The sequence below is a fragment of the Sphingomonas sp. P2_B6 genome (assembly GCF_056404755.1).
Map to the genome: position 1 here is coordinate 395,809 of NZ_JBFUDK010000001.1, position 115,343 is coordinate 511,151.

At 62.7% G+C, this 115,343-nt stretch carries 96 protein-coding genes, 1 tRNA gene and 2 pseudogenes (2 of these 99 only partly in view); 54 read left to right on the forward strand and 45 right to left on the reverse strand.

Annotated elements, in window-relative coordinates; translation table 11 throughout:
* A protein-coding gene (locus AC1DX5_RS01720) for a PAS domain-containing protein (protein ID WP_478013907.1) crosses the window boundary here: on the forward strand, positions 1 to 10 show its final stretch. It extends 2,474 nt beyond the left edge of the window; 10 of the gene's 2,484 nt are visible here — the last part of the coding sequence; the start codon falls outside the window, past its left edge; the stop codon is at positions 8 to 10.
* 70 nt (positions 11 to 80) lie between these two features.
* On the opposite strand, the gene AC1DX5_RS01725 is transcribed toward AC1DX5_RS01720, so the two are convergent.
* Both AC1DX5_RS01725 and kdsA read right to left on the reverse strand, forming a co-directional pair.
* The gene (locus AC1DX5_RS01725; protein WP_465171826.1) at positions 81 to 389 is read right to left on the reverse strand and encodes a hypothetical protein; all 309 of its coding nucleotides are present in this window, start codon (positions 387 to 389) and stop codon (positions 81 to 83) included.
* A 32-nt stretch (positions 390 to 421) separates the two neighbouring features.
* On the reverse strand, positions 422 to 1,270 hold the full coding sequence (gene kdsA, locus AC1DX5_RS01730) for a 3-deoxy-8-phosphooctulonate synthase (RefSeq protein WP_465175674.1): 849 nt from the start codon (positions 1,268 to 1,270) through the stop codon (positions 422 to 424).
* A 158-nt stretch (positions 1,271 to 1,428) separates the two neighbouring features.
* Here kdsA and AC1DX5_RS01735 point away from each other — a divergent pair, with 158 nt between their 5' ends.
* The 5 genes from AC1DX5_RS01735 (at position 1,429) to AC1DX5_RS01755 (ending at position 6,856) form a co-directional block, all read left to right on the forward strand.
* On the forward strand, positions 1,429 to 2,424 hold the full coding sequence (locus AC1DX5_RS01735) for a KpsF/GutQ family sugar-phosphate isomerase (protein WP_465173869.1): 996 nt from the start codon (positions 1,429 to 1,431) through the stop codon (positions 2,422 to 2,424).
* Positions 2,417 to 3,247 carry a 3-deoxy-manno-octulosonate cytidylyltransferase family protein gene (locus tag AC1DX5_RS01740; RefSeq protein WP_478014031.1) on the forward strand — a complete coding sequence of 277 codons (831 nt, stop codon included), beginning with the start codon at positions 2,417 to 2,419 and terminating at the stop codon, positions 3,245 to 3,247. The genes AC1DX5_RS01735 and AC1DX5_RS01740 overlap by 8 nt, the downstream gene beginning before the upstream one ends.
* The gene (locus AC1DX5_RS01745) at positions 3,238 to 3,846 is read left to right on the forward strand and encodes a histidine phosphatase family protein (RefSeq protein ID WP_465175672.1); all 609 of its coding nucleotides are present in this window, start codon (positions 3,238 to 3,240) and stop codon (positions 3,844 to 3,846) included. The genes AC1DX5_RS01740 and AC1DX5_RS01745 overlap by 10 nt, the downstream gene beginning before the upstream one ends.
* Positions 3,847 to 3,989: 143 nt before the next feature.
* Positions 3,990 to 5,663 (forward strand): capsular polysaccharide export protein, LipB/KpsS family, encoded by a 1,674-nt coding sequence (locus AC1DX5_RS01750; protein WP_465171823.1) that lies wholly within the window; start codon positions 3,990 to 3,992, stop codon positions 5,661 to 5,663.
* Entirely contained in the window at positions 5,663 to 6,856 is a 1,194-nt protein-coding gene (locus AC1DX5_RS01755; RefSeq protein ID WP_465177094.1) for a glycosyltransferase family 4 protein, read from the forward strand. The genes AC1DX5_RS01750 and AC1DX5_RS01755 overlap by 1 nt, the downstream gene beginning before the upstream one ends.
* 21 nt (positions 6,857 to 6,877) lie before the next feature.
* Here the strand turns inward: AC1DX5_RS01755 and AC1DX5_RS01760 are convergent, their stop codons facing one another.
* Positions 6,878 to 7,552, reverse strand: a complete 675-nt coding sequence (locus tag AC1DX5_RS01760; protein ID WP_465175670.1) for a sterol desaturase family protein — start codon at positions 7,550 to 7,552, stop codon at positions 6,878 to 6,880.
* Between the two features lie 85 nt (positions 7,553 to 7,637).
* Here AC1DX5_RS01760 and AC1DX5_RS01765 point away from each other — a divergent pair, with 85 nt between their 5' ends.
* Positions 7,638 to 8,414, forward strand: a complete 777-nt coding sequence (locus AC1DX5_RS01765; protein ID WP_465171821.1) for an SDR family NAD(P)-dependent oxidoreductase — start codon at positions 7,638 to 7,640, stop codon at positions 8,412 to 8,414.
* On the opposite strand, the gene AC1DX5_RS01770 is transcribed toward AC1DX5_RS01765, so the two are convergent.
* Positions 8,395 to 9,882, reverse strand: a complete 1,488-nt coding sequence (locus AC1DX5_RS01770; protein WP_478013908.1) for an LTA synthase family protein — start codon at positions 9,880 to 9,882, stop codon at positions 8,395 to 8,397. The genes AC1DX5_RS01765 and AC1DX5_RS01770 overlap by 20 nt on opposite strands.
* A gap of 213 nt (positions 9,883 to 10,095) precedes the next feature.
* On the opposite strand from AC1DX5_RS01770, the gene AC1DX5_RS01775 reads away from it, so the two are divergent.
* Both AC1DX5_RS01775 and AC1DX5_RS01780 read left to right on the forward strand, forming a co-directional pair.
* The gene (locus tag AC1DX5_RS01775) at positions 10,096 to 11,439 is read left to right on the forward strand and encodes a capsule biosynthesis protein (protein ID WP_465171819.1); all 1,344 of its coding nucleotides are present in this window, start codon (positions 10,096 to 10,098) and stop codon (positions 11,437 to 11,439) included.
* Between the two features lie 84 nt (positions 11,440 to 11,523).
* On the forward strand, positions 11,524 to 12,321 hold the full coding sequence (locus AC1DX5_RS01780; RefSeq protein ID WP_478013909.1) for an aspartyl/asparaginyl beta-hydroxylase domain-containing protein: 798 nt from the start codon (positions 11,524 to 11,526) through the stop codon (positions 12,319 to 12,321).
* Positions 12,322 to 12,336: 15 nt separating this feature from the next.
* Here the strand turns inward: AC1DX5_RS01780 and AC1DX5_RS01785 are convergent, their stop codons facing one another.
* From AC1DX5_RS01785 to AC1DX5_RS01795, 3 genes are all read right to left on the reverse strand, one after another.
* Entirely contained in the window at positions 12,337 to 13,137 is an 801-nt protein-coding gene (locus tag AC1DX5_RS01785; RefSeq protein WP_465171817.1) for a DUF5672 family protein, read from the reverse strand.
* The gene (locus tag AC1DX5_RS01790; protein WP_478013910.1) at positions 13,119 to 14,588 is read right to left on the reverse strand and encodes a glycosyltransferase family 2 protein; all 1,470 of its coding nucleotides are present in this window, start codon (positions 14,586 to 14,588) and stop codon (positions 13,119 to 13,121) included. The genes AC1DX5_RS01785 and AC1DX5_RS01790 overlap by 19 nt, the downstream gene beginning before the upstream one ends.
* 167 nt (positions 14,589 to 14,755) lie before the next feature.
* Entirely contained in the window at positions 14,756 to 15,844 is a 1,089-nt protein-coding gene (locus AC1DX5_RS01795; protein ID WP_478013911.1) for a polysaccharide biosynthesis/export family protein, read from the reverse strand.
* A 275-nt stretch (positions 15,845 to 16,119) separates the two neighbouring features.
* On the opposite strand from AC1DX5_RS01795, the gene AC1DX5_RS01800 reads away from it, so the two are divergent.
* The 6 genes and pseudogenes from AC1DX5_RS01800 to AC1DX5_RS01825 form a co-directional block, all read left to right on the forward strand.
* The gene (locus AC1DX5_RS01800) at positions 16,120 to 17,289 is read left to right on the forward strand and encodes a KpsE/RkpR family capsule polysaccharide export protein (RefSeq protein WP_465171814.1); all 1,170 of its coding nucleotides are present in this window, start codon (positions 16,120 to 16,122) and stop codon (positions 17,287 to 17,289) included.
* Positions 17,289 to 18,071 carry an ABC transporter permease gene (locus AC1DX5_RS01805; RefSeq protein WP_465171813.1) on the forward strand — a complete coding sequence of 261 codons (783 nt, stop codon included), beginning with the start codon at positions 17,289 to 17,291 and terminating at the stop codon, positions 18,069 to 18,071. Before AC1DX5_RS01800 ends, AC1DX5_RS01805 begins: the two co-directional genes overlap by 1 nt.
* Positions 18,068 to 18,715, forward strand: coding sequence for an ABC transporter ATP-binding protein (locus tag AC1DX5_RS01810; RefSeq protein WP_465171812.1), 648 nt, complete (start codon positions 18,068 to 18,070; stop codon positions 18,713 to 18,715). The genes AC1DX5_RS01805 and AC1DX5_RS01810 overlap by 4 nt, the downstream gene beginning before the upstream one ends.
* Before the next feature lie 328 nt (positions 18,716 to 19,043).
* A complete protein-coding gene (locus AC1DX5_RS01815) occupies positions 19,044 to 20,003 on the forward strand; it encodes a phytanoyl-CoA dioxygenase family protein (protein ID WP_465171811.1) in 960 nt (319 codons plus the stop codon).
* Between the two features lie 66 nt (positions 20,004 to 20,069).
* Positions 20,070 to 21,908: a glycosyltransferase family 2 protein gene (locus tag AC1DX5_RS01820; RefSeq protein ID WP_478013912.1), complete on the forward strand. Its 1,839-nt coding sequence runs from the start codon at positions 20,070 to 20,072 to the stop codon at positions 21,906 to 21,908.
* 261 nt (positions 21,909 to 22,169) lie between these two features.
* Positions 22,170 to 22,711 (forward strand): annotated as a pseudogene (locus AC1DX5_RS01825) (IS5 family transposase); the annotation flags it as partial.
* Positions 22,712 to 22,827: 116 nt separating this feature from the next.
* Here the strand turns inward: AC1DX5_RS01825 and AC1DX5_RS01830 are convergent.
* The 4 genes from AC1DX5_RS01830 to AC1DX5_RS01845 all read right to left on the reverse strand — a co-directional run bounded on the left by AC1DX5_RS01830 (position 22,828) and on the right by AC1DX5_RS01845 (position 28,599).
* Positions 22,828 to 23,859: a hypothetical protein gene (locus AC1DX5_RS01830; protein ID WP_478013913.1), complete on the reverse strand. Its 1,032-nt coding sequence runs from the start codon at positions 23,857 to 23,859 to the stop codon at positions 22,828 to 22,830.
* On the reverse strand, positions 23,856 to 25,736 hold the full coding sequence (locus AC1DX5_RS01835) for a glycosyltransferase family protein (protein WP_478013914.1): 1,881 nt from the start codon (positions 25,734 to 25,736) through the stop codon (positions 23,856 to 23,858). Before AC1DX5_RS01835 ends, AC1DX5_RS01830 begins: the two co-directional genes overlap by 4 nt.
* A gap of 22 nt (positions 25,737 to 25,758) precedes the next feature.
* On the reverse strand, positions 25,759 to 28,092 hold the full coding sequence (locus AC1DX5_RS01840) for a hypothetical protein (RefSeq protein ID WP_478013915.1): 2,334 nt from the start codon (positions 28,090 to 28,092) through the stop codon (positions 25,759 to 25,761).
* 285 nt (positions 28,093 to 28,377) lie between these two features.
* Entirely contained in the window at positions 28,378 to 28,599 is a 222-nt protein-coding gene (locus AC1DX5_RS01845) for a hypothetical protein (protein ID WP_478013916.1), read from the reverse strand.
* A gap of 302 nt (positions 28,600 to 28,901) precedes the next feature.
* Here AC1DX5_RS01845 and AC1DX5_RS01850 point away from each other — a divergent pair, with 302 nt between their 5' ends.
* On the forward strand, positions 28,902 to 29,642 hold the full coding sequence (locus tag AC1DX5_RS01850; protein ID WP_478013917.1) for a class I SAM-dependent methyltransferase: 741 nt from the start codon (positions 28,902 to 28,904) through the stop codon (positions 29,640 to 29,642).
* Between the two features lie 382 nt (positions 29,643 to 30,024).
* Here the strand turns inward: AC1DX5_RS01850 and AC1DX5_RS01855 are convergent, their stop codons facing one another.
* Positions 30,025 to 30,651, reverse strand: a complete 627-nt coding sequence (locus AC1DX5_RS01855; RefSeq protein ID WP_478013918.1) for a hypothetical protein — start codon at positions 30,649 to 30,651, stop codon at positions 30,025 to 30,027.
* The gene (locus tag AC1DX5_RS01860; RefSeq protein WP_478013919.1) at positions 30,623 to 31,102 is read right to left on the reverse strand and encodes a very short patch repair endonuclease; all 480 of its coding nucleotides are present in this window, start codon (positions 31,100 to 31,102) and stop codon (positions 30,623 to 30,625) included. Before AC1DX5_RS01860 ends, AC1DX5_RS01855 begins: the two co-directional genes overlap by 29 nt.
* Before the next feature lie 83 nt (positions 31,103 to 31,185).
* Here AC1DX5_RS01860 and AC1DX5_RS01865 point away from each other — a divergent pair, with 83 nt between their 5' ends.
* From AC1DX5_RS01865 to AC1DX5_RS01885, 5 genes are read left to right on the forward strand one after another with little or no spacing between them, the layout of a single operon-like run.
* Positions 31,186 to 32,760, forward strand: coding sequence for a DNA cytosine methyltransferase (locus AC1DX5_RS01865; protein WP_478013920.1), 1,575 nt, complete (start codon positions 31,186 to 31,188; stop codon positions 32,758 to 32,760).
* A 1-nt stretch (position 32,761) separates the two neighbouring features.
* Positions 32,762 to 34,264 carry an ATP-binding protein gene (locus AC1DX5_RS01870; protein ID WP_478013921.1) on the forward strand — a complete coding sequence of 501 codons (1,503 nt, stop codon included), beginning with the start codon at positions 32,762 to 32,764 and terminating at the stop codon, positions 34,262 to 34,264.
* Entirely contained in the window at positions 34,257 to 36,980 is a 2,724-nt protein-coding gene (locus AC1DX5_RS01875; RefSeq protein WP_478013922.1) for a Z1 domain-containing protein, read from the forward strand. The genes AC1DX5_RS01870 and AC1DX5_RS01875 overlap by 8 nt, the downstream gene beginning before the upstream one ends.
* Positions 36,970 to 37,971 carry a PD-(D/E)XK motif protein gene (locus tag AC1DX5_RS01880; protein ID WP_478013923.1) on the forward strand — a complete coding sequence of 334 codons (1,002 nt, stop codon included), beginning with the start codon at positions 36,970 to 36,972 and terminating at the stop codon, positions 37,969 to 37,971. Before AC1DX5_RS01875 ends, AC1DX5_RS01880 begins: the two co-directional genes overlap by 11 nt.
* The gene (locus AC1DX5_RS01885) at positions 37,961 to 40,036 is read left to right on the forward strand and encodes an AIPR family protein (RefSeq protein WP_478013924.1); all 2,076 of its coding nucleotides are present in this window, start codon (positions 37,961 to 37,963) and stop codon (positions 40,034 to 40,036) included. The genes AC1DX5_RS01880 and AC1DX5_RS01885 overlap by 11 nt, the downstream gene beginning before the upstream one ends.
* Before the next feature lie 244 nt (positions 40,037 to 40,280).
* On the opposite strand, the gene AC1DX5_RS01890 is transcribed toward AC1DX5_RS01885, so the two are convergent.
* From AC1DX5_RS01890 to AC1DX5_RS01910, 5 genes are read right to left on the reverse strand one after another with little or no spacing between them, the layout of a single operon-like run.
* The gene (locus tag AC1DX5_RS01890) at positions 40,281 to 41,318 is read right to left on the reverse strand and encodes a hypothetical protein (RefSeq protein WP_478013925.1); all 1,038 of its coding nucleotides are present in this window, start codon (positions 41,316 to 41,318) and stop codon (positions 40,281 to 40,283) included.
* Positions 41,315 to 43,036, reverse strand: coding sequence for an amidohydrolase family protein (locus tag AC1DX5_RS01895; protein WP_478013926.1), 1,722 nt, complete (start codon positions 43,034 to 43,036; stop codon positions 41,315 to 41,317). The genes AC1DX5_RS01890 and AC1DX5_RS01895 overlap by 4 nt, the downstream gene beginning before the upstream one ends.
* A gap of 17 nt (positions 43,037 to 43,053) precedes the next feature.
* A complete protein-coding gene (locus tag AC1DX5_RS01900) occupies positions 43,054 to 44,976 on the reverse strand; it encodes a S8/S53 family peptidase (RefSeq protein WP_478013927.1) in 1,923 nt (640 codons plus the stop codon).
* A complete protein-coding gene (locus tag AC1DX5_RS01905) occupies positions 44,964 to 46,016 on the reverse strand; it encodes a trypsin-like serine protease (RefSeq protein WP_478013928.1) in 1,053 nt (350 codons plus the stop codon). Before AC1DX5_RS01905 ends, AC1DX5_RS01900 begins: the two co-directional genes overlap by 13 nt.
* A 52-nt stretch (positions 46,017 to 46,068) precedes the next feature.
* Positions 46,069 to 47,511 carry a patatin-like phospholipase family protein gene (locus AC1DX5_RS01910; protein ID WP_478013929.1) on the reverse strand — a complete coding sequence of 481 codons (1,443 nt, stop codon included), beginning with the start codon at positions 47,509 to 47,511 and terminating at the stop codon, positions 46,069 to 46,071.
* Between the two features lie 404 nt (positions 47,512 to 47,915).
* Between AC1DX5_RS01910 and AC1DX5_RS01915 the strand changes: the two genes are divergently transcribed.
* Positions 47,916 to 48,224: a transposase gene (locus AC1DX5_RS01915; RefSeq protein ID WP_478013930.1), complete on the forward strand. Its 309-nt coding sequence runs from the start codon at positions 47,916 to 47,918 to the stop codon at positions 48,222 to 48,224.
* 72 nt (positions 48,225 to 48,296) lie between these two features.
* Positions 48,297 to 48,899 carry an IS630 family transposase gene (locus tag AC1DX5_RS01920; protein ID WP_478013931.1) on the forward strand — a complete coding sequence of 201 codons (603 nt, stop codon included), beginning with the start codon at positions 48,297 to 48,299 and terminating at the stop codon, positions 48,897 to 48,899.
* Between the two features lie 35 nt (positions 48,900 to 48,934).
* Here the strand turns inward: AC1DX5_RS01920 and AC1DX5_RS01925 are convergent, their stop codons facing one another.
* The 6 genes from AC1DX5_RS01925 to AC1DX5_RS01950 form a co-directional block, all read right to left on the reverse strand.
* On the reverse strand, positions 48,935 to 50,083 hold the full coding sequence (locus AC1DX5_RS01925) for a glycosyltransferase (protein WP_478013932.1): 1,149 nt from the start codon (positions 50,081 to 50,083) through the stop codon (positions 48,935 to 48,937).
* A 36-nt stretch (positions 50,084 to 50,119) separates the two neighbouring features.
* On the reverse strand, positions 50,120 to 55,420 hold the full coding sequence (locus AC1DX5_RS01930) for a putative Ig domain-containing protein (protein ID WP_478013933.1): 5,301 nt from the start codon (positions 55,418 to 55,420) through the stop codon (positions 50,120 to 50,122).
* A 6-nt stretch (positions 55,421 to 55,426) separates the two neighbouring features.
* Positions 55,427 to 56,146, reverse strand: a complete 720-nt coding sequence (locus tag AC1DX5_RS01935; protein WP_478013934.1) for an SPOR domain-containing protein — start codon at positions 56,144 to 56,146, stop codon at positions 55,427 to 55,429.
* A 170-nt stretch (positions 56,147 to 56,316) separates the two neighbouring features.
* On the reverse strand, positions 56,317 to 57,708 hold the full coding sequence (locus tag AC1DX5_RS01940; RefSeq protein WP_478013935.1) for an HlyD family type I secretion periplasmic adaptor subunit: 1,392 nt from the start codon (positions 57,706 to 57,708) through the stop codon (positions 56,317 to 56,319).
* Positions 57,705 to 59,828 carry a type I secretion system permease/ATPase gene (locus tag AC1DX5_RS01945; RefSeq protein ID WP_478014032.1) on the reverse strand — a complete coding sequence of 708 codons (2,124 nt, stop codon included), beginning with the start codon at positions 59,826 to 59,828 and terminating at the stop codon, positions 57,705 to 57,707. The genes AC1DX5_RS01940 and AC1DX5_RS01945 overlap by 4 nt, the downstream gene beginning before the upstream one ends.
* Before the next feature lie 294 nt (positions 59,829 to 60,122).
* The gene (locus AC1DX5_RS01950) at positions 60,123 to 60,269 is read right to left on the reverse strand and encodes a hypothetical protein (protein WP_478013936.1); all 147 of its coding nucleotides are present in this window, start codon (positions 60,267 to 60,269) and stop codon (positions 60,123 to 60,125) included.
* An 838-nt stretch (positions 60,270 to 61,107) separates the two neighbouring features.
* Between AC1DX5_RS01950 and AC1DX5_RS01955 the strand changes: the two genes are divergently transcribed.
* The gene (locus AC1DX5_RS01955) at positions 61,108 to 61,536 is read left to right on the forward strand and encodes a hypothetical protein (RefSeq protein WP_478013937.1); all 429 of its coding nucleotides are present in this window, start codon (positions 61,108 to 61,110) and stop codon (positions 61,534 to 61,536) included.
* 286 nt (positions 61,537 to 61,822) lie between these two features.
* On the opposite strand, the gene AC1DX5_RS01960 is transcribed toward AC1DX5_RS01955, so the two are convergent.
* From AC1DX5_RS01960 to AC1DX5_RS01975, 4 genes are all read right to left on the reverse strand, one after another.
* Positions 61,823 to 62,041, reverse strand: coding sequence for a hypothetical protein (locus AC1DX5_RS01960; RefSeq protein WP_478013938.1), 219 nt, complete (start codon positions 62,039 to 62,041; stop codon positions 61,823 to 61,825).
* 89 nt (positions 62,042 to 62,130) lie between these two features.
* Positions 62,131 to 62,427, reverse strand: a complete 297-nt coding sequence (locus tag AC1DX5_RS01965) for a hypothetical protein (RefSeq protein WP_478013939.1) — start codon at positions 62,425 to 62,427, stop codon at positions 62,131 to 62,133.
* Between the two features lie 305 nt (positions 62,428 to 62,732).
* Positions 62,733 to 63,413: a hypothetical protein gene (locus tag AC1DX5_RS01970; RefSeq protein ID WP_478013940.1), complete on the reverse strand. Its 681-nt coding sequence runs from the start codon at positions 63,411 to 63,413 to the stop codon at positions 62,733 to 62,735.
* A 398-nt stretch (positions 63,414 to 63,811) separates the two neighbouring features.
* The gene (locus AC1DX5_RS01975) at positions 63,812 to 64,357 is read right to left on the reverse strand and encodes a helix-turn-helix domain-containing protein (RefSeq protein WP_478013941.1); all 546 of its coding nucleotides are present in this window, start codon (positions 64,355 to 64,357) and stop codon (positions 63,812 to 63,814) included.
* Between the two features lie 759 nt (positions 64,358 to 65,116).
* Between AC1DX5_RS01975 and AC1DX5_RS01980 the strand changes: the two genes are divergently transcribed.
* Positions 65,117 to 66,181, forward strand: a complete 1,065-nt coding sequence (locus tag AC1DX5_RS01980; RefSeq protein WP_478013942.1) for a tyrosine-type recombinase/integrase — start codon at positions 65,117 to 65,119, stop codon at positions 66,179 to 66,181.
* A 31-nt stretch (positions 66,182 to 66,212) separates the two neighbouring features.
* Here the strand turns inward: AC1DX5_RS01980 and AC1DX5_RS01985 are convergent.
* A tRNA-Thr gene (locus tag AC1DX5_RS01985) sits at positions 66,213 to 66,288 on the reverse strand.
* A 176-nt stretch (positions 66,289 to 66,464) separates the two neighbouring features.
* Here AC1DX5_RS01985 and AC1DX5_RS01990 point away from each other — a divergent pair.
* A complete protein-coding gene (locus AC1DX5_RS01990) occupies positions 66,465 to 67,568 on the forward strand; it encodes a PAS domain-containing protein (RefSeq protein WP_478013943.1) in 1,104 nt (367 codons plus the stop codon).
* Here AC1DX5_RS01990 and AC1DX5_RS01995 read toward each other — a convergent pair.
* Positions 67,561 to 68,520, reverse strand: coding sequence for a hypothetical protein (locus AC1DX5_RS01995; RefSeq protein WP_478013944.1), 960 nt, complete (start codon positions 68,518 to 68,520; stop codon positions 67,561 to 67,563). The genes AC1DX5_RS01990 and AC1DX5_RS01995 overlap by 8 nt on opposite strands.
* Positions 68,521 to 68,714: 194 nt before the next feature.
* On the opposite strand from AC1DX5_RS01995, the gene AC1DX5_RS02000 reads away from it, so the two are divergent.
* The 4 genes from AC1DX5_RS02000 (at position 68,715) to AC1DX5_RS02015 (ending at position 73,577) form a co-directional block, all read left to right on the forward strand.
* On the forward strand, positions 68,715 to 70,385 hold the full coding sequence (locus AC1DX5_RS02000) for an MFS transporter (protein WP_465171802.1): 1,671 nt from the start codon (positions 68,715 to 68,717) through the stop codon (positions 70,383 to 70,385).
* 1 nt (position 70,386) lies between these two features.
* Complete coding sequence (locus AC1DX5_RS02005; protein WP_478013945.1) at positions 70,387 to 71,541, forward strand: HlyD family secretion protein; 1,155 nt, start codon at positions 70,387 to 70,389, stop codon at positions 71,539 to 71,541.
* Positions 71,541 to 72,965, forward strand: coding sequence for an efflux transporter outer membrane subunit (locus AC1DX5_RS02010; RefSeq protein WP_478013946.1), 1,425 nt, complete (start codon positions 71,541 to 71,543; stop codon positions 72,963 to 72,965). The genes AC1DX5_RS02005 and AC1DX5_RS02010 overlap by 1 nt, the downstream gene beginning before the upstream one ends.
* A gap of 93 nt (positions 72,966 to 73,058) precedes the next feature.
* Positions 73,059 to 73,577 carry a DUF6438 domain-containing protein gene (locus tag AC1DX5_RS02015; RefSeq protein ID WP_478013947.1) on the forward strand — a complete coding sequence of 173 codons (519 nt, stop codon included), beginning with the start codon at positions 73,059 to 73,061 and terminating at the stop codon, positions 73,575 to 73,577.
* A 421-nt stretch (positions 73,578 to 73,998) separates the two neighbouring features.
* On the opposite strand, the gene AC1DX5_RS02020 is transcribed toward AC1DX5_RS02015, so the two are convergent.
* On the reverse strand, positions 73,999 to 74,232 hold the full coding sequence (locus tag AC1DX5_RS02020) for an AbrB/MazE/SpoVT family DNA-binding domain-containing protein (RefSeq protein ID WP_478013948.1): 234 nt from the start codon (positions 74,230 to 74,232) through the stop codon (positions 73,999 to 74,001).
* Positions 74,233 to 74,672: 440 nt separating this feature from the next.
* Between AC1DX5_RS02020 and AC1DX5_RS02025 the strand changes: the two genes are divergently transcribed.
* From AC1DX5_RS02025 to AC1DX5_RS02050, 6 genes are all read left to right on the forward strand, one after another.
* Positions 74,673 to 74,933, forward strand: coding sequence for a hypothetical protein (locus AC1DX5_RS02025; RefSeq protein WP_478013949.1), 261 nt, complete (start codon positions 74,673 to 74,675; stop codon positions 74,931 to 74,933).
* 99 nt (positions 74,934 to 75,032) lie between these two features.
* Entirely contained in the window at positions 75,033 to 77,072 is a 2,040-nt protein-coding gene (locus AC1DX5_RS02030) for a site-specific DNA-methyltransferase (protein WP_478013950.1), read from the forward strand.
* Positions 77,073 to 77,076: 4 nt separating this feature from the next.
* Entirely contained in the window at positions 77,077 to 79,791 is a 2,715-nt protein-coding gene (locus AC1DX5_RS02035) for a restriction endonuclease (RefSeq protein ID WP_478013951.1), read from the forward strand.
* 202 nt (positions 79,792 to 79,993) lie between these two features.
* A complete protein-coding gene (locus AC1DX5_RS02040; protein WP_478013952.1) occupies positions 79,994 to 80,449 on the forward strand; it encodes a hypothetical protein in 456 nt (151 codons plus the stop codon).
* Complete coding sequence (locus AC1DX5_RS02045) at positions 80,442 to 82,013, forward strand: terminase (RefSeq protein WP_478013953.1); 1,572 nt, start codon at positions 80,442 to 80,444, stop codon at positions 82,011 to 82,013. The genes AC1DX5_RS02040 and AC1DX5_RS02045 overlap by 8 nt, the downstream gene beginning before the upstream one ends.
* Positions 82,014 to 82,219: 206 nt before the next feature.
* On the forward strand, positions 82,220 to 86,830 hold the full coding sequence (locus AC1DX5_RS02050; RefSeq protein ID WP_478013954.1) for an NAD-glutamate dehydrogenase: 4,611 nt from the start codon (positions 82,220 to 82,222) through the stop codon (positions 86,828 to 86,830).
* On the opposite strand, the gene AC1DX5_RS02055 is transcribed toward AC1DX5_RS02050, so the two are convergent.
* From AC1DX5_RS02055 to AC1DX5_RS02100, 10 genes and pseudogenes are all read right to left on the reverse strand, one after another.
* Positions 86,827 to 86,982, reverse strand: a complete 156-nt coding sequence (locus AC1DX5_RS02055) for a hypothetical protein (protein ID WP_478013955.1) — start codon at positions 86,980 to 86,982, stop codon at positions 86,827 to 86,829. The two genes, AC1DX5_RS02050 and AC1DX5_RS02055, sit on opposite strands and share 4 nt — an antisense overlap.
* Before the next feature lie 47 nt (positions 86,983 to 87,029).
* Positions 87,030 to 87,782, reverse strand: a complete 753-nt coding sequence (locus tag AC1DX5_RS02060) for a tetratricopeptide repeat protein (RefSeq protein WP_478013956.1) — start codon at positions 87,780 to 87,782, stop codon at positions 87,030 to 87,032.
* Positions 87,782 to 90,358 carry a TonB-dependent receptor gene (locus AC1DX5_RS02065; RefSeq protein ID WP_478013957.1) on the reverse strand — a complete coding sequence of 859 codons (2,577 nt, stop codon included), beginning with the start codon at positions 90,356 to 90,358 and terminating at the stop codon, positions 87,782 to 87,784. Before AC1DX5_RS02065 ends, AC1DX5_RS02060 begins: the two co-directional genes overlap by 1 nt.
* Before the next feature lie 209 nt (positions 90,359 to 90,567).
* On the reverse strand, positions 90,568 to 90,699 hold the full coding sequence (locus AC1DX5_RS02070; RefSeq protein WP_478014038.1) for a GIY-YIG nuclease family protein: 132 nt from the start codon (positions 90,697 to 90,699) through the stop codon (positions 90,568 to 90,570).
* 98 nt (positions 90,700 to 90,797) lie between these two features.
* Positions 90,798 to 90,929: pseudogene (locus AC1DX5_RS02075) on the reverse strand (GIY-YIG nuclease family protein); the annotation flags it as partial.
* Positions 90,930 to 90,940: 11 nt separating this feature from the next.
* On the reverse strand, positions 90,941 to 91,183 hold the full coding sequence (locus AC1DX5_RS02080) for a ribbon-helix-helix domain-containing protein (protein WP_478013958.1): 243 nt from the start codon (positions 91,181 to 91,183) through the stop codon (positions 90,941 to 90,943).
* Between the two features lie 15 nt (positions 91,184 to 91,198).
* Complete coding sequence (cobT, locus tag AC1DX5_RS02085) at positions 91,199 to 93,028, reverse strand: cobaltochelatase subunit CobT (protein WP_478013959.1); 1,830 nt, start codon at positions 93,026 to 93,028, stop codon at positions 91,199 to 91,201.
* Positions 93,025 to 93,804, reverse strand: a complete 780-nt coding sequence (locus AC1DX5_RS02090; RefSeq protein WP_465175619.1) for a hypothetical protein — start codon at positions 93,802 to 93,804, stop codon at positions 93,025 to 93,027. The genes cobT and AC1DX5_RS02090 overlap by 4 nt, the downstream gene beginning before the upstream one ends.
* A 216-nt stretch (positions 93,805 to 94,020) precedes the next feature.
* On the reverse strand, positions 94,021 to 95,025 hold the full coding sequence (cobS, locus tag AC1DX5_RS02095) for a cobaltochelatase subunit CobS (RefSeq protein ID WP_465175618.1): 1,005 nt from the start codon (positions 95,023 to 95,025) through the stop codon (positions 94,021 to 94,023).
* A 106-nt stretch (positions 95,026 to 95,131) separates the two neighbouring features.
* Positions 95,132 to 95,851: a winged helix-turn-helix transcriptional regulator gene (locus AC1DX5_RS02100; protein ID WP_478013960.1), complete on the reverse strand. Its 720-nt coding sequence runs from the start codon at positions 95,849 to 95,851 to the stop codon at positions 95,132 to 95,134.
* A gap of 75 nt (positions 95,852 to 95,926) precedes the next feature.
* Between AC1DX5_RS02100 and AC1DX5_RS02105 the strand changes: the two genes are divergently transcribed.
* Genes AC1DX5_RS02105 through AC1DX5_RS02135 form a run of 7 tightly spaced genes read left to right on the forward strand, consistent with a single transcriptional unit; the run spans position 95,927 to position 100,343 of the window.
* Entirely contained in the window at positions 95,927 to 96,367 is a 441-nt protein-coding gene (locus tag AC1DX5_RS02105) for a VOC family protein (RefSeq protein ID WP_478013961.1), read from the forward strand.
* Between the two features lie 51 nt (positions 96,368 to 96,418).
* A complete protein-coding gene (locus AC1DX5_RS02110; protein ID WP_478013962.1) occupies positions 96,419 to 97,138 on the forward strand; it encodes a DUF1428 domain-containing protein in 720 nt (239 codons plus the stop codon).
* Positions 97,139 to 97,178: 40 nt separating this feature from the next.
* Positions 97,179 to 97,958: a VOC family protein gene (locus AC1DX5_RS02115; RefSeq protein WP_478013963.1), complete on the forward strand. Its 780-nt coding sequence runs from the start codon at positions 97,179 to 97,181 to the stop codon at positions 97,956 to 97,958.
* A 16-nt stretch (positions 97,959 to 97,974) separates the two neighbouring features.
* Positions 97,975 to 98,463: a VOC family protein gene (locus AC1DX5_RS02120; RefSeq protein ID WP_465171778.1), complete on the forward strand. Its 489-nt coding sequence runs from the start codon at positions 97,975 to 97,977 to the stop codon at positions 98,461 to 98,463.
* Complete coding sequence (locus tag AC1DX5_RS02125; protein ID WP_465171777.1) at positions 98,460 to 98,921, forward strand: SRPBCC domain-containing protein; 462 nt, start codon at positions 98,460 to 98,462, stop codon at positions 98,919 to 98,921. Before AC1DX5_RS02120 ends, AC1DX5_RS02125 begins: the two co-directional genes overlap by 4 nt.
* 27 nt (positions 98,922 to 98,948) lie before the next feature.
* Positions 98,949 to 99,611 carry a dihydrofolate reductase family protein gene (locus AC1DX5_RS02130; protein ID WP_478013964.1) on the forward strand — a complete coding sequence of 221 codons (663 nt, stop codon included), beginning with the start codon at positions 98,949 to 98,951 and terminating at the stop codon, positions 99,609 to 99,611.
* Positions 99,612 to 99,626: 15 nt separating this feature from the next.
* Positions 99,627 to 100,343: a DUF899 family protein gene (locus AC1DX5_RS02135; RefSeq protein ID WP_478013965.1), complete on the forward strand. Its 717-nt coding sequence runs from the start codon at positions 99,627 to 99,629 to the stop codon at positions 100,341 to 100,343.
* Positions 100,344 to 100,827: 484 nt separating this feature from the next.
* On the opposite strand, the gene AC1DX5_RS02140 is transcribed toward AC1DX5_RS02135, so the two are convergent.
* From AC1DX5_RS02140 to AC1DX5_RS02150, 3 genes are all read right to left on the reverse strand, one after another.
* Positions 100,828 to 101,361, reverse strand: a complete 534-nt coding sequence (locus AC1DX5_RS02140) for a hypothetical protein (protein WP_478013966.1) — start codon at positions 101,359 to 101,361, stop codon at positions 100,828 to 100,830.
* Positions 101,362 to 101,565: 204 nt separating this feature from the next.
* A complete protein-coding gene (locus tag AC1DX5_RS02145) occupies positions 101,566 to 103,650 on the reverse strand; it encodes a hypothetical protein (protein ID WP_478013967.1) in 2,085 nt (694 codons plus the stop codon).
* Positions 103,651 to 103,800: 150 nt separating this feature from the next.
* Positions 103,801 to 104,412 (reverse strand): J domain-containing protein, encoded by a 612-nt coding sequence (locus tag AC1DX5_RS02150; protein WP_478013968.1) that lies wholly within the window; start codon positions 104,410 to 104,412, stop codon positions 103,801 to 103,803.
* 40 nt (positions 104,413 to 104,452) lie between these two features.
* On the opposite strand from AC1DX5_RS02150, the gene AC1DX5_RS02155 reads away from it, so the two are divergent.
* The 5 genes from AC1DX5_RS02155 to AC1DX5_RS02175 are packed head-to-tail and all read left to right on the forward strand — an operon-like array spanning position 104,453 to position 107,758.
* Positions 104,453 to 104,737: a BolA family protein gene (locus tag AC1DX5_RS02155; protein WP_478013969.1), complete on the forward strand. Its 285-nt coding sequence runs from the start codon at positions 104,453 to 104,455 to the stop codon at positions 104,735 to 104,737.
* 2 nt (positions 104,738 to 104,739) lie between these two features.
* Positions 104,740 to 105,441: a glutathione S-transferase gene (locus AC1DX5_RS02160; protein ID WP_478013970.1), complete on the forward strand. Its 702-nt coding sequence runs from the start codon at positions 104,740 to 104,742 to the stop codon at positions 105,439 to 105,441.
* Positions 105,438 to 105,881, forward strand: a complete 444-nt coding sequence (locus AC1DX5_RS02165) for an NUDIX hydrolase (protein ID WP_478013971.1) — start codon at positions 105,438 to 105,440, stop codon at positions 105,879 to 105,881. The genes AC1DX5_RS02160 and AC1DX5_RS02165 overlap by 4 nt, the downstream gene beginning before the upstream one ends.
* Positions 105,881 to 106,780, forward strand: coding sequence for a pirin family protein (locus AC1DX5_RS02170; RefSeq protein ID WP_478013972.1), 900 nt, complete (start codon positions 105,881 to 105,883; stop codon positions 106,778 to 106,780). Before AC1DX5_RS02165 ends, AC1DX5_RS02170 begins: the two co-directional genes overlap by 1 nt.
* A gap of 51 nt (positions 106,781 to 106,831) precedes the next feature.
* Entirely contained in the window at positions 106,832 to 107,758 is a 927-nt protein-coding gene (locus tag AC1DX5_RS02175; protein ID WP_478013973.1) for an alpha/beta fold hydrolase, read from the forward strand.
* Positions 107,759 to 108,053: 295 nt separating this feature from the next.
* Here the strand turns inward: AC1DX5_RS02175 and AC1DX5_RS02180 are convergent, their stop codons facing one another.
* The gene (locus AC1DX5_RS02180) at positions 108,054 to 109,151 is read right to left on the reverse strand and encodes a DUF2332 domain-containing protein (RefSeq protein WP_478013974.1); all 1,098 of its coding nucleotides are present in this window, start codon (positions 109,149 to 109,151) and stop codon (positions 108,054 to 108,056) included.
* Positions 109,152 to 109,212: 61 nt separating this feature from the next.
* Here AC1DX5_RS02180 and hisG point away from each other — a divergent pair, with 61 nt between their 5' ends.
* From hisG to AC1DX5_RS02210, 6 genes are all read left to right on the forward strand, one after another.
* Positions 109,213 to 109,875: an ATP phosphoribosyltransferase gene (hisG, locus tag AC1DX5_RS02185; RefSeq protein WP_478013975.1), complete on the forward strand. Its 663-nt coding sequence runs from the start codon at positions 109,213 to 109,215 to the stop codon at positions 109,873 to 109,875.
* A 132-nt stretch (positions 109,876 to 110,007) separates the two neighbouring features.
* Positions 110,008 to 111,318 carry a histidinol dehydrogenase gene (gene hisD, locus AC1DX5_RS02190; RefSeq protein ID WP_478013976.1) on the forward strand — a complete coding sequence of 437 codons (1,311 nt, stop codon included), beginning with the start codon at positions 110,008 to 110,010 and terminating at the stop codon, positions 111,316 to 111,318.
* Complete coding sequence (gene nusB / locus AC1DX5_RS02195) at positions 111,315 to 111,770, forward strand: transcription antitermination factor NusB (protein WP_478013977.1); 456 nt, start codon at positions 111,315 to 111,317, stop codon at positions 111,768 to 111,770. The genes hisD and nusB overlap by 4 nt, the downstream gene beginning before the upstream one ends.
* 126 nt (positions 111,771 to 111,896) lie before the next feature.
* Positions 111,897 to 112,796: a thiamine-phosphate kinase gene (gene thiL / locus AC1DX5_RS02200; RefSeq protein WP_478013978.1), complete on the forward strand. Its 900-nt coding sequence runs from the start codon at positions 111,897 to 111,899 to the stop codon at positions 112,794 to 112,796.
* Between the two features lie 99 nt (positions 112,797 to 112,895).
* Entirely contained in the window at positions 112,896 to 115,034 is a 2,139-nt protein-coding gene (locus AC1DX5_RS02205; protein ID WP_465171760.1) for a sodium-translocating pyrophosphatase, read from the forward strand.
* Positions 115,035 to 115,209: 175 nt separating this feature from the next.
* On the forward strand, positions 115,210 to 115,343 hold the start of the coding sequence (locus AC1DX5_RS02210; RefSeq protein ID WP_478013979.1) for an alpha/beta hydrolase family protein. It continues 1,837 nt past the right edge of the window; the window shows 134 of its 1,971 coding nt (coding positions 1-134); the start codon lies at positions 115,210 to 115,212; its stop codon lies beyond the right edge, outside the window.

Below are 115,343 nucleotides of genomic sequence, written 5' to 3' on the forward strand. Positions count from 1 at the left end.
GAGGGCTTGAGTTGGGTAGGTGAGCGGCCGAGATCAGGCAACGAAGTCAGTCCACGCTCCGCTGTCAGGCCATCGCAGTCCTAGGCGCGCTTGCCCACGATTACCGCCAAGGTAACGGACGCGGCAATCGCGACGATCGTTTCCGAAATAGAATGGCTGTTCCATTCCCAGACTTCGAGGCCAGCAAAGGCCGGCATATTTGCGCGGCGGCCGCCCCCGAACTGTTCAATCCATTGATATTCGCGCTGGGTTATCTCACGCATGACGCAGACAGCGGCACCGGCGAAGCAACCGATCCAGATCGACGCCCTGGCAGGTGCCCGGAACAGATGGCCTATGCCCCAACACGCCAGCTGGATACCAATCGAGATCGGAACATGTGCGAGCATGTCAATCGAACGCCTCATCGCAGTGGGTTGCACTATGGAAACATATCGGTTCCGCCATCCTTGACCAGCGCGTCGATCGCCACCAGCCCTTCCAGCAGTCCTTCCAGCCGATCGAGCGGCCAGCTATTAGGTCCGTCGGATAGCGCGCGATCGGGATCGGGGTGGGTTTCCATGAAAAGGCCCGATATCCCCGCCGCCACCGCCGCTCGGGCGAGAAGCGGCACGAATTCGCGCTGGCCACCCGAGCGATCGCCCTGCCCGCCCGGAAGCTGCACCGAGTGAGTCGCGTCGAATACCACCGGGCATCCGGTGTCCCGCATGATCGCGAGGCTGCGCATGTCCGACACGAGGTTGTTGTAGCCAAAGCTGGCACCGCGTTCGCACACCATGAAATTATCGGTCGGAACACGCGCTGCTTCGGCAGCGGCGCGTGCCTTGGCAACGACATGAACCATGTCTCCGGGAGCAAGGAACTGCGCCTTCTTGATATTGACCGGCTTGCCCGATGCCGCGACCGCCGCGATGAAATCGGTCTGCCGCGCCAGAAAGGCGGGCGTCTGCAGCACGTCGACGACATCCGCCGCCATCCTGACCTGATCCTCCGTATGGACATCAGTCAGGACGGGAAGTCCTGTTTCCTCCCGCACCTTCTCCAGGATGCGCAGCCCTTCTTCGATGCCAGGGCCGCGAAAGGACGTTCCTGAACTGCGATTGGCCTTGTCGAAGGAGCTCTTGTAGATCAGCAGAACGCCCAGCCTGTCGGCAATTCCGGCAAGCTTCGTCGCCGTTTCAAGCGCGAAGACCTCGCTTTCGATGGCACAGGGGCCGGCGATGAAAAAAATGCGCCGATTTGGACCAATCTCTTTCCCGCACAGACGCATGTTACCCCCTTCTCGCTTGCCCGCAGGTGGCCTGTCTCTTTAGAGCAACAAGCGATCGCGTTGCGAGGCCTTGCGCTGCAGAAACACTGGAAGTCAACGTGATAGCACTTTAGAAGGTGACCGATCGGTTTGCTGCGCTGTGGGTTTTGGGGAGTTTTATGCAGGCGACGGCTGCAAGTATATTAGACGAGTCGGGTTTGCTTTCCGCACTCCGTACAACGCGGATTGAGATTGATGCGCTTCAGGCCTTTGCTGAGGCGTTGCGCGCGCCGCCGCTACGTTATGGCTTTGTCAACGCAATATCCGCGATCAGCGCCTTGTCGGGGCGCCTGATCGTCACCGGCATGGGGAAGAGCGGATTGGTCGGCCGTAAAATTGCAGCGACCATGACATCGACCGGCACGCCTTCGCTGTTCCTGCATTCCAGTGAAGCGAGCCATGGCGATCTCGGGATGATCGGCCTCGACGATATCGTGTTCGCCTTGAGCTGGTCGGGCGAGACGACCGAGCTCGGCGATATCATTGCCTATTGCCGGCGCTTCGGCGTGAAGCTGATCGTCGCGACCGCAAATGCAGACAGCACAGCAGGCCGGGCGGCCGATATCTGCCTCGCCCTGCCCTCGGTTCGCGAGGCATGCCCGAACGAGCTGGCGCCAACATCGTCGACCACGGTCCAGGCGGTGCTTGGCGATGCACTTGCCGTGGCGCTCATTGAGCGGCGCGGCTTCACCCGGTCCGATTTCCTGACGTTCCATCCCGGCGGCCGGCTCGGCGCGCAATTGACGACGGTTGCGCAGTTGATGGCGCGGGGCGACAATGTGCCGATGGTACGGGGCGGCGCCACCCTGCTCGATGCGACGTTCGAGATGAGCCGCAAGCGCTATGGGTGCACCGCAGTCGTCGACGATGACGACCACCTCGTCGGTGCTTTTACCGATGGCGACCTGCGACGCAGCTTCGCGAGCAAACACCTCGGCGACGATATCCGCGAGCATATGAATGCGTCGCCGATCTCGGTAGGCCCGGAAACGCTGACATCGGATGCCCTTCGAATCCTTAACGACAACGCTGTGTCAGTCCTTTTCGTTTGCGAGAATATGCGTCTGGTCGGGGTGATTCATCTCCACGACATCCTGCGTGCGGGCGTTGCCTGACAGCATTTCGCCCGACCTGATTGTGGTCCCCGCGCGGTTCGCGTCCCAGCGGCTGCCGGGCAAGCCGCTTATCCAGATCGCGGGTCGGACCTTGCTGTCGAGGGTTGTGGCCGTCGCCCAGGAGGGCGCACGCCGCGTCGGCAACACCGATGTCATCGTGGCCACCGATGACGTCCGCATCCTGGACCATGCCCGAAGCCTGGGCTGCGACGCCGTCCTGACCGATGCTGCGATCAGCTCCGGTTCGGGGCGCGCCTGGGCGGTGGCGCGCGATCGCGAGATCGCGCCCGCGATTGTCGTGAACTTGCAGGGTGACGCACCCTTCGCGCAGCCGGTGATGATTGCCGCGCTCATCGCAGCGCTGCGTCGTTCGAGCTGTGCGGTGGCGACGCCCGTCGTGCAGCTTTCCTGGGACGCGCTCGATGCGCTACGCGGGCACAAACTGGCCTCCCCCTTCAGCGGCACGACCTGCGTGCGGCACGCGGACGGCCGCGCATTGTGGTTTTCGAAGTCGGTAATTCCCTCGATCCGCGGCGAAACGCAGCTCCGGGACCAGAACCCGCTTTCGCCCGTGTTCCGGCATGTCGGGCTCTATGCGTATCGCTTCTCGGCATTGGACCGCTTCGAAAACACCGCGCCGACGCCGTACGAACTGCTTGAAGGCCTTGAGCAGCTGCGCTTCCTCGAGACGGGCGAAGATATTCTGACAGTAGAAGTAGCCGCATCTCCGCACGCCATGTCCGGCATCGACACCAGGGATGATGTCGCTTTGGCGGAAAGCCTCATCGCGCAGCATGGCGAACCTTCTCAATCATGGATCTGATCGTCACGATCGTCCGACATGGCAACACGTTCGGCTCCGATGAGGCCCCCCGCAGGATCGGCGCGCGCACTGACCTGCCGCTCGTGCCGAGCGGTCATGAGCAGGCACATGCGCTCGGCGCGTCGTTCGCCCGGCAGGGCCGTCGATTCGACCGCGCCCTGGCGGCAGCGCTGGAGCGGACTCAGGCGACGATCGCCGACATTCTCGCTCATCTGCCGGATACTCCCGTCGTCGAGTCCGCCCATTGGCTGACGGAGATCGATCATGGCCCGGATGAGGGGCAGACCGAGGACAATGTCGTCAGCAGGATCGGGCACGAAGCGCTCTCTGCCTGGGATGCGGAGGCAAAAGCGCCAGATGGGTGGATCGTCGATGCCGACCAGCGGATCCAGGGCTGGCAGGATTTGTGGCGAGCGGGCGAAGGCCAGGTGTTGATCGTGACCAGCAATGGCGCGGCGCGCTTTGCGTTGCTATCCGATCCGGCGCTGGCGAGTCAGGCGGCTGGGCTTCCCTCACTCAAGCTGCGAACCGGCGCCTATGGCCTGATCGCCCGTGAACGAGGCAAGCTCCGACTCCTCGCCTGGGATCAGCGACCCTGACCATAGCTTGCATCGGAAGCAGCATTGCGGGAAAGCTGGGCGATGACACGCGCCCGATCCCTGCCATCGACGTTATGGACTCGCCGTCGTCCGCAGCGAGGCGCCTGCGCGTGAGCGCGGCGGGACCAGTGCGAGCCGCTGTGATGGAGACGAGCAGGCCGCTGCTTCGCGCGCCGCCATTTCCCGGAGCGGATGCGTCGGTCACCCAGCCATGCGGAGCCGTCACCGCGGACCTCACGCCCGACGCGATCGACCAACTCTTTGCGGTGATCCGCGATGCGCGCGTCGGGGGAGCCTTCTGGGCACCACATAGCCAGGACAGCAGGGCGACCTTGATCCTCCGCGCCCGCTCGTCGACCGAAGTCGATTCCACGCTGGCGGCACTGCCGGAGGCGGAGCGCGCCTCAACATTGTGGGTTCCTCCAGCCAGTGACGCCGGCCGAGTCGTTCCCACCCCCGCCGTTTCCCAGGGGTTCGTTGCGACCGGGCCGATCGACCCCTGGTCCGTCCTGGATCGCGGAGTCGCGCTGGTTGCCCATGGTGACGACGAGTGGGTCGCGCTTGGGGTGATTGCTGGTGCGCGGGTGCATCTCCTGTCAGAGGGCCGGTTCGGCGCGCCTGGCGACGACGTCGCCCGGCTGCGAAGCATTGTCGCCGGAGACCTGATGTGCGTCCGTTATCGGGACCCCTTTTTCGCAAGGGAAACGAGTATCGAGGCGGTGGTGGCATTGCTCTCCGAATGGCGCGGAATGTTCGAAGCCAATCGCACGATCATCGCGGCATGCGGATTCAGCTGGTGGAAGCGTCCGGAAATTGCGCGGTTCCTGTGGACACCCGAGCACGCGCTGCGGTTCTTCTGGTCCGAAAGGCGAGCACTCGCTTACGCCGCCCGGCATGGCGGTGCGGTCGCGATATGGCCGTCGCGCGTATCCGGTAACATGGCCGCGACGGCGGCGGCGAAGAGCGTGGCGTTGATCCGCGTCGAGGACGGATTCATTCGGTCGGCGGGCCTTGGCAGCAATCTCGTGCCGCCGTCCTCGGTCGCGGTCGATCGGCGCGGCATCCATTATGATCCGGGTGGGCCGAGCGACCTCGAAGCCCTCCTCGCCGATTCAGACTTCCCGCCCGCGTTGCTCGCCCGGGCCGCGCGATTGCGTACGACGATTCTGGAGGCGGGAATCAGCAAATATGGCAGCGACGCCGGCCATGCCTTCCCTGCTCGCCGGAATGGAAGCCGACTGGTACTCGTACCGGGTCAGGTTGAAGACGACATGTCGGTCCGCCTGGGCGGCGGGGGGGTGTCGACCAATCTGGAGCTGTTGCGCCGCGCCCGCGCGCGGGAGCCCGATGCGGAAATCTGGTTCCGTCCACACCCCGACGTGATTGCGGGGCATCGCAAAGGCGCAGTCAGCGAAGCGGATGCGCTCGAATATGCCGACCGCATCGTCCAGGGCGGCGGGATGGCGGCGTTATTGGATCAGGTCGATGCCGTCCACGTACTGACGTCTCTGACCGGATTCGAGGCGTTGCTGCGCGGGCGCGAGGTGGCGTGCCACGGTACGCCCTTCTATGCCGGCTGGGGACTGACCCGCGATTTCGCACCTGTGCCAGGTCGGCGCGGACGTCATCTGACGCTGGAGCAACTGATCGCAGCGGTGCTGATCGTCTATCCGCGCTATCTCGACCCGGTGACCGGCCTGCCCTGCGCGCCCGAGGTCCTGATTCAACGCATCGGCCAGGGAGCGGCCCGCAATCGCCTGGGGTGGGTGACGCGTTTTCGTCAGATGCAGGGCCGGTTGCGGGGGCAACGGGCCTGATGGCCAGGCAAGTCGTCCTCGACCTGTCTCGCCTGGTGTCGCGTGCGCGGCATCACACGCCATCGGGCGTCGATCGCGTTGAGATGGCCTATGCGCGCGGGCTGCACGCGCGGCTCGGCGACGGGCTCCGCTTTGCGGCGGTGCACCCGTTTGGCCTGTATGGCAGGCTGCCGAATCCAAAGGCACTGCGCTTTCTCGACACGTTGGAAAGGCGCTGGGAAAATCAGGAGGGTGGCGTCGAGAGGCGTCCGCTCGTTGAAGTGCTCCCGACATTGCTGGGACTTTTGCCGGAGGTGGCACGCGGATCGCCCGGAAGCGTCTATGTTCAGGCGTCGCCCCATCATCTTACCAGGCCGGCGTTGGTCAGGCGCATTCTGGCGCGGGAACGGGCGCGATTCCTCTGCCTGGTGCATGATTTGATTCCGATCGAATATCCCGAATATGCGCGTACCGACGGCGCCAGGTTGCACAGGCGCCGGATCGAGACGATCGCAGAGCTTGCCGATAGCGTCATCGTAAATTCGGGCGCGACGGGCGAGTCGCTGCGCCCTTGGCTCGATCGGACCGGCCGAAATGTCGCGATGCGCGTCGCGCTGCTCGGCACGCACGACATTCCCATTCCTTCGCTTACCCCGGCAACGCCGACCGAGCCCTATTTCATTTGCGTGGGCACGATCGAGCCGCGCAAGAATCACCTGCTGTTGCTCAACTTGTGGCGGGCATTGGCGGTCGCGCTGCCGCCGGGCAGCGTCCCGCGCCTGATCATCGTCGGCCGACGCGGCTGGGAGAATGAGCAGGTAATCGATATGCTCGAACGCTGCACCGCGCTCCAGGGACATGTTGAGGAGCTCAACGGGTGTTCAGACCAGCGCATGCGGGCACTGCTGCGCGGCGCGCGCGCGCTGCTGCTGCCCTCCTTCGCGGAAGGCTATGGGATGCCGGTCGCCGAGGCATTGTCGATGGGGACGCCGGTGATCTGCAGCGATCTGCCCGCGCTGCGCGAGGCAGGGGGCGGAGTGCCCGACTTTCTCGATCCGCTGGATGGCCCAGCCTGGAGCGCACACATTCTCGATCACTTCCGTGCTGGCCCGCTCCATGCCGCACAGATGCAGCGCCTGGTGCCGTGGCGCGCGCCCACTTGGGATGATCACATCGCCACCGTGTGCGATGCCATCCGGGAACTGCAGCAGTGAGCGATCGCCCGGTGCGTTCGCTCAGGGCCGTTTTGCTGGAATGTCCGTTCCGAAGACACGATCCCAGAATGTGGCCGTGATCGAGAAATTGCCTTCCTGCTTGGCGTAATGGTGCCGGATATGGTGGCGTCGCAGCTGGCGCAGCACTGGGCTCCGCATCGGCAGCTGGTGGCATGCATAATGAATGGCGTCGTACACGACATAGCCGATCCCGAAGCCCAGATAGACCACTGATCCCGGCGGTCCCAGGAGCATCCAGAATCCGAGCCAGATCAGGGCAGACAGGACGACGCTGACCATCGGCGGCATGATGTTGCGGTATCGATCGCCCGGAGCCTCATGGTGGTTGCCATGCGTCAGAAAAATCAACCAGCGCCCAAATTCCGACTTCAGCTTCAGATGGAAGATGAAACGGTGCATCGCATATTCGAACAGGGTCCAGATCAGACCGCCAAGAAGCACGAGCGCGAGTGACGCCGGCAAGTTCGCGACCCCCCAGCTCGCATAGAATGCAAGGCCGAGAAATACCGTCCACGTCAGCGCGAACGCAAGCGGCGATACCAGGGTCAGTCGTTCCAGCAAATCGTTGCGAAACAACCTGATACGCGGTGAGGCAGACCTGTACTTCATCATTCGCAGGTCTCGTTTTCTCCCGTCGGAACATCGGCATGCGCACAGGGGCACGGCCGCTGTCAAGTTTCAATGCGTCGGAAACTGCCGCATCTGCGAAAAAGCGGCAGATTGCCTGGAAGCCTTGCCGCGAGACCGCCATAAGCTTCTCATGAGGGCCCCCGAACCGAATCGAATCCTGATCACGGGCGCTTCAGGCGGCCTGGGTGGAGCACTCGCGCTTCACTATGCGCAACCGGGCCGAACATTACTGCTTTGGGGTCGGGACCATAAGAAGCTGGAGACGATCGCCGTTGCGTGTCGCGCGGCGGGCGCAGCAGCGATCCCGCGCTCGCTCGATCTTTCCGATGGCGCGACAGCCGTCGCCGCACTCGAGCAGGAGGACGATGCAGGCGCGATCGGCCTGGCGCTGTTCGTCGCAGGCGCCGGCGATGTACAGGCATCGGGCGACTTAGTGGAGGACCCGACGCAGGTCGTGCGACTGGGGATGGTGAATTTCGTAACTGCCAGCGCCATGGCCGCGGCCCTGGCGGGGCGCATGGCGCAACGCCGGCAAGGCCGGATCGTCCTTGTCGGATCCGCGTCCGCCTTTCACACCCTGCCCTTCGCTGCAGCCTATGCAGCGTCCAAGGCCGGCCTTGCCCATTTCGCCCAGGCCCTTCGGATCGGCGTGAAGCAATATGGTGTGCAGGTCACGTTGGTCTCACCCGGATTTGTCGATACTGATGCGGGGCGACGGGTGGTCGGCCCCAGGCCGTTCCTGCTCCAACCGTCGGACGCCGCGACTCGAATCGCCCGGGCGGCCTCCCGGGGCAAGTCTCATCTCATCTTTCCCTGGCCGTTCGCGCTGCTACGCTGGATCGATCTCCTCCTACCGGCGGGAATACGCGATCGGCTCCTGCTCGGGCTCAGACCTCCGAGCGACTGAACATGGTCGCGCCGTCCTCATGCACGCAGCGAAGAATGGCGTGATGAAGCGCAGCCGGAGAAAGATCTGTGCGGCCCGGGCCGCCCTCCCATAGCGATCCGCCGGCACCGAATCGAACGATCACATAAGGCGTATGGCGCGCTCCGCCTGGCGCCGTCGCGCCAGGGATGCTCGGCCGGTGGTCGCCGAAAAACACGAGCAGCGCGGACCGGCCGTCCTTGCCGAGTCGCTCGACCAAGCCGCTCAGCATGGCGTCGCTGCTCTGGAGACGGTGGAGATAGGCTTCCAGCCGCCCGCGGGCGTCGCGCGCATTGTCGCTGTCCCAAGGCCCGTGGTTCTCCATGGTCACGGCGTAGATCAGCGTGGGGCCAGCGGCCTTGTCCAGAAGCTCGGCCAGCGACGCACCGAGAGTGCGGTCATCGACATAGCGGCCACCTCGCGACGAGGTCGGCGGGAACCCTTCTTCGCCTATCATCCGATCGAAACCGAGCGCAGGCATCAACCTGTCGCGATTGTAGAAGCGCAGGTCGTGCGGATGGACAAAGGAACAATGATAGCCGGCCTCTCGCAGCCGCGCCGGCAGCGCATAGGACGTTTCGCCCTGCGCGCTCAAAAACGGGTCGTAGCGACGGAAACCAAGCTCGTCCTCGCTGCGGCCAAACAGGACCCCATATTCCGTGCGCATCGTATAGGCACCGAAGCCGCTGACATCGAGGTCGCCCCATTGCCACGCGACCTTCCGCGCGCTGGCAAGGCCGGGCAGCGCGTGGTGCGCCTCGCCGGTAATCTCCACCGGATCTCCGAACGACTCGCATTGCACGATGACGATCAGTTCGGGGGGGGCAGGATCGGTTTCCCAGGTGACGCTGAGCGGAGGACAGGGTTGCGGGTCCGGACTATGCCGCCAGCGCCGCCAATAGAGAAACAGACTGGCGATTAATCCATATCGGACAAAGTCGCCTGCAAGGTCGGGCGTCTGGGCCACTGACTCGAGCCATTTACTGCGAGCGAGCAGTAGCGCTGCTCCGCTCCCTACCGCCAGCAGCACGGCCCCCACAAGGTGAGGTTGAAACGACATCGAGAACAGCACGAGCAGAACGATGAGCGCGATCGCCGCGCCGATCGCCAGCAGGGCGCGCTGGCGCACTGAAAGCGCGGTAAAATAGAAGCGGGGATGCCGAAACACGGCAATTATTAGCGCCAAATCGGAGAAGATTAGCGGCTCGCCCAGCATTTTGTGCTTGGCATTGGAAGCGCCCGCAAGGAGCGCCATCAAGGCGCTCGCCAGAATGGCCGCGACCGGGGCATTGCCGGAGACTGCGAGCCAGAAGCCGAAAAGAGCCGTCATGACCAGCAGGTGCAACGCAAGCCCGCGCCGGTCCCGCAGATACGCGCGCGGCCGCACGGCCGCGTCGAGCATCAGCGATGCGACCAGCATCGCCAGGAGAGAGATCACACCATTCGCCACAGAGAGTCGCCGCGTTGCCAGTCTCGATTAAGCCGTGCCCTCTGGCCGCGAAAATGAATCGTGACCTCGTCCTCTAGCGGAGCTTCGCGGCACTGTCACTGTCCCGGCGCATCACACCGCAACTTGGAAAAATCCAACGCGATCTGTATGCGTTGTCGGAATGGCGGTCTGGTTGACGAGGCCGCCATTGGAACCCGAAAGTGAAATTCGCGAATGCCAGACATGTTTGCCGAAGGCCCGGTCCTGATGCCGCAAGTCGCAGCACCAGGACCCGCGCAGCCGCTGGCGAACCGCAACATCTTGCTGCTCCAAGGATTGATGGGTCCGTTGTTCCACAAACTCGGTCGGGCGCTGCGGCGAGACGGCTATGGGGTCCACAAGGTCAATTTCAACGGCGGCGACCGGCTGTTCTGGCGCCTCCCGAACGGAATCGATTACCGCGGCTCACTGGCGGAATGGCCGGATGCGCTGAGGCAGTTGATCGCCGATCGCGAGATCACGGATGTCGTGCTGTTCGGCGACTGCCGCCCGATCCACATGGCGGCCACCGCCGTTTGCCGGGACCTGCATGTGCCGGTCCACGTATTCGAGGAAGGATATATCCGCCCGGACTGGGTCACGCTCGAACTGGGCGGCGTGAACGGCCATTCGACATTGCCGCGCGACCCCGCCTGGTATCGCGCCGAAGCCGCAGCGCTGCCGCCGGCGCCGGAACATCATCCGGTGCCCTCCTCTTTCCGCCGCCGCGCGACTGAAGGCGTGATCTACAATGCCGCCGATGTGCTGACACGGTGGCACTATCCCTATTGGGACAATCATCGGCCATGGCACCCGCTGATCGAAGGGATGGGATGGGCGCGTCGGCTGTTGCGACGCAAGGCCGCGGCAGCAAGGACGGCTGATGTCCTCATAAGGCTCGAGTCAAGCGACGCGCCCTACATGATCTTCCCGCTGCAGCTCGATTCGGACGCGCAGATCCGACTGCATTCCTCCTTCGCAGGCATCGCTGACGCCCTCCGGCTGGTAATCGCGTCGTTCGCTGCCAATGCGCCGCCTGAGATGCGGCTGGTGGTGAAGGAACACCCGCTCGACAACGGCGTACGCGACTGGCGGCTCGAAACGCAGGCGCTCGCCGAACTTTATGGGGTGGACGGCCGGATAGACTATCTCGAAGGCGGCGACATCGTCCCGGTCGCGCAACGCTCCAGGGGCATGGTGACGATCAACAGTACCAGCGGCACCCTGGCGCTCGCGCTCGACGTGCCGGTGATCGCGCTCGGCCAGGCGGTCTATGATATCGAGGGGATCACCTTTCAGGGCGGGCTCGACAATTTCTGGCGCGATCCGGGAAAGCCCGATGCCGAGACCTTCGCCGCTTTCCGCCGCGTGCTCATCGATCGCTGCCTCGTGGCGGGTGGCTTTTTCTCGGACGAGGCACTCACCAAGGTGACTGAAGGCGTGATCGCGCGTCTGGAGGCGGCAAGTCCGCTTAAACTTGCGTCCGGCGGTCAGAAGAGCGTTCCCAAATCCTGGAAAAGGGTTCTGGTCCGGGATTGAGTGGATTGATTTCGTCCGGTAGGACGCAAGACATCAGGCGCCGGGCGCCTTGACACTCCGGCGTGGATGCTGACGGAGGAAGGTTTGAGCTGGAACGACACGGTTAACGCGCGCGGGTGGAAAGTCCCTTTCGTGCGCAAATCCCCGTACCAGATCGGCAAGGAATTGCGCCCCCGGATCGATGCGATCATCATGCGTCGGTCACCGGTTCCGGACGAACCGATCATCGACAAGGCATTTTTCCCCTGGATTCCAATTCTTGAAAGCCGCTGGCGCGACATCCGAACCGAAGCGACCCGAATCCGGACCGAGGATATCCCTTCACTCGGTGACATCTCGTTCGACCATGGCCGGATCGCAAAGGATCGCCGTTGGAAGTCGTTCTTTCTCAAAGGCTATGGCTACCGGCTGGAAGGAAATTGCGCGCGTGCGCCGATTACAGCGTCCCTGATCGAACAGGTGCCTGGCCTCGTTACCGCGACATTCTCGGTTCTCGAGGCCGGCGGCCATATTCCGCGCCATACTGGCATGACGAAAGGAATGCTGACCTATCACCTCGCGCTCAAGACGCCCGTCGAGCCCGAGAAATGCCGCATGAACATCGAAGGCGCCGACCAGCTTCACGTTTTGCCGTGGGAGGAGGGCCAGTCCTTCGTCTTCGATGACCTGTACAACCACGAGGTGTGGAACGAGACGAGCGAGGATCGCTACATTCTCCTGATTCAGGTCAAACGCCCCTGTCGCGGACTGGGCAATTTCATCCAGAACCTGTTTCTGTTCTGCGTGCGCTACTCGCGCTTCGTTCAGGATATCGTGCGCAATATCAATGATGCGGGTCATAAGCTCTCGACCACGGGAGCTCCGGCGTCGCCCGTGCATTGATCGCGTGTCCAGGCGTCAGCGTCGCCGCGCCTCCCGATGGCGCAATCGTTTCCAGACCACCCACGCAAGGCGCAGGTTCCGCCTGCTGAGAGCCTGGCGAAAAATCTCCTGGTGCTCGCGTCGATTCAGGAGACCGGGTTCGATGCCCTTGAAAAGCGCGACGAGCTCATCGGGCGATACGTGGTCGAGCATATTGAGCGCACCATGAAAGCCGAACTCGTCGCCCGTCGGTATCATGCGCTCATAGGCAAAGCGCCGCGCCACCTCTTCGGGCGCAAAGCGTAACCCGAAGCGCTCCTCCAGCAACCGGCGATGGGTGCGGCAAATTGCAATATCTTCGGGCTCTTCGGAAATCGGAAGCGCCGCGCAGGCCTCAATAAGCCTACGAGATCGCAGGGAAAATCCCCCGTTTCCGACCCGCGGTCCATCAGCGAAATGAGGCCAGGGCGCACCGATATAGTCATAGTCGAGAAAGGCGGAGTCCCACCGGGTCGAGTCGAGAACATAGCCGTCCCACTGCACACAAAGGGCATGTGGGGTCGTGAGATGCGCCGCGAGCTGATGCAACATAAAGCGCGAATATCCGGCTCGCGAACCGAGGGGCGGAATTGGCCTCCACTCGGCCCGCGTACCCGGCGGCGGTGGACGATCGCTCAGGAACAATACTTCGCCGAAGCGTAGCCCTCGCTGCGAGAGCTCCAGCGCATGCGCGGTCGCCGCCAGGCCGACGTCCGTCACCGTGAGCAGAGTTACCTCCGGCAAGGGGCGAGTCGGCGGCACCGCCGCTTCCTGCGAGGTCAGAATGCCAGCAGGCATCGTTCGGATTGTCGGCGAAACAAGGTGCTGTGGTACGGATCGACAGCCGTTTCCGTGCCCCAGCGGGAACGCAAGGCGCCAAGTTCGCGCTCGAATCGAACAAGGCTGGCGCCCCGGCGTATCTTGCCGCGTGAGCGGGACTCATGATGGATCAGCGTCGCGTGCGCGCAATATACCGTTCGCCATCCTCGCGCGGCCAGTCTCAGGCACAGATCGACATCGTTGAAATCAATTGCGAAGTGTCGTTCGTCCATACCGCCGACCGCGACAAACTTTGCCCGGTCGACGAGCAGGCACGCGCCGGTGACAGCGGATACGGTGCGGGTTTCGTCATGCCAGGGCGCGAACTTTCCCGGAACGGGCCGAACCCCCTTGTCGACATGCCCGGCGGCGCCGCCGATCCCCAGCGCGACTCCGGCATGTTGAATCGCGCCGTCGGGATATAGCAGCCTGGCACCTACTGCGCCGACCTCATCGCGCAACGCCAATACCGTCATCTGTTCAAGCCAGTCGGACGAAGCAATTTCGATGTCGTTGTTGAGCAAGCAGACCAGATCCCCGCTCGCCGAGGCGACGCCGACATTGGCCAGCGCCGCGAAGTTGAAGGGACCTGGCTGTGCGACGATACGCGCGGCTCCCGTTGCCTCCAACTGCTCGAACAGCGCCCTCGTGCGGGGTTCCCTGCTATCATTGTCGACGATGATGATTTCGTGGGCACCAGGAAACCTGGTTCTTGACAGGCCGTCCAGGCAGATTTCCAGCAGATCCGCCCCGTCGCGCGTCGGAATAATCACGCTGATCGCGACTGGCGACGCGGCGGCCGGGGGGCATATGGAAGTCATGCGCGCCCCTCGCCGGTGTGTCAGGACGAGCGGAAGATGAAGCGGGGCACCGTCCCTCTCCGCAATGTCCCGCAAAAGTGCAGCCCAGTCCTCGACCTGCCCAGCGATCACCGCATCCGCCCGCACCGCGCAACTGCCGACCAGACCATCATGCGCTTGAAAAAGCAGCGAGTCCCAATCGGGCTTGATCCAGGGCGCGCACCGGCGGCCCGAATCCAGCTGATCCTCGTCCCAATAAACGAGCTGCGAGTCACAGCTCTTCAAGCGCGTAGCCAGCACAGCGCCCAGTGCAGGGGCCACGCAGTCCCCAGCGCGGATCGGCAGGAGCCAGGGCGGATGGCCGGATAGGGGAAAATCGGTGGACGCGTTGAAAATCGGGAGATCGTGACCGAAGGACGCGGTGAGGCTCGCGCGCGTCACGGCACTGTCGCCGTCCAGCAGGACCGCGCCGACACGATCGGACACGGCACTGTCCCTGGGTGGCAACATCCCCGGTTCGACCGCCTTGATCCAGGCGTCATAATGGCCAGGGTGCTCGGCGGCGGCCAGGCAAAGCCGATTCCAGCCCCGCACCCTTAGGCCACGCAACAGCGCGTAGAGCCCGCTCAACGCCAGGCCCGGCCTGGCCGCAAGCGCAAGGCGCAGAACCGTCAGCCACGCCCGCGGCACTGTTCCAGCTGGCGCAGCTGGCATGTTCCTAAACGTGGCCGCCCATCATAACGCGTCGAATCGCTGAGGCGTGATGCTGGGGGCGGTGTCACACTTGGTCATTGTGATCACTTTAGCAGCTGAACCGCGCTCGTGGCTGTCACGATCGGCGAGAACAACTGACTGATAATCTGAACGAGCTTGCTCGGCTGATTCGCGCGCGCATTGCCAATATACAGTACATCTTTGTCCTGCGTCATGAACCGCTGCGCCAGGAAATAGCTGCCGGCTTTCATCATGTTCACGTGATAGACGACGGGGCGCAATACGCCATCCTTGTCGAGAACGTAGCGAAATACGAAGATGGCAGCGGGGTCGCCGAATGCTGGGCTGGAACCGCCCGCTTGCGCCACGGCTTCGACCAGAGAAATATTGGGTGCGCCGAACGGAAAAAGCTGGACCTGCCCAGGCGCGCCCATCACCGAAAAGCTTCGCGGCGCGCGAACAATCGACAAGCGGTCGCCGGGATAGACCCGAAGCTCCGCTTGAATGCCGCTCACCGCATCGCTCAGGCGAAACTCTTCGGTCACGTTTTGACGTTGCAGCCGGACGGCAAGATCCTTCACGTCGCCGCGGTATCCACCAGCAAGCGCGATCGCGTCTGCGACAGTCTCACGATTCGTCGGCAGCACCAGGCGACCAGGCCTGTTCACCTCGCCGCCGACGATGACGCTGTTGGTGATCACGTCGCGCATCGTGACGAGGACTTGCGGATTCTGGGAATAACCCTGCAGCGCACCGCGGATCTGTCGGGCTACCTCGCCGACCGTACGCCCGGCCACGTGCAAGCGACCGGCATAGGGAACCTGGATATCGCCGGAATCGTCCACACGGCTACCCGGCAGACGCTCCACCTTCGCGGAGGAATCGAACGACGCCGTATCGGACGAAAGCTTCGTCGCACCGCCGCCGAACAACGTCACCCCGGACTCGTAGACGGATATATCGAGAACGTCGCCAGGTCCGACCAGATCGGTGGGCGGGGGCGCCAGGTTCATCAGCGCCAATGGTGTAGGGACCGGAGGGGGCGGCAATGATGATGCGTCTTCGAGCTCGACCAACTGGATGCCCGAGTCCGGCGCGGCGACGGCACGTTCGATCTGATGGCCAGTCGGGCCGCTCGACGGCAGCGTCGCGCACGCCGACAGACCGATCACGCTGAGCGTCGCCAGAGCGGACCTGTTCAGGCCGCAAGCCCATCTAAAATTTCGAGAAAAACTCATGAGCTCCAGGCAGTCAGGTGTATGCGCCATTATGGGCACAGGCCCTAGCACCTCCATTTGGCCCAAGGCAATGATGTGCAGGATCGGCATCGAATACGGGATGGGCCGAAGCGATGCCAGAGTTGCCCGCCACGCCGCTTGCCCCTAGAGCGATCGTCATCGACGTGGCCCGTCTTCTGGATGTGTCCGTCCTACCGAGGTGCGTACGAATGTTGATGGAAGCTTTGGATGCAAGTGCCGCTACGGAGCGCGAGCCGGGACTCGGCGCGCGTACGCGGCGATGGATCAGCCGGCAGCGATGGTTCATCCTGCTGGTTGTGCTTCCGGTTCTGGCCAGCACGATTTATTATGGTTTCATCGCATCGGACATCTACGTCTCCGAGGCCCGCTTCGTCATCAAGTCGCCCGACCAGAAGCGGTCGACATCATCGACACTTGCGAATCTGATCCAGACAACCGGACTGTCGGCCGGCGAGGAGCAGACCAACGAGGTGCTCGATTATGTTCGTTCGCGCAATGCGCTCGGTGATTTGTCCAAGACCATTAACGTACGCGCTGCGTTCGCGCGGCCCGAAGCGGACTGGTTGAGCGGTTATCCGCCAGTGTTCCGGCGCGATTCATTCGAGAGCTTGTATAAATATTACAACCATATGGTCGGTGCCAATCTCGATCATGATACCAACCTGGCCGTCCTGAAGGTAAAGGCCTTCACGCCACGGGACGCGCACGCCATGGCCGCTGGCCTCCTCGATCTTAGCGAAAACCTTGTCAATCGTCTCAACATGAGAGCGCAGGCCAAGCAGATCGCCGAGGCGGAGGGACGCGTGCGCGAGGCGGAAGGGCGGGTTCGCAAAGCCCGCATCGCCATGCGCCAATATCGCAACACGGAGCGCCTGCTCGACCCGAGCAAGGAAGCCACCGGCGTCCTGCAGGTCTCGACGGAACTCACCGCACAGCGGGCGGCCCTTCAGGCACAGTTGCAGACGATACAGGCCGCCGCGCCTCGCAATCCTTCCATTCCGGCATTGCGGAGCCGGATCGCGGCAATCGACACCCAGATCAGCGGGCAGGCCGGGCGTGCAACGGGTACGTCCAGCGGACTTGCCAGCAAGCTCTCCCAATATGAAAATCTGCTCGTCGAGCAGGAGTTCGCGACGCAGATGTTCAGCACGGCCAATGCTTCGCTAGAGCAATCCCGCGCTGAGGCGCTTCGGCAGCAATTCTATCTCGAACGCGTGGTGGAGCCGCACACCCCCGACATGGCGCTCCTGCCCAACCGCCTGACCTCGATTCTCACCGTGGCGGGCGTCTGCCTGTGTCTCTATATGGTCGGCTGGATGCTTGTCGTCGGCATCCTCGAGCACAGGCCCGAGAGCTGATGTCGGCGCTTAGCGAAGGCTGGGAAAGCCAGGTCAGGGTCGTCAAAGCCCTCATGATCCGGGAGCTGACGACGCGTTTTGGACGTGAGAATATCGGCTTTCTGTGGATCATGGCCGAGCCATTGCTGTTCGCCGTGCTGGTGGGCGTTATGTGGACGTACCTCAAGGGGCCTGAGGAACACGGCGTGGGCATTATTGCCTTCGTTGCGAGCGGCTATATTCCGCTGACCTTCCTGCGCTCATCGTTCACCAGGAGCACCAGTATTTTTTTAGTCAACGGCAGCCTGCTGTATCATCGCCAGGTTAAGATAACGGACTTCATCCTGGTGCGTGTGATAATTGAATTCATTGGTGCGACAATGGCGTGGCTCTTCATCGCGCTTGCCCTGGGCCTCTTGGGATATATTCCGGCCCCGGCCAACCCAGGTATGATGGTCGCGGGGTGGGCGCTCTACGGCATACTCATCCTGTCGATCTGCTTCGTACTCGCGCCGCTTTCCGTGATGTCCGAAGTCGTCGAAAAGATCATGCCGGTTTCAGTTTATATTGCCATCCCGCTTTCCGGTACCTTCACCATGGTTTCGTGGGCTCCTCCATCCATTCGCGAGTATCTCCTGATGTCGCCGATGGTGAACACGATGGAGATGATCCGCTACGGCTTGTTCGGCGACTATGTGGAGCCCTATTACGACGTTTGGAATCCAATCCTCGTGTCAATCGTGTTCATGATGATCGGCCTCGCTCTGTGCCGGCGGGTCCGCCGGGATTTGGTGGTAGAATGATCGCCTGTGAATCGCTCTACAAATCGTACCGCGCCGGTCATGGGCGGAAGCGTGTGCTGGAAAACATCAACCTCACGTTCAATCGCGGTGATCGCGTCGGCTTGCTGGGTCGCAACGGCGCCGGCAAGACGACGCTGATCAAGATGATCGGCGGTGTCGAAATGCCGACGTCGGGCAGAATTTTGCGCAAGATGAGTTGTTCGTGGCCACTCGGGTTCAATGGCGGTTTCCAGGGCAGCCTCACAGGATATGACAACGCCCGCTTCATTGCCCGTATCTACGGCCGGGATTACAAGGATCTGCGGAGTTTCGTCGAAGACTTTACGGAACTCGGTGCGCAATTGCGCGCGCCGGTAAAGACCTATTCCGCGGGCATGCGCGCGCGCCTGGCCTTCGGCCTTTCGTTGGCAATCGAATTCGATTGCTACCTGATCGACGAGGTTATCATGGTGGGCGACCGCAATTTCCAGTTGAAATGCCACGCCGAGATTTTTGAGAAGCGGCACGATCGCGCCTTGGTGCTCGCCACACACGGCGTGGATTATATTCGTGAGTATTGCAATCTGGCGGTGGTTTTACGCAACGGCCAGGCGGAAGTTTACGAGGACATCGAAGAGGCACTGGCGATCTACCAAGCGTTGTAGAAGCCCGCACCTTAATCCAGTACCGCGCCAAGGTTGACGAGAGGCGTCTCCGCAGTTCATTCACGACAAGAATCATAACCCAGCCACGACGCCAATCCAGTCGCGTGTAACACCGGCCCGGGCGGCGAAGTCGACTCGGGGTACTGTTATCGCACGACGCTTTGCCCGGTTGCTAGCGACGGCGCTTGCACCTAGAAAGGGTTCGGAAAAGCGACGCATTTCAAGATAATGACGGCACCTCCGGATGCCGGGCGATGTCGGTGCAAGCTTAGGATGCGATTGTCGGCAGTGGGTAATTCCCCTGGCGGCTTCAGATTAGACGGCGGGCATGAACGAGACGGTTTATAAGTCGGCATTGCCCGGCGTCCCTAGAATCGAGTCGCCGGCCTTCCGCGCCGAACTCCCGCATCTCGGCCTGTCTGAAGCCGAACAGGCGATTGCGACCAAGCTGCATGTCGATGGCTTCGCCGTCGTAGATTTCGAGGATGTCGAATTCGACCATCGGGTGGATCGAATCCGCGCGTCGCTGATTCCTCGCTTGGGCGCCCATCTGAACGACCCGGAAAGCGACAAGACCCAAGGCCTGAGACGCATCCAGGATGCGTGGAAGTTCGACGAGGATGTCCGGGCGATCGCAGTGAATCCTGCCATCCTGGATTTGCTCTCGCGTCTCTATGGCCGTCGCGCATTCCCTTTCCAGACGCTCAACTTTCCCGTCGGCACGCAACAGGCAGTGCATGCCGACGCGGTTCATTTTTCAAGTCTGCCAGAGCGATTCATGTGTGGCGTCTGGGTCGCTATGGAAGATGTACCTGCCGAGGCGGGACCGCTCTTCTATGCACCGGGATCGCATCGCTGGCCGATCGTCAGCAATTCCATGATCGGACGCCGCGGCTATGCCAGCCATCTGGAATCGGCGCAGGACCCCTATGCGGACGCGTGGAACGCAATGATGGCGGCCAACGGCACACCCACCGAAACTTTTCTGGCGCGCAAGGGCCAGGCGCTGATATGGTGCGCAAACCTGCTTCACGGCGGCGCGCTGCAGTCCGATCCACGCCTGACCCGCTGGTCGCAAGTCACGCATTATTATTTCGAGGATTGCATATATTATACCCCGGCCTTCTCGGATGAGACGCTTGGTCAGTTACAACTGCGCGACATCGTCGGGATCGACGATGGTAAGCTACGCCCGAACTCCTATCTCGGTGTGCCACTGCCATCACAGCGAAAGCGCTCCCGGATGGGTCAGATGCTTCGTAAGCTCGATCCCTGGCGCAACGATTGATCGCAAAGTATCGTTGATGCGCGCCTCGTCGTCGCGCGTTGCACGGAAAGGGACGCTGCAGCGGTGATGATCGCGACGGTCCTGGAATCATTGCTGCTGCTGTTGCTGAGCCCCGGGAAGGCGCTGAAGATCATTTATTGGCGAGTCACCGGCCGGCGCTTGCGTGCGCATCTGCGATTCAGGGAGGCAGCCGCCGCGCTACCCTTTGCCTATGCGCAATGGAATGGCCGATGCGCGCGCGCCGATCGTTCCGCGCTGGCGTCGGTCGTCGACGAGGCGAGCGATATCGCCGTGCACCTGCATTTTGCCCGATCGGCTTTACCGGGGGACTTCACCCGTGCCGTGCGATCGGTCACCCGACAGGCATGGCCGCACTGGCGCCTGCTCGTCACGAGCCAGGACGGGAATGTGCCGGAATTGCCAGCCGACCCGCGCATTTCGGTGCTCGACGGCGCATTCGACAGCTATGGAGCTGGCCTCAAGGCCGCGTTGTCCTCGGCGGAAACGCGGTATCTGGTGCCGTTGCGGTGGGATTGCCGCCTGCCACGCATGGCACTGGCCAGCTATGGCATTCATCTGAGCTCGATGCCCACAGGCCATTTTCCGATCCTCTATGGCGATCAGGATGAGTTCGACCGGTTCGGCTGGAGGCGCAATCCCTGGTTCAAGCCGGCATGGGATCCGGAAATGTTTCTCGCCCAGGATTATCTTTCGGCAGCAATCGCCGTTCCAGTTGCCATAGCACGTGAGCTTCGCGTCGATGAGAGCGACGAGGCTGCAATTTACGGAATGCTGCTCCGCGCGACGCTGCGGCAAGGTCAGGCGGTGCAGCATCTCCACCGGATAACCGCGTCGACTCCGCCGTGCCATTGGCGGCGCCCCGATGCGAGGCGGCTCGCATTGCTGCGCGACGCATTGGCGGGGGTGAATGGAACCGCGGTCGTCGCAGGCCCTTTCGGCACCGCATCGATTCGCTGGCCACTGCCCGTATCGGCGCCGCTGGTCAGCATCATCGTACCCACACGCGATCAGGTCGCCTTGCTGAAGACCTGTATCCGGGGCCTGCTTGACCGGACACGCTATCCCAATCTTGAAATCGTGATCGCCGACAATGACAGCCACGAGCCGGCGACCCACGCCTTTTTGTCCGAAATCTGTGCCGATCCCCGGGTGCGGGTGGTGACCTGGTCGCATCCGTTCAATTATTCGGCGATCAACAATTTCGCCGTCAAAGCAGCGCGCGGCGCGTATCTCTGCCTGCTCAACAACGACATCGAGATCATCGACGACCACTGGCTCTGCGAACTCATGCGTTACGCGGTGCGGTCCGACGCGGGGGCGATCGGCGCCCGGTTACTCTATCCCGATCGCACCATTCAACATGCTGGCGTAACCGTGGGAATGGGCAACGCTGCGGGCCATGCGCATCGCGGCCTTCCCGAACACGCCGCAGGTCATTTCGCGCATGCCCTAATCGCGCACCGCGCGATCGCCGTCACGGCCGCCTGCCTCCTCGTGCGGCGCGACAGGTTCGAAGCGGTGGGCGGATTCGACGAGGTGGCGCTTCGTATTGCCTATAACGATGTCGATCTGTGCCTGAAGTTGCACCATGCCGGCTTCGAGAATTATTACGTGCCGAGCGCCGTCCTGATCCATCACGAGAGCAAGTCGCGCGGCCTCGACATGGCGCCCGAACACATCGAACGGTATCGAACGGAGCTCGCTACGCTACAGGCGCGATGGGGAACCGAAACCTATCAAGATCCGACGCACCATCCGGTGCTGAGCCGCAGCAGCGAAGTCTACAAACCAGAATTCATCTTCTATGCGTCACCGTTTGATCGGCCTATCCCGACAAAGGGTCTCGCTGCCCACCGGCATAGTCCGAAAGCTGACGTATCGTAATCCGCCGGGTGCATTCGCAATCGAGTCGACCGCTCAGGTTGCCCGAAAATGAAACCGCGCGTGTGGGCACTGTCGGTGTCTTGGTTGCGCCCTACCCGCGTTCCAGGCACATGGCTGGTGCGAATCGCTGAACTGGCCATCACGGCGCTACAACCCGACAGATCGACACGTAAGCGTTTGTAAAAACGCTAAGATAGAGCCTGGTCCACCTCTCACTCCCCGCATTCACCCCGAATCCTGCCCGAACAGCTCATACAAGACTTGTTCGACCGAATTTTCGAGGCGGTGTCGAGCGACCCTGACATGGAGTGGATCGCGATCGATGCGACCCTCATCCGCGCTCAGGCCCAAGCCGCTGGAGCGCGGCAAAAAAGGGGGGCCAGGAAGCCCAGGCTCTTGGCCGGTCACGCGGCGGGTTCGGCACCAAAATCCATGCCGTAGTAGATGCGCTCGGCCTGCCGGTTCGCTTCGATCTCGGCCCTGGGCAGCAGAACGACATGGTGCCCGCAAACGACCTGATCGATGGCCTCAAGGCCGAGCAGGTTCTCGCTGACAAGGCCTATGATGCCAACAGCCTATGCGAGAAGATCGAGGCGCAGGGCGGCATTGTCGTCATCCCGCCACGACGCCATCGCAAACAGCCGCGCGACTATGACCGCATTGCCTACAAGAACCGGTGGGGGATCAAGGGCTTCTTCTTTAAGCTCAAGCAATACCGACGCATTGCCACGCGGTACGACAAGCTTGCCGCTAACTTCATCGGCTTCATCAAACTCGCCAGCATCATGCTATGGCTTAAATGATCAATTTGTCACTACAGCCTAAAAACGGCAACTAGATTACTGCCCGGGGTGCGCCAATCTCCCATGAAACGGATCGTTTGGGCCGTAGCGCACGATACACTTGATTACAGTGTATCCTACAACAACCCTTCGGCTCTCAACCAGGCGGAGAAATCGCCCGACGGCCCACGTCCGAACGGATCGGGAAAGGCCTTCTGTAAATCCATTCGTTCACGATACAATAGACGGTGCGAACGCTGGATTGGCGTACCATCGGCAAACTGACTGAACGCCCAGTACCGATCAGGAATGTCTTTCGAGGTAGCGGCGGCAACCTGCGCGCGATACCAGCGCCATAGTTCGTAGACGACGATCTGGTCCCTGGCATAGCGCCGCGTCATCGTATCCCCAAGCGGCCCCAGCTTGGTGAAATGCCAGAATCTCAGAAGGCTGTCGTTCGAGCGGACATTGCCCATATCGTCGACCCTGATCTGGCGCTGATTGATGTTCCAGCTGGCCGTGTTGTAGCCCGGATCCTTCAGTATCTTTACCTTGTCGAAAAATACCGGCACGTGGTCACACCATTTCTGGTCGACGAAAAGACCCTTGGCCGGCGCGTCGTGGCAGAATTCCAGCAAGCGGTCGCTCCACCACTGGGCGAAGCGCGCCCCCTCCCCGGTGGTACGGATCGCCACGAACCCAAGGTTAAAGATGCCTGCCCACATCGGGCAGATCTCGTTGTCGACAATCGCGCCCAGTTCCTTCTCCGGCTCGAGCAGGTGCGGCGTGAGCACGATATCGTGATCCTCGAGCAGTTCGAGCAGCGGAGAGAGCGGGTTGAACAGACAGGTGTCGGGATCGAGGTAGATTACCGCGTCGAAATCGCGACGGGTCGCTTCGGCCAGGAATGGGCCTTTCACCGCCGTACAGATCTCGACGATGTCGTGCTTGAACAACCAGCCTTCGACATTGTCGATCCCGAGTTCGTCATGCCAGACCACTTCATCGAAAGGCTCGGCGGCTATATCAAAGGCAAAGCCGGCCGGCACCTTATCGGTCATCAGCGCGACGAGGTGCCAGTCGGGATGGTGACGACGCAGGCTCTGATAAAGTACGCGCGCACGATTGAGGTAACTGAAGCTGAAGCTGGAGAAGCAGAGGACTTTCACGCGCCACCCTCCAGAAGCTGGATAGTCATGGCGCTGTATTCCAGATGAAAATGTTGCACGCTGCGGCGCGCTCGCGCGAATCTGAGGATATCGCCCGTTTCGAAAGCCGCAAAAAGATCGGCCTCATTCGTAAGGACCACGCCCGCACTGAACCGCTCGACCAGATCGACAACGTTGCCGGCGCATTTGTTGGTAACGATCGCGGCGCCGCCGGCCAGCGCTTCGTACGCAGTGAGGCAGAAGGTTTCGGGCCAGATCGACCACATAATTGCCACGTCGAGACGCGTGGCAGCCGTCGCCTTGCGCATAAGGTCAGGTTCACTCTCGCAAGCCACGACCTCTCGATATGTGACCGGTAGTCCACCTCGGCGGCCCTTGCCCAGGTGATGGAACTCATAGCGCGGGTCATCACCCAGCTTCAGGACCAATTCCTGGAACACCGACCAGCCCTTGTGATCGGCAGGATAGCCGATGAAGCCGACTCGTAGGGGTTGCCCCTCGTCCGCCTCGCTGGGTCCGGATGCGCCAGCCTCTCCTAGAGTCACATGCGGAATGACCCGGCTGGAACGTGACGCGTGGATGCCCGCTTCCTCCCAAATCGCCAACGCTGATCGGGAAGGCGAAAGCAGGTCGATCACAAACCTGTCGAACAGCTTTGCGAATTCGTCGCGATGTGAAAAATCGGCCTTTGTGAACTCGCACAACTCCCACGCCAATGTGTCCGGCTTCGGCACACCGGTATATTCCACATCGTTTCGCAACAATTTGAAATTATTATATAAAGCAGCGAAATCATGTATCCAGAAACTGCCTTGATGCGCGCCGCTCGCGGTGATGATGGCAATTACCTGATCCATGTTGTGGCCAAGCAGGTTGTGGATCACGAACTGGGGATCATGGGCAGCGGTGTCAGCATCGGTCAGGCATGCGACGATATCGTGCGGATGGAAGACTCCAACCAGTTCGCCATCCAGCAATACGCCCAACTGTACCGGATCGCCCGAAGTATCGAGAAATGGTAGGGGATGCACCGGGTAGAAGTGCATTTGTAAATAGCCGTGAACCCGCAGCAGTTCAACCTCACGGCGGAGCAGAAGCTGCACCCCGCCAACGTGCCGCGTATAGTCGTCATGCGAGAACGACAGAAGCAGTTTCGTCGAATATTTCTTAAACGCCTGTACAAGTTTGCTTTGCAGCAGCGCGCGTGGATCACAGGAGACTGGGCTGCGGTGCGACCTGTATTCGGCGATCTGATCGGCCACGGGCTTGAGACGCGAAAGAATATCCCAACGAAATCCAAGTTCGTGTCGCCCGACGCGCCCTTCGTCCTTTCCTGCCGTCAGATAGTGGTAGAAAGGATTGACCTCCGCGGCAGCCACGTCTGGATTATTTTCTAGATAGAATCTGGTCGAGAACGCCAGCGACGGGTTTCGTCCCTCACGCCAGCCGTGCTGTAGATAATGTTCGAGCGGATCGACACCAGCCTCTGCGATGTCGGGATATGCGGTAATGTAATAATCGACGTCAAAGCCTTTTTCGGCCACATCGCGCAAGTGTGGGTCGATGTCGCTATCACGGCGTTTGAACCGCGACGTCGCTTTTTTGACCAATCGGGCAGCAAACGAGGCGGTGTCCGAATCCGAAAGGACGGCAGCACGGACCATGGTGACCTCTCCTTCGGCCAAGACTGACGTGACCGCTGCCAATGTATCCCCTGCGGAAGGACGCCGCCCCAACCGCCGACCGATCCACAGGTAATGCCGCGCTGGATCGATACCGGTGATCGCGACGTCGGGATATTCGGTCAGGTACCACGACGCATCGAATACCCCCGATGCCCGAAGGGCGGCGACGTCTTCGTCTGAAACATCAACCACTATTTAGCCCCCAGAAAAACTGTCACCATGACCGGCCTTCGAAAATGCCATGGCGGGTATAATGTACCAGCGGATCCATCCGAGATTGGGCAACATCTGGATGTTTCGAGAGATATGCCGCTGCGTCAAACATACCCGATGCCTCAACCCTGGCAAGGAGCCGGCGGGCCCGCTCTTTGGCCGGCAGCAGCGCCCACCACCGTGGAAATCGTCGCTGCAGGTCGTAAAGGTCCCGCAGCCATTCGACGCGCCCCTGCAAATGGCTAACGCGTTGCGCCTCTTCCGCAACCATGTTCGTCAATTGCGCGATCTCTCCATGCTGTCTCGCGACATCGGCTAACGCCGCTTCGCTTGCGGTTTCGACCAAGGGATCGGTAGCGGTGGGCGAGGAAATGGATGCCAGCCCGGACGGGGCGTCTGGTGGCGGTGCGGTAGCGGCTGCGCGTTCGGCAGAATCTGCCCGTTCAATAGCAGCGCGCAGTGCAGCTTCCAGTTCCGACTGCAGTCTGACCAAATACGCCACTTCGCCCTCGTACCGAGCCAAACGGCCCAGGTGGTCGCGCTGGTTCAGCGTGAGCTTGTCCAGTTCCTCCTCCTGTCGGGCAATCAGGTTTTGTGCCTGCGTCTCCCGGAGAGTGGTTTCCTTGGCGGCCCATCCGGCTTCTAGTATCCGCACCTCGGCTGCCAGGACGGCCTCTGCCTGTTGGCGCGATCGCCTTTCCATCTCGGCGGAATGGAGATCAAGGGCGTCACAGCGGGCACGTGTGCGGTCGAGCTCGCTACGCAGCAGTTCGTTCGTGCGCCGCTCGACAGTGACGTCCGCCCAAGCCTGCCGCGCCTCTTCCTGGCGCTGGATAAGAGCGCTTTCCGATTGGGAAAGGCGGTCGTTCAGGGTGCCGATCGTCTCGGCCGCCTGCTCTTGCTGACGCGCGAGATTATCTTCGTATGCGACAACCGCCTCGGACGCCTTGGCGAGTTCGTCGCGCAGCGCCTCCACCTCACTCTGAGCCAGTGCCAGCTGAGTGCCAAAACGTTCCTGATCGTGCGCGCGAAGAGCTTCCGTCTCGCCCTGGATTTGCACGATGCGAGCCGCCAGTCGTCCTTGCTCCTCTTCCCCAGCCATCTGCAGCGACACTGCCGAATCCCGATCCGCTGCGGTTTCCTCCAGAACCCGCTTCAGTGCCGCACATTCGTCGCGCGCCAATTCAGCTGCGTGCTCGGCCGCGGCGAGACCTTGGCTCGCGGCCTCACGACCCTGTACTGCCGAATCCMGATCCGCTGCGGCTTCCTCCAGAACCCGCTTCAGTGCCGCACATTCGTCGCGCGCCAATTCAGCTGCGTGCTCGGCCGCGGCGAGGCCTTGGCTCGCGGCCTCACGACCCTGTACTGCCGAATCCMGATCCGCTGCGGCTTCCTCCAGAACCCGCTTCAGTGCTGCACATTCGTCGCGCGCCAATTCAGCTGCGTGCTCGGCCGCGGCGAGACCTTGGCTCGCGGCCTCATGACGCTGTTCAGCCTGCGACAACTCCTGAGCCAGTCGGGCGACGTCCTCCTCCAATCGCTGACGCTGCCGGACTGCCTCCCCGACACCGTCACCGCGCACCGTACCTTGCGTTATCAACTGGGCGAAAGTCGGCGCCGAGGCATCGAAGTCACCGCGGATGCTGTCCAAGCGGGCGCGATCCTCACCGTCCTCGCCCTGTTTGCACCACTTTGTCAGAATGGCATAAGTGTCACGTACCCAAACCGGCGTACGGGGGCCGAGCGCGATCTTCTCGTTATATTCCTGATGCCGAGCATGAGGCGTCAAGAAGGCATCGATTTCCGAGGCCGTCAGTACCGACTTGCGGGGCCAGGTGATTCCGGTCGCGTTTCCCATCTCTTCTGCGACCGTGCTCCAGTCGCTCAACAGATCCTCATAGCTGAACACAAAGCGCGGCAGGTCACGGCTTGCAAATTCGGCGTCGAGCACGTTGCGCAGCCAAACCAGCAAGCCGTGCCCTGGCGCGGATCCATCTCGTGCCGCCAGCGATTCGGCCACTTCGACCGGGTTTCGCACCGGAATGGCCACCACAGGCCGAACATCGAGCACCGTCAGCGCTTCCAGCCACAACGGCAATAGGCGGCAAATTCTCGGGTCCTTGAGAACGAACAGTGACGATTCACCGTATTCCTCACGCAATGCATCTACCGCGCGATCAAGGAATTCTTCGCGCAATACCGAGCCATTCCAGTCGTTGCTCAGCGAGAGCCAGTCGTCCCAGCGGCTGCCGGCTGACGCCAGTAATTGGTCGTTGAGTGTGGTGACGACATTCGATTCCCAATGACCGAGCGCGTTCCCCTCGCTGGCAGCCATCAGATCTCTGGGCAAAGCGCATCCGAGCAAGTTGGCCACACGGGCAAAGGCGCTGGTGCCAGATCGGTGCGCACCCAGCACGACGATGCAGGTTCGACGGCGGCCTGCTGCTTTCGTGGCCTTCCGATCCGCAACCGATCGTGGCCCGCGGCTGCTCGGCACCTCCGGCCTGGAATGTGTCGTGTTCAGAACCACCTCACCTTAATCTTCGCCACCGAAGCTTGGCCGCGCGTTGCTTGGCCGCACGTTCGAGCAACCTGCAGGCGCGACGCCCAGCGCCCGCGATTACACGGCGCGTGCGACTTCACGCCGCCGAGTCCGCCCTATGTCAACAACGGAGATGCCGGCCCCCACATTACTGAGGCGCGTATGAACCATCTTCACTTCAACCTCAAGGACCATACCCTCTGAAATGTCAGGCGGAATGCCTTTTTGCAACGAGGCACCGCTCGTCTCGATCGGCAGCGCAAAGTGATTGAACGTCACCATATCGGCGGTCTTCGCCACCGGTTTCTCCGACGCTATAAGAGCTGGATGTTCTTATATTCTCCGAGCCGGCAATTTGAATTAGAGTCTTGATTAGAAAGGCATTTTAGCAAAATAGGTGTCACAAAATGGCTAACTTGCCAGCAACGATCGCACCGCCATATTCCTCGATTTGACGCGTTTGATTTTGGGCTAGAACCGAAAGTCAGGCGGCGATCGCCTGAGGAAACAGCGCGCGCAGCGGCGAGGCAAAAGCCTGACCAACAGCTTGACGCTGCAACCGAGGGTCAGGCAAGGCGATGGGGATTAGGTACGGGGTGGTCATGGCCAATTTGATGCAGCATCTTCTCGCGCGGGCGAATCGCGCGCATTCGGTGCGATCATACAACGCGCTGGTCGCGCGGTTCCGACGACAGTATCGCGGCGATTATGACATGGCGATGATCGCCTCCATCGGCGCATTGTCGGCGTCTGAATTTGAACGGCAGGGCGATGGCCACGTAGCGGTGCTGCAGCATCACGGCCTGCGGGACGGAATGTCGATCTACGATCTTGGCTGCGGTTCTGGGCGCACCGCAATGGCGCTGCAACGATCGGGCTGGCAGGGGCAGTACAAGGGCGCCGATATCGTCAAGCCGCTCGTCCAGTATTTACGGTCCAAATGCCCCGGCTACGACGCGGTAGTGCACCGGCGGCTGACTATCGCGGCACCGGATGCGTCGCTCGATATGGTTTTCCATTGGTCTGTATTTACCCATCTTTATCCGGAAGAATGCTTCCTCTACATGGAAGACACCTTCCGTGCCCTGAAACCCGGTGGCATCTTGGTATTTTCTTTTCTTGAACTTGAAGATTCCAAGCACCACGCAGTCTTTCAGAGCCGGCTGGGCCGTTTTCGTAAATTTGGCTGGTCCGATACGCTGGATGTGTTCCTGCACCGCGACTGGATACGCTTCTGGGCGCAATCGATCGGTTTTGAGGATATTTCCTTCACTGACGGCACTGACGGAACCAATCATCCCCAGTTCTGGCAAGCTCTGGCGTCAATGAAAAAGCCAGCCTGACGCCCGGGGTCTGGCGCCGCCTCTGGCGGCATCGTTGCGACCTCCAGATCAATGCCATCCCGACGCCAATCTTCCCGGTTCCGAACATGTCCGACGGTCGTGTCCGGTTGGTGGTGTAGCTCGGCGGTAGCGGAGCTGACGGGCCGCTCGCCGTGCAGTACCGTTCTTCCAGCTCGATCGCGACGAATCCCGCCTCGAGGTGAACCGCGTTCTGGCAAAATCGGTGAAGACGGCGCTATTGGACGCGCGGCTCAAATCATACCGGCCAGCACTGCGACACAGCGCACCCGCGAAAATTCGGCTCTCATGCTCTCATATAGATGGATTCGAAAAGGCCTTCTGCAGCAGGCCGGGATTTCCCTCGTGGAAGGACTGGTGCCGCTTACAGGACTCGAACCTGTGACCCCCGCATTACGAATGCGAGCGATCTCGCATGAAAGCCCAGAAAACCGTCGCTTGCACCACAGGATTTCGCGCCAATCTGGGTGCTTTGACTGAATTTGCGATACCACCGCGATACCAAGCAAGACATGCCAACCGGCTCCATCACGTCGATCCGCGCGAGAACACCGTCGTGCTGCAGCTTAGCCTCGAAGATCGGTCGCTCGTGACCGGCATCGATCAGCCCAAGCGCCGCGGCGACGTCTCCATCACTCGGCTTCCGCATCGCCGCTGATGTCGGTCGCGTGTAGGCGCAGCGCAGGCCATCGCGGATCAGGAAACGCTTGCGACGGTCGTCTGAAACTATATCCAATTTGAGACGCCGGGCGATAATGTCGCGCAGCCGCTCTTCCGTGCGGTGGTTGACGCCGAGCCAATCGGCCATCTCGTCGAGCGTCAAGCCTTCGGTAGTTTCCGACAGGGCGTGAACGAACGGCAGAACCGGTCGAGCTTCGCCATTCTTTCGGTCATCGCCCCCTGCGTCCGGAATTGACGTAGAGTCGGCGCATGTCAGCGGAATGGCAAGGCGAATCGGAAATCTAGGTTTGTTGCGGGGCGGTTCGCCCATCGCCAATCACGATGGCCTGGCCAGCTTTGCCCGCTGCCGCACTGATCCATTCGATAAGCGTCTTGGCCCACTCGGCGCTGCCTTTCTCCTTCAGAGAACATTCCCAGATCGTGGCAACGCGCCAGCCGGACGAGACCAGTGATTCCATATTTCGTGCGTCCCGCTCGACGTTCGATGCAAACTTGTCGCGCCAGAACTCTGGTCGCGTCGCCGGTGTGGTGGACAATCGACATCCTTCGTGACGATGCCAGAAACATCCGTGGACGAAGATGGCGACGCGGTATTTCGGCAGCACGATGTCCGGGCGGCCGGGCATCAGTCGGTCATGCAACCGAAACCGATATCCGGCACCATGCAACATCCGCCGCACCAGCACCTCCGGCTTGGTGTCGCGACCGCGAATATTTGCCATCATTTTGGACCGGGTTTCCCGATCGACCACATCAACCATTGGTTGAACCCTTTCGGCTCCCGTGTAACGTTCATACTCGAACGCGGGGAAGTTGTTGCAATAGAATGGCAAGTCGGTTTGGTGTGGTCGACCTGTTCGCGGGTCCTGGGGGACTGGCTGAAGGTTTTTCTGCCTTTGAGGCCGATGGCGTGCGTCCATTCGATATATGTTTATCGATCGAGAAGGAGAGGTCCGCCCACGCCACGCTGCGGATGCGCAGTTTTCTGCGCCAGTTCGGAGCGGATTTCCCCACCCCCTATTATGACTGGCTGAACGGCAAGAGAGCGCAACCGGACTGGCCGGCACTGTTCCCGGAGCAGTGGTCCGCGGCTGAAGCCGAGGCGCTCAACCTGACCTTGGGAGAGCCGGAAGCGGCGGCAATCATCGACGCGAGGCTGACCACGATCAAGGCCGAGTTCGGCGACACGATCCTGGTTGGTGGTCCCCCTTGCCAGGCATATTCGCTGGTGGGTCGTGCGCGAAACCGGGGCATAGAAGGCTACGTGGCGGAACAGGATCCGCGGCATTTTCTCTACCGTGAATATATCCGGATCCTGCGGTCCCTGAAGCCCGCCGCTTTCGTGATGGAAAACGTCAAGGGCATGCTGTCGTCGTCGGTCGATGGGAGCAGGATTTTTGACCGGGTGCTGGTCGACCTCCAGCACGCCGCTGGAGACGACAGTTACGAACTCTTCGCCCTCGCGCCGGACGGCCCGCTACGATCGCCGGGCACGGGCACCAAGGCTGGCGATTATGTCATCCGCGCGGAGGATTTCGGCGTTCCGCAGGCAAGGCATCGTGTCATAATTGTGGGCCTTCGGCGTGATGTTGCCGATCGACTTCCGGTGGATATTCGACCGCAACTTGACCGACGATCCCGGAGAACGTCTGTATCCGACGTCATCGAGCTGATGCCCGGCCTCCGCAGCGGCGTTGGCGGTTCGAAAGACAATCCGCAGAAATGGCGACAGGCGATCGACGAGGCCGTCGACCTGGTGCTTGATGGAGATATCGATCTCCCGCCGCAGTTGGAGGCGAAGTTTCGCGAACAGGTGTCGGAAACTGGAAGGGTGGCAGCGGACAGCGCTCGCTTGCCACGCACGGCATCGACGCCCAATCGGCTCGACGCCGGCTGCCCCCCGGATCTCGCCAGATGGCTACGACACCCAGCGCTCGATGCGTTGCCGAACAACGAGACAAGGTCGCACATGGCAGCAGATCTGGCGCGCTATCTGTTTGCAGCAGCATTCGCCTCGGTCGCGGGATTTTCGCCGAAGGCAAGCCAGTTTCCGGCGCGACTGGCACCGAAACACAGGAACTGGAACAGCGGAAAGTTCGCCGATCGGTTCAAGGTGCAGGTATGGGATCAGCCATCCTCGACCGTAACGAGCCATATCTCGAAGGACGGTCACTATTTCATCCATCCCGACGCGACCCAGTGTCGCAGCTTCACAGTCAGGGAGGCTGCGCGCCTTCAGACCTTCCCCGACAACTACCTGTTTCTGGGCAATCGAACCCAACAGTTCGTTCAGGTCGGCAACGCCGTGCCTCCATTCCTGGCGTTTCAGATTGCGAGCGCCCTGTGGAAGGCGCTGGCAGCAACCCAGCAAGCTGACTTTGAAAGCGATCACCCTCTTCGCCTGACAGGAGTTCGGTAGCATGGCCAACCCAGTCTTGCCGGAACGCGCGATGCGAACGGAACGCGCTGCGCCTAACGCCGGCATGCTGATAGAAAGCATGCGCGATATTGGATATTCGCTCGACAGCGCGCTGGCCGACATCATCGACAACTCGATTTCCGCGAAGGCCAAGCGCGTCGACTTGTTGATCGACACCGTCTCGCAATCGCCGAAGCTCGCTGTGGTTGACGACGGGATCGGCTTGACGGAGGCCGAGCTGCTCGATGCCATGCGCCCCGGTAGCCGCAGCCCGCTCGACGCTCGAGCGGCTGGTGACCTTGGCCGCTTTGGCCTCGGTTTGAAGACGGCATCCTTCTCTCAATGCCGCCGGCTGACAGTCATATCGCGACATGAGGGTCGGACGTCCGGCGCGCGCTGGGATCTCGACGAGGTCGCGCGTGTCAACGACTGGCTTGTTGAGCTTCTAGACGAGCCGATAGATGTCCCGTGGGTTGACAGGCTCGGCGGAAGCGGGACCCTCGTTCTATGGGAGAAAATGGATCGTCTGCTCGATCGTGGCGCGACGGATCGAAGCGACCTTGTCCGTCGGATCGACGAGGCAACCAGCCACCTGGAACTTGTCTTTCATCGCTATATTCGGGGTGAGCGAGGGATCAGCAAGGTCGCAATCCATCTGAACGGTCGCCGGTTGGACGGTTTCGATCCCTTCGCCACGGATCATCCTGCGACGCAGCCCGGCGCACTCGAACCTATCCAACTTGGTGGCCACAAGGTCGAAGTCCAAGCATTCACACTGCCTCATCACAAGAAGGTCACTGCGGCAGACTGGACCCGCCTCGGCGGCCGCGAGGGATATCTCAAAAATCAGGGCTTCTACGTCTACCGCAACAAGCGGCTGATCATGCACGGCACGTGGTTCGGATTGGCCCGCCAGACGGAGCTGACCAAGCTTGCCCGCGTCCGTATCGACATGCCCGCCGAACTCGATGCCGACTGGAAGATTGACGTCAAAAAGGCGTCGGCGCAGCCCCCGCTTCAAGTGCGCGCCCGTCTTCGCCGCATCATCGAACACATCGGCGCGACGTCAAAGCGAGTCTACACCGCACGCGGGCGGAAGCTGGCAACAGATTCGCGCCTGCCAGTCTGGCTACGTATCCAGGACAAGAACGAAATCCGCTATCAGTTGAATCCGGAACATCCGGTCTTCGTCGATTTCACCGCTCGCCTGCCAGCGGAGCTTATGCCGGACTTTCGCCGAGTGCTTGAAACGGCGTCCTCGGCGATGCCCGTAGATGCACTGTTCGCCGACGTAAGTGGCAGTCCAGAACACGTGTCCGGCGGTCAACTTTCCGATGATGGGCTATATTACGCAGCGATGACGACATTCGATACCCTGTCGTCCAGCGGCATCAGTCGCGACGACATTCTCAACATGATGCAGGCGACGGAGCCGTTCCGGTCCGAATGGGATCGCGCCGCGGCCATCCTCGACAAGCACAGGAAGGACGAGGCCGGTGAGTGACGGACTGACGACCCTGCAAACGATGGTCGGCGCGCAGCTTGCACGGGAACGCATGCCTGAGCCGGCCCGGATCCGCGAACTGATCTCGCAGGTGCGTCAGCTCCCCATGTGCTCCGACCTCACCGACGATGATGCCGAACAACTCGCCTTGCAGTTCGAGGAAACCCACGGGGTCTCGATGAAGATCGGCTCGGTCCTCGTCGAGGAAGGTTACGAGCCCTGGCTTGGTGCATCGAAGGCCTCCCTCAACCCATATTACTGGGATCGTTATCGCCGCCTGCTGACCGAAAAGGGCTTTTCAGGCGACGTGCTGGCAACGCTGGACGAGGTCACCGATCGCATTCTCGGTCTGCTGGAAAACCCGAAGAAGGACGGTCCATGGGATCGCCGCGGCATGGTTGTCGGACACGTCCAGTCAGGCAAGACAGCGAACTATACGGGGTTGATCTGCAAGGCGGCCGATGCGGGCTATCGCCTGATCGTCGTCATCGCCGGCATTCACAATAATCTGCGCAACCAGACGCAGCTTCGTATCGACGAGGGCTTCGTCGGTCGAGACAGCGCCGCGCTGCTGTCGAACAAGGAGGCTGATGACAAGTTCATCGGTGTCGGTCGATTCGACAAGTCACGACGGCCGGTCACGTTCACGAACTCGAAGAAAGACTTCAGCAAGGTATCCGCCACGGGTGTCGGCCTACCGCTCGACAATCTTCGCGAACCTGCCGTGTTCGTGATCAAGAAGAATTCCAGCACCCTCAAAAATTTGATCGAATGGCTGCGGGAGCACAATGCTCGCACGGGAACCTCGACGATCGAGGCGCCCATGCTGCTGATCGATGACGAAGCTGACAACGCTTCCATCAATATCAAAAAGGGCAAGGACGAAGTTTCCCGGATCAATGGTCAGATCCGTCAGCTCCAGCGTCTGTTCGAACGAAGCTGCTATATCGGCTACACGGCAACCCCATTCGCCAACATATTCATCGACCCGGATTCCATATCCGAGATGCTCGGCGCCGACCTCTTTCCCAAGAACTTCATTGTTAGCCTCGACCCACCGACCAATTATTTCGGCGCGACCAAGGTTTTTCTCGACTCACCAGATCAGATCATCCGGATGATCGAGGACAACGAGGATCTGTTGCCTCTGAAGCACACTAAAGAGCTGACAGTCATCGCCTTGCCCGACAGCCTCAAGCTGGCAGTGCGGACATTCTTGGTGGCGCGCGCCATAAGGCTGGCACGAGGTCAGATCGGTAAGCATTCCTCGATGCTGATCAATGCCTCTCGCTTTACCGACGTCCAGCGTCAGCTGCGCAACGAAGTCCACGCGCTGGTGGACCAGATACGGTCCAGTGTCCGGGTAAACGGCGCGCTCGATCCGGAAACCGCATTGAACGACCAGGAGATCTTGGCGCTGCATTCTGCGTGGCGGCAGGAATACGAGCCCGGCGCCGGCCTTACGTGGAGCGCGATCCAGCCGTTCCTTCTGGACGCGGTCGCGCCCGTCAGCGTTGTTGAAGTGAACAGTAGATCATCTGGTAACCTGGACTATGCCGACAACGAGAAGCACGGGTTGAACGTCATAGCCGTGGGCGGCTTCTCCCTTTCCCGCGGCCTCACGCTCGAAGGCTTGATCGTCAGCTACTTCCTTCGCAATTCGATGATGTATGACACGCTGATGCAGATGGGCCGCTGGTTCGGCTATCGGCCCGGCTACGAAGATCTCTGTCGTGTTTGGATGCCGGAAGAGGCGGAGGGATGGTATGCGCACGTTGCCGATTCCACCGAGGAATTGCGTGACGAATTGAGAAAAATGGAGGCCGCGAAGGCGACCCCCGAGCAGTTCGGCCTCAAGGTGCGAAGCCATCCCGACACGCTGATCGTCACCGCCCGCAATAAGATGGGGTCAGGGGAGCGGCTCGTAGTTTCGATTGGTCTGGCGAATAAGTTCGCCGAAACATCGATCCTTCGTCGCGACGTCAGCGCCTTGGATACGAACCGCAAGCTCGCCCGCAATCTCGTGGGCGATCTTGGCGAGGCCGGCTTCAAGGTGTCACGGGGTAACAAGGTTACAGGCGGCTACCTGATTTCCGGTGTCCCAGTTGGCCCCGTGCGTCAGTTCATTTCCGCCTTTCAGAATCACCCCGGGTCATTATTGACGGACCCTCAACCAGTCGCCCGATACATCGATGCCCGAGCGGAAGGCGAACTCTCGAAGTGGGACGTGCTCTTCACCGCGATCGACCGACGTGACGCTCGCGGCCTAGTCGATAACAGTCTTGGTTTCGAAATTGTCTGCCAGCGGCGGGGCGCCGGCAAGGCGAGCGACAGTTCGACCCTGCGGGTGACCAACAAGCAGCGTGTCGCTTCGCGTGGCGTCGAGAAAGCGGGACTTACGGCGACCCAGATCGAGGAAGTGGAGCAGCGATATCGTGAAGCTCATCCGGAGCGGAGTGACACTCGCTGGAATTACCCCGATCGGATTTATCGCGACGCTCGCGCACGCCCTCTGCTGATCGTGCACATGTTGGGGATCGGCGAAGAAGACGATGATCTGAGCGGCCAGCAGCCAATAGTGGCTTGGAGCATCAGTTTCCCCCGCACTGAAACGGACGAGGAAAAGGTTGAATACGTCGTCAACACGACGTGGATGCGTGAGAACTTCCGCGACGACCTGGACGAGGACGAAATGGACGGCGACGATGACCAGTGACGACCCATGGTCCGACTTCGAGGCGCCCACCGCGTCCGACGTCATCAACGCCAAACGTGTCGATGGTACGCTGCGTTGGAGCTTTTTCTGGGCGAAGGGCGTTGATCGACGCTCTCTGCTGATCCTGCAGCATGATCCCTCGTCCAGCAGCAAATCACCCCTGCCCAAGATACGTGGGATCGAGGTGTTGGAATCCGATCCCGACGATGGCGGGCAACGCATGCTGTCACTAAAGCTGGTCGAGGCTCAGCACCGCGACATCTTCGTCAAGCTCTGTCGGGATATCGTGGACGCATCATCATCGGCCGAAACCGAACAGGAGGCCGTCGAGACCTTTCTCGCCCGAACATGGCGGTGGCACCATCTGCTCAGGGGTGGCGGGGACCACCGTCTTTCCGCCGAAGAACAGAAGGGCGTGATCGGCGAGCTGCTTGTGCTGCATGGCCTTTTAATGCCGGAAATCGGTGCTCGCGATGCGATCAAGGCTTGGCGCGGACCAACCGGAGCTCCAAAGGATTTCGAGGTTGGTCGCGTCTGTGTCGAGGTAAAGGCTAGGCGCGGAGCGGCGCGTCCGTTTGTAGCAATCTCGTCCGAGGACCAGCTCGATTCGGAGGGAACCGACGAGCTATACCTCTATGTTGTTGAGCTTGATGCTGCCCCGGAGAATGTCGACGCTGCGTTCACTGTAACGGACATTGCGCGGCGTGTGCGTGACGCGGTCGATCTTGGTCAAGCTGCGCTGGAGCTTTTCGAGCAGCTGCTCTTAGCCAGTGGTTTTCTGTGGGACGACGACTACAGCGATTTTCGCTGGATGGTGGGCCCGCATCGACTTTTTCAGGTGCGGGATGATTTTCCGTCCATCACGCGGAGCAAGATTGGATCAGGTGTCTCGCGCGTCCGTTACGAGGTTTCCTTGGCCGAGTGCGATCCGTTCCGACGCGATGATTCGGATCTCCGGCTAATATTGAGGGGCAATAGAAATGGCGATTGATCTCGCAGAATTTCACCGGGAATTCTTCCAGGAAATCGTCGCCTCAGCTGATGCCGAAGGTCGTTATGTCGAAGACGCCTTTTTCGAGTTGTTTAGCTCATATCTGATTGACGCTGGCGAATTAGATACTGCCGACCGCGTCCCTTATGCCCCGGTTACCGGCGGTCGCCGCGTCGACGGCTATGGAGGCGATCCGGCGCAGGCTGCTGGTGTGTTGAGCCTGATAATCGCGGACTTTCAGCACGAGCCGAAGATCAGCCGTCTGAATCAGACAGAGCTCGATCGCATCTTTGCCCGCGTCTCGAAATTTCTGTCGAGCGCCCTTGATGGGAAGTTTCGCAATAGCTTGGAGGAAACGGACCCCGCATTCGGCCTCGCCGACCTGATCGCAACTCGATGGCCGAATACCAATAAGGTGCGCCTATTCCTGATAAGCAACAGAGAACTAAATACCAAGATCGATGGACGGGAAGCGGGCGAGCTAGGTGGCAAGCCGATCACCTACTCCGTTTGGGACATCCAGCGTCTCTATCGCTTTGCGGCCTCCGGCGTCGGGCGTGAAGAAATCGAGATCGACTTGGAGGATTATGGCGGACCGATACCGCTATTGGCCGCCCACCTCGCCGATGCCGGATACCAGGCCTATCTTGCGGTTGTACCCGGCGCCCAGCTTGCCTCGATCTACGATCGTTGGGGCGCGCGACTCCTCGAGCAGAATGTTCGCGTGTTCCTTCAGGCGCGCGGCAACGTCAACAAGGGGATCAGGAATACGATCGACAATGACGCCGAAATGTTCTTTGCCTACAACAACGGCATTACTGCTACCGCTGAAGGCGTGACAACCACAAGTGCGGGGGGGATGTTGATGCTGGCTGGCCTGCACAATCTGCAAATCGTGAACGGCGGACAAACCACTGCATCCATTCATGCCGCCAGCCGGCGGCAGACCGACCTTTCCAAGGTCTTCGTCCAAATGAAGCTTTCGATCGTTCCATCCGAACGCGCGATCGACGTTGTTCCCAAGATATCTGAATATGCTAACAGTCAGAACAGAGTGAACGCGGCCGACTTCTTCGCCAACCATCCATTTCACGTTCGCATAGAGGAATTCTCCAGAAGAATCTTCGCGCCTTCGCCTGATGGGACATTCCGTGAATCGAAATGGTATTACGAACGGGCACGGGGCCAATATCAGGACGCGCGAGGACTCCTCTCGGCGGCGCGGCGCAAGAAATTCGATCTTGAATATCCGAAATCCCAGCTGATCTCCAAGACTGACCTAGCCAAATATCTGAACCTTTGGCGCGGGGCACCCGACACGGTGAGCAAGGGGGCGCAGAAGAACTTTGCTGTCTTCGCCGGGGCCATAGGCCGAGAGTGGACGAAGCAGGCTGACGACTTCAACGAGGAGTTTTACCGGCAGTCGATCGCAAAGGGCATAATTTTCAAGACGACAGAGGCGTTGGTCACCGAGCAACCTTGGTATCAAGGCGGATATCGCGCCAACGTGGTAGCCTATGCCATTGCCAAGATCGCACACGACGTCGAGTCCAAGGGTTTAGCCGTGGATTTCGATCGCACTTGGAAGCGCCAAGCCGTATCCGAGCCAATGAGGCGGGCGCTGATCTGCGCTTCGGAACAGGTCCACGAGGTACTGACGTCCCCGCCGAGCGGGATCAGCAACGTGACCGAATGGGCGAAGCAGCAGGCATGCTGGGCGCGCGTGAAGGCGCTCCCAATCGACTGGCCGGATGAATGGTTGGCAGAGCTGATCGGTAAGGATGAGCAGAAGGCTATCAAAAAATCAGCGGTCAAAGACCAGAAAATGCTGAATGGGATCGAGGCCCAATCCGCGACCGTCAACGCAGGTGGCCAGTTCTGGAGCCAGATTGCCGAGTGGGGCGTTTCGAAGAAACTGATTACTCCTACGGACGCTGGCATTCTCGCCGTCGCCGCCTCCATCCCCGGCCGTATTCCAACTGAACGACAATCGCTAAAGGCCGTCGAGATTCTTCGAAAACTGAGGTCTGAAGGCTGTGTGCTGGGCGAGCACATTAGCATTTAGACTAGCTCGTCAGATGGAGACGAGTGAGGCGGCGAGGCCGAAATTGCCGAGGATCAGATCATCGGGGTGCTGCGCGAGCATGAGGCTGGCGTGAAGACGGCTGACCTTTGACGTTTGCCCAACTTCAGAGCGCCCGCGCTAGATATAGGCGGGCCTCTTCCCCGCTTGGGGGAGAAGAACGCAGAGGGAAAGAGACATGCGTTGATGATCGATGGGTCGGACCGGGACGACGACTTCTGTGCAGCTACATCGCTCCAACGGCCTTCAGCGCTGCGGCTGTGGCCACTCCCTCGATTTTGGTCTTGTTGTTGGTGACGGCCGACGTGATCGCCTTCATCAGGAATGAGGGGTCTTCGGCTTCGATGAGCTTTGCTTGCGAGGCCAGCATGACAGGATCCGGCATGGATGTAACGGGCAAGACCATATCGGCAGAAATCAGGCGAAGCGTCCCCGTCTTAATGTCGGCGGGTATCGGGTAGGGAGACAGCGGGCCGGCTGGCATCGTCAGGCGCTTCTCCGGATCCTGGCTATCCACCGAAAGCAATGTGCCGGACGATTGCTGCCCAAAGTCGAACGCCGCGATGTAGAACGCCTTTCCGGACAACTCGCCCTTGTCTAATTGATATCGGGTCATGGCGAGTTCCAGCCGCAACGCCTTCTTGTGATCCCGCCCGGCTTTGGCTGCGGTGCGGCCAAAATAGACGAGCCTTGGCTTCAGCCGAAACCCATAGGCGCCCGGCTTTCCGTCTGCCAGAACCCCCGTTGCCTTTTCCAGACGTAGTTCGGCGTAGAAATCTGGTGTGTAGACGGCATTGCTGGCGGTCTGGCCGATGCGCGCTAGGGCCGCGATGCCGTTCGGCCCTATCGCCGCAGCGAAGCGATCATCCCGCGGTAGGCTGCCCGTGCGGACGACGACGACGCAACCCGTTACCGTGTTAGCGGAGGCGGCGGCATTATACGCGCCTGATGCGGTCATCCGCTCCGGACCGTAGAACCACCCAAATCCTTCATAGGATGAGACGGCCGACAGATCGGCATTGCGCTTCTCGATCAGTCCCACAAAGGTGTCGGCTGCGGCGACCGCTATGTTTTGCAGCACCGCAATCCCCAAAACGGCCAAGATGCCCGCCGACGCCTCCGCCGATTTGAGCCCCATGTCCGACGGGCATTGGGGCAGCAACAGGACTTGGCCACTTGTCGGGGCGGGTGCGGGCGACTTGTCGGCGGCGTGAACGCCGGTCGAGAAAGCGGCCACGCACAAGCAGAGATGTTTCAGCTTCATTTCCCGTTCCCCTTTTGCATGGTCGCGCCTCGTATGCTCTGAAGTCGACCGAGCGGCAGGTTATTCTTTGAATAATAGGCGGTCAGACGGCTCCATGTCTGCGACCCTCGCGAGAGCCCCAGGAACCGTTCCGCATTGCCGTGCATCAGTCGATCCATCTGCTCCGGCAAAAATCCGCAGGCGCCGCTGAAAAAGTCGTGGATCAGCGTCGTATAGTCGGGATAGCCTCCGTCGAGCCCAAGCATGATCCAATCCGTTCCGAACATGAGGTGGCGGACATCCTTGTCGAACATGCCGACGAATTTTCGAACATAGGCTGCGGTTCTTTGCAGCACCTCCGGTTGTCCGAATATTTCGGAAAGGAAGCTGATGTCGGCATAGACGGGTCTGTCAGGGTGGGCTCCGATATACTGGCCCAACGTCCACTCCCAGCTAGCCTCCGGCATGGTCGTGCCCTGCGCGGCGGCCGAAGGACTCGAAAAGCGTCCAAAATGAGCGAGGCAGACGCGCAAGGTCGGCCAGCGATCGAACACTGGCAACCAGAAGGCGGGGTCGGCCCGGTCGGCGGCATCCGTGCTCGCACCGTTACTGCGATTGGCATGGGCAAGGATTGGCGCGTCCATGCGGGTACAAAGGTCGTAAAGTTTCGTCAGCGCGTTGTCGAGCGCGGGTCCGACGCGGCCATGGAGCTTGTCTTTCACGGTCGTGGGATAGCTTTGCTCCACGGCGCCGTTTGCGATGGGCTTGAAACCCATGGGTGGGTAGAGCTTGACACCAAGGAAGCCGCTATCCTTGATCGCGGTCCGGACGAGGTCGAGTGGATCGAAGCCTGTATCCTCCACCTTCGCGTCGCGATAGGCTTGGCGCAGCGGATCGAATGCGACATAGCCGTGCACCATCGGGCCGTCCGGGCGCTGCGAGATGAAATCGACAACGTCCACCTGCCGGGGCAGCGGCGATGTCGTCACATCTTCGCCGAGCCATTTGTCGTAGTCCACCAGTGCCGGCACCAGCAGCTTGGCATCGAAGCCCTGCCGAGCGTGATCGTCCTGCAACTGGTCCGCAAGGGCGTAGCGATAGTGGGTGATCAGGCCGAACCAGCGCAAATACGTGCCAAGATCGGTCTTGGACTGATACGCCTTCTTTGCGGTGGCGGTGGCGCTGCCGATGCTGGGCCGGCCGGTCGCCGCGATCGGGCCCTTGTCGCCCGCCGCCTGTGACAGCGCATCCACGATCAGAGCGTTGCCGCGATCGTGGGATGAGCTTGCGGTCGATAGCGCGCCCGATTGGCCGACGATGAAATCGGCCACCGCCTTCTGGATGGCCCGCGCCTGCTCGGCCGCAATGGTCGATGCTTTCGTTTCCAGGAGTCGCCCGTCCAGCACGTCGATTTCCTTTTGGGCGCTCGGAGTATTCGTCCGCCCCAAGACCCAGGTGAGCAACGACAGGATGCCATCGACGACATCCGGGTTGCGAACATCCAGGACGCTGACCGCTTGGCGGGGATACATCTCCAGGAATACCACCTTGAGAAAACGCACGGTGGGAAGATCGCTGGCGTTGAAAAGATGGCAGTGCACGTCGATGAGCGCACCGCGTGACGCTCCTTTCCAGACCGGCGGCCGCGATGCGGTGGCACAGCCGAGCATTAATGAAAGAAAAGGCGCCCCACCTATCAATTTTATGAGATCGCGACGCGCTGGATCAGGTTCGCTCATGGCCGGAGACCGCTTTCTCATTGATAATGTCCGGCTGGAGGGGCGTGCATTACCAGTTCCGCGACATCCTCTAGTGCGAAGACCTCCGCCGGTCGGCTGGGGAGCTTGGCCTCGACGCCTTCCAACCTGTATCGGATTATCATCTTCACGCGGGGCTTCATGCTCTGGTTCGGTGGATCTATGGCGGCAGAACAGGGGTCGCCATCCACGAGCATCAGCGTACGGACACTCGCCTTATAGGCAAGAATCTCCTTTAGATCGCGGCCAAAGCGCGCCCCTGCGGAGTCGCTCGCACAGCGTAGCGCGCGCACATTGTCGACATGGCCGATATAGGTATCACCACTTTTGAGACGTACGAAATCGTCAAATAATAATAACGACTTCGCGATGTTTATCTTGTAGCGTGGGCTGATGGTGGGGCCGGGATCGATGTCATATACATCCGCCGCGGCCAATATCCGCTTCTTCACGTCGCCCGGCAGCATGGCCTGGTCGAGCGAACGCAGCAGGATGGCATCGAAACTCACGAGCGATGCCGCTTGGGAGGTGCCCGTCAGGGGCTTGATGGCCGGCGTCATGTCCGCCCAGGATTGGACTCTGCATCCGGGCGCAGCTATGTCGACATTGCTGCCGCGATTGCTGAACGCTGCCAGTTGCGAGGGCTGGTTGTCGTCATGCGCGCCTACGGTGATGACGTTGGATCGCTGCCCCCCCAGCATCGCTGGGAACGCCCGCAGATGACCGACATCGTCTCCCTCGTTTCCTGCGGCGACGATGAACAGGTCGCCCGCATGGTTGCTGACGAGCGCGCGGAAATCGCTGCCGATGACGTCTTCGTCGGACTCGTAATAGGCAAGGCTCATGTTGATGACGCGCCCTTCCTTTTGGCCGGGGACGCGGCTCAATACGCTGTTCAATATGCCGGAACTGCCATCGATTAGGGTGCGGCCGCCTTTTGCGAGGTTGACGATGCCGAGGTGGATCCAGCTGCCGCTGTTGTCAGGCTTGTTAAAGATGTCCCTATAGCTGGAAAAGTCGGGGCCGCCGAGGACGAGGCCGGCGACATGGGTTCCGTGGGACGATATGCTCGTCACGGGAACTACGGCGGGATCAATCCATGGGTAGATCTTGCCGCCAATGTTGACAACCGGACCGATCGTCCCGTCTTCGCCCTCCCAGTCACGAAAATACGCTTGGGGAAAATTCATTGAATAAGGCGTTCCGGACCCAGGATTATATCCGTAGAAGCCGTTGTCGAAAACCACCACCGTCACGTCGCCGCGCGGGCGATTCAGTGCTTTGGACCGCTCCAGCGACAGGCGGTAGAACGCGGCCACCTGCTGGGGATCGAATGGCGGCTGTGTAATCACGGCGGGGCATTTGGGTTGTCCCGCGTCGTCGTCCACCGAGCTGATGAGCACTCCCTTGAGCATCGGGCGGGGCGGGCTCCACGACGCCTCATCCTCGCCCTTAGCGTTCTCGGCGATATTGTCATCCACCTGCTTCACCAGCTCGTCCATCGACACGCCGGCATTGGGCTGAAGCTCGACGGTGACGGAGCGTTTGGCCGTCGCCCCCGGTTGCAGCACGATAAGGCATGCCGGCCAGGACAGCTTCTGACTGACCGAGCCGACAGGGTCGTCTGGCGTGAGAGTCGACTTGCCGGCCTGGTCAAGCAGCGCCTTGTTAAGCGCCTTGAACTCATCGAAATATCCGGGCAGCATCGCGCCGCACCGCTCGGCGATGAGTTGCGCGGACGTGCTCGCATCCGTTTCGAGGCCCAGCCGCGTCTGGCTTGGCAGAGCATATTTCGCCACCGCCCGCGTCAGGGCTTCACTGAGCGTCCCTCCGACCGCATAGACCGGCATGACGTCCTGCGCCCACAGCGCCGACCCGCCCGATCCGGCAAGGGCGAGCGCAATAATGGTCACTCGGTGCATTGCTTCGCTCCCGGCGTGATCCCGCATATTTCCGATTTCGCATGACGCTTGGCCCAATAGCCCTTCGCATATTCACGAAATCCGGTGCCCGCCAGCGCCGCCATACGCGACAGATAGTCATAGGGAGGCGCGGCCCGGTCCTCAAAATCAATCGAGGAATTCACGCCGCGTATCCGCCGATCCCCGTCCGGGACGAGGGTCGCGACGCCGTCGGCGGTGGCGGGCGCGACAATACGTAGGCCGCTTATTAACGGCCCCCCGGAATCGCCGGGACACAAAGCCGGCTCCTTGCCCGCCGTGGACGATCGCGTGATGACGTAAGCCGCATCGTCGCCCGTCCCCGACCTCGCAGCCGCGATTGCGTCCTGCCCGATGCGAAGGCTGCCGACATTCGGCGTGTAATCCAGCCTGTGATTCTCGATCCGCAGGTCCGTGCAGCCGTAGCCGGTCAATACGACCTCGGTCCCCTTGGCCAGCACCGTGTCGGCATCGACGGTTTCAAAAGTGAGCTTCTGCAGGGACGGCGGAGTCTGCCCGTCCCATTTGATCTCGCACAGCGCGAAATCGAAGCTGTTCCGAGGCGTGCGGCCTTTGGGAGGCGCCGCGAAATAGCGCGGATCAGGATCACAGGAGACCTCCAGCGTCCGATTGTCGACGACCAGATATGCCTTTCGGAAAGATGTCTTCTCGCCGATATCAACGCAATGTGCCGCCGTCAGCAGACTGTGCGTGCCCACGATCGATGCGGTGCAGGTGAGATAGGCGGGGCGGCCCGCAGCGTCCAGGCCGTCGGAGAAATTGGCTAGCGCCACTGCCTGCCAGTCCAACGCACGCACGAAAAAGCCGTTGGCAAGCTTCACTCCCGATTGCGGGAGCACGTCTTTCGCTAGCTCGAAGACTACGCAAGGATGTCCATCTTTGCGGCATTGCTCGACATCGGCCGCATAGCGCTGTGCCAGAGCTATGGAAATGACACCAACGGTGCTGCCCGCGACGATGCAGGATGCGACGACTGACCGGGCCACAGACTTGCTTCGCACGATCCACCTTCCTTTCGCATCGAACGACCGTCACAGGGCCGGCATTCGCCCGCTATTGCGGTGTGAGCGAATGCCATTTGTAGAAATTCGTCTCCCGGTCCCGCCCGTAGGAGATCAGACAGCGCATATATCGCGGCTCGAATTGGATCGGATTGTCGATTTCACGGTCTTTCGCCCGCCACTCAGCGCACGTCTTCGTTCCGGTCGGCTGCAACGCACCGTCCGCGTTTTCCCAATCATGCTTCAGGATATCGTCGCTTTCGATCAGCGCTGAATGGAATATCAGGCCCCCATTGTCCGCTTCGTTTCGGATACTGTCAGCCGAAAAGCGATATACTTGGTTCCCTAAAATTTTCTCGGATCGGATCGCGAGGGCGAGGAAGTTCCACTTCTTGTGGAATCCATTCAGCTTTGGCGTCTCGCCGTCAGGGCAATTGTTCTCGTCTAGCTTGCCGCATAGCGGCGGCAGCTGTTGGTCGCCGTTGATGATGACGAAGATATGCTGCTTGGGCGCGTTCGCTCTGGCCTTCGTCCTCTCGGCCTCGGATGCCATCTCGTTGCGAAGTTCGGCGTAGAACAGGCCGAAGCGGGCGCCGCCGTCGACATACATGCGATTATCGATGAAGACCGGGCGGGCGGCCAGCGGCGCGGACGAGGACGCCACGACCGCCTCGATGTAGCAATCCCACCGACGGGCCGCCTCTTTCGTGTCCTGTGTCGCCAGCGCCTGATGATGGCGCGCCGCCATTTTCGTCAGGTCAAGGGCGCGGGCGCGGCCTGTATCGACATCGACTACGCCGACCAGAAGACTCCGGTCATCAGTGGTTTCCGGCGTGTCGAGCCCGCTCTGCCGATAGACTTCTTCCAGCATTGCTTGGGGAATGAACCTGTGCAGGCGCTGCCGGAGTGGGCCGAGGTCACCGATGGCGCCCTTTCGGAGGATGTTCAGATATGAAAAACTGGTCGGCGAACCATTCTTGGCCTTGACGTAGAGCTCCAACAGTTCCGCCTCGTGCAGTATGCTGTATCCCGCCACCGCGTCTTGCGGACGGTCCACAAAGGCGAAGGTGGCCAGAATAGCGCCAGTACTAACGCCGGTGACCATCTTAAACGCCGGAAGCTGGTGATCGCGCGCGTTCTGATGCCAAGCGTCGAGGAACCCGGCACCAAAAGCGCCGTGTTCGCTGCCCCCGGAAAGGATCAGGATCGCGTCGCTCCGCGCCCGCCGGTCGCTGCCGCCGATGCTCACCGCCGCGGTCGGGCCAGTGCCCGCTGCTAGCCCCGTACCAAGCGACCGGAGAAGTTCGTGCACGCTCGTGGGCCCGCCGCTGCCAGCGCCAATCGGCCCAGTCGGCGCATCCTCCACGTCGAGGGCATAGCTGGCAAAATCGCACATCGCGTGGTTTTGGACATGCGGTGGCGTGATCGCGCAGGCCGTCACGCACAAAAAGATCGCTACGATCGCCACCAATCGAAACGGCTTGATAAGCTCCATTCCCGGCCTCTCCTCAAATCGAAGGGCAAAGACAAAAATAATACGAGAAACAGAGATGTCCAATAAACAGGACACTGACATCATTCGCGCCCAATCAGTCCATCAATATCCTCAAATATCCGGACCGAGTCGCTTCAACGCGCTTACCACAGGTACCTAGTTTCAGAGTGACACTTCCGTCGCTATATCGCAATAGAATAATGAGCCAGTTTTGGAGAGGACCTGTTTGTTCGTCTTGTGTCACCGAACAATGGCACTCGCCTGGACTTAGCGCGCATGCCCAGCCACCTGATCGCCGTCGGACAGAGGGTGCCCGAGGTCATTCGGTTGCCGAGTAACGCGCTGGCGTGCTTTCCTAAAACTCCTCCAGTCTGAGCTAGAGTCCTTCATGAAGGACGACAACGATGAAGCCTAGCCGGTTTAGCAAAGAGCAGATCATTGCGATTCTGCGTGAGCAGGAAGCTGAACTATCGATGGCAGACGTGTGCCCCAAGCCCGGCGTGAGCACGGCGACCGTCTTAAGTGGAAGGCGATCTATGGCGGCGTGGATGTGCAAGCTCGAGGTGCTGGAGGACGAGAACGCGCGACTGAAGCGGCTGCTGGCAACTGCGATGCCGAATAATGCGGTGCTGAAGGAGCCTGCCTCAAAAAACTGGCAAGGCCTGCCGTTCGTCGAAGGGCTGTCGAGGATCTTCGGCAGCTCTTTGGCATAAGCGAGCGTCGGGCCTGTGCCGTGCTTGGCGTGGATCGATCGTCGATGCGCTGTACGCATTCGTGAGGTGACGATGGCCGACGAAGCCGCACGCGCTGATGTTGCCGAGCGACGGCGGACATGGCGGCGTAGTCGCCAGCCGCGGATGGCCCGTGAGCCGCACCGGCTGGTCTTCATCGATGAAACGGCAACGACCACCAAGATGACCCGGCTGCGGGGCCGGGCACGCAAGGGCGAACGGCTCAGGGCACGGGCGCCCTTTGGCCATTGGGGTACGCAGACCTTCATTGCCGCCCTTCGCCGTGACGGACTGACCGCGCCTTGGATCATCGACGCACCAATGAACCGGAAGATCTTCGAAACCTATGTCGAAACCCAGCTCGCGCCGACACTCAGCCCCGGCGACGTCGTCATCCTCGACAATCTGTCGAGCCATAAAAGCGAGCGAGCCAAGGCCCTCCTCAAGGAGCGCGGCGCCTGGTTCGTGTTCCTGCCGCCCTACAGCCCCGATCTCAATCCAATCGAAATGGCCTTCGCCAAACTCAAAGCCCATCTCAGGCGCATCAAGGCCAGGACCATCGACGATCTATGGCGTGCCGTCGGCAACATCTGTGACCTCTACACACCCGACGAATGCCGGAACTTCCTCAAACACGCAGGATATGCGTCAGATTAAACGCTCGATGCTCTAAGTTGATTAAGCGGGCTTGGTCATCCCACAAGTACGGATAGAGCCGCTAGCGTGTCTTCTGGATTTGTGGTCATCATCCCCGAACAGTCCGGTCTCTCAACGGATAGCAGCGCTGCTCGCTCGATCAAGGCTGCGAGGCGTTTGGGTCCTGCATCACGATGACCAATCATTCCCGCGCCACTTCGTTGAAGGCCGTGTCCGACGATCATTTTCTCGCTGTCCATGGGCAGGACAATCTGGGGAACGCATTGCGCCCAGCAGCCAATGGCAGTGCCGAGCCCGCCATGATGGATCGCGAGGACGGATCGCGGAAGGGCCTGTGTCAGATCAATAGGTATGGGCGACACCAGAAGGTTGGCGACCACCGGCAGATCGCCTCCGAGATAACCGGCGAACTGACGCACGCCCGTGGAAATTGCCCTGAACAGGACTGGAAGCATGGGATGGCCACGAGGCAGATAGATTATCCCCTGCTCAGTCCGAACTTTTTCCCGTTGCGATCCCGGCGGAATTTCAAACGGCCAGAAATATGGCTCACGACGCTGACGCGCATAAGGATCGAGAGCCCCCAGCGTACACACCAGATTGTGAGTGCCCCGCAAAAGGCTGCTGAATCGACTGGATTGATAGCGTCCACCAGTGACCCTTGAAGCGGTCTCAGCGACTCTCAACGCCGCCTGATCCGCCGCCTCCTGCGCGCCGGACCTCTGATCGAACAATGATGCCCGTTCGGTATCCGGCGGTACTGTCCAGCCATTGCCGATCACGGTGACGGTGGCCCGCCCGGCGGCTGCCAGATTGAGACAGGGGGCGAAATCCGAAATGATCGCATCCGGCTGGTAGATCGCCAGCAGGCGCTCCCATGATCTTGCCACGGGCCCGAGCAGCTCATGCTCGGCGAAGCCGATCTGCGCGAACAGTTCGGCAAGCGACGACGATCTCATCGAACGCCGCCGGTGGAGGAAAATCGGCGCCTGGACAATGATGAGCCGCCCATCGGCAAGGTCGCCGGGAAAGATGGTCGAGAAATAGGCTTCGGCCGCATGACGCTGACGGAGCGCCGAGACCACCTTCCAATCATTCTTCAGATAGTGGGCGATGATGGGAACCAGGCGATGGATATGCCCGGCGCCCGCGCCCAATTCCCAGCCGATCAGCAGCGTATGCACTTCATTTACCCGTATGGGAACAACACTCTTCGCATTTCACATGATCGAATGCGCGCCCGCCCAACGCGAGGGCGAGGCGAATGACGCGATTGCTTCCCACCGCTCATGGGGTGCGTGCTGGTCGTCGGCACGGATATTCGGCAGCAAGGTCCAGACACCCGCTGCAGCCTCGGCCAGGCGGCTCGCCGCTGCATCGATCTCCCCCGAAGACGCGCTCGGCACAGAAGCGCCGTCAGGTTCATTGGCACCCAGAAGCGTCATAATCGATACTCGCGCGCCCGGCGTGTCGATGGTGCGTGGAGCGATGAAGCCGCCGCCCGCGCCTCTCCCGTCAGTGATCGGCATGGTTGACCTTGCCCATCGGGAAGACGGCGGCGCAGCGACGATATGCGAGTAATTCCGGATGCCGCCAACAGCATCCCTTCCTGCAAGGGTTTCGCGGATGATGGCACCATCTTCCACGACCGAGGCAGTGGCTGCTTCGGCCATGGGCGACGTTCCGCCTTCCGTTTCGAGCACCGCATCACCGATCTGGAGGCGGGACTGTGTAGTATTGTCGGAATATTTCAGCGTGTTGTCGCCGTGGAATCGGACATTCAAGCTCGTGAATGCCGAGATCGAGATATCCCTCAAGCGTACGCTGTCACCTCCGCCAAGATCGATCACAAGGTCACTACCCTGCTGAGTTGTGGCACCAAGCAGATCTTCCCAGCTATCAAATTGGGATCGGTCAAATTGCAGATAATCGTGGCTAGATCCGGTCACGGTAAAGTCATCGATCGTGCCCGCACCGAGGCCGGTCGCGATGACGAACGCCTCCGATACGGAAGAACCTAGTTGGCTCGCGCTGGAGCTATCGAGCAGAATTTCTGGAGCGTCCGCCCTGTTCCTGATTTCATTCCGATCCCAGGACACGCCATCGGCGAAATGAACCTGCTCCAGGCCTTGGGGGACACCGCCAGGATTGTCTTCAGAAAATTGGTAACCAGCCCAAAATTCGTTGTAGTCATCTATGTATAAATTTGCCCCGTCCCCCCAACGCACCACGCTGATCTCGTCCGAGTTGATATCGATGAAGATAAGTTCGTCCGAACGAACTCCCTGATCGAACTGGTCGAGCGAATCCCAGCCATCTCCCCTGGAATAGTAGAAGGTGCCTCCGCCGTCGCCGGCGACGATCTGCCAATCGTTCCCAAGGCCCCCAGTGACCTCGAACAACGTGTCCAGCATCAATGTATCATCGTCAGGGGTCCCGAAGATCTGTTGGCGCCCGATCGAGAGGGAGAAGACAGAATCGCCTTCATCCTCCCCATCCGTTGCCTTGATTTTGATCTCATAAATGTCGCCATATGCAGACATCGGCGGTGTTCCCGTCAGACGCCCATTATCAAACGACAACCAGCCAGGAAGCGGAGAGTCATCGGCAAGCGTTGCGGAGAGCATCGTGGCATCGCCGTCCGGATCGATGAAGGAATCGACGGATATGTCGAGAGGGGTGTTGATCCTTCCCAAGATGTCGGGAAGCGGTGTCGGCACACCAGGTGCATCATTGTCGGACCCGAAATGCAGGCGGAACACCGAGGATGTTTCCATGGTTCCGTTTGACGCAGTCACCACTATGTTCAATACGTCCGAAGTGCCGGTCGGCGCGGCACCTTCAAACAGCCCATTCGCGAACGTTAGCCAAGCGGGAAGTTCCGACCCGTCGTCGAGCTTGGCTGTGAAAACAAGGGTGTCCCCCTCAGGGTCCGAGAAGCTATTGGTAACGTCGTAGGAAAACGCGGCGTTATCTGCCAATCTTTGATTGACCAGCTCTTGCTCGACGAGCGGCATCGTGCTCGTGCCTGTCAGTGTCAATGTCAGAGTGGATGCCGAGGTCAAACCGGCAGAATCGGTCACATGGTAATTGGCCGTCAGCACCAACTCCTCGCCTTGTGAAAGATTCTGATAGGCAGCATTCGACGCATCGAAGCTCCAGCTACCGTTTGCCGCGAGCACCAGGCCATCGATTCGGTCATCGAGCGAGAAGCTCAGGACTTCGCCGGCATCAGCATCCGTCGCCACAAGGGCTCCGCGAATGATGGCGCCATCTTCCACGACCGAGGCAGTTGCTGTTTCGGCTATGGGCGAACTTCCGCTTTCTGTTCCGAGCGCGGCATCACGGATCTGGAGGCGAGTCCATGTGGTATTGTCGGAAAATTTCAGCGTGTTGATGCCGTGGAATTCGCCGTCATCCTCCTGGAACTGAGCTTTGACGTTCACCGTCGCACCGGTCGAGATGACGGTCACGATAAGCGAGTCGCCGGATCGGCTGAGGGTTATATCGGCAGCGTTTGCGTCTGTGAGTTCCAGGGTATCGTTTCGGCTGTAGCCGAACCCAAAATCATTGATTTGATCGTGGCCGTCAGCAGAAGAGAAAATGAATCTGCCCGCGCCGGTGCCATCGACCCTGATATAGTCATCGCCCCCGCCCGCGTTGAGGATAAAATTGCCGGCAGGTGCAAAGATGAAATCCGCCGAGGCCGTTCCGTTCACGGTTGCCTGCGCCGCGGTAATCACTGAACTGGCCGCAGTGATGAGGTCCGCTCGAGACATAATGGTGCTGTCGGCAAACCGGATCTGATCCACACCGAAGCCATCGCCGACCAATGCGCTGCTGAGTGTTATTGAGCCGGTCTGGCCATCGAAAGTGATGGTCAGACCCGCTCCGTCATTGCTGACCGCAAACTGCAGATCAGCCGGCAATATGCCAACCCCGAGTTCAAGGGTATTAAACCCGTCCAGCGGCCCGGCGCCCCAAATTATATCGTCGCCGTCTCCGACACTCCACTTATATGTATCATTCCCTTGGCTTTCACTAATTACGTCGTTACCGGCCCCGCCTTCAACTGTGTCGTTTCCACGCCCTGGCATGATATTGTCGTCATCCGGTGTGCCGGGAAGGTTTTGATCGGGAGCTGGGGGAGGAGACGCAACCGGACTTGCCTGAAGATAAGTGGCATTGACATAATCTACGTAGCTCTCCGGAGCGCGGCCCGACCTTCCCCAATAATCATCCCTATACCCCCAATAATCACGCACCGCGTCATAAATGCCCCCGATTATTGTACCGTCAGCAAACGCTATTGACTTGATTTTTGGTGAGCCAAGATTGTATCCTACTGAAGATCCATTTCCATCCGGACCTATATTTTTTCCGTTCTCGAGAAACGTTATGGTCTCTCCAGTCGCCTTTATTTTAATAGCAGTAAATTGAACATGAAATCCCTTCGCATCTTCGCCCTCTGTGATGTTTCCGCCCGTACTGGCAATGTATGAGTACGTATCTCTTCCACCCGCAATAAATTCGACATCCTCGGGGTTTAACCCTTGTAGCGCGATGTTGTAGTCGCCGTCACCGCTGTCGAATTCGACGACATCGTGACCGCCCCCGGCGCCGAATTTGATCGTCGCTGCCGCTGATTTGAGGTGGATCACATCGTTGCCAGCACCTCCGTCGATCGTCGCATTTGAGCCGGCAACCGTGATTGTGTCGTCGCCCGCCCCACCGTCGATTGAGTGCTCGTCATCGCTCTCGTCCGTAATCGCATCACTGAAACCAGAGCCAATTATATCTGTGTGAAAATTCATCAGGGTGATTGTCCCCCCGGTTCCGCTCCTACTCGTAATGAAACCGCCTCCCGAATTCGGGGCAATAATGATTTTCATGCCAGCAAGATCCGTCGATCCGGCAGCATCGACAACGTCTTTTATGCCGTTCGGCTGCCCTCCATTCGCGTCAATCTTGAGATTGTAACCGTCGGGAATAATACCCTTGAAGGTTACCTTATCCTCTAAAACGGTACCCTTCACTATCTCAACTGAATGAAGCGTATCTGTCCCGCCCATGCCGTCTTTGACGATAATCGCGGGTAATGTCCCGGTTCCATCGAACTCTATAGTAATTGCTGCGTCGCTGGCAGAATAGTCGACTGTATCCGTGCCCCCATCTCCCCATATCTTGTCACTACCACCCCCGCCAATGAGTTCGTCGTTGCCGCCTCCACCAACGAGAATGTCATCGCCCTCGTCACCGTATAGCTTGGATGGTCCGTCGCCCGACGCGATGAAATCATTCCCGTCCCCGCCGTACATCTCGTCGGTAACCGTTGACTCACCGGGCGCCGTGCTCGCGATGACGGTGCCGACGTCGATCTTGCTATAGTCGCCGTCGTCAGTATCGAGAGCCGACAGAAGAGCCGCGATACCAAATTCCGCTTCGCGACCAGCGACTTCGCGGACCGCGCTTCCCGATCCAAAAAGCATATCATCGCCAGCACCTCCATTGATCTTATTTGCGTACACATTGCCGACGATTGAATCGTTATGATCTGTACCAGTAGCATTTTCGATCACCGTACCGAAGGCGATCGAGACATTCTGGACACCAGCGGACAGTAATTCGTGGTTTACTACTGACACCAATGTGCCATTACCGATCGAAGAGAAATGACCCGGCCGGAGATCGATGAATGCAGCAGCCGCGAGATTGGGCGCCGACGAATCCGCCGCCGCGTTTATCCGATCTTCTCCCCCACCGTCCCAGATACTGAAGTAACGATTACGAACGCCCCCGGGATAATCTTCTAGAAAATTGTACCAAGCGTACGTATCGGTCAAGCTGCGATAATCGTCGTTTCGACCATACAACCACTGAATAGACGCGATATCATATAACTGTAAATCCGTAACGTACCGAGTCTCGTTCACAGTTTTGCTGTAAGACATGATACTGAAGCTGCTGGTGTTCTCAACGCCTGTCAGAGCTGGGTAAGTGCCGACGGAATCTTGTGTATGCTTTAGGCCAAGCACGTGCCCTATTTCATGACCGATGACCGTGTAGCCATATTCAGTGGGATCAGTGCTCGTTGATGGAATTCGACCGCCGTTATATGAAATCCAAATATCGCCAATGTCCGTTCCGAGGGTTGCTTGGTTACCAGCCGAAGCGTATGCGGCGGTATTGAGCGGCAAGTAAGATGTAGTAAAGCCGCCTATCCCTATATCTGAGTTCGTGCCGGCGCCGGCGGCGGTAAACGTCAAAGTCGATACTGCGGCATACATATTGAATGCACGGATAGTGGCAGATTGCTCGACGTTATTTAACCCGCCGCTATCAAAGACGCTAACATAGAGCGGTGCCACGCCCGATGTCGTATCATTGAATGGAGCATACACGCCGTTGTAGAATGATGTGAGTGCCGTGTAAAATTCGTAAGTTAGAGAAGTGTTTGACCATTTTGTATAAGCAGCCAGGTTTATTGCGGAAGAAATTCCGCCAGCCGTTACATACGTCATCGGCGATCACTCCCCAAATAAATGTTTTATTAGCGCTCTTCGAATCTTGAAAACATCGTGACTTACGTCCCAATAGGGTTTACCGTCACGAGTTGACGTTGCGTCCTGTGGGATCCCTGCTCGCGCTTGCATCGGGGCGACGATGAGCGACAGACGCTGGATCTGAGCGATATAATCCTGTGACCCCTGTCGGGCGATAACCGTAACGCGATAACCGCTAGATCCGTTGATCGATTCGATATTGATCGTCACGAAGATTGAATCGGCCTCGTTTTCGCATACGGCCTTTGCCTTCGGCTGGTCGCCCAAGAGAATGCGATCGGAAGTTGCAGATTTTGAGATTACTGTAGGCAATCCGGCATCTCGTAAAGCATCAATAAGCGATATTGCCGTGTCGTTTGCAAAACTCTGGATGGTCCAGCTCTTGAGATCCTCACCCGATCGCTCGACTACGGCGACGCTTGCAGGGTCGGCGCTGCTGGTGACACAGAATCTGTTGCGCTTATCAACACGCAGTCGGTCTGAGCGCAGAATGCGCGTGGAGTCTGCCGATGGATGCTTCATTGTGGTTTTGGCCCCAGCAATCGTTCCGACGGTTCTCGCAGCAGAGGCCGGCAAGTGTATGATGGCAACCCCTCCAACGGCGGCAGTCAGAACGATTTTTTTCACGATCTTCCGCAGTGGCGTTTCGCTATATAGGGCTAAATGGTAGCGGGTTCGGTACATTGCTCATCCCATCTTACTTATCTACCTAGAATCGGCGCCGCTGCCGGGGATCGCCAGCTATATTGGAGCGATAACGTGATTTCTGAGTAAACAATTTGCGCTTCGGCAAATGTGCATCCGCCAATCTCGACTAAGCATTATTTTTGCTCCGAGGAATATCACCACCTTACTCATCGCTCCCGACCTGCCTCTCGTGCAGCCTTCTCAATGGGGCTCAGCAGATATGATAGAATCGATCGTCGCCCAGTACGAACATCGGCAGTAACCTGCATACCCACTGCGGCTTTCACGGGCGCGCCGCGCTCGGCGATTGAGGCACGGTCAAGGGTAACGCGCGCCGAATAAACGAGCCCAAGTTTCTCGTCCTCCACCGCATCCGATCCCAAGCTCTGGAGCTTGCCGGTCAGCGCGCCGTACCTCGTGAACGGAAAGGCCTCGAGCTTCACCGCGACGCCCTGGCCCACCCTAACAAACCCGACATCGCGATTGAGGATCTTCACATCCGCGATCAGTGCACCCCCATCGGGCACAATCATCATCACCGGCTTGGTCGCCTCGACGACACCGCCAACCGTATGGATCGCAAGCTGGGACACCGTCCCGCTCACCGGGCTCACCAGGGTCTGAAGGCTCGATTTCTGCGTCGCCTTGGCCATTTCCTCCCGGCGCAGCTTCGCGTCCGACTCCGCCTTGGCCAGGTCGGTCAGCACCCGCGCCCGCGCTTCGGCCCGCGACTGGACGAGGCCGCTGCTCGCCCCGGCCATCTGCGCCATCGCCTTGTTCGCGGTCTGGATCGCCGCATCCCGGTCGCGCGCGGCCGCCAGCCGTTGCCGGCGCATCTCGATCACCTTCAGCTTCGACACATAGCCCTTGGCGAGCAACTGCTCGTTCGCCGCGATCTGTTCGTCGAGCAGCGGCAGCGTCTCGGTCAGCTTGGCGGCCTGGACCTCCGCTTCGCGTCGCGCCGCAATCGATGCCTGGCGCTCCGCGCTGTGCGTGTCCGCCGTGGCCTCGATATCGGCGAGTTGCGCCCGTGCCAGCGCCAACTGCGTCGCTGCCACGGCCGCCGGCGTGCCGGAGGGCGGGCTGAACGCCAGCCCGAGCCCGTCAAGCGCGGACAGGATCGCACGGCCTCGCGCCGCGTCGAGTTCGGCGGTCTCCAGGGCCTTTTGCGCCTGGACCGCTTCCGCGGTCGAAATGGTCGGGTCGAGTTCGACCAGCGCCTGTCCCGCGCGCACGCGCTGGCCATCGCGCACCAGAATCGCGTGTACGATGCCAGGCGCGGCCGGCTGGATCATCTTCACGCTGTCGGCCGGGATCAACCGCCCGGTGGCGGAGGCCACGACATCGACCTTGCCGAAGGTCAGCCAGGCGATGGTGAAGGCCAGCGCCGCGAGCAGCACCCAGGTCGTCACCCGCGCCGTCGGGGAGACCGGCGTCTCGATGATCTCGAGTGCCGCCGGCAGGAACGACACCTCTTCCGATCTGAACAGGGGGCCACGCGCCTTCTCGTCGGCGAGCGACGCGCGGACGACATCCCAATGACGAGTGATCGCGTTCATGCCGAGTCCCCGCCCATGCCCGTCTGGCGGCGATGCAGGCTTGCATAGCGCCCACCATGCCGGAGCAGTTCGTCATGCGTGCCGACCTCGACGATGCGGCCGCGTTCCAGCGTCATGATCCGGTCGCACTGGCGGATCGCCGACAGGCGATGCGCGATGATCAGCACCGTCCGCCCGCGTGTCATCGCCTTCAGGTTCCTCTGGATGATCTCCTCGCTCTCCGCATCGAGCGCGGAGGTCGCCTCGTCGAGGATCAGGATGCGCGGTTGCGTCACCAGCGCGCGGGCAATCGCGATGCGCTGACGCTGGCCGCCCGACAAATTGACGCCGCGTTCCTCGATCAGCGTGTCGTAACCCTGTGGCAGGGTGAGAATGAACTCGTGTGCGCCGGCCAGTTGCGCCGCGGCCATCACATTCTCCAGCGGCATGGCCGGATTGGCGAGCGCGATATTCTCCCGGATCGAGCGGTTGAACAGCAGATTCTCCTGCAGCACCACGCCGATCTGCCGTCTGAGCCAGGCGGGGTCGATCTGCGCGATATTGACCCCGTCGATCAGGATCCGGCCGGCCGCCGGCGTGTAGAGCCGCTGCAGCAGTTTGGTCAGGGTGGACTTGCCCGATCCCGACGATCCGGCAATGCCGAGCGCGGCGCCTGCCCCAAGCTCGAAATCAATGTCGTCGAGTGTCCAGGGACCGTCCAGGCCATAGCGGAACTTCACGCCTTCGAACCGGATCTCGCCCTTGAGCTTGGGCAGCGCGACCTTCGACCCCGCACCAGCCTCGGTCGGTGCGTTGAGCACGTCGCCCAGCCGCTCGATCGACAGGCGCACCTGCTGAAAATCCTGCCAGAGCTGCGCCATGCGAATGACCGGGCCGGACACACGCTGCGCGAACATGTTGAACGCGACCAGGCCGCCGACCGTGAGCGCGCCTGCAATCACCTCGCGCGCGCCGAAGAACAGGATCGCCGCCAGGCTGAGCTTCGAGATGAGCTGGACCGCCTGGCTGCCGGTATTACCGAGGTTGATCACTCGCTGGTTGGCCGCGCTATAGCCGGCGAGCTGGCGTTCCCAGCGGCTCTGCCATTGCGGCTCGACTGCAGCCGCCTTCACCGTCTGCATGCCGGACACGCTCTCCACCAGCAGCGCGTTGTTGGCCGAGCCGCGCTCGAACTTCTCGTCGAGCCGCCGCCGCAAGGGACCCGTGACGAGCAGCGACACAGCCACATAAGCGGGGATGGTCAGCGCCACGACCCAGAACAGGGTCGGCGAATAGACCCACATCGCGGCCAGGAACACGATGGTGAAGGCCGGGTCGACCAGCACAGAGAGCGAGGCGTTGGTCAGGAACTCGCGGATCGATTCGAGCTGGCGCACCCGCGTGACCGTGTCGCCGACCCGCCGCCCCTCGAAATAGGACAAGGGCAGGCTGAGCATGTGCCGGAACAGCTTGCTGCCAAGCTCCACGTCGAGCTTCTGGCTCGTCTCCGAGTAGAGCCGTGTTCGCAGCCAGCCGAACACCACTTCCCACACGGATACAGCGACGAAGCCGACCGACAGCACTTGAAGCGTCGCCAGCGTGTTGTGGACCAGCACCTTGTCGATCACGTTCTGGAAGAACAGCGGCGCTGCGAGCCCGAGCAGGTTGAGCGCCAGCGTGATCAGCAGCACCTCGCCTATCAGCTTCCGGTAGCGCACGATCTGCGGGATGAACCAGCTCACGTCGAACCGGCCCGCCGCACCGGCCACGCCTTCGCGCGTCGTTACCAGCACCAGCGAACCCGACCAGATCGTCTCTAGCCCGGCCTGGTTCAGCTTTTCGGGGGGAGATCCGGGGCGCTGGATCAGCACGGCATCCGCGGCCGCCCGCCCGATGATGAACCAGCCCTCAGCACCCTCGGCGAGCGCCGGCAGTGGAAGCTTGCCCAGCTTCTCGAAGCTCGTCCGGATCGCCCTGGCGCGAACCCCTTCCTGCTGCCGGGCAAGCCGGAGCAGTTCGTCGGCCGACACCGGATCGAAATGACCGAGCGCGTGCCGGAGTTGATCGGGATCGACCGCAACGCGGTGCATCGCCAGAACGGTGGCGAATGCCACCAGCCCGTCGTTCACCTGTCCACGCATCACGCGTGGCTCATCAACCCCCATATCCATGGACAACGCCCACTCCCGCTGGCTTCGTCAGCGTATCGAAGTCACGTTTCAAAGCAATGGCACACGGTGAGGATTAGTAGTTAAATTCAAGCCATTATGGCGGCATCTTGATCAACAAGTCGTTCAGGACGAATTGCAGTCATGATGATAGCTCGTGCCAGGGGCAACGCCGAACACCTGAAGGTCCCACTCCGACGCTGGGATACAATCCCCTTCCAGCGTAGCTCTGAATGCAGTTCCTGCTATCTCTCGATCACCTGCGGGTCATCGCGTTGATGCCGCCTGCGCCCGAGATGGGTCGCGCGTCATCAGCTTTGGCCCGCCCTCGTGTCGTTCGTGGTTCGAGCGGAATGCTGCACCCGCTTCGATCGACTGGACTTGCTGCGGCTCGCCGATCAATATGACTTTCACACCCCCGGTGGGTGCTTGTCGACCATGCCTGCTTCATCAATCACCAGCACAGCGCGTACTGCGAGCAAGTGGCGCCCCTGTCTTAGCTGAGTGTCAATCCGCTTCTCGATTGCCTCGACCTCGTTCCACGCTTTGATGAAAACTGTGCCGCGCGAGCAAAGCGATTGAGTTGCGCAGTCCCAGTGCTTGCTCAGCGGAGGATGGGAAGGGCTAGAAAAATATGCCCCCGATAGGCGACATCCGGATGCGGTTTAGGCATTGATCCTAGGACTTTGATCACATCAAACGTCCAGACGCGCTCGCCCTCCCTCGCTGGGCTTTGGCGAACGCGGAGGCGTAAGCTCAAAGCTGAAATAACACCGCTGCCCAATTTGCCCAACGATCTTGGGCGTAACCATCAATCATGGCCTGACCTGCGGAGCACGCTACTCTTGCGCCGCGATTAGCCCTTCGCCCTTCGCCCCTTCGCCCAGGGAGGAACCGGTTTCCCTTGAATTCGACGTCTTGGTGATAGGACATGTGAGCGCGCGCGACCGCTGACGGACCTTCCAACACCTCCCGCCACCCTGCGTGCTTGCGCAGCCTGGCGCAACTCAGGCATGACGCTCACATCCCGCGTGAACCCGCGGGTCGAGGCTTCGGAACCTCTTCGGGAACCCGCCCTGGTCGAACCCATTCGACCGGGAGGCGGGCGCGTATGTCCAAGCCTTTCGGGGCCAAAGGCGTCCGCGCTCGTGGGGTTCCTGCGGGTTCTGAACTCCCGGTTTCGGGTGCTGCCTCGCCTTCAACAACGAGGTGGCACCAGCCAAAAGTAGGCCGGGCGCCGCAGGAGCCGGTAATGATTCTCTTCGCAAACACCCGTGCTCGTGAGACACTTCGCAGGGGCGAACTCAAATTCGTTCTTCTCGCCCTGGCGGCGGCCAGCCCTGCCACCGCCATCGCCAAGGATCCGATCGAGATCGGCCCTGAGCCGGCGTGGGACAATGCCAAGGCCGGTGCGAAAGAGATCATCCGTAACGACGCGGGTCTGCTCGATCCCTGGTCGGCGCACTGGCAATGGCGCCGCGGTGGTATCGTCCGCACGAAGAAGGGCTGGCTGATCTGCGGGAGCGTCAACTCCAAGAATCAATATGGCGGGTATGCCGGCTGGCACGACTTCTCGGTGCGCGTCGTGAACGGGAAGAGCGACCAGTATCGCCTGGCCCCCGAGGGGCTGGGAATTAACGCCTGTGACATCACCCAGGGTTTCGAGGACGAACCTGATTAATTGACCAGCAGCATATCGGTATCTCGCGCCGGGTCGGATGACGGTGGTTGCCACACGCAACGACGCTACGGGGTTGTGATTCGGCAACCAATTGAAACTGCGGCGATTTCTGCTCAGCCGGCGAATGGTTTCAGCATTGAACGGCAGTCGGATTAGCGCCTGCGAGCCCCTCTAGACACAATTGCGCGCGCGTCGCGGTGGCCCAACAACCACCCGACGTGGGGGCGCCGCCGTTCAAGTTTGCGATTGTTAATTGGTAGCGCCTTTAGCCGGCGGACTCGATCCACTAACTCAGCAAGACGAATTTCATGAACGCCATGCCCGCTGCGGACACGGCGGCCCCTGCGACCATGGACCCGAACGCGATCAGCAAGAGGGACCGTGTCGTGTAGGGCGATTCATGGGGGGGCTTTTGCCGTTCTTGATCGATGCGCGCGATCTCCGCGCGGAGATCGAGCCAGGCGTCTGGCGAGGAGCCGGCAATGGCACGGGTCGCGTTTGTCATGAAGGGCCTCGAAGATCACCTACTGGACTAATGATTGGGTGTGGACGCGCCGTGCCGCAGTCGGCAAGCGCGTCCACTTCAAGCGAGAACTACTCCTCGATCCTCTGCCAGCCCTCCTGGTAGTCAAACTCGATCAACCCTTCCCTCTTCTCCTTGAGTAGCGACCACGTCGACGAAGCCGCCAACGGGGAATGGCAGATCCACCTGTTCGTCACGTTCCAGGCGATCATCATCTGTCCGGCCTCTAGGTCATCATCGCGATCGATGGTGAGTTCCAAGGCCCGTGCGAGGTTGGGGGCAACCACGATGCCCTGATATTCGGGGCCGGGAACATCGATCTGAAAGATCTGGAAGCGCGCGTTTTGTCGCTCGGTTTCGGATAGCATATTCACTCCTGCATGACCGTCATTGGTTAAAACAGGTGTCGCAGAGACCCGCTTGGCAGTCGGGTGGCTTCTCAGAACGACTATGAAAGCCGCAACTTTCTGACAACTAAGCGCAACCGACGAGCCGCCGGAAGTTGGAGAGTGTGTTCAACTCCGCCTCCAGCCGCCTTCAGCAAGGAACGAGGTGAGTGGGCCAACTCCAGAGGTCCGATAATTCACCGGACCCTTACAAGGCGCCCCCATCCTCCCGCCGCAGCCACGCGACTAATGCCATCTGGAACGGCCCGCGCCAACGGCAGGCTCCATTATAGCAAGGAAAGACATAGATCGCCTCGATCGGCGCTCGCCGGCGTATCTTGCACATGTTCGCTTTGAGACTGTTCACCTTCAGTGATGAGTCGCCATAGCTGCTGCGCTCGCTGGTTGAGCTCCCGTGACATGCACATCCTGGAGTCTCCCAAGGATTTGCTGGGCCGAAACACATTCTTGAAGGCGTAGCTCACCCAAGGATGGTTAAAGAGCGGGAACCGGGGCTGAGAGAGCCAAACGTTTCGACACTGGTCTCCCTCATCGACACGAGCCCGTGCGCCCGAAATCTGCGCAACCTCTCTTAAGACTGCGCGCATAGCTCTTCGACCTTCTGCCAGCCTCACCGGCCGGATACCCTCGCGCGCAATTGCTATTCGCGTCTTCATCGACAGCGAGCCATCTTTAAGCCTGCACGGTTCGACCTCGGGGATGGCAATACACCCGTGCGCATGAGCCTTGATTACGCGGCCCTTGATATCGCGATCTTCCATCACGAAAAAGAACTCGGGCACGTAACCAAACCTTGCGCGCAGGCACCTCGCTAAACGGTTCCGGATATAGACCTGCTGAGCCTCGCCGCGTTCCTTAAGCTCCGCCGCAACCCCGGAGTGCACCTCGAGATTGAACAGGGCGAACGAGCCTTCACCTAGGTGCAGCGCAGCCACTTGAGCCTTCATCCAGGCTGTAAGCCTACCCCAGGGTTCTACCTGCCTGCCTGCAATTGTCTGCATGGGGAACGAGCTTCCACGATATCTTCGATAAGCTTGTGATGATCCATATAATGTAGACGCCGGCGATGCTGGCGTGTGCGCGCCTCGTCTGAGCAGGTCCCTACGGAACAAATTCCGCAGATTTCCGAGCGTTTCGGCGTCTCTAGCGATCGCCGGATCGGCGACGATGAGGTCGATTTCCGCGTTCACTTTTTTTCGCGGTCTCGGTCGATAGCCCGCGTCTTGGTCGTTAGATTCGTAGTGGTTCAGTGGGGAAAGCATCGCCTGGATTGTCCTCTACGCGTTTTTGCAGCGCTTGAGGACCAACCGGCCCTGCCCACGCATGAGTGGTATTCACCATGCACTCACGATGGATTTTCATCAAGCGCTCTTTCGATGTCGGCGATTTCACCGCGCGTCAGACCGACCGTTTCTACCTTAGGGCGCAGACGACGAACCGCGTTCATAATCGATATCTCTTGGATCGAAAGCCAACGCCGGCTCGGTTTGGGATCGGCGACCACCTCCCTCATCACTCTAAGTTGCTCGTCGTTCAATGTGTCGAGGGGGCGGGCGGCAATGGCCTCGAGTTCCAGGACCGTAGCGCTGGCCTCGCCAGCGTTTCGATGTAGCAGCTCCCGCCACTGAATCTCTGGATGCCGTTGATCTAGAACGGCAAAAAGGAATCTTTGCTTGTCCAGATCCAGTGCTTCCGCGAGCTCGCCAGCCCTGTCTAACGGGATCGGAGCACGTCCTGTTGCCATATGGCTCAAGACAACCGCTTGCTTGTATCCCAGCTTCTTGGCGAGTTGCCTTTGGCTCACGCCTCGCTCTTTAGCGAGTCGGCCAAGGCCGAACGCCAGCATCTGTCGCGCCTCAGTATCTGCGTAAGGAAAATCGTTGGTGACCATGGCACGTCATTCGCTTTACAATGTGTGTTATATGACACTCGACAGCGGGCGGTGCATGGGTTATAACACGCACTCAACAAGACACAAACGGAGTGAAATCAACCATGCGCAACAGCCGCGTCCGCTTTCTGAGTTTTCGGTTTTTGAGAGCTTCGGCTCGCATCGCACCCTTCAGGCCTGATCTGAGGATGCCATTCCTCATGGTGTGTCTGGATCTGCTGCGAACGCGAGCGCGCCTCAACTTCCTACGCCTCCAGGCCATAGCTTCGGGGTTAATCTGCGTGTCCGTGTCAGGCCACAAGAGATGACAGATCGCCGAAGCATCTACGCGGACCTAAACGAGCGCATCCGGCGCGCCGCACGCAATCGCAGTCGACTCCACCTCGATCCAGCCCACGTTGCCGCGCTCCTCTCCTCCCCAATTTACAGCGTTCTAGCGCTGCTCGAATCCGAAGAACTCAACGCCCTATGCGGACAGGACAACCGACCGATCAAAGAACCAAGGCGGGGGCGGGCCACCGCCACCAGCTCGGCGCCTATTGGTTATGGTATCGTGCAGATCGAGACGACTGGGCCATCTGCTGGTATTCAGACGGCTCCGATGGACGCGGACGTCGGACTAGCCGCAAGTCGCTTGGCATCGGCGGCGGTGACGGAGATCAGCCGCCGAAAGAGGCTCAGGACGCACTAGCCGAACACTACCTCTCCTCGCAGAGGCCGGTGCAGGCTCCGATAGCGTCGATCTACGTCGAGAAGCTGATGGCGGACTGGTTGCTCGAGCATGCCGAAGTGAACCTCGCAGACCCGGTGCGCTATACAAATGGCGTGGCTCACTGGCAGGCATTCTTTCTCGAGGAACGGGCCAAGGGGCACCTTCTCGGACCACCCGTTGTTGCGGACATCACGACGGCGTTGGTGGAGCGCTTCCAAGCATGGCGCGGCGGTCACGGCGTAAGCGGCCATACAATCTCTCGCGACACAGCGGCGCTGCGTCAGCCTTTGAACTGGGCTTGGAAGCGCAACATGATCGCCTCGGCACCCTTCATCCCCGACGTGAAGCACAAGGCCGAACCGCGGGACCTGGTCTATACGGTCGAGCAGATCGCCGCGCTGCTGGAGGCGGCCTGGGCGCTCGAGGAGCGTCACCACATTCACATGTTTGCGATGATCATGCTCAGCACCAACGCTCGCGTGGAGGCCGTCCTTGAGCTCGACAAGGACATCCAGGTGCACGATGGCCTGATCTACTTCAATGCGCCCGGTCGTCGCCAGACCAAGAAGCGCAGATCAATCGTGCCGGTTTGCCCTACCTTGGCGCCGTGGCTCGATCTTTACCGTGGGCGTGCGATCCAATGGCAGAAGCGGCACATTGATCGCGCGACTGGAGAACCTCGGTTTGAGTTGATTCCTGTCGACAGCATCAAAACGGCGTTCGACAAGACGCTCGTCGCTGCGGGGATTTGCGAGCACGCGCGCGACGCGGACAGAGAGGCTATCTGGCTGCCTCCGCGCCGGAAGCTCGGCGAGACAACCCCGCGCCCGAAGTTGATAGGACTGGGGTCGCCTAACACGCTGAGACATACCACGAGCACGGAAATGCATCGTCGCGGCGTCCCGGAAGCCCAGATCGAAACAGCCGCAGGCCACCGCGGGGATGGCACCAACAAGCGGCACTACCGACACCTTCGCCCGGAGTATCTCACCCAGTTTATCGACGGCGTGGAATCATTCTGGGCCGACGTGGGGAAGCTGACCCAAGTGCATTTGCGATACCAGCGCGATACCAAAATCGTGGATCTGGCCCCCGCGCGGCGCGCTGACTGACAAGAAACGCTTATATTTCAATGGGAAGGACTGGTGCCGCTTACAGGACTCGAACCTGTGACCCCCGCATTACGAATGCGATGCTCTACCAACTGAGCTAAAGCGGCATATCCCGGTGCGGCCCGTGGACGGGCGTTCGCGAGGGGGCGGCGCTTATCATCTGGTTCGGCGGCTGACAAGCGCTCACGCCAGCGAACGGTCGCCGCTTTACACAAGATTTACCACATCCGGTGCACACCGCCTGGGTAACGGGCTGGGACAAGCCCTTAAGGGTGGCAATCGCATGGATAAGGTCCGCGGTTTCGAAGACGGTCGGGCGCCCGGGCGCGAACCCGATTCGGCGGCGGGGAGCCTCGGGCATCCGCGACCCGAAGTCGGCACCGACGAGCGGCGCATGCATGTCCGCGCCTATCATCGTTGGGTCTCGCTGCTGCGCGGTCGCGCCTGTCCGTCGATCGAGGATCTCGATGCGGCGACGATCGCCGATTTCGGCCCGCACAGCGCGCTGCTCGATGTCGCGGGCGGCGTCGCCGATCCGGCGATCGTCTGGGTCGGCCGGCGCCTGCGCGAGGAATGCGGGCTCGGCCAGGACTTCGCGCACATCGCCGCGATACCCGACCGATCGCTGCTCTCGCACCTGACCGACCAGTATCGCCGGACCATCGCCGATCGCGCGCCGATCGACTTCGAGGAGGAATTCGTCGACTGGCGCGGTCACGATACGCTGTGCCGCGGCGTCCTGATGCCCTTTTCGTCGGGCGGGAGGTCGGTCGACTATATCTATGGCGTGATCAGCTGGAAGCAGCTGGTCGACGCCGGCACCCAGGCGATGCTGGATGCCGAGCTCGGCGCCGCGCGCCGCGCGGTCGCCGGGCCGTTCGCAACGGCCATGGCCTGGCCGGGCGACGCGGAAGAGCGGGTCGGCCGCGGGATCGGGTCGAGGGCCCCGGCCGGTCGCCTGGCCGAGCAGCTGCTGCGCGCGCGACAGGCCGCGGCGGCGGTCGGCGACAGACGGACGGGCGCCACGCTCCACCACGCGCTGGGCCTGGCGCATGACGTCGCGCTCGCCGCCGATGCCGATCCCGCCGCCTATGCGCTGCTGCTCGACCGTGCCGGGATCGCGGTTCAGCTGCGCGCGCCGATGATGCCGGTGGTGATGCTCGTATTCGGCGCCGATGGCGACAGGACGCGGCTTGCCGACTATGCCGCGATCCTCTCCCATGCCCGCCGCCTCGGCGTAGCCCCGGGGGGGCTGGCGGCGTTCCTCGACGGGTTCGAGGGCGGGATCAGGGGCGTAATCAGGGCCGAGCGCCGGGCGACGAAACCGGCATCCGCCCGGCCGATCACCGCGCGGTCGCGCGGCGGCGACATGGTCTCGCTTAGCTGATCGCCGGCGGATCGCTGGCCGGGAAACTCTCCTCCAAGGCTTCGTCGAGCTGCTGGTCGAGGTGGCGCGCCCGCGCCGAGCCGCCGAGCCAGCGCGCCAGGTTGGTCACGTAGAGCCGCGCCGAGCGCAGCGCCTCGGGGGTCGCGACCAGGCTTCCGCCGGGCGGCTCGCTGACGAAGCTCGGCGCGCCGAGCGCCACGTCCCAATTGTAATCGACGAAATGATGGAAGGTCGATTGCGCGACCGCCGGGCCGGCGCCGCCCTGCGGCTCGAACGCCACCGCGATCGCGAACTCGGCCCCGGTCACCTTGCTGCGTCCGGTGGCGATGACGCGCGCGCTGGGATCGTCAGACGGCGCGGAGACATCACCTTCATGTGGATGCGCCGGCAGATAGCGCAGATGGCCGTCCGGCGACTCGGGATCGGCGAGCAGCGGATGGACCGGCGCCACCGGCACGATCTCCTGATAATCGCCGTTCGCGCCCGAATGGAAATTCGGCCAGAGGATGCTCGTCGTATAGGGATCATCGACTGCCTGGCGCGCCGGATCGGGATCGACATTGTGCGTGTGGAAATGATGCGCCGCGCCGACCCCGCCCAGGTCGCAGACCGAGGAGCCGAGGTCCATATGATCGCGCGAGACGAGCAGCCCGCCGCCGGCCGCGCGGAAGCGGCTGATCGCCGCGCATTCGGTCGCGTTCAGCCCGTCGCCGACATCGACCGCGAACAGCCAGAGCTGGTCGAAATCGCTCTCGTCGATCCGCGCCAGCACGGGATCGTCGGTGCCGGGCGGGGCGGCGCGATCGCGCGCGGTCACCTCGTAGAGCGGCGCGCCGTCATCGTCCCGCGCGCGCTCGAGCAGGTCGCGCAGCACGGAGAAGCGCGCGATGCTCCAGTCGTCCTCGGCGGGTTCGATCGTCGTCTGCAACAGGATGCGAAGGGGGGTCGTCACTGGCTCGCTCCTCGGTGGATCGGCGGAGGCCAGCAGCCCCCGCCCAGGGCGAAGATAGGATGCAGGGTCCGCATTTCATCCTGCACCAAGGTGTTAATTGACGCTGGCAACACGCTGTCCCTAGGCGCACCCTGCCGTGCCGACGATAGTCGTGGGCATCGAGTCGGGAAAAACGGGGCAAGAAAGACAGGGACGTGGCGGAATATGTCTTCAAGCCGCACGAACGGCCGACCCTGCCGGGCTCCCCGGCCAATCCCGATCATCCCGCGCGCCGGCGTGTCCTCTATTTCCTGATCGGCTGCCTGGTCGGCCTGACCGGCGGGCTCGGCAATGCGCTGGTCACGGTCAATCTGAACTTCGCGCAAGGCACGCTGGGCCTCAACAGCGACGAGAGCGCCTGGCTGACCGGCGCCTATTTCATGACCAACATCACGGCGAACCTGTTGCTGGTGAAATACCGCCAGCAATTCGGGCTGCAGCCGTTCATCCGCTACACGCTCGGCGCCTATGCCGCGATCACGCTGCTGCACCTGTTCGTCCATGGCTTCTGGACCTCGGTCGCGGTGCGCGCGGTGAGCGGGGTCGCGGCGAGCGGCCTCTCCACGCTCACCATCCTCTATTTCTTCCAGGCGATGCCCGCGCCGAAACGGCTGGCGGCGGTGATGATCGGCATTTCCATCCCGCAGCTCGCCGCGCCGCTCGCGCGGGTCTTCTCGCCCCGGCTGCTCGAATGGGGCGACTGGCACAATCTCTACTGGTTCGAATTCGGGCTGGCGCTCGCGACCCTGTCCGCGGTGATGAGCCTGCCGCTGCCGCCGAGCGAGCGCGAGAAAGTGTTCGAGCCGCTCGACTTCCTCACCTTCGGCCTGCTCGCGCCGGGGCTGTGGCTGCTGATCGCGGTGCTGTCCGAAGGCCGCATCGAATGGTGGACGGAGCGGGCCTGGATGGGCTGGGCGCTCGCCGCCAGCATCGCGCTGATCGCGGGCGCGCTGATCGTCGAGCATCGCCGCGCCAACCCGCTGATCAACACCCGCTGGCTCGCGACGCGCGAAGTGGTGCGGCTGATGGCGGTGGCGGCGTCGGTGCGCGTGCTGCTGTCGGAACAGGCCTATGGCTCGGTCGGGCTGCTCACCGTTCTCGGCATGATCAACGACCAGATGGTGGTGCTGAACGTGATCGTCGTGCTCGCCTCGATTGCCGGGCTCGTCACCGCCGTCCTGACCTTCCGCCCCGACAATGTCGCCCGCCCGATCACCATCGCGGTCGTGCTGATCGTCATCGCGTCCTTCATGGATGCCGATGCGAACAACCTGACGCGGCCGAGCAGCTTCTACCTCAGCCAGGCGCTGATCGGCTTCGCTTCCCTGCTGTTCCTGGCGCAGGCGATGGTCATCGGCATCGCGCGCACGCTGCTGGCCGGCGGGCGCAACTTCATCAGCTTCGTCGTGCTGTTCAGCATCAGCCAGAGCATCGGCGGGCTGGTCGGCAACGCGCTGCTCGGCACGTTCCAGGTGGTGCGCGAGAAATATCATTCGCATGAACTGGTCCAGCGCATCGTGATGACCGATCCGCTGGTCGCGGCGCGGGTGCGCGCGGGCGGCGGCGCGGTGACGGGCGTGGTCGGCGACCCGGCGCTGCGCAGCGCGGAAGGCGCCGCCATCCTGGCACAGCAGGTCGCGCGGGAGGCGAACATCCTCGCCTTCAACGACGTGTTCCTGCTGGTCGGGGTGCTCGCGATCTTCGTGGCGCTATGGGGTTATGCGATCCGCTGGTCGATCCGGCGGCGGGGCGAAAAATCGCCGGTCGTGCTGCTGCAACAGGCAATGCTGAAGGCACAAGAGGCACAGGCGCAACAGGGGCAATGAGATGACCGACACGAGACAGGAAGCCGCCCCGGCGGCCGGGGCGAAAGCGCCACCACCCGAATCCGCCCCGGCCGCGGCGCTGCCCGCGGAAGCGGCGCCCAGCGCCTGGCGCCCGGCGACCAAGTCCACCCCGGTGATCGTGGTGATCGTGGTGGTGGCGATCGCCGCGATCCTGACCATCCTCTATGCCTGGCGCCTGCCGCCCTTCGCCGGCTGGAGCGAGCGGACCGACAATGCCTATGTCCGCGGCCGGGTGACGATCATCAGCCCGCAGGTCAGCGGCTATGTCACCGAGGTGCCGGTGCAGGATTTCGCCGAGGTGAAGGCGGGCCAGGTGCTCGCGACGATCGACGACCGCATCTACCGCGCGCGCGTCGCCCAGGCCGAGGCGAACGTCGCCGCGCAACAGGCCGCGCTCGCCAATTCGAGCCAGGCGCAGCGATCGCGCGAAGTCGCGATCCAGAGCCAGGACGCCGGCATCGCCAATGCCACCGCCCAGCTGGTGCGCGCCCAGGCCGATATGAAGCGCGCCCAGGCGCTGGTCGCCGACGGCTCCATCTCGACACGCGAATTCGACCAGACCCGCGCCACCCTGCTCGCCGCCGAGGCGGGGGTGCGCCAGGCCCAGGCGAGCCGGTCGATCGGCACGCAGGACGTGCGCACCGTGGTGGTCGGGCGCGGCGGGCTGGAGGCGTCGGTCGAGGCGGCCCGCGCGCAGCTCCGCCTCGCGCAGATCGATCTCGACAACACCATCATCCGCGCGCCCGAGGCAGGCCAGCTGTCCGAGATCGGCGTGCGGCGCGGCGCCTATGTGACGGCGGGCACGCAATTGCTGTTCCTCGTGCCGCACAATGTGTGGGTCGTCGCCAATTACAAGGAAGCGCAGACGCGCGACATGGCGGTCGGCCAGAGCGCGCGGTTCAAGGTCGACGCGCTGGGCAATGCGGCGCTGACCGGTCATGTCGAGAACATGGCGCCGGCCGCCGGTTCCGAATTCGCGGTGCTGAAATCGGACAATGCGACGGGCAATTTCGTGAAGGTGGCGCAGCGCATCGCGGTGCGTATCCGGATCGACCCGAACCAACCGATCGCGGCGCGGCTGCGCCCCGGCATGTCGGTGGAGCTGAGCATCGACACGCGCGGCGGCAAGCGCTGATGATCCGCCCCTCCCCCCTGGCCGCCCCCATAGCGCTGCTGCTGCTGCTCGCCTCCTGCGCCGGCCCGGCGGTGGAGACGGCGCGCGTCGCCCCGCTCGCCCCGCCGCCCGCCTGGCGCACCGATGCCGGCCCCGTCGCCCCGCTCGACCGCGCCTGGTGGCAGGCGTTCGGCGATCCCGTGCTCACCGCGCTGGTCGAGAAGGCGCTGTCCAATAATCCGGACATCGCCATCGCCGCCGGCCGCATCCGCGAGGCGCGCGCCAATCTCGCCCTTGCCCGGTCGCAGATGCTGCCGGCGATCGATGCCGGGCTCAGCGGCGGCCGCTCGCGCTCGGTCAACGCGTTCGGCCAGCCGGTCGAGCAGAATGCGGCGCAGCCCCAGCTCCAGGCGAGCTACGAGATCGACCTGTTCGGCCGCCTCGCCGACCAGCGCGCCGCCGCGCGCGATGCCTGGCTGGCGAGCGACGCGGCGCGCGACACCGTCCGGCTCTCGGTCGCGGCGGCGACGGCGAGCGGCTATGTCACCCTGCGCGGGCTCGACGCGCGGCTCGAGGTGGCCCGCTCCACCCTTGCCGCGCGCACCGAGTCGCTGCGCATCGCCCGGTCGCGCGTCGGCCGCGGCTATTCGCCCAAGCTCGAGCTGCAACAGGCCGAGGCCGAATATGAGGCGACCGCGCAGATCATCCCCCAGATCGAGCTCGGCATCGCGCGCACCGAGGACGTGCTCAGCACGCTGACCGGCGAGACCCCGCAGGCCATCGCGCGCGGCCTGGCGCTCGACGCGCTGGCCGAGCCCGCCATCCCGGCCGGCCTGCCGTCCGAACTGCTGCGCCGCCGCCCCGATGTGGCGCAGGCCGAATATCAGCTCGCCGCGACCGACAAGTCGCTCGCCGCCGCGCGCAAACGCTTCCTGCCCCAAATTCGGCTCACCGCCGCGGCGGGCGCGGCCTTTTCCACCTTGCTGCAGGACCCGATCACCATCTGGTCGCTCGGCGGCAGCGTGCTCGCGCCGATCTTCGAGGGCGGGCGCCTGACCGCCCAGGCGGAAGCGGCGGGGGCGCAGCGCGACCAGGCCGCCTTCGCCTATCGCCGCGCCGCGCTGACCGCGTTCCGCGAGGTGGAGGACGCGCTGGCCGCGGCCGCCCGGCTCGACGAACAGGCCGCCTCCGCCCGGCGCCAGCGCGACGCGCTGGCCGAGGGGCTGCGCCTCGCCACCAACCGGTACCGCGAGGGCTATTCGCCCTATCTCGAACAGCTCGATGCGCAGCGCGGGCTGCTCGGCGCGCAGCTCTCGCTGCTCCAGGTCCGCACCGACGCGCTGACCGCGCGCATCCAGCTCTACCAGGCGATGGGCGGCGGCTGGTCGATGTGCCTGCCCGATGCCGCGACCTGCGACCCGGCCAGGCTGAACCCCGCCCCCTGAGCCCCGCCCCGCTGAACCCCGCCCCCCTGACCCCCGTCGCGCGCGGTTCATCTTCGCGGCGGTATCGGGGGCCGAACCGAGATTGGAGACACCATGGTTTCGTTCCCGAAGATCGCCCTGGCCGCGGCCCTGCTGAGCCTCGGCGCCTGCGCCGCCCCCGGCACCCCGCCCGCGACGGGAACCCCGCCTGCCGCCGAGACGATCGCGGTCTCGGTCGGCCCGTGCTTCGGCTTCTGCCCGGTCTATAGCGTCGCGGTGAGCCCGGCCGGCACGGTGACCTTCACCGGCGAGCGCCACACCGCCGCGCTGGGCGTGAAGACCCGCGAGGCCGGCCCCGCCAGCTACCGCGCGCTCGCCGCCGCGCTCGCGGCCTATCGCCCCGCCACCGGCACGACCGCCGACACCCAGTGCGACACGCGGATCAGCGACCAGTCGCACACCCGCATCACCTGGACCGCGCCCGACGCCGGCGTGACGACCCTGCAGCACGACAAGGGTTGCCGCTCCGCCGCCAACGACCGGCTCAACGCGCTGCTGCAGGACCTGCCGGCGCGGCTGGGCATCGAGCCCTGGACGCGCCAGACGACGCGGCCGGGGGTGTCGCGGGGGTGACGGCGTTGCTGCGAAGATGTGGCCGTGATGCGCGGCGGGATCGGTGCGGTTTGGCGTAGAAACGGCATACACCAGCGGCGTGCGCTGCCGACGCTTGCCAACTAATCGCGGAATTATGCGACCCACTTGCGAGAGGGGCGAAATCGAGCGATTCTTGCGGCTTGCGCGCGATTTAGGCATGACCTGACAACGGCGTGCACGTGAGTGCTTCACCGGTACGGACTGGCCGCCTCCCCCTGGCGCGAATTCGACTGTCATTTTACTGGCCGAATTACGCGAGGGGTATCAGTTTTGCTTAATGCTTTACTTGCAGCGGGGATTGGCATCGCGAGCCTCCGAGCACCATTATGGGCTGCGGGATTTCAGCAGAAATGTGGGCGTCAGTGAATCGACGCGGCGATTTGGAATCAGGCGGTTTGCGTCAAAACCCGCAGATTTCCTTTCCCATCGGCTGACCGAAATCGACCTCCTCCGGGAATGTCTCCGGCGTCATCCCGGCGACGAGAGCATCCAGATTATAGGAGGGCGTTGAAGCCGGGTCGATGACGATCCGACCATCATCCTCGCGCGACACTTTCTCAATCGCTGGGGACAGATCGGTACCTGAGCCAGCCTCAGTCGCGTGTTTCAAACGCCTGCCCATGTCAAAAATCATAGCGGGAATCTTGCCGCACGTCACCGTGGGAAGGGCCGGGCAATCGGGACATCAGTGGTCACGCAATCCTGACGACTGGCTGTCACGCCGTGACGCGCGTTATGGTCCGTTACCGGGCGTCAAGGCGCTGCGTCACGCGTTACGGGCGCGCCATTTCGGCCCCAACCGATTCAACAGACTCGCGAAACGTCCCATATGCGCCGCCGCCCGGCCGGGTTGGTTCGATACTCTGGCGGCCGGGCGCAGCGCGCTACCAGAAGGGGTCCGATCACAGCGCAACCCGAGTCCGAAAGGCAGAGCGGGGATCGGCGGGGCGGGAATGCCTCGCAAGCAACTGCCGATCGCTCAGTCATTCCCGCCACGAGCGAGCAAGACTGGCCTGGGCTTGCGATGTTGGAAATTGCCCGCTGTGGTCCGGCCCTGATTCGAAGGAGGCGATCGTGCGCCAAGTCAACGAGGCCGAGTTGGTTTGGAATCTGAGGCTTGCGCTGCGGGGGCTATCCACCTCCAATCGCAACGATTTCAAATCGCCTCAATCAGAGGTACGGCGGAGGGCGGAGGAGATGATTGCCGTCAAGCTGGCGGCGCAGCTCCGACGATATGAAATATTGAGTGAGGCGCCTTTGCCCGAGGGGTCCGATCTGTTCTCTCGCGCGGCATATGGGTCGAGCTATCAGCCGATGCTCGGAGATGGTGCCTGACGGGAGACCGGATAGACGGGTTAAGGGGTAATTGCATCTGTCACCGTTATCCTCGGGACAACGGTTCTTGTCCGCCTCCGGCTGTTCCGGCACAGAGCGATGATGACCGATCAAGAGCGAATTGACCCTGCCACCCCCAACCAACGCGACGAGCTGATCGCGCGCCTGAAAGACGTTGCGCCGGAAGCGTTTACCGATGGCGCGATCAACCTAGACCGGCTGGCGGCGCTGGTCGGATTGCCCATCGAAAACGGGCCGGAACGCTACGGGCTGACATGGCCGGGAAAGCGCGCCGCCATCGCCATGCTGCAAGCGCCGTCCGCCGCTACCCTGGTCCCGGATCGCGCGGAGAGCGTCAATTTCGACGATGCCGCCCATGTGTTTATCGAGGGCGAGAATCTGGAGGTGCTCAAGCTCCTCTATAAATCCTATTTCGGCCGGGTGAAGCTGATCTACATCGATCCGCCCTACAACACCGGCAATGATTTCATCTACCATGACGACTTCGCCGATCCGCTGAGCGCCTATCTGCGCCAGACTGGGCAGATGAATGAAAACGGCAACATGACGACCAGCGCGCCGGAGAAGGCCGGACGCTTTCATTCCAACTGGCTGTCGATGATGTTTCCGCGCCTGTCGATGGCGCGGCAATTGCTGAAAGAGGATGGCGTCATCCTCATCAGCATCAACGATGCCGAAGCCGCCAATCTTCGCCTGCTCTGCGATGACGTGTTCGGCGCGGAAAACTTCATCGCGCAGATGGTATGGGAAAAGGGCCGCAAGAACGACGCCAAGCTGCTGTCGGTCGGCCATGAATATGTACTCGTCTATGCCCGGTCCCTTCTCGCATTGAAGGAAGCCAAAGCCGTTTGGCGTGAGGAGAAACCGGGCGCGCGGGAAATTTGGGACGAGTATGTCCGCCTACGTGCCGCGCATGGCGACGGCGAACGCGCGGACAAGGTGATCGAGCAGGAATTGACCGCCTGGTTCAGCGAGTTGCCGAAATCGCATCCGTCGAAGAAATGGAGCCGCTACAAACGGGTTGATGCGAATGGGCCCTGGCGGGATCGTGATATTTCATGGCCGGGCGGGGGCGGCCCTGAATACGACGTCCTGCATCCTAAGACGGGCTTGCCCTGTGCTGTCCCAGAAGCAGGCTGGCGATTTTCTGATCCTGCGACGATGCAAGAACGGGTCAGGTTAGGTCTTGTAGTGTTTCGAGAAGACCATAGCGAGCCTCCATTCCAGAAGTATCATATCAAGCCGGTCTCATATGAGCTGCTAGACGATGCGGATGCGGAAATTGATGATGATGCCGATAATGGAAGCAATGAGGTCGAAGAGCTGGCTACGCAGGTTCGCGGCACCGTATTCTACAAGCAATCGCAGGTATCAGTGAAATATCTTCGAACCTTGATGGGTGCCAAGGTGTTTGACAATCCTAAGGATCATGACGAGCTGGCCAAACTGTTTCGCTACATGGCATCGAACGACGACCAGCCGATCATCGTAGATTTCTTTGCGGGGTCGGGCTCCAGCGGCGAGGCGGTTATCCGCCTTGCCGCCAACGGCATGGTCGGGGCACGCTATATTGGCGTGCAATTGCCAGAAGCCGTGAACCCCAAAGAGCGGACGGGCAAAGCCGCGCTCGCCAGAGATTGGAAAACGATCACACAAGTGACCCGCGAACGGCTGCGCCGTGTGCTGGCTCTCCCGGACGTTGCGCCCAGCAATCAGGGCATCCGTGCGTTCCGGCTGGCCGCATCCAACACTCGCCGATGGACCGGCGTGGAGGACAAGACACCGGAGAGTTACATCAAGGAGATGGAAGCCTTCGCGGATACCCTCGTCCATGGCTGGCAGGTCGAAGATGTCATCTGGGAAGTCGCATTGCGGGAAGGCTATCCACTGACGGCCGCAATCAACCCGATCGGCGAAACAATCCCACCCAAATTCTGGCGCGTGAGCGACGAGGACGGTGAGCGCGCGTTCACGATTTGCCTTGTCGATCATATCGACCTTGATGCGGTGAAGCCACTTGGTTTGACCAAGAATGATCTATTCGTATGCCGTGATACGGCTCTCAACGACACCATAGCGGCGAACTTAGCCCTCCAGTGCAACTTGAAGGTGCTCTAACGCGATGGAATTTCGTTTCGACGCCACGCAGAAATTCCAGTTGGACGCCATCGCCTCAGTCATGGGGCTGCTCGAGGGTCAGGGCCATATAGGCGCAAATCTGATCCCGGCCGCCGGTTCAACCGTGGTGCCGAACCGGCTCGATCTGGACGACGCCCAACTGCTCGACAATCTTCGCCGGGTGCAGGGGGATGGCAGTCTCCCGCTCGATGATGCGCTTGCCAACATTGAACAGGCGGTGGAGCTGTATGAAGGTGCTGGCGAGGTTCGCTTTCCCAACTTCTCGGTCGAAATGGAGACCGGAACTGGCAAAACCTATGTTTATCTGCGCACTCTCCTGACGTTGGCCAGCCGCTTTGGACTGACCAAATTCATCATCGTCGTGCCTTCAGTCGCAGTGCGGGAAGGCGTGCTGAAAACGATAGAGCAGACTCGCAAGCATTTCGTGGCAATCCCAGGCCTGCCGCCGTTCCGCCCTTCCGTCTATGCCGGGCAACCCGGTCAGGTTCGCGCATTCGCGGCATCGAACGCGGTGGAGGTGATGGTGATGACCATTCAGTCTTTCCGCAATGAGACGAACGTCATTCGCAAATCGAACGAAGGGAACGCGCCGCCCATCCATCTGCTGCAAGCGGTGCGGCCCGTGCTCATTCTGGACGAGCCGCAGAATATGGAAAGCGAGGGCGGTGTTGCGGCACTGGCAGCGCTCAATCCGCTGTTCGCGCTGCGCTACAGCGCCACGCATCGCAATGCCTACAATCTGGTCTATCGCCTCACCCCCTACGATGCCTATCGGCAAGGGCTGGTGAAGCGGCTTGAGATCGGCGCGGCTGTCGAGGAGGAGACCGCCAACCTTCCGTTCATCCGGCTCGACAAGACGGAAGCGGCAAAAAAAACGCTGACCGCGACAGTCACCGTCGATGTGCAATCGACCTCCAACGGCAAGGTGACGCGCAAGGCAATCAAACTGAGGCCCGGTGACGAGCTGGCGGCCAAGACCAAGCGTGCGGACTATGAGGGATTTCAGGTCGCCGAGATCAACTTCGACTATGTGCGGTTTACAAACAATGTCGAGATTGCGGTGGGCGGCGAAACCGGCAGCCAACGCGAAGCGGTGATCGAAGCGCAAATTCGCTTCACGGTGGAACAGCATTTCCGCAAGCAAAAGCGGATCCGCGATTGGGGCTTCAACGTGAAGGTTCTATCGCTTTTTTTCGTCGATTCCGTCGAGAGCTTCCGCTCCGATGAAGGGTTGGTCCGCACCCTGTTCATCAAAGCGTTTGAGGAGGCCAAGCAGGCTTATCCCGAATGGCGGGATCGCAAGGCGCTCGATGTGCAGGCGTCCTACTTCGCGTCGAAGGTGAACAAGAAGGGTGAGACGACCATCTTCGACAAGCCCACCGCCACCACGAAGGACGAGCGGGAGGCACAGGCGCGGGAATTCGATTTGATTATGAAGGCTAAGGAACGGCTGCTGTCGTTTGACGAGCCGGTTGCCTTCATCTTCTCCCATTCGGCACTCAAGGAAGGATGGGACAATCCGAACGTCTTTCAGATTTGCACGCTGCGCGAAGTTGGCAGCGAAACGGAGCGGCGGCAGCAAGTTGGTCGCGGGGTGCGGTTGCCCGTCGATGCAACAACTGGCGAGCGTGTCACCGATGAGCGGGTCAACGTGCTGACCGTTGCCGCCAGCGAAAGTTACGAACGCTTCGTGACCGGCCTGCAAGGTGAGATCGAAAAGGAATATGGCAAGGACGGCGTGCCACCTAAGCCCGGCGATGTGCGCAAGCGGGTCACACTTGCACTGCGGAAAGGGCATCTGCTGAAACCTGAATTTCAGGCTCTATGGGAAAAGATTAAGCACCGCACGCGCTATGCCGTCTCAATCGACAGTCCCAAGCTGATCGCCGATGTCGTGGCAGACATGGCCGATGTCGAGGTGCGTCGCCCACGCGTGATCGTTCAGGTTGCCCGGGTCCGAGCGGAAGCCGACGAGGACACTTTTGAAGCGGTGCGGACTGCCGATGCGAGCGTTGCTATCGACCTTGAAGGTCGCTTCCCCTTGCCGAACATCGTGGCGCTTGTCGAAAGCCTCATGGAGGCGACGACCCCGCCTATGCGGATCGGCCGTGGCACCGTATTGGCGATCCTCAAGCAAACCGCTAACCCACAAAGGGCTTTGGACAACCCACAGGAATTTGCGGGGGCTTTGGTAGATGCAATCAAATCGCGGCTAGCCGATCAACTTGTGGACGGCATTCAATATGAACGCGATGGTTCGTGGTATGAGCAGCGTCAGTTTGATGAATTCGTCGACGCCTTTGAATCCAATGTCGTGATGAGCGAATTCAATGGAGTGTCCGGCGGCACTCATATCTATGATGGGGTGGTCGTCGATTCAGAGACCATTGAGCGCTCCTTTGCCGAGGCGTTGGAAAATGACGCACGTGTAAAACTGTATTCAAAGCTACCGGCGTGGTTCCAAGTGCCGACACCGATTGGAAACTACAACCCGGACTGGGCCATCGTGATGGGTGACGATGACGGGGCCGATCATCTATACCTTGTCCGCGAAACCAAGGGGACAATCCACCTGACCGACTTGCGCCCCGATGAGCGTCGTAAGATTTTGTGCGGGCGTAAGCACTTTCGGAATGCTCTCTCGGTCGATTATCGGGTGATCAACAGCCCGGCGCAACTTCCATCCGGTGGCATTTAGCGATTGTGGTCAGAAACTCGTTTTTCTTGAACAATCACTATACCCCGGAACAAGTCCGGGGTGACGGTAAGATTCTGATCTTAAACGACCTTACTTAACTTCGCGCCCATGGGCAGAGGCTGGGGACGCGCCAAAGCAGCGACATCCGGGCGTTGGGTGACGTCGATTCAAACTTCCCCCCGCATCCCCCACAAAGCGCCCCATGCCAAGAGGACGCCCCACCACCTATCGCCCCGCCTATGCCGATATCGCGCGCAAGGCCTATGCCAATGGATCGGTCGCCGAGGAGGTGGCCGATTTGCTGGAGATCGACATCTCCACCTTCTATCGATGGCGCAGCATGCACACGGACTTCGCCGAGGCGTGCACCACCGGCAAGAGCCTGGCCGACGAGCATGTGGTGAATTCGCTCCACCAGCGGGCGTGCGGCTATGATTATACCGCCGAGCGCGCCTTCATGTTCGCGAGCTGGAGCGAGCCGAAAGTCGCGCGGTTCCGGCGGCGCGTGCTCGCCGATCCGCAGGCGGCGCTGCAATGGCTGCGCCGCCGCCGGCCCGAGGAGTGGCGCATTCCGATCGAGGAGCGCGACGCGGACGAGCTGGGCGACATCATCCTGCAGGCCTTTGCCCGCGTGGGAAAGACACCCGATTATGACTGACCCCAAGCCCATGTCGCGCCGCGCGCTCGTCAACGAGATGAAGAAGCTGGCGCATGACCCCGTCCGGTACGCCGAGTTCGCCTTTCGTTGGGGCGAAGGCCCGCTGGCCGGCGTTGCCGGCCCGCGCGCATGGCAGCGCGAGGTGATGGAGACGATCGGCGCGCATCTGTCCGATCCCGCCACGCGGCACATGCCGTGCCGCATCGCCCGCGCGTCGGGCCACGGCATCGGCAAATCGGCGCTGATCGCGATGCTGATCAAATGGGGGCTCGACACCGGCATCGACACGCGCATCGTCGCGACCGCCAATACCGAGGTGCAGCTGCTGACCAAGACCGCGCCGGAGATCGTGAAATGGCATAACCTGTCGATCACGAAGGACTGGTTCAGCGCGACCGCGACATCGCTCGTCTCCACCGTGGCGGGGCATGACCGGAGCTGGCGGTCCGATCTCGTCACCTGGAGCGTCGCCAATACCGAGGCGTTCGCCGGCCTGCACAACCAGGGCAAGCGCATCATCCTGATCTTCGACGAGGCATCGGGCATCGCGCCGAAAGTGTGGGAGGTGGCGCTGGGCGCGCTGACCGACGAGGGGACCGAGATCCTGTTCCTCGCCTTCGGCAACCCGACGCACAATACGGGCCCTTTTCGCGACTGTTTCGGGCGGCACCGGCATTTGTGGAACGGGCGGCAGATCGACAGTCGCACGGTGGAGGGGGTCAACCGCGCCTATCTCGACGAGCTGGTCGCGACGTACGGCGAGGACAGCGACGTGGTGCGGGTGCGCGTGCGCGGGCAATTCCCCTCCAACTCCTCGATGCAGTTCATCGGGCATGATCTGGTCGCCGCGGCACGGACGCGCGAGCTGTTCGGCGGGGTGACCTGGGATCCGGTGATCTTCGGGCTGGATTGCGCGCGCTTCGGCGACGATCATTCGACGCTCGCCATCCGCTGCGGGCGGGATGCGCGGACGCGGCCGTGGAAACGCTGGCAGGGGGTGGACGCGATGACCATGGCGGGCGACGTCGCGCTGCAGGTGCAGGGCTTCCACCCCGATGCGATCTTCGTCGATGCCGGCAATATCGGCGGCGCGGTGGTCGACCGGCTGCGCCAGCTCGGCGTGCCCAACGTGCATGAGGTGTGGTTCGGCGGCAAGGGCCGCGAGGCGATCTGGGCCGGCGAGATGCGGGTGCAATGCGCCAACAAGCGTTCCGAGATGTGGACCAACATGCGCGGCTGGCTGTCGGGCGGGGCGATCCCCGACGAGGAGGCGCTGGCGGCGGACCTGACCGGCGTCGAATATGGCTATGCCGCAGACCAGGTGTCGATCCTGCTGGAGAAGAAGGAACATATGAAGGCGCGCGGGCTCGGCTCCCCCGACGATGCCGACGCGCTGGCGCTGACCTTCGCCGAACCGGTGCTGCACCGCGACCCGAGCTGGCTCGACCCGTCGCGCTATGGCGTGACGGAGCGGCGGCGGAGCCGGGACGAGGAGGAGAATCTCTACCGCGACCTGGACGACGGCTACGATCTCTACCGCGAGCTGCGGGAGGACTATTACTAACTCCTCCCCGACACGGGGAGGGGGACCATTCGCTTCTTCAGCGAATGGTGGAGGGGGCTCTCCACAGCCGTACCGTTTGCGGAAGCCCCCCTCCACCGCGCAAGCGCGGTCCCCCTCCCCGTTCCGGGGAGGATACCCTCCCCCCGAATCCATTGTGCAGCGCCACAAGGGTTGAGGTAATTTTCTTGCGGGAGCATAGGGCGGCGATGGCCAAGACCACGCTGAAATCGCTGTCGGACGCGCTTGCCGCCCGGCTGACCAAGGGCGCACTTCCGGGGGAATTGCAGGGGTTCGGCAAGGCCGAGCGGGCCGATGCCGCCGCCTTCGTCGCCGCCACCGCCGAGACGCGGCCGCCGGGCAGGCCGGTGCTCGCGCTGGAGCCGATCGCCGGGTCCGAGCCGCGCCGCACGATGCGACTCGCCATCGTCAATGACGACATGCCCTTCCTGGTCGATTCGATCGCGGCGACGATCGGCGCGCAGAACATCGTGATCGATCGCATCATCCACCCGGTGCTGAGCGTCACGCGCGATGCGGCGGGCGCGCTGACCAGCGTCGGCGGGGCGAGCGGCGAAGGCGGCAAGCCCGAATCGATGATCTATATCGAGATGGAGCGCGCCGATTCGCGCGAGCGGCGCGACCTGCTCGCCGCGCTCGAGCGCAACCTGGCCGATGTCCGTTCCGCGGTGGACGACTGGGCGCCGATGCAGGCGCGCATGGCCTCCGACGCGGAGGCGCTGGGGACGAGCGAGGGCGGCGAATTGCTGCTGTGGTTCCTCGACCGCAACTTCACCCTGCTCGGCCATGAACTGTGGCAGGGCAAGAGCGACAAGCCGCTCGGCATCGCGCGCCACCCGCACAGCGTGCCGATCCTCGCCGAGGCGTCGCGCGCGCTCGCCATGGCCTGGTTCGAAAAGGGCGGGGAAGCGCCGCTGCTGCTCAAGTCGAACCAGATCTCGGGCGTGCACCGCCATGTCCCGCTCGACCTGGTGCTGGTGCCGATCCGCGAGGGGCGCAAGGTCACCGGTCTCTCGATCCATGCCGGGCTGTGGACCAGTTCGGCGCTCAACGCGCCGCCGCAGGACGTGCCGGTGCTGCGCGCGCGGCTCGCCGCGCTGGAGGCGAAGTTCGGCTTCGATCCCAAGGGGCATACCGGCAAGGCGCTCACCCATGCGCTCGCCTCGCTGCCGCACGACCTGATCACCGCGTTCGACGTCGCCTCGCTGGAGGATGTCGCGCTGACCGCGATGTCGCTGGCGGACCGGCCGCGCCCGGCGCTGGTGCTGGTGCGCTCGATCCTGGGGCGGCATCTGTTCGCGTTCGTGTGGCTGCCGCGCGACGACCTGACCACCGCGCGGCGCGTCGCGATCGGCGACATGCTGGCCGAGGCGGCGCATGGCGGGCTGCTCAACTGGGGCATCGCGATGGAGGGCAGCGTGGTCGCGCAGATCCGCTACACCATCGATCTGCGCGGCGAGGGCGTGATGCCCGATACGGCGGCGCTCGACGCGCGGATCGCGCGCATGGTGCGCGGCTGGGTCCCGGCGGTCGAGGCGGCGCTGGCCGAGGCGGTCGAGCCGGCACGCGCCACGCGCCTCGCGCTGCGCCATGCCGCGACCTTCCCGCAAGGCTATCGCGCGGCGGGCAGCGCCGAGGAAGCGGCGCGCGACATCCTGCGCCTGTGCCGGCTCGATACGCCCGGCGACCGCTCGGTGCGGCTGTTCCGCGACGCGAAGGGCGCGACGCGGCTCAAGATCTACCGCGTCGGCGGCGCGCTGCCGCTGTCGGACGCGGTGCCGGTGCTGGAGAATTTCGGCTTCCGCGTGATCGAGGAAGTGCCGACTGCGCTGAACGACGACGCGCAGGGCTTCGTGCACGAGTTCCTGGTCGAGAGCGCCAACCCGGCGCGCGGCGAACCGGCGGTGCTGGAAGGCGCGATCGCCGCGGTGCTGGAGGCCGGGGCGGAGAATGACGCGTTCAACCGGCTGATCGTCGATGCGGGCATGGCGCCCGCCTCGGTGGTGCTGTTCCGCGCCTGGTTCCGCTATCTGCGCCAGGCCGGGCTGCCCTATTCGCTGGCGACGGTGGTCGATGCGCTGCGCCGTGCGCCGAAAGTGGCCGCCGCGCTGATCGAGCGCTTCGGCGCGGCGCATGATCCGGCGCGAAAGGCAAAGATCGAGGCGATCCTGGCCGCCGACGCCGCGATCGATGCGGGGCTCGACGCCGTCTCGGCGATCGACGACGACCGCATCCTGCGCGCGCTGCGCAATGTGATCGCGGCGACCTTGCGCACCAACGCCTTCGCCCCCGCGGGCCAGACGGCGTTGGCGTTCAAACTCGACAGCCACCTCATCCCCGGCCTGCCCGCGCCCGTGCCGTGGCGCGAGATCTGGGTGTACAGCCCTCGTGTGGAAGGCATCCATCTGCGCGCCGGGCCGGTGGCGCGCGGCGGGCTGCGCTGGTCGGACCGGCGCGATGACTTCCGCACCGAGATCCTCGGCCTGATGAAGGCGCAGCGCGTGAAGAACGCCGTGATCGTGCCGACCGGCGCCAAGGGCGGCTTCTATCCCAAGCAATTGCCCCCCGTCGCCAACCGCGACGCGTGGCTGGCCGAGGGGACCGAGAGTTACCGGGTGTTCATCCGCTCGCTCTTGTCGATCACCGACAATATCGTCGAGGGCAAGGTCGTCCATCCCGCGCATGTCATCGTGCATGACGGAGAGGACCCCTATTTCGTCGTCGCCGCCGACAAGGGCACCGCGACCTTCTCCGACGTGGCCAATGCGATCGCGCTCGACCATGGCTATTGGCTGGGCGATGCCTTCGCGAGCGGCGGCTCGGTCGGGTACGACCACAAGGCGATGGGCATCACCGCCAAGGGCGCCTGGATCTCGGTCCAGCGCCACTTCGCGGAGCGCGGCGTCGATGTGCAGAGCGAGTCGATCCGCGTGGTCGGCTGTGGCGACATGTCGGGCGACGTGTTCGGCAACGGCATGCTGCTCTCGAAGACGCTGAAGATCGTCGCGGCGTTCGACCACCGCCACATCTTCCTCGATCCCGATCCCGATCCCGCCGCGAGTTGGGAGGAGCGCAACCGCATGTTCGCGCTGCCCCGCTCGAGTTGGGCTGACTACAACCCCTCGCTGATCTCCAAGGGCGGCGGCGTGTTCCCGCGCACCGACAAGACGATCAAATTGTCGAAACAGGTGCGCGCCGCGCTCGGGCTCGACGCGAGCGAGATGGAGCCGGGCGCGCTGATCTCGGCGATCCTGAAGGCGCCCGTCGACCTGATCTGGTTCGGCGGCATCGGCACCTATGTGAAGGCGGCATATGAGAACAACATCCAGGTCGGCGATCCGGCCAATGACCGGCTGCGCGTCAATGCCGAGGAGATCCGCGCCACCGCGATCGGCGAGGGCGCCAATCTGGGCGTCACCCAGGCGGGGCGCATCGCGTTCGCGGCGCATGGCGGGCGGATCAACACCGACTTCATCGACAATTCGGCCGGCGTCGATTGCTCGGACAACGAGGTCAACATCAAGATCGCGCTCAACCGCGAGATGATCGAGGGCCGGCTGGCGTATGAGAAGCGCAATAGCTTCCTCGCCGCGATGACCGACGATGTCGCGTTTATCGTGCTGGAGGATAACCGGCTGCAGACGCTCGCCTTGTCGATCGCGGAGAATGACGGCGCGCAGGCCGTGCCGAGTTATGTCCGGCTGATCGAGATCTTCGAGGCATCGGGCAAACTCGACCGCGCGGTCGAGGGGCTTGCCTCGAACGACGATCTGCTGCGCCGCTCTCAGGAAGGGCATGGCCTCACCCGCCCCGAACTGGCGGTGCTGCTCGCCACCGCCAAACTGGCGCTGCAGGAAGCGATCGAACTCGCCGATCTCGGCCTCGACGCCGAACTGGCGCCCGATCTCCATGCCGCCTTCCCGCCCGCGATGCGAAGGAAGTTCGGCAAGGCGATCGACGAGCATCGCCTGCGCGGCGAGATCGTCGCGACCAAGCTGGCCAACCGCATCGTCAACCGGCTCGGCGTGCTCCACCCGTTCGAGCTGGCCGAGGAGGAAGGCGCCGCGATGAGCGACATCGCGGCGATGTTCGTCGTGGCCGAGCGGCTGTTCGGCCTGCCCGCGCTCTGGGCCGAGATCGAGACCGCGGTGATGCCCGAGGGCGCGCGCATCGCGCTGTTCGAGGAAGTGGCGGTGGCCACCCGCTCGCAGATCGCCGACCTGCTGCGCGTCGTGCGATCCGGCACTGGACCGGGCCCGGCGCTGGCGCGGCTGGCGAAGGGCACCGCGCAGCTCGACCGGCAAACCAAGGCCCTGCTGCTCGAGGAAGCGAGCGCGCAGAGCGCGCGCATCGCCGCCACGCTGGAGGCGGCCGGCGCGCCGAAGAAGCTGGTGCAGAAAGTGGTGCGGCTGTTCGAGCTGGACGGCGCGGTCGGCCTCGCCGATCTCGGCGAGCGGCTCGGGCTCGACGAAGCGGTGCTGACGCGCGCCTTCACCCGGCTCGGCCAGGCATTGGGGCTCGACTGGGCGCAGGCTAATGCCGCGCGCATCGCGTCGAGCGATCCGTGGGAGCGGCTGCTCATCGCGGGCCTCGCGCGCGATTTCCAGCAGTTGCGGCTCGAATTCCTCGGCCGCGGCGGCGGCGATCCGCAGGCGCTGGTCGAGACATGGCTCGCTGCCAATGCCGGCCGCGTCGCGCAGTTCAAGTCGGTTGTGGATCGTGCCCGGCATGCGCCGGCACCGAACGCCGCGATGCTGGCGCAGATCGCCGGCCAGGCGCGGGTACTGCTGGGGCGTTAGAGCAGGCCCAGCAACGGCCAGAGGATGATGGCCCAGATCGTCAGGCTGATCGGCACGGCATATAACAGGCCGCGCATGGGGTCGCCGTGATCTTCGTCATCGCGGGCACCCACGCGCGCGCGGTCGAACAGGTCGTGCCGTGTCTGAAACATCTCGCTCTCCTGAGCCGAGATGTACCGCGCGACCGCTTGCCCAAAGATTAAGAGGAAATGCGGTTTGCGCCCGTGCGCAGCGCCTGGACGCCGCGCACCCGGAAGGCGGGCAGGTCGGCACTGGCCAGCCAGGCGCTCGCCTTGTCGACAAAGGCCGGCGTCGCGGTCTCGCCCGCGCGCTTCAGCCAGTCCATCGCCTCATCGGCCCTGCCCGCGGCGCCGAGCATCCGCGCATGGTTGAAACAGCCGCGGAAATCCCCGCCGCGCGCCGCGCGGGCATAACAGCGCGCGGCCTTGGCCAGGTCGCGCGGCACCACCCAGCCATCCTCATGGAAGCTGCCGACGAAGTTGATCGCCTTGGCATTGCCCAGTTTCGCGGCGCGCTGGAACCAGTCGAGCGCCGCAGCCTTGTCCTCCGCCACGCCGGCGCCCAGCGCGAGCAGCGTCGCGTAATTGTACATGCCCCAGTCGAGCCCGCGCTCGGCGGCGATGCGGTAGCATTCGGCCGCGCGCACCTTGTCCGGCGCGGTGCCCCAGCCGAGATCATAGCAGCGGCCGACCATGTTGATCGCCATCAGGTGATGCTGCGCCGCCGCCCTGGTGAACCAGGCGAGCGCGGCGGGCTCGTCCTTCGCCACGCCGGCGCCGTCGAGTAGCATCTGCCCGTACACCGCCTGCGCTTCCGCCATACCGGCCTCCGCCGCCGATCGAACGAACGCCGCGCGCTCCTCGGGAGGACCCGAGAGGCGCGCGGCGATGTCTTCAGCGGTCAGCCCGTCGAGATCGAGGGCTGCCCTCATCAATAACGGACGTTCAGCGTCGCAAAGGCCGAGCGGCCGGGCGCGATCGCGGCATAATGCGAGGTATAGGCCTGGTTGAAATAGGTCTTGTCCGTCAGGTTCTGGACGTTGACCGACAGCTCGAAATTGCGGTTGAACCGGTAGGATGCGCGGGCATCGAAGCGCCAATATTCCGGGATCGTGCGGTAGAGTACCTTGGTCGCGGGGCTCACCGTGACCACGCCCGCATTGGTCTGGGTCGCCGCGCGGTTGTCGGCATAACCGCCGAACACCCGGCTGGTGTAGAAGGCACCACCACCGATCGAGAAACCCCTCACCGGCTCGACCGTGGTCCACATCGTGAAGCTGTCACGCGCGGTCTGGGTCGCCTGCTTGCCATTGTTGACCGACGGCACCAGCACCGTCTTTGCGGCCTGGATGGTAGTCGTCACGCCGCCCACCGTCTGCGTGATCGCCGCCGCCGTCAGCGCAGTGAAACCGCCATCGACGATCTTGGGATCGAGATGGGTATAGCCGCCGAAGATCGTCCAGCCAGGCAGGATCTGACCGCTGGCGGTGAATTCGACACCGCGGATGCGACGCTTGCCAATGAATTCCACCGTATTGCCCGGGCCCGTGACGCGCGCATTGTCGGTATCGGTCTGGAAACCGGCGAGGCTGAGCGCGAGCTTGCTGTCGAACAGATTGGCCTTGGCGCCGACCTCATAGGATTTGGTCTTCTCGACCTTCAGCGAGTCGAGCAGCAGGAGATTGGCCGCCGTATCGGTCGTCGGCAGCGCGTTCGCCTCCTGTCCTTCGCCCAGCAGGGCGTTCGGCGGGGTCGCCGCAGTGGCGTAGGATGCGTAGAGGCTGGTCTCTGACGTCGGCTTGAACACCAGGCCCGCCTGCCAGTTGAACAGATTGTCCACCCGCTCGAGCTGAACGGTCTGCGTCGCCGCATAGGCCTGACCCGGCGTCAGCACCGATTTGAAGCGATCGTAGCGCGCGCCGAGGTTGAGGATCAGCGACGGCAGCAGCGTGATCGAGTCGAAGCCATAGACGCTCTGCGTATTGGCGTCGTTCTGCGTTTCCTCGATCGGGAGCATCTTCGAAATCGGCGCCGTCACGGTCGACGTGTCGCTCGCATAGTTCACCCAGGGATCGTTCGGATTCGGATTGAAGATGCTCGTGCAATAATAGCGCGACACCGTGGCGCCGTTACAGCGCGGGCTCACGGTCGACCCGGTCGACAGGATCTCGACGCCGGTGGTGGCGTTGAGATAGCCGCGTGTGACGAAGGCGCCGCGCCGCGCCTTCTCCCAGGAGAACTCGGCGCCGATCGAGATGTTGTGCTTGACGCTGCCGGTGTTGAACGAGCCGTACAGGTCGGTCTGGTTCACCATGCTCTGCGAATAGCCGTAGCGGGTGTTGGCACGCCGCCACAAATAACCGCCGGTGAGGATATCGCCGCGTGTCGCAGCGGCGCTGCCGGCCGCCGGCGGGGTCGCCGACGTACCATAGACGTTGCCGGTGCTGTCGTCGGGCAGCAGGAAGATATAGGCCTGATAATTGTGGGTGAAGCGCGAGGTGTTGCGCAGGGTCAGCCCGCCGAAATCATGCTCGACGCGGATCGTCGCCTGATCAGTGGTCGCGTCGCGAAAGTCGCGGTCGACCAGGCCGTAATAGGTCGAGCGATCGACATGGCCCTTGGTGCCGCCGATGGTGGTGATGTCCCCAAGCGCGGGCGCGCTGTAGATGTCGCCGGTGCCGGGCGCGTTACCGATCGTATAGAGATAGGGGATGCCGCTGTCGGGCAGCTCATGGCTGGTCAGGTGGTAATAGGATGCGGTCAGGCGGGTGTCGGTACCCAGCCCGATCGTGAAGGACGGCGCGACGCCCCAGCGGCGCTGCCAGATCGCGTCGCGGCCGGCCACGTCCTGGTCATGCCACATGCCCTCGATGCGGAAGGCGATGGTGTCGTTGAGCTTGTAGTTCGCATCGACGGTCACGCGCTTGTAGTCGGCGGTGCCGAAGCTCGCCGATGCGTTCACGAAGGTGCGGTCGGTCGGCAGTTTGGACACGATGTTGATCGAGCCGCCGGCGCTGCCGCGACCGCCGAGCGTCGAGTCCGAGCCGCGCACGACCTGGATCTCCTCGACCGCAAACACTTCGCGGGTCTGCGCCGCAAGATCACGCACGCCGTCAACATAGGTCGAGCCCTGGCTGTCGAAGCCACGGATGAACGGGCGGTCGCCGATCGGGTTGCCGCCCTCGGCCGCGCCGAAGGTGATGCCGGGCACGGTGCGCAGCGCGTCCTGCAGGCTGGCCGAGCCAGTCTGCTCGATCACTTCCTTGGGCAGGACGACGATCGACTTGGGGGTGTTGACCGGGGCTGCGACCTGCTTGGGCGCCTTTTCGCGGGCGCCGGTGACGAGCACGTCATCGTCGCGACCCTGCTCGTCGGTTGCATCGGTCGCCTTGGGATCGGGCTCATCGGCGGCATAGGCCGTGCTGCTGGCGAACGCGCCAACGCACGACAGCGCCAGGAAGGCCGGCTTTGCGATAGGCGTGCGTCGAGCAGTGCTGGAAGTGCGCAATTTCTGTCCCCTTTGGTGTCGGGACCCGGCTATTGCGAGTCACTCTCATTGTCAACGCTATTGAGAGGTATTCTCAGTATGTTTGGTCGTCGGGGTGTTGGGAGCCTTGGCGATCAACGATCCCGAGTGGCTTGCTGAACGGGGAAGCGGACAATCCGGCGGCTCATCCATAACCGTCACCCCCGACTTGTTCCGGGTCCACCGGTGTCTCACCGCAAAGGGTCGAGGCCAAGCGCTACGGCCAGATCACCCCATTTTGCGTTGTCACGTTCGATGAGATTCTTTTTCCAGTCGCGGCGCCATCCCTTGATGCGCTTCTCGGTCGCGAAGACGACCTCCATCGTGTCGCCGACTTCTTACCAAAGAGGCGTTTGATATTGTAGCGTTTGGTGAAACCGTCGAAGGTGCCGTCGCGATGCTGCATGATGCGGCCGATAAGGTTCGAGGTTACGCCTGTGTACAGGCGACCGTTGAATTCGCTCGCCAGGATATACAGGATATAGACGCAGGGTTCGCGTTCTCTCACGCCGTAGAGAATGCCGAACGGTGGATGCCGGAACAAGCCCGGCATGACGAACTGGGTTAGGCGGTTTGCGCCAAAAGCCACGTCCTGAGCGCGCTCGCGAGGTTGGGCGGATCGTCCGCCATGATACGCAGCGCGTCGATCTCGGCGATCAAGGCGTTGAGCGGGAGGGATTGTGCCTCGGCCGCGGCCTCCAGCGTCTCCCAGAACAGGGGTTCCAGGCTGATCGAGGTCGCGTGACCGGCGATCGTCACCGATCGCTTGACCGGGCCGACAAACCCGCCAGGCGGCGCGACGATCATTCAGTCCCTGCTCTTTCAGTCAGTGTCGAACAGCGCGGCGAGCTGCTCGATGATCGTGCCGCCGAGCTGTTCGGCATCCATGATCGTCACCGCGCGGGCATAATAGCGGGTCACGTCATGGCCGATGCCGATCGCGGCCAGCTCGACCGGGGACTTGGTCTCGATCCAGTTGATCACCTGGCGCAGATGGCGTTCGAGATAACTTCCGGAGTTCACGCTGAGCGTCGAATCATCGACCGGCGCGCCGTCCGAGATGACCATCAGGATCTTGCGCTCCTCGGGCCGCGCGATCAGCCGGCTGTGCGCCCAAAGCAGCGCTTCGCCGTCGATATTCTCCTTGAGCAGCCCCTCGCGCATCATCAGGCCGAGCGAGGTGCGCGCGCGGCGCCACGGCTCATCGGCCTTTTTATAGACGATGTGGCGGACGTCGTTGAGCCGGCCCGGCTGGGGTGGGCGACCCGCGGCGAGCCAGGTCTCGCGCGCCTGCCCGCCTTTCCAGGCGCGGGTGGTGAAACCGAGGATTTCGGTCTTCACGCCGCAGCGTTCGAGCGTGCGGGCAAGGATGTCGGCGCTGATCGCGGCGATCGAGATCGGGCGGCCGCGCATCGATCCCGAATTGTCGATCAGCAGGGTGACGACGGTGTCGCGGAAATCGGTCTCACGCTCGATCTTGTAGCTGAGCGACTGAGTCGGATTGACGACCACGCGCGCGAGACGGGCGGCATCGAGCAACCCTTCCTCCTGGTCGAAATCCCAGCTGCGGTTCTGCTGTGCCATGAGCCGGCGCTGCAGCCGGTTGGCGAGCTTGGTCACCGCGCCCTGGAGATGGACGAGCTGCTGGTCGAGATAGGAGCGAAGCCGCGCCAACTCGTCCGCGTCGCACAGATCGGTCGCGGCGATCACTTCGTCGAAGCTGGTCGTCCACGCCTTGTATTCGAACTGCGGCGAGAAATCGGAGAAGGGGCGATTGGGGCGGACGGGCAGCATGCCCTCGTCGCCGTCATCGCCTGCCTCGCCGTCCATGTCCTGGAATTCGTCGTCGCTGGCGTCGGCGCTCTCGCCATCCTGCGATTCGGCGTCGCGATCGGAACCGCGCGCCTCGATCTCGCCCTGGCCCTGTTCGCCTTCGCCCTCGCCGTCCTCGCCTTCGTCCGAATTCTGTTCGTCGGTGCCTTCGTCCTCGGATCCGCCTTCATCGGCTTCGTCGGGGATCATATCGCCCTCGACCAGATCGAGATCCTCGAGCAGCCGCGTAACGAGGCCGGCAAAGGCGCGCTGGTCGTCGATCGCCAGCGCCAGCGCGTCGAGATCCTTGCCCGCCTTCTGCTCGATCCAGTCGCGCACCAGCGCCATGCCCGGCGCGGTGACCGCGGGCGCCTCAGCGCCGGTCAACCGCTCGCGCACCATCAGGCCAAGCGCGGTCGACAGCGGCACTTCGTCGCGGTTGCGGGCACGGGTGATCGGATCGGCGCGCAGTTTCAGGTCGAGCGCCGTGGCGAGGTTGGCGGCGATGCCGGCATAGCCGCGCGCGCCCAGCGCCTCGACCCGGGCGCCCTCGACCGCGTCGAACACGGAGCGGGCGACTGCCTCGGCCGGTGCCTGCCTGGCGTGGATCGCGGCATTATGGTGGCGCAGGCGCAGCGCAAAGCCATCGGCGAATCCCCGCGCTTCGGCGACCTGATCGGCCGGCAAGGTGCGCGCCGGCATCGGCACCTTGATGTGCTTGCCCGACTGAGTCGGCGCGTCGGCGGTGAAGGCGAGTTCGATCTCGGGCTCATGCGCGATCGCACGCGCTGCGCCGCCGAGCACGGCCTTGAAGCGATCGAGGGGCGTTTCCGTCGTCATGGCTTCTGCTCTGGCACCACCAAACGCCCCGGCGCAAGATCGCGGTCGATCCTGACCCGCGCGATCTTCGTTTCCGGATCGAATTCGAGCACGGTCACCACCGCGCCCTGGATCACGCCATAGGCCGGCAGCTTCGCGATCGAGATCTTGTGCCGCGTCTCGGGCAGCGGGCGGTTCATGCCGTAGAGCACCAGCTCGGCATCGAAGGACAGGCTGTCCTTCTCGCCCGCCGTGCCGGCATAGCGCAACCTGAGCTCGCTGCCATTGCCTAGCAGCATGCCGCGGATCAGGCCGTAATGCGCGGGAGCGATGGCGAAGGGCGCCCGGCCCGAATCGCCCTTGGCGCCGATCAGGATGGCATGGTCGAGCGTCTCGTCGTCATTGGTATCGTAGAGGCAATAGCGCGTCACCAATTTGGTCGGCCTGAGCAGACCGACCAGGCCGAAGCCCATCGAGCCGACCATTGCCTTGGCGAGCGACGGATCCTGCTCGGTTTCACAGAACACCACGGGCGGATCGCCCGGAATGCCATCGACGCGGGCGGATTCGAACACCGTCTCGCGCGTGAAATGGCGCTTCTGGCCGAGCCGGTCGAGGTCGATCGGATCGACCAGCAGCACCGTTTCCGGCCGGCCGAGCGGGCTTTGGGCGATGATCGCGCCGGGGACGGCGATCTGCTCGCCCTTGAGCGTGCGGCCGGGAAGCAGCGGGACCGAAGCCGGCTTGACCTTGTAGTCGGGGGTTTTGGCGGCGGTGAGCAGGATTACGGCGGCCATGACGGCCGTCGCTTTTGCCAATCTACTATTGCCGGGAGGGAAGCCGGGCCTGACGTTCATTGCCAACACCTCGACATCACCCGATTAGAGCTTCCCCGGCGGAGGCCGGGGTCCAGTTCCGGAACAGAAAGAGACGGGCGCTTCGGCCGATCAGAAAAGTCCCCCAACTGGACCCCGGCCTTCGCCGGGGAAGAAGATGATGGATGGAGCTGCGGCTCAACCCTTGCCGACCACGCTCTCGGGCAGATCCTTGCCGAACACGCGCTGATAATATTCGGCGACCAGGGCCCGCTCCGCCTCGTCGCACTTGTTGAGGAAGCTGAGGCGGAAGGCGAAGCCGACATCGCCGAAGATCAGCGCGTTCTGCGCCCAGGTGATGACGGTGCGCGGGCTCATCACGGTCGAGATGTCGCCGTTGACGAAGCCGCGACGCGTGAGATCCGCCACCCGAACCATGTTGTCGACGACCTGCTTTCCCTCGGGCTTGTCATATTCGCCCGATTTGGCGAGCACGATCTGCGCCTCGACCGCAGCGGGCAGATAGTTGAGCGTGACGACGATGTTCCAGCGGTCCATCTGGCCCTGGTTGATCTGCTGCGTGCCGTGATAGAGGCCGCTCGTATCGCCGAGGCCGACCGTGTTGGCGGTGGCGAACAGGCGGAACCAGGGGTTCGGGCGGATCACGCGATTCTGGTCGAGCAGGGTCAGCTTGCCCTCGGTCTCGAGCACGCGCTGGATGACGAACATGACGTCCGGACGGCCGGCATCATATTCGTCGAATACGAGCGCGGTCGGGGTCTGCAGCGCCCAGGGCAGCAGGCCTTCGCGGAATTCGGTGACCTGCTGGCCATCCTTCAGCACGATCGCGTCGCGGCCGACCAGGTCGATGCGGCTGATATGCGCGTCGAGGTTGATGCGGATGCACGGCCATTTCAGGCGCGCTGCGACCTGCTCGATATGAGTCGACTTGCCGGTGCCGTGATAGCCCTGGACCATCACGCGGCGATTGTGCGCGAAGCCGGCGCAGATCGCGAGCGTGGTGTCGCCGTCGAACACATAGGCCGGATCGAGATCGGGCACGCGCTCGTCGGCTTCCGAAAAGGCGGGAACCTCCATGTCCGAATCGATGCCAAAGAGCTCACGGACCTTCACCCTCTTGTCGGGTGCGTCCATGATCGTCGTCTCGCGGCTGTCGGGCTGGGTGTTGGGTATATCCGTCATGACCTCGTACCGTTCGGGCTGATCTGCAGAAGCCCTGCTCCTCTTCAACGATCGAGAAGGAAGAACGGCACTTCGACAAACTCAGTGCGAACGGAAACAGAGTTCGTCAAGCCGAACCCGTCTTGGGCGGCAACGGAAACAGCGTGACGAACTGCTCCGCAAGCCCCCGATTGCCCGATAATGTCAACGATCCGGCCGATTCCGCGTCTCCGATCGGGCGGCCGCCATAGACGACCGAGGCGAGCGTCACCGGGTCCGTATCGAGCATCACATCCGCCTCGCGCGGATCGGCGCGGCGAATCGCAATGCCCGCCACGTCGACGGTCGCGACGAACTCGTCGTCGCCGAAGCGGAATCCGATCGTGCGGTTCACCTCGCCCGAGCGCGAGCGGTCGATCATCGTGCGGAACGACAGCATGATCGACGCGGCGCTGAGCGGCAGCGTGGTGTCGTGCCGGTGCGACTGGACCGCCCAGCGGCCAAGCTCCTGGATCGCGGTTTCGCTCGCATAGCCCCAGGGGGTGAGGCCATAGACCTGCACCGAGGCGGGCGGCGGCAATTTCTGGCGGGTGAGGATGCCGACCTCCTCCATGCCCTCGAGCCGCTGCGTCAGCACGTTCGCGCTGATCCCGCCGAGCGCCTTCTTCAATTCGCCGAAGCGACGCGGACCGAACATCAATTCGCGCACGATCAGCAGCGACCAGCGCTCGCCGACCAGTTCCATCGCCAGCGCGGTGCCGCAAGCATCGTCATACCAACGCTTTTCCGTCTTTTTGGGCGCATTGTCCGGCGCCTCCGACGAGTCGGTTATTTTTTCTAACTCCATGGTTGCTTTTAATAACCCGATGAGTCATCACCGTCAAACAGTGATTCGCCAGAAACGCACAGGAAAGGATTGGCCATGCCAAAGATGATCTTCGTGAACCTGCCCGTGGCGGACGTCGAACGTTCGGCCGCCTTCTACCAGGCGATCGGCGCGACGAAGGACGAGCGCTTCTGCCAGGAAAACACCACCGCCCTGCTGATGTTCTCCGACACGATCAGCCTGATGGTCCTGAGCCACGCCCGCTTCGCCGATTTCACCTCCAAGACGATCGCCGATGCGCGTACCACCTGCGAAGTGCTGATCTGCCTGACGGAGGATAGCCGCAATGACGTCGACGCGACGCTTGCCAGGGCAGTCGCCGCCGGAGCCCGGCCCGACCCGGTTCCCGCGCAGGACCATGGCTTCATGTACGGCCGCAGTTTCGAGGATCCCGACGGCCATATCATCGAGCTGACCTGGATGGACGTCGACGCGGCGATGGCCGCCATGTCCGGCAGCGAAACGGTCGACGCCTGACCCATCAATATGGCTGCCCGCACGAGCGGGCGGCGACCGAGGAGAGAGACGATGAGCTATATCCAGGGGTTCGTGCTGGCCGTGCCGGCCGCCAACAAACAGGCCTATATCGAGCACGCCACCAGGGCAGTGCCGTTCTTCCGTGAATTCGGCATGACGCGCATGGTCGAGAATTGGGGCGACGAGGTGCCGGACGGCACCGTCACCGATTTCAAGCGCGCGGTGAAGGCGAAGGACGACGAGGTCGTGCTGTTCAGCTGGATCGAATGGCCTTCGAAAGAGCTGCTCGAATCCGGCATGCAGAAGATGATGGAAGACCCGCGCATGGCCGAGATGGCCAATTGCCCGTTCGACGGCAAGCGCATGATCTATGGCGGTTTCGCGCCGTTGCTCGATCATGGTTCGGGCGGATCGACCGGCTATGTCGATGGCTATCTGGTGCCGGTCGAGGACGGCAGGCAGGACGCCTATCGCAGCCTCGCGGGCCTGGCGTCCGAGGTGTTCCGCGATCACGGCGCGACGCGTGTGGTCGAGGCCTGGGGCGATCATGTGCCCAAGGGCGAGGTCACCGATTTCCAGGGTGCGGTGGCGGCGACCGACAACGAGAAGATCGTCTTCTCCTGGGTCGAATGGCCCGACAAGGCGACCCGCGATGCCGGCATGGCCAAGGTGATGGAGGATGAGCGGATGAAGCCGTCCGTCGACCAGGAGATGCCGTTCGACGGCAAGCGCATGGTCTATGGCGGCTTCGCCCCTATCCTCGACGCCTGAACCCAATCCTCCCCAAGCCCCCAATCCCAGGAGAGCGACGATGACCAATCCCGAAGGCACGCCAATCTGGTACGAGCTGATGACGACCGATCCCGAGGCGTCCAAGGCCTTTTACGACGACGTGATCGGCTGGACGGTGCAGGACAAGCCGGCGGGCGACATGGATTACCGCATGATCGACAGCGGCAACAATGGCGAATTCGTCGGCGGCGTGCTCCGTCTGACCGAGCCGATGGTCGCGGGCGGCGCGAAGCCCACCTGGCTCTTCTATATCGGCGTGAACGACGTCGATGCCTCGGTCGAGAAGATCAAGGCGGCGGGCGGCAAGGTGGTGATGCCCGCCTGGGACATTCCCGATGTCGGTCGGGTCGCGATGGTGACCGATCCGCAGGGCATTCCCTTCTACATCATGCGCGGCGCCAGCGACGGGACCAGCACCGCCTGGGACCGGATGGGCATGGGCAAGTGCAACTGGAACGAGCTGTCGACACCCGACCAGGCCGGCGCCAACGCCTTCTACGCCGAGGTGTTCGGCTGGACCTATCCGGACAAGATGCCGATGGGCGACATGGGCGACTATATCTTCGTCGAAGCGGGCGGCCAGACGATCGGCGCGACCATGCAGACGCCGCCACAGGGCCAGCCTTCCGCCTGGCAATTCTATTTCCGCGCCCCGGATATCGAGGCAGCCGCCGCCAAGGTCGTGAAGAATGGCGGAACCGTCCATGCCGGCCCGATGGAAGTGCCCGGCGGGGACCGCATCATCGTCGCGAGCGATCCGCTCGGCGTGATGTTCGGCGTGGTCGGGCCGGGCCAGTAAGAAAGGAGAGAAGGTCATGACGAAGATCACCCCCTGCCTCTGGTATGACGGCACGGCCGAGGAGGCCGCGGCCTTTTACGCCGCCACCTTTCCGGATTCGCGGATCGACGCGGTCCACCGCGCGCCGGCCGACTTTCCCGGCGGGCATCAGGGCGATGTGCTGACGGTCGATTTCACGGTGCTGGGCATGCCCTTTCTGGGGCTCAACGGCGGACCGACCTTCACCTTCGACGAGGCGGTGTCCTTCCAGGTTCATACCGAGGACCAGGAAGAGACCGACCGATACTGGAACGCGATCGTCGGCAATGGCGGCGCGGAGAGCGCGTGCGGCTGGTGCAAGGACAAATGGGGCTTGTCCTGGCAGATCACCCCGCGCGCGCTGAGCGATGCGATGACCAACCCGGACCGGGAAGCCGCCGGGCGCGCGATGGAGGCGATGATGACGATGCGCAAGATCGACATCGCGACGATCGAGCGGGCGCTGGCCGGGGAGGTCGCGGCATGAGCGGGGCGCATGAATTGTCGGTCACCCGGCTGATCGACGCGCCCGTCGCGCTGGTGTGGCAGATCGCCACCGAACGTCTCGCCGAATGGTGGTGCCCCAGGCCGTGGACGACCGAGATCGTCGAGCAGGACTGGCGGCCGGGCGGCCGATCCGCGATGATCATGCACGGACCGGACGGCGAGGCGCATGCGATGGAGGGCGTGTTCCTCGAGGTGGTGCCGCGCCGGCGCTTCGTCTTCACCGACGCGTTCAGGGCGGGGTGGATTCCCCAGACCGCCTTCATGCTGGGCTTTTTCGAGTTCACCGACGAGGGCGGCAAGACCCGATACACCGCCGGGGCGCGCCACTGGAGCGAGGATGCGCTGAAGCAGCATGAGGCGATGGGCTTTGTCGAGGGCTGGGGCAAGGTGGCCGAACAGCTCGCCGCGCTGGCCGAGGCGGAGACGGCCAAAGCCTGAATCGGCCGGCCTAAAGGGAGTATTCCCATGAGAAAGATCATCGCGGGCGCGTTCCAGTCGCTCGACGGCGTCATGCAGGGCCCCGGCGCGCCCGAGGAGGACCCGACCGGCGGCTTCACCCTGGGCGGCTGGAGCGCCACCCTGTGGGACGACGTGATGGGCCAGCATATGGACGGCGTGCTGGACGGCGATTTCGACCTGCTGCTCGGGCGGTTCACCTATGACATCTTCGCCGCCTATTGGCCTTTCCAGCCTGGCGATCCGATCGGCGCGAAGTTCGATGCGGTGACCAAATATGTCGTCACGTCGTCGACCGAGCCGCTGGGCTGGATCAAGTCGGTCGCGATCAACGACGATGCGGCGGCGGGCGTCGCCCGGGTGAAGGCGAGCCAGGGCCCCGACCTGCTGATCCAGGGCAGCACCAGGCTCTATCCGGCGCTGCTCGAGGCGGGGCTGATCGACCGGCTGTTCCTGATGACCTTTCCGGTGGTGCTGGGCGGCGGGAAACGGCTGTTCGCCGAGGGCGTGACATCCGGCGCGATGACACTGGTCGAGTCGAAGATGTCGACCACGGGCGTGATCATCGCGACCTATGAGCCCGCCGGGCCGGTGCCGACCGGATCGTTCGCGACACAGGCGCCGTCCGCGCTGGAGATCGCCCGGCGCGAGAAGATGGCGCGGCAGGGCTGACAAGGAGCTATCGTCATGGAGCATCTCGCCTTTCCCAATGAGAGCCAGGACTATCGGACGGCGCGCAACGCGTTGCTGGATGCGGAAATGGCGTTGCGCCGGCAGATCGAGACGGTCGCCGCGATGCGGCGCGCGCTGCCGCCGGGCGGGGTGGTGGCGGAGGAATATGTGTTCGAGCGGATCGGCGCGTTCGAACGGCCCGAGCAGGTGACGCTTTCCGAGCTGTTCGACGGCAAGCCGAGCCTGATCCTGTACAGCTTCATGTACGGGCCGGAGCGCGACCTGCCCTGTCCCGGCTGCACGCATCTGCTCGACGGCCTGGACGGTGCCGCGCGGCATGTGTCGCAGCGCGTGCCGATGTGGATCGCCGCCAAGTCACCGATCGCACGGCTGGTCGCCTGGGCGAAGGATCGTGGCTGGAACCATCTTCGTTTCCTGTCGACCGCCGGAAACAGCTATGATGCCGACTATTTCGGCGACACGGCGGGATTCTCGCCGACGATGCGCGCCGAGCGCGGTCTGGAAGACGGTCAGAACTGGGACGAGACGATGTTCAACGTCTTCCGCAAGGACGGCGACACGATCCGACATTTCTGGGGCAGCGAGCTGGTTTTCGCACCCGAGGAGCCGGGGCAGCATCACCGCGCGGGCGACCTGGTCGATCCGGTCTGGGGGTTGCTCGACCTTACGCCCGAGGGGCGCGGCGAATTTTTCCCGAAGCTGGCTTACTGACCCGCGGCCAGCGAATGCTGGTGCGGGCCCTCGCGCAATTTCCGCGATCCTGATCGATGCCTCCTATAACGACGGCAAGCGATCCTTGAACCTCCGGACTGCCTCACCAACAGCGACGCCGTCGATAACCTTGCTTTCCAATTCGATCTCGATGTCCTGCCCCACTCCCGCCTTCCGGGCAGCATCCGAAGTGAGACTTATAACACCAAAACATTTGCGCTGTATAATCCGCCCACAGGTATTGAATGCGCATCTTTTTCCGTCGCCCCATTGCGGACGACATTTTCTGCAATCGTGACACACTCGGTCGCAATTTTTTCAGCCGTTTTCGGTGATGCAAGGCCCGCGACGCATGAATTTTCGGAGATGGGGCGAGGCTGTGGTTGAAAAGAGACGTAAATAACCAATGTCATTATTATGACCGCTACTGCTCCAAGCAATACGCGGACAAGAAGGGTACTGATCATCGGTTGGCGGGAGAATCTCATCTGGGAGCGCTCCAGTTCCAATTGGGCCCCAACGCCTTACGCCGGGCTTCTTTGGAGAATGGACAGCCGTCACTCATGACGAAGTCGGACATTTCGTATTTTCTGATCCGCTCGCTATCGGTATCGGTCTTGTACGCGTCCAGGGCGTCACTGATCCGTTTGCAATTCCGTTGGCCGGGGACGCTCGAGATAAGACTGATCAGCGCGAGATTTGCGTCGTTATCCCCGAGCTTGATGGCGGTTTCCCAATGGCGCCGTGCTGCCGCAAAATCGCCGTAGATTTCACTCCGCAAGGCCATGAACCGGTAAGCCCTGGCCTCGTGTTTTATCGCAGCCTCCCTGGCGAGCGTATCACAGCCTCCAAATCTCTCCCCGGTGTCGCCCTGGATTGTCCAACCCTCCGCGGCTCGTAAACACTCACTGAGCGTGGTTTTCCTGTCGGAATAGAGCCAGCCGCCAATAAGGATGCCACACGCCAGCGCGAAGCTCAGGGAGGCCAGCAAGATCCGTGCGATGACCCCCTTTATCAATGCCACCCTCCGTTGTGCACCCGATATGGAACGAGACTTCGGTTCGCCAAGCGCCAGTTCTGAGCGATGTTCGCCGTTCGTTCCAAACGAGTCAAGATGAGTCGTTGCTTGTGCTATTGCATGCGATAAATAGAGGAGTGAACCGCCCTGCGTTGAGAGGCTCCGCGACGGTGCCTTGAGGCTGAGCGCCCCGCACCCGGAATCCTATATCCCCCAGCCTTCTCGCAATTGCGTTAGAATGCTTTTTTTCCGATATTTAACGCGGACGCCAGTTTTTTTGGCGGTGGTAGAAAACTTCCATTTCCATTCGGATGATTCCGGATTGTAGGTTAGGCCTAGTAGTTTCGATGGAACCTCCTTTCCGTTATTGAATTTGGCATATCCGGATTTTTCCCCGACGCCATATCCCAATGAATAGACCGTAAGATCATATTTCTTGTGTGTCTCGTTCGGCACAGTGACAAATGCCCTTGCAGCGTAGACGATCCCCCCGGTCAGTGCTGACAATGTCTGAGCTTCTTCTCCGCTCGCGGCAAAGCAACTGGAGAGGATAATGGTTGTCCCCATCTTGTAGTTTTTGCCAAGGCGCTCCAGTATTTTTTCCGCACTGAGGGCAGGCTGCCCTTCGCCGCGCGAAGCGTCAGCGATTTGTCCGGTCGGGGATCCATGCGAGAATATTATAACGGTATCCGCTGGGCTGCCCATTTTCTTCAGCGCGGCGATTGCCGGTTTGTCCTTGACGTCGCTCAGAAGATTCAAGCTAATCCCTTTTGCTCCGGATGCTGACCCCGGCCTCTTGCGTCTGACCGATGCGAGATTCGCATTGACGCCCCCAATGTCCATTCCGGACGGAAACCGCGTTCCGGACGCGCGGGCGGGTTGCCCGCTGGATGGGAGCGCAGCCTTCTGATCTGGTACGAAAGAAGCTGGTCGAATAAGCGGCGCGAACCCCGTTTCGCTGGCTGAAGGGCGACCCAGCAGCTTTGAGAGCCTGCCTAGCGAGAACGCGGTTTCGGTGGGTGTTTCCTTGCGAAGGCCCTGCTGAATCCGCATCATCGTCTTATATTCCTCGGGCGTGAGCTTGGCGCGCACCAGTCGCAGATCCTCCTTCGCGAATGCCGCCGGATTTTGGGACGCCGTGATGTTCATCATCAGCGCCGCCTGGCCGCCTGGGGCGACCGGTGTCGGATCGAGGTTGGCCTGCGCCATGCTCCGCAACGCCTGGTCGGTCGCCTCGTCAAGATCGCGGCGCACGGCGGCCGGGATCTGGGTGATCGAGGTGAAGTCCGATCCGAGCTGCTCCGCCGTTGCCAGGCTGGTCTCCCGCGCGGTGTCCGCCGCCTGCTGGCGAGCACGCGCCTGGAACGCGCCGCGATCCTCCAGATCGTCCAGGGCATAGCGCTTCAGCGCGTCGCTCAGGGGCTGGGCCTCAATCTCCTGCGCGATCGCCGCGCGCCGTTCGGGAGAGAGCGTGCCGTCCTGCTCTTCAGGGAGCAGGTGCTTATCCACCTCCTGCGCCGCAAGCTGGTGGGCGAGCGGCTCGAACAGGTCCTGTTCGATCGCCTGGCGATCGGCCGGAGTCATCCCGTCGCGTGCCAGACGATAACGATTGGCCGCCGCGATCGGATCGTGGTCGACCATATCCTGCACCGCGCGGCGCTGGACGCCGGAGCGATAGGCGGTCACGCTGCGCTCGATCATGGCCGGGTCCTCGCCCCGCGCCCTTGCCCGGGCCCCCAGCGATTCCACCCCGGTCTCCAGATGCTTGTCGAACAACGCCGGATCGTCCCGGGTGTCGACCGCATCGTCGGCCGCATTGCGCTCGATCCGCTGGCTCTGCTGCTCCTGGCCGCGCTGCATCGCCTGTTCGGCGCTGCCCAGCGCGCCGGAGATGTCGTAATCGAAGCGCTCGGCGATGACATGATCGAACTGCCCGCGCTGGCGGTCATTCTTCAACCCGCTGCGGATCCAGTCGCGCAAGCCGGCATAGTCGCGCGTCATGGTGTCGAGCATGCCTTGGGGATCGGTATCGAACCTGCCGAGCGCATCCGTCCGGATGCCCCGCGCGCCCTCGGCATAGGCGTTCCACGCCTTCTTGATCTCAAGCTCGTCATTGCGGTCCTGCCGCTGCCGCATCTCGCCGGCGATCGTCGCGCCCGTGCCGCCAAGCTGATGCATCCCGGCGCCGAGCGCGTGCAGGCCAGTGCCGGCATAATCGCCGGGCTGGAGTTTCGCGTCCGTCACGCCGGCGATGCCGACCCGGTTCTGCTCCGTGGGGACCGTCGGCATCTCAGTGCGCCGATCGCGTATCGAGGGAAATGGCGGTCATGCGCTCCTCCTTTGGTTCAGGAGGGGCTTAAGACGGAGCGCGCACAGGTTGAATCGACCGGCGCCGTGACCCGAGCACCACACAAGCTATTTCAGTGACGGGTCGAGCGCTCAGGCGAAGGCCGGCGCGCCCTTCAGCTGCGTGTACGCCGCGATCACGTCCTGCAGTATCTTTTCATGGCTGCGGTCGCCGCCATTGCGGTCGGGATGGTAGCGGCGGACCAGTTCGGCGTAGCGCTGGCGCAGGCCGCGACGGTCGACGTCGGTGGGCAGGCCTAGCACCTTCAGCGAGCGGCGGTCGCTGTCCGACAGGGGCCGGCCATCCTTGCGTGCTTCTTCCATCCGGCGCTGGAAGCGCGCGCCGATCGCGTCGAGCGGGTCGCTGAAATCGGCCCATTTGGGCGGGCGGTCCGCGCCGCCGCTATGCGCGAAGGCCCTGGTCTCGCGTTCCCAGCCGGAAAAGGGGCGCTGCGCGTCATGGATCTCGTCGGCGCTCATGCCCTGGAAGAAATTGTACCGCGCGTTGAATTCGCGGACATGGTCGAGGCAGAACCAGCGATAGGGCCGCGGTCCCTCGAAGCCATTGGCCGGCCCTTCCTCCGGCGGCGCGCGGAATTCGCCCGGCACCTCGCAGCCCGGATGCGCGCACAGCCTGCCCGTCCCCTCCACGCGACCGTGGAAGCGAGCGTTCGGCCGATCCTTCTTTTCACTATCCCGCGCCACGCGGTTCCCCGATTTGAACAAAGCGGCCTATATAAGAGCGATGTCCAGTATCGCCACCGGTCCCGTCGCCTCCGAAATCGCGACCCGCCTCGCTTCAGCGCTCGATCCGACGCATCTCGAAGTGGTCAATGACAGCGCTCAGCACGCCGGCCATATGGGCGATGACGGCACGGGCGAATCGCACTTCACAGTGATCGTCGAAAGCCGCGCGTTCGAGGGGCTGAATCGCGTCCAGCGCCAGCGGCTGGTGAACCAGGCGCTCGCCGATCTGTTGTCCTCGCGCATCCATGCGCTTGCCATCCGGGCACGCGCGCCGGGAGAATAAGCATGGCATACAGGCTCTGGTACTGGCCCTCGATCCAGGGGCGCGGGGAGTTCGTGCGGCTGCCGCTCGAGGCAGCGGGCATCGCCTATGAGGATTGCGCGCGCGACCAGGGCGCGAAGGCGCTGATGGCCAACATGGAAAAGCACGGCGCCCACCGGCCGTTCGCCCCGCCCTATCTGGAGACGAAGGACGGGACGATCGCGCAGGTCGCCAACATCCTGCTCTATCTCGGCGAGCAGCATGATCTGGCGCCGACGGGGCAGCGGCACTGGATCAACCAGTTACAGCTCACCATCGCGGACCTCGTCGCCGAGGTGCACAATGTCCATCATCCGGTGAGCATCTCCGACTATTACCACGACCAGAAGCCCGAGGCAGCGCGCGCGGCGAAGACGATGCGCGAGGAGCGTTTGCCCAAATTCCTCAGCCATTTCGAGGACGCGGCGACGGCGCAGGATGGCGACTGGCTGACCGGCGCCCGGTGGTGCTATGCCGACACCTCGCTGTTCCAGATCGTCGAGGGGTTGCGGTATATGTTCCCGAAGCGGATGGCGGCGATCGAGGGCGACTATCCCGGACTGATCGCGCTGCACGACCGGGTGGCGGCACTGCCGGGGATTGCCGCCTATCTGAAGAGCGCGCGGCGCATCGCGTTCAACGAGGACGGCATCTTCCGCCATTATCCCGAGCTCGACGCGGCATGAGCCTGGCCGAGCGCCCCGCGGCGCGCATTCTGCTGATGGACCCCGCCGGACGCGTACTGCTGTTCCGCTTCGTCGCGGCCGACCGCCCACCTTTCTGGGCGACGCCGGGCGGGGCGGTCGACCCGGGCGAGACCTATGAGGAGGCGGCACGGCGCGAGTTGATCGAGGAGACGGGAATCCATGCCGAGCCCGGGCCTGAGATCTTCCAGCGGCTGGTCGAGTTCGTCACGCTGGAGGGCGTTTCGGTCACTGCCGACGAACGCTATTTCCTGATCCGCACCGAGACTGCCGAGATCGACACCGCGCGGCACACCGAGCTGGAACAGCGCGTGATGCAGCACTGGCAATGGTTTGACCGTGAGGCCATCGCCGCGCACCATGAACTCATCTATCCCGAGGATCTGGCCGAGATCCTGCTCGGCCTGAACGGAGCCGCCTGATGCTCGACGATTTCGTGCTGCAGACCATCCTGCCGACCACCCACGACCTTGGCGGGTTCAAGGTGCATCGCACCCTGCCGTCCAGGCCGCGCACCATGGTCGGCCCGTTCCTGTTCTTCGACCAGATGGGGCCGGCGCATCTCGAGGTCGGCACAGGGATCGACGTGCGGCCGCATCCGCATATCAACCTTGCGACAGTAACCTATCTGTTCGAAGGCGCGATCGACCATCGCGATTCGCTCGGTACCTTCGCGACGATCGAGCCGGGCGCGGTGAATCTGATGACCGCAGGGCACGGCATCGTACATTCGGAGCGCTCCCCCGCCGGCCAGCGCGCGCAGGGGCCGGACCTGTCGGGCATCCAGACCTGGATCGCGCTGCCAGAGGCGCAGGAGGAAATGGATCCGGCGTTCGAGCATGTCGAGAAATCGGCGCTGCCGGTGATCGAGACGCCCAATGCCCGCGCCCGGATCATCATGGGCAGCCTGTGGGGCAAGACCGCACCGACCACGACTTATGCCGGGACGATCTATGCCGACATCGTGCTCGATCCGGGCGGTGAGGTGCCGGTCGATGCCGATGCCGACGAGCGGGCGGTCTATCTGGCGCTGGGCGAGGCAAGCCTGGACGGCGTGCCGCTCGCGCCGATGACGCTGTACGTGCTGAAGCCAGGCGTCGCGACATCGCTCAAGTCGCGGGACGGTGGGCGCGTGATGCTGTGCGGCGGCGATGCCTTTGCGACGCCGCGGCATGTGTGGTGGAACTTCGTCTCGTCGAGCCGGGAGCGGATCAACCAGGCGAAGGAGGACTGGAATGCCGGGCGGTTTCCCAAGGTGCCGGGGGATGAGAAGGAGTTTATTCCGATTCCTGCGGTGCCGAAGACCGTGAGTTATCCGTGACGCATTCCCCTCCCGCTTGCGGGAGGGGTCAGGGGAGGGCATGTTCCTCGAATGGACAGCGAACAGGCCCTCCCCCACCCCCTCCCGCAAGCGGGAGGGGAGTTGAGCCTCCAGCGAATCGACCTCCCCACCGGCGTCTCGCTGGACGTCGCCGTCGCCGGCGACCCCGCCAATACCGCGATCATCCTGCTGCACGGCTTCCCGGAATCGCACCGCACCTGGCGCCACCAGATTCCGGAGCTGGCAAAGACCCATTTCGTGCTCGCCCCCGACCAGCGTGGCTTTGCGCGGTCGTCCAAGCCCGCGAATGTCAGCGACTATACGCCCGACAAGATGGTCGGCGACCTGATCGCGCTGGCGGACCATTTCGGCATCGCGACCTTCACCCTGGTCGGCCATGACTGGGGCGGCGCCATCGCGTGGATGGCGGCGCTGACCCGGCCCGACCGCATCGCGCAGCTGATCATCGTCAACGCGCCGCACCCGTTCGTCTTCCAGAAATCGATGTTCGACGACCCGGCGCAGCGCGAGGCGAGCCAGTATATCCGCGCCTTCCGCAACCCCGATTTCGAGAAATATATCGACTCGATCGGCCTGCCCGCCTTTTTCGACGGCAGCTTCATGCGCCACACCGATTTCGGGAACGTCGCGGCGGAGAAGGAGGCCTATCTCGACGAATGGGGTCAGCCGGGCGCGATGACCGCGATGCTCAACTGGTACCGTGCCAGTGCGATCGTCGTGCCGGATATCGGCGAGGAAGCGGCACGCCCGGCGTTCCTGAACGCGCCTTTCCCGCCGGTCAAACAGCCGACACTGGTGATCTGGGGCATGGGCGACAAGGCATTGCTGCCGAGCCAGCTCGAAGGACTCGAGACGCTGGTGCCCGACATGACGTTGGTGAAGGTCGATGCGGGGCATTTCGTGCCATGGGAAGCACCGGAGGCGGTGACACACGCGATCCAGGAGTGGCTCGGCTAAGGTCATCATGCGCGTGGGATAGCCGCAGCCGACAGCGTGTTGAATCAGGCCTGGGCTCAAGCGGTCCGACGATTGAGAATGTCAGGGCGGTTATCCCTCTTCTTCCCTGCGAAGGCCGGAGCCCAGCAGGGAGACAGAAGGAAACCGCCGGAGCGCCCATCTCAAAAGTCCCCCAACTGGACCCCGGCCTTCGCCGGGGAAGCCATGCTGGGAGGCTGAGATCGCCAAAATGTCAGTAGGGTCACTGACATTCTGACCGGACATTGTACAACAACTTGTACAATGTCGGCTTTCGCTAGACCGAGATCTTCGCCGCCTCGGGCAACTCGATGCCGGCACGGTCGCGTTCGGGCTGGCCGGTGTCGATCCAGGCGGCATGGGCGTGCGAGGTCGCGACCGTCTGCCACGCGCCGTCGCCGGGCCAGCTGCGCACGCGGATGACCTGGTGCGCGAGCGCGCGGTCGGGTTCCATCATCACCCAGCCGAGCGGGCGATCGGCGGTGGCGTGGGCGCCGGCCGCCTTCATCGCGACACGGATGCGTTCGGCGACCGCTTCCGGCAGATATTGCCAGACGACCGAATGCATCAGCACGCGCGTGACGCCTTCGGCCTGGGGCTCGGCGAGGCGCGCCTCGACCCAGTCGGCGGCGTCAGCGTGATCGAGCCTGACCGGCCGCTCCCGTAGCATGGCGATTGCCGTCTTCAGGCGCGTCGCGCGATCGGGCTTCTCGGCCCAGACATAAGCGGCGAGTCGCGCCTCGGCCGCCGGATCGGTCGCGTCGATCGGCTGGACGTCGCAGCCGCGCGTGCCGACGATCTGGATCGGCACATCGGGCGGTGGTGGCCCCTTCCATTCCGGCACGATCGTGACCGGCGAGTCGGCCGGGCCGACCATCATGCCGCCCAGATCGAAGCGGTAGCGATCGATCATCAGGTTGAGGCCGGCGCTGGAACCGATTTCGAGGATCTCGATCTTCGGCCCGTGACGGCGCGCAATCTCCAGCAGGCCGGTCATCAGCGCGGCGGAGCGGCCCGGCTCGTTGGTCTGGGGCGGGCCGTCGAGCCAGGGAAGCAGCTCGGCGTCATGCTCGACGAGCACGCGGGCGAGTTCGGCCTCGATGGCATCGGGGTCAGTGATGCTGCCGTCGAACAGCGTCGCGAGCCCGGCGTCCTTCCCCGCCAGCACCAGTGCGTGCAGCCCGCCGACGAGTCGCAGCGGCATCGCGGCGCGAGTCGGTTCGCCCGGCCAGTCGAGCAAGGTCGCGCCGACCCGACTGTCGCGGTTGAGACCCCTGGCCAGCGCCGCGCAGATGCGCGCGTAAGCGGGCGCGGCCATGGCGTTGCAATAATGCTCCTGGATCAGGAACGCGCCGCGGACATTCTGTTCGGACATGGGGCCTCCTCGCCGCGTCTGTTGCGCCCGCGAACACCCCCAAGTAAAGCCCCGCTCACTCATGGCCGATCCAATCATCATCGCCGTCCCCAAAGGGCGCATCCTCACCGAGGCCGTGCCGCTGCTCGAGCGCGCCGGAATCTCGCCCGAAGCGGCGTTCGGCGACGAGGACAGCCGCGCATTGCGCTTCTCCACCAGCAACCCCGGCATCGACCTGATCCGGGTGCGGGCGTTCGATGTCGCGACCTTCGTCGCGCATGGCGCGGCACAGCTCGGCATCGTGGGATCGGACGTGCTGGCGGAGTTCGATTATTCTGAACTCTACGCGCCGGTCGATCTGGGCATCGGCCATTGCCGGCTGTCGGTCGCCGAGCCCGCCGATATGGCCGCGGGCGATGATCCGCGCGGCTGGAGCCATGTGCGCATCGCGACCAAATATCCGCATGTGACGCGCCGGCATTTCGAGGCGCGCGGGGTTCAGGCCGAGTGCGTGAAGCTCAACGGGGCGATGGAGCTGGCGCCGACGCTTGGGCTGGCACCGCGGATCGTGGACCTGGTGTCGTCGGGCAAGACGCTCAAGGAGAACGGGCTGGTCGAGGTCGAGGTAATCGCCGAGGTCACCTCGCGGCTGATCGTCAACCGGGCGGCGTTCAAGACGCGGCCCGAGGTGGTGCCGCTGGTGGATGCATTCCGGCGGGCGGTGGAGATGCGCAATGCGGCGTGATGCTCTGCGCCTCCCGGAGTGTGACTCCTTCCCCCGTTCGTTTCGAGCGAAGTCGAGAAACTGGCCAAAGACGCCTGACCCAGGTTTCTCGACTTCGCTCGAAACGAACGGGTTAGGTAGGTCACGCCGCTCATGATCCGTCTTTCCACTTCCGACCCCGGGTTCGAGCGCGACTTCACCGCGCTCGTCAACGCGCGGCGTGAGGCTGACGCCGATGTTGCGCGCGACGTACGCACGATCGTCGCCAGTGTGCGCGATGAGGGGGATGCGGCGCTTCACGCGTTCACCAGGAAGTTCGACCGGCACGATCTCAACGAGACCGGCTGGCGGATCGAGAAGGCCGACTGGCTGGACGCGCTGAACGGGCTCGAGCCGGAACTGCGCGCGGCGATCGAGCTCGCGGCGGAACGGATCGCGGCCTATCACCTGAAGCAGAAACCCGAAGATACCGACTCGACCGACTCCGCCGGCGTCCGGCTCGGCGCACGGTGGAATGCAATTCAGAATGCGGGCATCTATATCCCGGGCGGCCGCGCGGCCTATCCTTCCTCGGTGCTGATGAACGCGATCCCGGCCAAGGTCGCCGGCGTCGAGCGGCTGGTGATGGTGACGCCGACGCCCGACGGCGAGGTCAATCCGCTGGTGCTGGCCGCTGCCTATATCGCCGGCGTGGACGAGATCTGGCGGGTCGGCGGGGCGCAGGCGATTGCCGCCTTGGCCTATGGCACCGGGCGGATCGCTGCGGTCGACGTCATCACCGGCCCCGGCAATGCCTGGGTCGCGGAGGCCAAGCGCCAGCTTTACGGCGTGGTCGGCATCGACATGGTCGCCGGGCCGAGCGAGATCGTGGTCGTTGCCGATGGGAAGAACGATCCAGAATGGATCGCCGCCGACCTGCTCAGCCAGGCCGAGCATGACCCGACCAGCCAGTCGATCCTGTTCACCGACGATGCCGCGTTCGGCAAGGCCGTCGCCGAAGCCGTCGACCTGCAGATTGGCCAGCTTTCCACTGCCAAGGTGACGCGCGAGAGCTGGGATGCGAACGGCGCGATCATCGTCACCGCCGACCTGTTCGAGGCGATCCCGCTGGTCGACCGGCTCGCGCCCGAGCATCTCGAACTTGCCTGCGACGATCCCCAGGCCTTGTTCGACCGGGTCCGCCATGCCGGATCCGTGTTCCTGGGCCGTCACACGCCCGAGGCGATCGGCGATTATGTCGCCGGGCCCAACCATGTCCTCCCGACCGGCCGGCGTGCGCGCTTCGCCTCCGGCCTGTCGGTGCTCGACTTCATGAAGCGCACCAGCTTCCTCCAGCTCGATCACGCCGCGCTCGGCGCCATCGGCCCCGCGGCCGTGGCGCTGGCCGAGGCGGAAGGGCTCCCTGCCCATGCGAAATCAGTGGCGCTCCGCCTCGCGGGCGACCAGACGGAATTGAACCTATGAGCCGAACTTCAGCCCGCTCCACGGCCCGCGCCGCCGCCCGGCTTGCCGCGACCCAGGCACTTTATCAGCATGAGATGGAGGGCACGGCGATCGCGCCACTGCTGCATGAATTCCATCAGCACCGGCTCGGCGCGACGATCGAGGACGCCGAATATGCCGAGGCCGAAGTCGACTTCTTCGACGATATCGTGAAGGGCGCGGTCGCGCGCCAGGCGGAGATCGACGAAGCGATCAAGGGCAAGCTGGCCAAGGGCTGGGCGCTTGAGCGGCTCGACCGCTCGATGCGCGCGATTCTGCGCGCCGGGACCTATGAACTGATCGCGCGGGCGGATGTGCCGGTGGCGACGGTGATCACGGAATATGTCGATGTAGCGCATGCGTTTTTCGACAAGCGCGAGGCCGGGTTCGTGAACGGGTTGCTCGATGCGATCGCGAAGGATGTCCGCTCTTAATCCTCCCCGGAACGGGGAGGGGGACCGTCCAAAGGATGGTGGAGGGGGCTTGCCCCAAGCGTTTCGTCTGAGGAGGTCCCCCTCCACCGCTTCGCGGTCCCCCTCCCCGTTCCGGGGAGGAATTGCTTGAACGAAACCGAATTTCTTGCAGCACTCCGCACCCTGCCGCTGCACCCGGCGGCGCGAGGGCTGCTGGACGATACCGCCCTGCTCGACGCGGGCGGCCCGCTCGTCCTGACCAGCGACACGATCGTCGAGGGCGTGCACTTCCTCGCCACCGACCCGGCCGAGGACGTCGCCTGGAAGCTCGGCGCGGTGAATCTGTCGGATCTTGCCGCCAAGGGCGCGCTGCCGGTCGGGATGATGCTCAATTATGCGCTGGCGGGGGATTCCGACTGGGATGCCGGCTTCATCGAAGGACTGCGGCAACTCGATTGCGCCCTGATCGGTGGCGATACCGTGTCGCTGCCTTCCGGCGCACCGCGCGTGCTGACCCTGACCGCCTTCGGTATCGACGCCGCTGCCCCGCCGCGCAGCGGCGCACAGGCCGGCGACGCGCTCTACGTCACCGGCACGATCGGCGATGCCGGTGCCGGGCTCGCCATCGCGCGCGGTGCGAAAGGGCCCGACAGCCTGCTCGCCGCCTATCGCCGGCCGGTGCCGCGCATCAGCGACGGCCGGGCGCTCGCACCGCTGGTTCATGCGATGATGGATGTCTCCGACGGGCTGCTGATCGATGGCGCACGCATGGCCGACGCAAGCGGGCTAATGCTGGAGATCGACCTGGCCGCCGTGCCGTTGTCGGCCGCCTGTCGTGCCTTTGCCGGCGACAGCCGCGCGGCACGCATCGCGGCCGCGACCGCGGGGGATGATTACCAGTTGCTGTTCGCCGCCCCGCATGGCTTCGCCCTGCCGGTGCCCGCCACCCGGATCGGCCGCTTCGCCGCCGGATCGGGCCTGAGCCTGGTCGATGCCACCGAAGCGGTGGCATTACCGGCGCGGCTGGGCTTTCTGCACGCCGTCTGAGCGGCTTGCGCTCGCGTCGAGCGCCTCTATACCTTCCGCCCAAACGTCGACGACACAGGCCTCAAGGTCTGGCGTGGCGCCAATAGGGGAAGGATATCTATGACGATAGTCTATGCGGCCATGATCTGCGGCCTGATCGCCGTGCTTTATGGCATCATTACCAGCCGGCAGATTCTCGCGGCGAGCGCCGGCAACGAGAAGATGCAGGACATCGCCGCCGCCATCGCGGAAGGCGCCAAGGCCTATCTCGGCCGGCAATATCGCACCATCGCCATCGTCGGCGTCGTCGTCGCCGTCGTCGTCGGTTATTTCCTCGGCATCACCTCGGCCGTCGCCTTCGCGATCGGCGCGATCCTGTCTGGCGTGACCGGTTTCATCGGCATGAACGTGTCGGTGAAAGCCAATGTCCGCACGGCGGAGGCCGCGCGCACCTCGCTGCAGGGCGGCCTGACCATGGCGTTCCGCTCCGGCGCGGTCACCGGCATGCTGGTGGCGGGCCTCGGCCTGCTCTCCATCACCGGGCTGTTCTGGTACCTGATCGCGCAGGCCCATATGGACCTGGCCGTGCAGGCCGATCGCCGCATCGTGGTCGACTCGCTCGTCGCGCTGGCCTTTGGCGCCTCGCTGATCTCGATCTTCGCGCGTCTCGGCGGCGGCATCTTCACCAAGGCGGCCGATGTCGGCGCCGACCTGGTCGGCAAGGTCGAGGCCGGCATCCCGGAGGACGACCCCCGCAACCCCGCTACCATCGCCGATAACGTCGGCGACAATGTCGGCGATTGCGCCGGCATGGCGGCCGATCTGTTCGAGACCTATGTCGTCACCATCGGCGTGACCATGGCCTCGATCGCGCTGCTCCTCCCGAACGCCGACCATCTGTTCCAGCTGATGACCCTGCCGCTGCTCGTCGGCGGCGTCTGCGTCATCACCTCGATCATCGGCACCTATATGGTCCGCCTGGGCGCCAACAATTCGATCATGGGCGCGCTCTACAAGGGTTTCTGGACCACGGTGATCCTGTCGATCCCGGCGATCTATGGCGCCACCCAATATGTGCTCGGCGACATGAACAAGGTGATCGGCGGGGGATCGTTCCTCGACGGCGGCACCGAAGTCTCGACCGGTTTCACCGGCATGGCGCTGTTCTGGTGCATGATGATCGGCCTCGCGCTCACCGGCGCGCTGGTGTGGATCACCGAATATTATACCGGCACCAATTATCGCCCGGTCCGCTCGATCGCCAAGGCGTCCGAGACCGGGCACGGCACCAACGTCATCCAGGGTCTCGCGGTCAGCCTCGAGAGCCCGGCGCTGCCAACGCTGGTGATCTCGGTCGCGGTGATCGCGACCTATCAGCTTGCCGGCGTGATCGGCATCGCCTTCGGCGCGACCGCGATGCTGGCGCTGGCCGGCATGGTCGTGGCGCTCGACGCGTACGGCCCGGTCACGGACAATGCCGGCGGCATCGCCGAAATGGCGGGCCTGCCCGAGGATGTCCGCCACCGCACCGATGCGCTCGACGCGGTGGGCAACACCACCAAGGCCGTGACCAAGGGCTATGCGATCGGCTCCGCAGCACTCGCCGCTTTGGTGCTGTTCGGCGCCTATACGACCGATCTGGGGATCTACTTCCCCGATCTCGCGGTCGATTTCTCGCTGAGCAATCCGTACGTCATCGTCGGCCTGTTGCTCGGCGCGCTGCTGCCGTTCAGCTTCGGCGCGTTCGGCATGACCGCAGTGGGCCGCGCGGCGGGATCGGTCGTCGAAGACGTCCGCGCCCAGTTCCGCGACAATCCGGGGATCATGGCGGGCACCAGCCGCCCCGATTATGCCCGCACGGTCGACCTGGTCACCAAGGCAGCGATCAAGGAGATGATCATCCCGTCGCTGCTGCCGGTGCTCGCACCGATCGTGGTGTATTTCATCATCACGGCGGTGGCCGGCCAGGCGAGCGGCTTTGCGGCGCTCGGCGCACTGCTGCTGGGCGTGATCGTGTCGGGCCTGTTCGTCGCCATCTCGATGACCTCGGGCGGCGGCGCATGGGACAATGCGAAGAAATATATCGAGGACGGCAATCACGGCGGCAAGGGCAGCGAAGCCCATAAGGCCGCGGTGACCGGCGACACGGTCGGCGATCCCTACAAGGACACGGCCGGTCCGGCGGTGAACCCGATGATCAAGATCACCAACATCGTCGCCCTGTTGCTGCTCGCGGCGCTGGCGCACGCGGTCGGCTGATCTCGCCGCTCACGGGCGGCGCGGCGCCCCTGCCACAAGGCCGCGTCGGGAGCGATCCCGGCGCGGTTTTGACAGGAAGCCAAATGCTTCATTTCGGCGCCAAAATCCGGCAGCTGTCGCTTTTCGATGGACCCTCGCCGCGCTAGACAGGGGCGGGGAATCAGGGGGCTTGTGAATGCGTTGGGTGTTGTTCTGTGGGGTTGCGGGCCTGGTGTCCGCCCCGATGAGCGTCGCGGCACAGGACAAGGCCGCGGCCCCCGCCCCCGTCCCGACCGCCGCCGCGCCCCAGGCCAAGCTGCCGTCCCCGAT

Bases quoted from the DNA above. Each gene is read 5' to 3' on its own strand.
- AC1DX5_RS02035 (WP_478013951.1), top strand. From the start codon at position 77,077: ATGGAATTTCGTTTCGACGCCACGCAGAAATTCCAGTTGGACGCCATC.
- AC1DX5_RS01945 (WP_478014032.1), bottom strand. From the start codon at position 59,828: ATGCGTGGACAGGTGAACGACGGGCTGGTGGCATTCGCCACCGTTCTG.
- AC1DX5_RS01920 (WP_478013931.1), top strand. From the start codon at position 48,297: ATGGCCGACGAAGCCGCACGCGCTGATGTTGCCGAGCGACGGCGGACA.
- AC1DX5_RS01870 (WP_478013921.1), top strand. From the start codon at position 32,762: ATGGCCAACCCAGTCTTGCCGGAACGCGCGATGCGAACGGAACGCGCT.
- AC1DX5_RS01725 (WP_465171826.1), bottom strand. From the start codon at position 389: ATGCTCGCACATGTTCCGATCTCGATTGGTATCCAGCTGGCGTGTTGG.
- AC1DX5_RS01910 (WP_478013929.1), bottom strand. From the start codon at position 47,511: ATGGAGCTTATCAAGCCGTTTCGATTGGTGGCGATCGTAGCGATCTTT.
- AC1DX5_RS02060 (WP_478013956.1), bottom strand. From the start codon at position 87,782: ATGAGGGCAGCCCTCGATCTCGACGGGCTGACCGCTGAAGACATCGCC.
- AC1DX5_RS01850 (WP_478013917.1), top strand. From the start codon at position 28,902: ATGGCCAATTTGATGCAGCATCTTCTCGCGCGGGCGAATCGCGCGCAT.
- AC1DX5_RS01895 (WP_478013926.1), bottom strand. From the start codon at position 43,036: ATGAGCGAACCTGATCCAGCGCGTCGCGATCTCATAAAATTGATAGGT.
- AC1DX5_RS02055 (WP_478013955.1), bottom strand. From the start codon at position 86,982: ATGTTTCAGACACGGCACGACCTGTTCGACCGCGCGCGCGTGGGTGCC.
- AC1DX5_RS02205 (WP_465171760.1), top strand. From the start codon at position 112,896: ATGACGATAGTCTATGCGGCCATGATCTGCGGCCTGATCGCCGTGCTT.
- AC1DX5_RS02045 (WP_478013953.1), top strand. From the start codon at position 80,442: ATGACTGACCCCAAGCCCATGTCGCGCCGCGCGCTCGTCAACGAGATG.
- AC1DX5_RS01785 (WP_465171817.1), bottom strand. From the start codon at position 13,137: ATGCCTGCTGGCATTCTGACCTCGCAGGAAGCGGCGGTGCCGCCGACT.
- AC1DX5_RS01885 (WP_478013924.1), top strand. From the start codon at position 37,961: ATGGCGATTGATCTCGCAGAATTTCACCGGGAATTCTTCCAGGAAATC.
- AC1DX5_RS02135 (WP_478013965.1), top strand. From the start codon at position 99,627: ATGGAGCATCTCGCCTTTCCCAATGAGAGCCAGGACTATCGGACGGCG.
- AC1DX5_RS01935 (WP_478013934.1), bottom strand. From the start codon at position 56,146: ATGTACCGAACCCGCTACCATTTAGCCCTATATAGCGAAACGCCACTG.
- AC1DX5_RS02115 (WP_478013963.1), top strand. From the start codon at position 97,179: ATGACCAATCCCGAAGGCACGCCAATCTGGTACGAGCTGATGACGACC.
- AC1DX5_RS02155 (WP_478013969.1), top strand. From the start codon at position 104,453: ATGTCCAGTATCGCCACCGGTCCCGTCGCCTCCGAAATCGCGACCCGC.
- AC1DX5_RS01855 (WP_478013918.1), bottom strand. From the start codon at position 30,651: ATGGGCGAACCGCCCCGCAACAAACCTAGATTTCCGATTCGCCTTGCC.
- AC1DX5_RS02180 (WP_478013974.1), bottom strand. From the start codon at position 109,151: ATGTCCGAACAGAATGTCCGCGGCGCGTTCCTGATCCAGGAGCATTAT.
- AC1DX5_RS01980 (WP_478013942.1), top strand. From the start codon at position 65,117: ATGGCGGACTGGTTGCTCGAGCATGCCGAAGTGAACCTCGCAGACCCG.
- AC1DX5_RS01915 (WP_478013930.1), top strand. From the start codon at position 47,916: ATGAAGCCTAGCCGGTTTAGCAAAGAGCAGATCATTGCGATTCTGCGT.
- AC1DX5_RS02170 (WP_478013972.1), top strand. From the start codon at position 105,881: ATGCTCGACGATTTCGTGCTGCAGACCATCCTGCCGACCACCCACGAC.
- AC1DX5_RS01970 (WP_478013940.1), bottom strand. From the start codon at position 63,413: ATGAAGGCTCAAGTGGCTGCGCTGCACCTAGGTGAAGGCTCGTTCGCC.
- AC1DX5_RS01800 (WP_465171814.1), top strand. From the start codon at position 16,120: ATGTTGATGGAAGCTTTGGATGCAAGTGCCGCTACGGAGCGCGAGCCG.
- AC1DX5_RS01735 (WP_465173869.1), top strand. From the start codon at position 1,429: ATGCAGGCGACGGCTGCAAGTATATTAGACGAGTCGGGTTTGCTTTCC.
- AC1DX5_RS02015 (WP_478013947.1), top strand. From the start codon at position 73,059: ATGGTTTCGTTCCCGAAGATCGCCCTGGCCGCGGCCCTGCTGAGCCTC.
- AC1DX5_RS01990 (WP_478013943.1), top strand. From the start codon at position 66,465: ATGGATAAGGTCCGCGGTTTCGAAGACGGTCGGGCGCCCGGGCGCGAA.
- AC1DX5_RS02120 (WP_465171778.1), top strand. From the start codon at position 97,975: ATGACGAAGATCACCCCCTGCCTCTGGTATGACGGCACGGCCGAGGAG.
- AC1DX5_RS01940 (WP_478013935.1), bottom strand. From the start codon at position 57,708: ATGAACGCGATCACTCGTCATTGGGATGTCGTCCGCGCGTCGCTCGCC.
- AC1DX5_RS01890 (WP_478013925.1), bottom strand. From the start codon at position 41,318: ATGAAGCTGAAACATCTCTGCTTGTGCGTGGCCGCTTTCTCGACCGGC.
- AC1DX5_RS01975 (WP_478013941.1), bottom strand. From the start codon at position 64,357: ATGGTCACCAACGATTTTCCTTACGCAGATACTGAGGCGCGACAGATG.
- AC1DX5_RS01815 (WP_465171811.1), top strand. From the start codon at position 19,044: ATGAACGAGACGGTTTATAAGTCGGCATTGCCCGGCGTCCCTAGAATC.
- AC1DX5_RS01960 (WP_478013938.1), bottom strand. From the start codon at position 62,041: ATGACAAACGCGACCCGTGCCATTGCCGGCTCCTCGCCAGACGCCTGG.
- AC1DX5_RS02030 (WP_478013950.1), top strand. From the start codon at position 75,033: ATGATGACCGATCAAGAGCGAATTGACCCTGCCACCCCCAACCAACGC.
- AC1DX5_RS02175 (WP_478013973.1), top strand. From the start codon at position 106,832: ATGGACAGCGAACAGGCCCTCCCCCACCCCCTCCCGCAAGCGGGAGGG.
- AC1DX5_RS02020 (WP_478013948.1), bottom strand. From the start codon at position 74,232: ATGATTTTTGACATGGGCAGGCGTTTGAAACACGCGACTGAGGCTGGC.
- AC1DX5_RS02005 (WP_478013945.1), top strand. From the start codon at position 70,387: ATGACCGACACGAGACAGGAAGCCGCCCCGGCGGCCGGGGCGAAAGCG.
- AC1DX5_RS02130 (WP_478013964.1), top strand. From the start codon at position 98,949: ATGAGAAAGATCATCGCGGGCGCGTTCCAGTCGCTCGACGGCGTCATG.
- AC1DX5_RS01810 (WP_465171812.1), top strand. From the start codon at position 18,068: ATGATCGCCTGTGAATCGCTCTACAAATCGTACCGCGCCGGTCATGGG.
- AC1DX5_RS01930 (WP_478013933.1), bottom strand. From the start codon at position 55,420: ATGACGTATGTAACGGCTGGCGGAATTTCTTCCGCAATAAACCTGGCT.
- AC1DX5_RS01805 (WP_465171813.1), top strand. From the start codon at position 17,289: ATGTCGGCGCTTAGCGAAGGCTGGGAAAGCCAGGTCAGGGTCGTCAAA.
- AC1DX5_RS01755 (WP_465177094.1), top strand. From the start codon at position 5,663: ATGGCCAGGCAAGTCGTCCTCGACCTGTCTCGCCTGGTGTCGCGTGCG.
- AC1DX5_RS02105 (WP_478013961.1), top strand. From the start codon at position 95,927: ATGCCAAAGATGATCTTCGTGAACCTGCCCGTGGCGGACGTCGAACGT.
- AC1DX5_RS01765 (WP_465171821.1), top strand. From the start codon at position 7,638: ATGAGGGCCCCCGAACCGAATCGAATCCTGATCACGGGCGCTTCAGGC.
- AC1DX5_RS02145 (WP_478013967.1), bottom strand. From the start codon at position 103,650: ATGCCGACGGTCCCCACGGAGCAGAACCGGGTCGGCATCGCCGGCGTG.
- AC1DX5_RS01750 (WP_465171823.1), top strand. From the start codon at position 3,990: ATGGAGACGAGCAGGCCGCTGCTTCGCGCGCCGCCATTTCCCGGAGCG.
- AC1DX5_RS02040 (WP_478013952.1), top strand. From the start codon at position 79,994: ATGCCAAGAGGACGCCCCACCACCTATCGCCCCGCCTATGCCGATATC.
- AC1DX5_RS02070 (WP_478014038.1), bottom strand. From the start codon at position 90,699: ATGGAGGTCGTCTTCGCGACCGAGAAGCGCATCAAGGGATGGCGCCGC.
- AC1DX5_RS01965 (WP_478013939.1), bottom strand. From the start codon at position 62,427: ATGCTATCCGAAACCGAGCGACAAAACGCGCGCTTCCAGATCTTTCAG.
- AC1DX5_RS02160 (WP_478013970.1), top strand. From the start codon at position 104,740: ATGGCATACAGGCTCTGGTACTGGCCCTCGATCCAGGGGCGCGGGGAG.
- AC1DX5_RS02165 (WP_478013971.1), top strand. From the start codon at position 105,438: ATGAGCCTGGCCGAGCGCCCCGCGGCGCGCATTCTGCTGATGGACCCC.
- AC1DX5_RS02090 (WP_465175619.1), bottom strand. From the start codon at position 93,804: ATGGCCGCCGTAATCCTGCTCACCGCCGCCAAAACCCCCGACTACAAG.
- cobS (WP_465175618.1), bottom strand. From the start codon at position 95,025: ATGACGGATATACCCAACACCCAGCCCGACAGCCGCGAGACGACGATC.
- AC1DX5_RS01900 (WP_478013927.1), bottom strand. From the start codon at position 44,976: ATGCACCGAGTGACCATTATTGCGCTCGCCCTTGCCGGATCGGGCGGG.
- AC1DX5_RS01745 (WP_465175672.1), top strand. From the start codon at position 3,238: ATGGATCTGATCGTCACGATCGTCCGACATGGCAACACGTTCGGCTCC.
- nusB (WP_478013977.1), top strand. From the start codon at position 111,315: ATGAGCCGAACTTCAGCCCGCTCCACGGCCCGCGCCGCCGCCCGGCTT.
- hisG (WP_478013975.1), top strand. From the start codon at position 109,213: ATGGCCGATCCAATCATCATCGCCGTCCCCAAAGGGCGCATCCTCACC.
- AC1DX5_RS02010 (WP_478013946.1), top strand. From the start codon at position 71,541: ATGATCCGCCCCTCCCCCCTGGCCGCCCCCATAGCGCTGCTGCTGCTG.
- AC1DX5_RS01880 (WP_478013923.1), top strand. From the start codon at position 36,970: ATGACCAGTGACGACCCATGGTCCGACTTCGAGGCGCCCACCGCGTCC.
- AC1DX5_RS01955 (WP_478013937.1), top strand. From the start codon at position 61,108: ATGATTCTCTTCGCAAACACCCGTGCTCGTGAGACACTTCGCAGGGGC.
- AC1DX5_RS02110 (WP_478013962.1), top strand. From the start codon at position 96,419: ATGAGCTATATCCAGGGGTTCGTGCTGGCCGTGCCGGCCGCCAACAAA.
- AC1DX5_RS02125 (WP_465171777.1), top strand. From the start codon at position 98,460: ATGAGCGGGGCGCATGAATTGTCGGTCACCCGGCTGATCGACGCGCCC.
- AC1DX5_RS02050 (WP_478013954.1), top strand. From the start codon at position 82,220: ATGGCCAAGACCACGCTGAAATCGCTGTCGGACGCGCTTGCCGCCCGG.
- AC1DX5_RS02080 (WP_478013958.1), bottom strand. From the start codon at position 91,183: ATGATCGTCGCGCCGCCTGGCGGGTTTGTCGGCCCGGTCAAGCGATCG.
- kdsA (WP_465175674.1), bottom strand. From the start codon at position 1,270: ATGCGTCTGTGCGGGAAAGAGATTGGTCCAAATCGGCGCATTTTTTTC.
- cobT (WP_478013959.1), bottom strand. From the start codon at position 93,028: ATGACGACGGAAACGCCCCTCGATCGCTTCAAGGCCGTGCTCGGCGGC.
- AC1DX5_RS01775 (WP_465171819.1), top strand. From the start codon at position 10,096: ATGCCAGACATGTTTGCCGAAGGCCCGGTCCTGATGCCGCAAGTCGCA.
- AC1DX5_RS02100 (WP_478013960.1), bottom strand. From the start codon at position 95,851: ATGGAGTTAGAAAAAATAACCGACTCGTCGGAGGCGCCGGACAATGCG.
- AC1DX5_RS01860 (WP_478013919.1), bottom strand. From the start codon at position 31,102: ATGGTTGATGTGGTCGATCGGGAAACCCGGTCCAAAATGATGGCAAAT.
- hisD (WP_478013976.1), top strand. From the start codon at position 110,008: ATGATCCGTCTTTCCACTTCCGACCCCGGGTTCGAGCGCGACTTCACC.
- AC1DX5_RS01820 (WP_478013912.1), top strand. From the start codon at position 20,070: ATGATCGCGACGGTCCTGGAATCATTGCTGCTGCTGTTGCTGAGCCCC.